Below are 115,343 nucleotides of genomic sequence, written 5' to 3' on the forward strand. Positions count from 1 at the left end.
ACCCATCGTGCGTCAGCTGTTTTCGGGACAATCGAAGCTGGACCTCGCAGCAAGCATATCGCCAGAAGGCCGCATCAGCGTTGAGAGTGGTAATCTGGAAACCGGAAAACTGCTGCTCACCGCATCCGGCGTGATGGACACGCAAGGGCAGAATGATCTCGCGGCCAATCTGATTGGCACGAACGGACCAGTCGATGTGCGGCTGCCGCTGGAGGGTGGCGAAGTCGCAGCCCTGGTCAACGGCGTCGATCTTTCGCTCAGGGGTAATGCGGGCGCGGCACAGCTGAACATGACCGCATCGTTGCGATCGCTGAGCATGCCTCAGGGTCGTCTGGACGACATAAAGCTATCGGCCAATAGTGATGACCTTAATCTCACGACCCAAACCGGCACGGTGCAGACGTCGTTGAGTATCGCCCAGTCGGCAATGACGTCACCCGATATCGAGAGGGCCATCAAGGCCCCGCTGAAGCTGAATGCACCGTTGCGCATCTCTACACAGACAATCGCGTTCGAAGGTGCAACGCTGGAAAGCGCCAGCATCGGCGGCACCGGCAGTGGAACTTATGATCTTTCCGCAGGCACGATTGCATCCAACCTTCGCCTGTTCGTGCTTCCGGCTGTCCTGCCGCCGGCGCTGGCAGAAAAATTCGACACCACAATCGCCATCGACGCCTATGTAAACAGCACGATTGGCGGCGCAACGCGCGTCGAGAACCTGGTCGTGAAATCCGGAACGCTGGAAGCCAATGGTGACCTTTCTCTGGAAAACGGCAATATGGTCGCAAACCTGGGTGGCCGCTTGCCAGCGCTTGAAAAGCTGACCCCACAAGCATCGGGTGCGCTCGGATTTTCACTGGAGGCCAATGGTCCGCTCAAGGCCGCTGATTTTCAGGTCAGCCTCAACTCGGCCAAAGCCACACTCGCTGGCCGCGCGCTTGAGGCGCTGAAAGTATCCGCCAACGGCAAAGCCGATCTCAATGCGCCGCAAGCTCAATTGCAGGCCAGCGGCACGCTTGACGGACAGGTCATCGATGCGTCAGGAGAACTCGTCCAAGGTGAGAACGGAACAGCAATTCCGAAATTGAATGTCACGGTTGGACGTAACGTGCTGACCGGCAATCTGCAATTTACCCCGCAGTTTCTGCCATCGGGAAATCTTTCCTTCGATTTTCCAGACCTCTCACTATTGGCAGCCCTGGCTGCCCAACAGGCCAATGGTGACGTCAAGGGTAACGTGGACGTGTCCAATTCGGATGGAAAGATCGCCGCGACGATCCGTGCCACTGGCGACACCATATCTCGAGGCACGACGACTGTTTCCAAACTCGTGGCCGACCTCAAGGTCGATGATGTCGTGGCGCTTGCAGCCAATGGCAAGGTGACGGCGGAAGCCATCAACGCCGGTGCGGTTTCCATTTCCGGCCTCGACCTCGACATCAACCATTCCGGCACGGCGACCGCGTTCGGTCTCAATGCCCGTTACGACAATGCGCCTCTGGTGCTAAAGGGAAGCGTTGATACGGGCGCAGCTCCCATGACAGTGAAAGTGGATGCCTTTTCCGCCAGCCCTCGTGGCATTCCGGTCAAGCTCTCACAACCAACAGCCATTACCATCGCCAATGGTACAGCGCGGATTTCCGGCCTCGTCATCCAAACTGGAAATGGACGTGTCGAAGTCAATGGTATGGCGGGCTCGACGCTTGATCTCAACACCGCCATTCGCTCCGTTCCCGCCAATCTCGCAAACGCCTTTTCCCCCGGACTCGACGCGTCAGGGACGATTTCCGGCACGGTCACTGCTAAGGGATCGGCTTCCAATCCGACAGTAAACTACGACCTGACTTGGTCCGATGCGACAGTCAGCCAGACACGCTCCGCCGGTCTGGGCTCACTCGGCGTGAAAGCCAAGGGACAGTTTGCTGACGGCACACTGAGACTGGATACCAACGTGACGGCGCAAGGCGGGCTGACGCTTTCTGGTGGCGGGACGCTTGGCATCAGCGGCAACCGGCCACTATCGATGGCATTCAGGGGTAACGTACCTCTTGGCGTGCTTGCCGCGCAGACCGCAGCACAAGGCTTCGATGTCGCTGGCACGGCGGCTGTCGATGTCAAGATCGAAGGCACAGCAAGCGCTCCCAATGTCACTGGCAGCATCACGACCAACGGCACCCGCGTAACCGATGTGCGTCGCAATCTAACCATCAACAATCTCGGTGTCGCGATCAGTTTCGACCGTGACAGAGCCACCATTTCCAAATTGAGCGGACAGCTTGCTGGCGGTGGAACGATCTCGGGCTCCGGCACCATAGGCATCTTGCCGGGCTCCGGTTTCCCCGCCGATCTTACCATTACCCTCAATCGCGCTGCCTATAATGACGGTACGTTGTTTACCACACAGGCCAGCGGCACGTTGACGCTGAAAGGCCCTGCCCTCGCGTCACCCATTCTGGGTGGTACCATCACGCTCGACAAAAGTGCCATTACCATACCCGAGCGCCTTCCCGCTTCGCTCCAGCAAATCGATGTGAAGCACAAGAACGCACCGCGTGCGGTTCGCGTACAGGAGCAAAAGCTGAATGCTGACAAGGGTGGCAGCGGCAGTTCGTCCTCAATTGCACTGGACCTTAAAATCGATGCACCCAGCGGTATCTTCGTGCGAGGCCGTGGTGTAGATGCAGAACTAACCGGCGGCGTAACGGTGCGCGGCTCCGCTGCAAACCCCGAAGTTTCCGGCGGCTTCGAAATGAAACGCGGCCGGCTGGAAATTCTGACCCGTCGTCTGGATTTCACCACCGGCGACATCACCTTCGGCGGCGGCCTCGTTCCCGTTCTCAACATGGCAGCGGATTCAACCGCAGGCTCCGCGACGGTGACGGTATCTGTCACCGGAAATGCAAACGATCCAGCTTTCGCTTTCACGTCCTCACCCGCTCTTCCCCAGGATGAAGTGATGGCACAGCTGATCTTCGGTCAGTCGATGTCGAAGCTGTCGGCTTTGCAGATCGCCCGGCTTGCAGACGCAGCGGGTCAACTGGCTGGCGGACGTTCGACATCCCTGTTCGATAGCCTGCGCAGCAATCTCGGTATTGACGACCTCGATATATCGACGGACTCAGAAGGTCAGGCGCGTGTTTCTGCGGGTAAATACCTCAATGAGAAGACCTATCTGGAACTGGAGCAAAGCGGAAGTTCAGGCGCGAAGGCCATTATCAATCTCGACGTGGGCAAGGGCGTCAAATTACGTGGATCTGCAGGCGGCGACGGTGAGGGCGCGGCCGGTATTTTTTACGAAAAAGAATATTGATAGCGCGAAAGCCATTGGTTCTTGCAACCCGCCTTAATCGAATATCAATAATCACCTAATTCAGATATTTTTAAAGTTAATCTTGTAGATGAATTGTTGTTGCCGTGAACGATCAATTGATTGTCCACGTCCGCGCGCAACAGCAAAGTCCGCAATGCGCACATGTGTGCCATTGCCATGGAGTGTCATCCACGTGCTATCTCTTCTTGGAACGCATGCGAAAGCTGTTCTCAACGCCCTTGGCCAATCTCAGGCGATGATCGAGTTTGACACCAGTGGGCGGATTTTGTCTGCAAACGAAAACTTCTGCCGAGCAATGGGCTACACCGCCGAGCAGATCGTCGGGCGGCATCACAGCATGTTTTGCGAAGCAGACTATGCCAAAAGTCAGGATTACCGCACATTCTGGAAAAATCTTGGTGAAGGAAAGTACCAAGCTCAGCAATATAAGCGTTTTGCCAGCGGCGGACGTGAAGTCTGGATTCAGGCCTCCTACAACCCGATCATGATGGGTGGCAAGGTCAAGAGCATCGTCAAGATCGCGACCGTCATCACCGACGAAAAGATCAAGTCGGCCGAAGATGGAGGCAAGCTTGCTGCTCTCTCTCGAGCTCAGGCAATCATTGAGTTCACCACGTCCGGTGAAATCATTACAGCCAACGAAAATTTTCTGAAGTGCCTCGGGTACAGTCTCCAGGAAGTTCGAGGTCAGCACCACCGCATGTTCTGCGACGAGCAGTTCCGCAACAGCCCGGATTATAACACCTTCTGGAGCAAGCTCGCAGCGGGGGAATTCATCTCGGCTGAATTCAAGCGCATCGGCAAAGGTGGAAAAGAAGTCTGGATTCAGGCGTCTTATAACCCGATCATGGACCAGGATGGTCGCGTTTTCAAAGTTGTCAAGTTCGCGACAGATGTGACCGAGCGCGTTCGCGCCGTGGATGATCTCGCCGTAAGCTTGACAGCACTTGCCAACGGAGACCTGACGGCCACCATCGAGACGCCCATCATTCCAACCCTGGAAAAAGTCCGCCAAGACCTGAACAGCTCTCTGCAAAAGCTGCAAAGTGCCATGCGCGATGTCGCTGAAAGTACCGGAAGCATCGCAACCGGATCGCGCGAAGTCAGCGAAGCCTCCGACAATCTTGCCAAACGGACCGAACAGCAGGCCGCAGCTGTCGAACAAACCTCCGCGGCCCTCAACGAAATCACCAGAACCGTGGCACAGAACACAACGCGCGCGGAAGAGTCCGGCGACCTTGTTGCCAAGACCAAGGCCGGTGCGGAGCGTTCCGGGGCTGTGGTTAGCAAAGCAATTGAAGCCATGGGGCGCATTTCACAGTCATCAAACGAAATCAGCAACATTATCAGCGTCATCGATGATATCGCGTTTCAGACGAATCTCCTTGCACTGAACGCTGGTGTCGAGGCGGCACGCGCTGGCGATGCTGGTAAGGGTTTTGCCGTTGTCGCGCAGGAAGTGCGTGAACTGGCACAGCGGTCTGCCCACGCCGCCAAGGAAATCAAAACACTGATCAACACCTCTGCCGAACAGGTCAAAGAAGGTGTCGAACTTGTTGGCGAAACCGGCAAAGCGCTCGACATGATCGTGACGCAGGTCGCGGAAATCAACAGCAACGTTGTCGCCATCGTAGAAACCGCACGCGAACAGGCAAGTGGGCTGAAAGAAATCAACCATGCCGTCGAAGCAATGGACACCAATACGCAGCAAAATGCCGCCATGGTGGAAGAAACGACCGCTGCCAGCCACAGCCTCGCTCACGAAGCAGACGTTCTGAGAAATTTGTTAACGCAGTTTAGATTTGAGAAACATTCTTCTGTTACGAATCATAGGATGAAGCCGGAAGACAAAGTACCGGTTGTTCGTACACCAGGCAGGATGCCAAAATCCGGATACGCGAGCGTCGGTGCGCTTGCACTAGCCCAGAACAAGGATTGGGAAGAATTCTGATGGTCACGATTAACTCTACGAACTTTGGCGGCGATACTCTCGAAATCATCGCGTTTCGTCTGCACGATCAAGAGTTCTGCGTCAAAACAACCACGATCCGTGAAATTCGCGGCTGGGCTCCATCCACACCATTGCCGCACGCGCCAAAAGACGTGATTGGCGTCATGAACCTTCGCGGTTCGGTTATTCCGATCATCGACTTGGCCTACAAACTCGGGATGAAGAGCACCGTTGCCAACGAGCGTAGCGCCATCGTCGTGGCAGAAGTCCACAACATGGTCATCGGCATGCTGGTCGACCGCGTTTCCGACATCCTGACGATCCCTGCAAGCCAGGTGCAGCCAGTGCCGGAAGTCTCCGCTTCCTTCGACAAGTCCTTCTCGGAAGGCATCATTGCCAATGAACATGGTATGATTTGCTTCCTGAACCTTGCCAAGATGTTCAAGGGCGCCGACCTCGATGACCTCGCCGCTTAAGGGCTGAGCCGAAGCTTCCATTATTGAATACTGACGAAAAACGCTGCTTGGCATATGCCCGGCAGCGTTTTTTTGTTGTGATGTGCCGCTGGAGTTGCAGGCATTTATCGTGGTTTCTATTGCAAAGATGCGCGCCGAAGCCAGCCGCGGATCGGACTGATCAGTTGAATCATGCGCTAAGCTTGGAAGAACCGAAAATAAACTTCGGCGATAGTTACCATCAACACTGTATTAATATTAATAAGCTCTAATGCAATTAGAGAATGAAATTATCAACGTAACTGAAACCTTAATTGAAAACGCGCGCGACTTTACGCAAATGCACTGCCGCGGCTTTTTTCAGCTCGTTTGGAGACGACATGCTTTGGCTGGGAAAAAATGCTGACAAAATACAGACACTTGAAGCTCTCTCTACCTCTCAGGCGATGATCGAATTCGATCTAAAAGGAAATATCATCAACGCAAACGAGAACTTCTGCGCCGCCCTCGGTTACAGGCTGGATGAGATCATCGGCAAACACCATCGCATCTTCTGCGATCGCGATTATGTGGAAAGCCAAGCCTATGCGGATTTTTGGAGAACTCTGGCAGGCGGAACATTTCAGGCTCAGGAATATAAGCGCATCCGTAAAGACGGCGCGGAAATATGGATCGAGGCGTCCTACAATCCCGTTTGTCGTGGTCGCCGTCCTTACAAAGTCGTCAAGATCGCCACTGACATCACTGCCAAGAAGCTGAAGGCAAAAGAAGACAGCGGTAAACTTGAGGCGATTTCGCGGTCTCAGGCCGTCATCGAGTTCACACCGCAGGGAGAAATCCTCACCGCCAACGACAATTTCTGCAACACGTTGAATTACAGCCTTTCCGATATAGTCGGCAAGCACCACCGCCTCTTTTGCGAACCTGCTTACGCGGCATCCAGTGAGTATGCGAACTTCTGGAAGCGGCTGGCGGCTGGCGAGTTCATTTCCGATGAGTTTGTGCGTTTCGGCAAGAACGGCAAGGAGGTCTGGATCCAGGCCGCCTATAACCCGATTTTGAATGATAAGGGACAGGTCGTCAAAGTCGTCAAATTCGCAACGGACGTGACACCCCGGATGAGCGCGATTTCAACGCTGGGGCACGCGCTGCGTCAATTGGCAGAAGGCGAGCTTCGCCAGCATCTCGCCACACCATTTGTACCCAGCATGGAAAAACTGCGCGGTGACTTCAATGAGGTTATCGAAAAGCTGCGCCTGACGATGCAAACCGTGGCACAGAATGCTGCCACCATCGCATCCGGCTCTGCCGAAATTCGCGTTGCTGCCGACCAGCTCGCACGGCGCACCGAGCAGCAGGCTGCCTCTCTGGAGGAAAGCGCTGCCGCACTGGAAGAAATCACCATGACGGTCAGGGATTCCAGCAAAGGTGCAGATGAAGCCGGAAAACTCGTAGGCTCTACCAAGGAAAGCGCAGAGCGCTCGGGTGACATTGTTCACCGCGCCATCGGCGCAATGGATAAAATTTCTCAGTCCTCGGGTGAGATCACCAATATCATCGGCGTCATCGATGACATTGCCTTCCAGACCAATCTTCTGGCACTGAATGCTGGCGTCGAGGCAGCGCGTGCGGGTGAAGCAGGCAAAGGCTTCGCAGTCGTAGCCCAAGAGGTGCGGGAACTTGCCCAGCGGTCCGCAAGCGCTGCCAAGGCAATCAAGGAACTCATCAATACATCCCGCCAGCACGTTGCCAATGGCGTCGATCTGGTTGGGCAGACAGGCGATGCCTTAAGACAAATCGCGGTGCAGGTAGGCCAGATCGATGTCAACGTATCGACAATCGTCAAGGCATCGAGAGAACAGGCTACCGGTCTGGTTGAAATCAACAATGCTGTGAACCTGATGGATCAGGCAACGCAAAAGAATGCAGCGATGGTGGAAGAAACCACAGCGGCGAGTCACGGTCTCGCCCGTGAGGCGGAAAGCCTGCGGGAGCTGTTGACACAATTCAACGTCGGCAACACAACGGCCAGTGCCTATGATACGTCGAGATCACCAAAGCTGGTGTCCGCGGCACGGTGAACTCCACGTACATCCAACTCTAAAATGCAAAAGGCGGCCCGAAGGCCGCCTTTTCCCGTCACGAGATAAAACGTTTACATGAACAGAACGAATGTCTTCTGCAACGTGATCCAGATACCCCACAAGATTGGGATACCGACGATTGCCCAGGCGATCAAAGCTTTGCCGTCAAAGCCGCCCTTGCCGATACCAAAGGAACCGGATGGACCGCTGCTCGCAGCTGTTGTCTTTGCCTGAAGTGATGCCACTTCAGCATCGGACATGTACCACTTGTCCTGCAACGGCTTCACCATCAGGTTGGCGATGAGGCCGACCACCAGCATTCCGGCCAGAATATACATGGTGAAATCGTAAACCTGTGCGCGGGGAATTCCGGCCGCGATCTGCGCTTCACGAATGTAGTTGACCACGACAGGACCGATGATACCCGCCGTTGCCCAGGCCGTCAGCAAACGACCATGGATCGCGCCAACGAATTGGGTGCCGAAAATGTCTGCGAGATACGCCGGAATTGTCGCAAAACCGCCGCCATACATCGAAACGATGATGCAAAGCATGCCGACGAACAGAGCCTTGTTACCCATACCAGCTGCCCACGGTGCAAGTGCGTACAACACGATCCCGAGTGCGAAGAAGGTGAAATAGGTGCCCTTGCGACCGATACGGTCGGAAAGCGACGCCCAGAAAAAGCGGCCAGCAATATTGAAGACCGAAAGCAGACCGGTGAAACCGGCAGCGATAGCACCAATCTGTGCCAGCTGTTCAGGCGTAAGGTCTGCGAACTTCACATCAGGAAGACCGATCAACGAACCGGCAAAAATTTCCTGAAGCATTGGGGACGCCATGCCGAGAACACCGATACCGGCCGACACGTTCAGGCAAAGAACCAGCCAGATCATCCAGAATTGCTTGGTCTTGTGCGCGTTCTTGAGATGAACGTGACGTGTGGTGATCATGGAGTTCTTCGCGGCAGGTGCAGTCCAGCCTTCTGGTTTCCAGCCCGCGGGTGGAATCCGGTAGCCGAAAGCACCCGCCATCATAAAGACGAAATAAATGGCCGCCATGACGAGAAATGTTTCCCACACACCGATAGACGCATCGGTACGGAAGTGGCGCATCAGCGCGTCCGCAAGTGGGGCGCCGATCATCGCGCCGCCGCCGAAGCCCATGATGGCCATGCCGGTTGCCATGCCGCGACGGTCCGGGAACCACTTGATCAGCGTCGACACAGGCGAAATGTAGCCGAGGCCAAGTCCGATACCGCCGATGACGCCAGCACCGAACCACATCAACCACAATTGGTGGGTCATGATGCCGACTGCTGCAATTGCCATACCGCCGCACCAGCAGATCGCCGACACGAAACCAGCCTTGCGTGGGCCAGCGCGCTCCAGCCAACCGCCCCAGATGGCAGCAGAGCAGCCAAGGAGCACGAAGAACAATGTGTAGATCCAGCCAAGGTCACTGACGCGCCAGTCGCACGTTGTAGTGAACAGCGCAGATCCCAGGTTGAGATCGGCGCAGGCAACGGAAGATGTGATGCCGATAGCCTTGGTCAATGGCAACCAGAATACCGAGAAACCATAGGCCATGCCGATGCAAAGATGGATGGCGAGCGCTGCTGGCGGAACCAGCCAACGGTTGAAGCCAGGCTTTGCGATAATTCTTTCGCGGTCCAGAAGACCTGCACCCGTCGCCCCTGGCGCGAGTGTGTCGTTCGTCGCTGTCATGTGTGTCCCTCCATTCGCCGCATCTGCGGTGAATTTCGATGTTGTTATTTGTCTCGAGGTTCAGCGTGACCTGTCGCTGATCCTGCAGGTCATACTGATAATCCCCGAAACCATGTCCCAAGCCCACGGGCCGAAAGACGTGAGGCGGCTCCTTCTTCGGGACGCTCACACGCAACGGCCTTTGTGTTGCTACACAGCCTCAGCAATTGGTGTGCCAGACACGAATTTGTTATTTATCAAGGAGATAGGACGGACAGCGTGGGAAGTAGAGACAAAATGTCCGACCCTTGCGACAAAATGTCCACATTTTCGCTTTCTTTTTGCCACTTTCGACAATGCTTACATGCACTTAAAGCACTTGCGGCAACCAGATGGTAAAGGTCGTTCCTGCACCCGGAACACTCGAGACAGTGATCTCACCGCCCTGGCGCACGATCAGCATCTGACTGACTGAGAGACCGAGCCCGGTCCCTTCCTGCCGCTTCGTGGTGAAGAACGGGTCGAAAATGCGGTCCACAACATCCTGACTCATCCCTACCCCGGTATCAGCCACCATGATGGCCACGCCTTGAGAGCCGTGCCGCTGCTCATCGACGCTATCCAATGTCAGCGTCCCGCCGTGCGGCATGGCATGGGCTGCGTTGACGATGAGATTGACCAGAACCTGCTGCAATTCTGTCCTGTTCATAGCCAGGAGTCCCGTGGCATCGTCATGGCGCACGACTTCGATACCAGCGCGGTTGAGGACGTGCTTCACCAGCGGCATACAATCCGACAGGACGCTTTCGGGTCTTAGGCGTTCCACGTACCCGGCAAACTCCTCCGGGCGCGCAAACTGCAAAAGTTTTCCAACAATCCTACTAATGCGGTCTACCTGTTCGTCGATCAGGTTGAATTCGGTTTTGGCGACATCCCCTCCGTCACCCAGCATGCTGCGCGCCACCTCCAGATTGCCCTGAATGACGGCGATGGGATTGTTGATCTCGTGCGCAACGCCTGCGGTAATCTCACCAATAGTCGCCAGCTTCTCGGACATGACCAATTGCTTGGTCGTCGCCTCAAGGCGGAGATTGGCAAGCTGTAACTCCTGCGTCCGCTGTTCGACACGAACGTTCAGTTCCTCGTTCCACGCCCTCAACTCGCCCTCACGCTGCTGAAGGCGGCCCAGCAATTTGTCAAGATGAACGGCGACCTGACCGATTTCATCTCCGGTTGGAGGCAGGCCTGTCCTTGCACCGAGATCTCCGTCATCGACTTTGGATATGGTCTGCGTCATGCGCTCCAGAGGCCTGAAAATGTCTCGCGCCCACCTTAAAAAAACGGGTATGCTGAGGATTGTTATCCCCAGAAACGCTGCAATGATCGAACCGAGCGTCTCGTATTTCGCACGTGCAAAAGGCGCTTCCAGAAAACCGACATAGAGCATGCCGATGCGCTTTCCGTAGCTGTCAACCAGTGGCTCGTAGGCTGATATATACCAGTCGTTGACGACGAAAGCGCTGTCGAGCCACACTTGCCCGGCGCCGAGCACTGCCGAATGAACGGCCTCCGATACTCGCGTCCCCAGCGCTCGCCGATTTTCGAAAAGACGAACATTGGTGCTGACGCGCACGTCATCCAGAAACAGTGTGGCCGTACCCTGGCTACCTTCCGGCAGGCTGGCTTGTCGGTAGACGAGGTCATTGATCTCATCGATGAAATCGAGGTTCTGGTTCAGCAGCCTACCCCCCACCAACGCCATCGCGCCTCTGCCGGGCAGTTTCAACGGGCTTGCCGCGTGGATCATCATCCCGCGCGTCTCCGCCGCCCGATCATCTTTCTGCGCATTGGAAGTCGGAAGAAGCTCGAGGCGTGCCCGCTGTGCGAGAGCGGGAGAGAGAGCCGAAAGCTCCTGCTCCGAAAAAATATCCATGGCATGGGATGCCTTGCCACCGAGTGCGGTGGCACGAACGGGCCAATCCACACGAAGCCTCGTTGCAGCGGTGCCCGCGCTTGCCGTGACAACCCCATCAGCATTCACGACAAATAGGAAGTCGAGGCCGAGCTTTTGGCGATTATCCTCCAGAAAGGCTTTCAGTGGAGCTTCTTGCCCTTCGGTCCCGATATCCCGCAACCGTGCAGAATCGGCAATCCCCTCCAGCCTTTCGCCAGTATTCTCGAGAATCGTCGCCAGATATTGATGGGCGACAGTCAAGTCGCTGTTGACCTTGGTAATCAGCAGCGCATCGAACTTGCCGCTCCAGCGCACCATCGTCACACCCAGCAACAAGGGCAGGATGACAAGTGTCGGCAATAGAGCAATGGCCAGAAGACGCACGCGAACCGACCGCACGACATTGATGGATGTCACAGTGCCCGGTCTCTCAGCCATGCCAGGACGACATCTTGCGATCGATCGTTTTGCGGGAAATACCAAGACGTCGTGACGCCTCGTCTCTGTTTCCCCCCACATCATCCAGAACAGCCAGAATATGCCGCCGCTCCACATCATCCAATGTGCCGGAGGCCACAGGCGCGGACGCGCCGCTGCGCAAATCGAGCGGGAAACGTCCAAGAATGACGCTTCGCTCGACAAAATTGCGCAGCTCGCGCACATTCCCCGGCCAGTGATAGGAAAGCAGCGTAGCGCGCACCGCGTCATCGATCTTCACTGGCGGCATGCCGAGTTGCTGTGAAAGCTTGTGCATGAACAAATCTGCAAGTTCCACAACGTCGCGCTCACGGTCACGCAGCGGCGCGAGATAGATCTGCATGACATTGATGCGGTAAAAAAGATCTGCTCGGAAACGTCCCTTTTCCACATCTGCCACCAAATCTGCGTTGGTGGCGAAGACGAAGCGTATATCGACAGGCACTTCCCGCTCGGCACCTACTGGACGCACCTTGCGGTCCTCGATCACCCGCAGCAGCTTGCTCTGCAACGCAATCGGCATCTCACCGATCTCATCCAGAAACAGGGTTCCACCTTGCGCATGCAGAAACAGCCCTTCGCGGCGGCTGTCTGCGCCCGTAAACGCGCCTTTCACATGTCCGAACAACTCTGTTTCCAGCATGTCGGCAGGGATAGCAGCACAGTTTATCGGTACGAAAGGTTTGTCCGCGCGGTCTGATAGCTCATGAATGGAGCGCGCCAGCACTTCCTTACCCGTACCAGACTCCCCGGTCAGAAGTACGGATGTCGGAAGCGGTGCCACGCGGCTGATCATATCGCGTGTTTGCTGAATAGTCGCGGAACTGCCGACCAACCGGTCGCGCAGAAAAATATGGTCGGACGCTGTTTTAAGCTGATATTTGAGCGCCGAGTTTTCCCTTTGCAGGTTGGACCGATCGAGCGCCCTCGATATGGCATTCAGAATCTGGTTGGAGCGAAAGGGTTTCAACACAAAATCGGCAGCTCCCGCGCGAATGGCCTGAATGGCAGTATCGAGATCGGCGTAGGCCGTCATCAGGATGGCCTCGGCGTAAAAGCCGATCGCCCTTTGCTCCGCCAACCATTCCAGCCCGGTTTTTTTGGGCATGATGTTGTCCAGAATGACGATATCGAAATGGCGATCATCAAGCTTGCGCGTCGCCTCCGCCGTGTCGGCTGCTTCGTCTACAAAGGCGCAGCGAGCCTCCAGCGTGCGCATTAGAAAATTGCGCATACCCGTTTCATCATCAATGATCAGAACCGAAGCCTTTGCCAGCCAAGGCCCGAAATCGGTGGCCTGAACGGTTGTCCGCGTTTTCGAAATCATGTCATGCTGCATGCTGCTCTCCCGGAACCGACCTGTCCCTCGGCACCTCAGATGTTTTGTAAGGAGATGCCCGGAACTCTGAAATTCCAGTGGCGCAAGCCACATTCGAGCAATGTCGAACTGACGAATATCAAAGTCGCAAAGGAAAGCAAAACGAATGCTGCGCCACGGGTGGCTATTCGTGATTGAGACCGTCGAACGTAATCCGATCTGGACGCGTGAAGATTTCCATATCGTCGCCCCGCACCAGAGCGACAAGCGTCATTCCGGCCTTCTCCGCCGTTTCGATGGCAAGCATTGTCGGCGCAGAAACCGCAGCAAGCACCGGGCTCCCCAGAATGGCGGCTTTCTGAACCATCTCCACGGAAATACGACTGGTCACGATGACGGCACCGCTTGCACCCAAGTGACCGCTTCGCAAGACTGCACCTGCCAGTTTGTCCAACGCATTATGTCGTCCAACATCCTCCCGCGCCGCGATCAAACCTTTCGTGGGGTGATAGAAGCCCGCCCCATGCACGCCTCGCGTTTGCCGGAAGATCGGTTGAGCTTCGTGCAGAGCATCCATCGCGGCGACGAGATCGATGGTGTCGAGGGTAAGCCGGGTCCGCGAAACATCCGGGATAGGCCGCACCGCCTGCTCGATGGATTCGATGCCACACAAACCGCAGCCAACAGGCCCCGCCATGTGCCGTCTGCGACTGCGCAAGGCATCTGCCTGCTCATCGAAAAGCGAAACCTGGACATCAAATCCCTGCTCGGTCTCGACTATCTCTATTGACTCGATCTGAGATAGCTCCGTGATGATGCCTTCCGTAAGGCTGAAGCCGACGGCAAAATCTTCCAGGTCAACGGGAGATGCCATCATCACCGCATGGGTAGAGCCGCCATAGGAGAAGGCGACAGGTATTTCTTCCGGTACGTTTCTGTTGCCGCTGGACACCACGCCGTCACGCAGGGATATGCGCTTCACCATCTGATAGGCTGAACTGACAGACATCCCTGCTCCTCTTATGCTGACGGGCGTTGGACGGTCGATGCCCACTTTGACACTTCCATGTACCAAAAACAAAAAGCGGCCCATTCGAGCCGCTTGAAGTTCCGTTTTTGTGGGCAGTCATTCTTTCGAACCCGCCCGGTGCTTTCAAGCGGCGACGAGAACCTCATGAAGGTTCGTCAATTCATACAGGTGCTTTTCGAGCTTGGTAAGATGCTCGTGATGATGGTTGCCTTCCTGAATTTCGGAACGGGCAGCATCGATACGTTTCTGCAAATCGTCAGGGGTGATATCGTCAGCGGCTGATGCCGACTCTGCCAACAATGTGCAACCGCTTTGGACGATGTCCGCAAAACCGCCGAAAACAACGTATTTATGTGTTTCGCCAGAGGCGAACTTCACAGTGACGAGGCCTGGCTTGATGGTCGTCATAACAGGCGCGTGGTTCGGCAAAACCGTCATTTCGCCAAGCATGGCCGGAATGACAACTTCAGTGACCGTCTCGGATACGAGCAGCCGCTCGGGAGAAACAAGTTCGAATTTGAAAGTGTCGGCCATGGCTATTCACTTCTTCTATGTTGCGCGACAGACAAAGGCGCGTGGAAAAGCCACGCGCCTTTCTTGATAATTTTATCAGGCAGCTTCAGCAGCCATTTTCTTGGCTTTTTCGACGGCTTCTTCCATCGAACCAACCATGTAGAAAGCAGCTTCCGGCAGGTGGTCGTACTCGCCGTTGACGAGACCCTTGAAGCCCTTGATCGTGTCTTCGAGAGCCACGAGCTTGCCCGGAGCGCCAGTGAAGATTTCAGCCACGAAGAATGGCTGCGACAGGAAGCGTTCGATCTTACGAGCGCGCGCAACCGCCAAACGGTCTTCTTCAGACAGTTCGTCCATGCCGAGGATGGCGATGATGTCCTGGAGGGCCTTGTAGCGCTGCAAGGTCATCTGAACCTTACGAGCAACTTCATAGTGCTCTTCGCCAACGATCATCGGGTCGAGCATGCGCGACGTGGAGTCGAGCGGGTCAACAGCCGGATAAATACCCTTTTCCGCGATAGAGCGCGACAGAACCGTCGTTGCGTCCAAGTGGGCGAACGATGTTGCTGGTGCAGGGTCGGTCAAGTCGTCGGCGGGCACGTAAATGGCCTGAACCGAGGTGATCGAACCCTTGGTCGTGGTGGTGATGCGTTCCTGCATCTGGCCCATGTCGGTTGCCAGCGTTGGCTGATAACCCACAGCGGAAGGAATACGACCCAGAAGAGCCGACACTTCGGAACCAGCCTGCGTGAAGCGGAAGATGTTGTCCACGAAGAACAGAACGTCCTGGCCTTTGTCGCGGAAGTCTTCAGCGATAGTCAGACCCGTCAGAGCAACGCGAGCACGCGCGCCTGGCGGCTCATTCATCTGGCCGTAAACGAGAGCAGCCTTGGAGCCTTCGCCACCGCCAAGCTTGTTCACGCCGGATTCGATCATTTCGTGGTAAAGGTCGTTGCCTTCGCGGGTACGTTCACCCACGCCAGCAAATACCGAGTAACCACCATGCGCCTTGGCGACGTTGTTGATCAGTTCCATGATGAGAACGGTCTTGCCAACGCCGGCGCCGCCGAACAGGCCGATCTTGCCGCCCTTCGCGTAAGGGGCGAGAAGGTCGACGACCTTGATGCCTGTAACCAGAATCTGGCCATCGGTGGACTGCTCCACGTAAGACGGCGCTTCCTGGTGAATGGCGCGCATGCCGGAGGTGACCAGCGGGCCTGCTTCGTCAACCGGCTCGCCGATGACGTTCATGATACGACCGAGCGTCTCAGGACCGACCGGAACGGTGATCGGAGCGCCCGTGTCACGAACGGCCTGACCGCGAACCAGGCCTTCGGTCGAGTCCATGGCGATTGTACGCACGACGTTTTCGCCGAGGTGCTGCGCAACTTCGAGAACCAGACGGTTGCCGTTATTGTCAGTCTCAATCGCGTTGAGGATCGCAGGCAGATCGCCTTCGAACGCCACGTCGACAACAGCGCCGATAACCTGCTTAACCTTGCCGGTCGCGCCAGTGATCGCTGCGGTTTTCTTTGGGGTAGCTGCCTTAGCCATTATCCTTACCCTCTTTCCTTAACCTCAGAGCGCTTCCGCGCCCGAAATGATTTCAATCAGTTCCTTGGTGATCTGAGCCTGACGCTGACGGTTATAGGAAAGCGTCAACTTGTTGATCATTTCACCGGCGTTGCGCGTGGCGTTGTCCATCGCGCTCATCTTGGCACCCATTTCGCCAGCCACGTTTTCGAGCAGAGCCCGGAAAACCTGAACGGAAATGTTGCGCGGAATAAGGTCTTCCAAAATGGAAGCCGCATCCGGCTCGTATTCATAAATCGCTGTCGTTGCAGACTGCTCGACCTCGACCGCAGGAGCCGCAGCGGGAATAAGCTGCAGACCCGTAGGTATCTGGCTGATGACCGATTTGAACTCGGAATAGATCAGCGTGCAGACATCGAACTCACCGGCGTTGAAACGCGCGATGATCTTCTTGGCAATACCATCGGCGTTCTCGAAACCCACCCGCTTCACGTCACGCAGTTCAATGCGTTCGATGATGTTGGCCGAGAATTCGCGACGCAGGCTATCGTAGCCCTTCTTGCCGACAGTCATGATTTTGACCGTCTTGCCCTGCGCGATCAGCTTGCGAGCGCGATCACGGGCAAAACGGGAAATCTGCGCATTGAAACCACCGCAAAGACCACGGTCAGCCGTGCAGACGACGAGCAGATGCACGTCGTCCTTTCCCGTACCGGTCATCAGAACCGGAGCAACGTCTGCCTCTACCGCCTGAGCGATATTGGCAAGCACGGCACCCATGCGCTGCGAGTAAGGCCGGGCGGCCTCCGCAGCTTCCTGGGCGCGCCGAAGCTTCGCCGCGGCGACCATTTTCATCGCCTTGGTAATCTTCTGCGTCGCCTTTACGGAGGCTATGCGGTTTTTCAGATCCTTTAGTGAAGGCATCCGTTATCCGTCCCAGTCACGAGGCTAATCAGGAGAAAGACTTGGCGAAATTTTCAAGAGCAGTCTTCAACTTGCCCTTGGTGTCATCGCTAACAGCCTTTTCCGTGCGGATGGTGTCGAGAATGTCTTTGCCTTCCGAGCGGAGGTAAGACAGCAGACCCTGCTCGAACTTGCTGATGTCTGCAACAGCGACCTTGTCCAGGTAACCATTCACACCAGCAAAAATCACGGCAACCTGTTCTTCCGTCTTGAGCGGAGAGAACTGTGGCTGCTTGAGCAACTCGGTCAGACGTGCACCACGGTTCAGCAGGCGTTGCGTGGAAGCATCGAGGTCGGAACCGAACTGGGCAAAGGCTGCCATTTCACGATACTGGGCAAGCTCGCCCTTGATCGAACCGGCAACCTGCTTCATGGCCTTGATCTGAGCGGCAGAACCAACGCGCGAAACCGACAGACCGACGTTAACAGCCGGGCGGATACCCTGATAGAACAGGTCGGTTTCGAGGAATATCTGGCCGTCGGTGATCGAGATCACGTTGGTCGGAATAAACGCGGAAACGTCGTTACCCTGCGTTTCGATGACAGGCAGAGCCGTCAGCGAACCATTACCAGCAGCGTCGCCCATCTTGGCGGCGCGCTCGAGCAGACGCGAGTGCAGGTAGAAAACGTCGCCAGGATAAGCTTCACGGCCCGGAGGACGACGCAGAAGGAGCGACATCTGACGGTAGGCAACAGCCTGCTTGGAAAGGTCGTCGTAACCGATCAGCGCATGCATGCCGTTGTCACGGAAGTATTCGCCCATGGCGCAACCGGCAAACGGTGCCAGATACTGCATCGGAGCAGGATCGGAGGCCGTTGCAGCAACGATGATGGAATACTGCAGAGCGCCACGCTCTTCAAGAACCTTCACGAACTGGGCGACGGTCGAACGCTTCTGGCCGATAGCGACGTAGACGCAGTACAGCTTTTCACTGTCTGGACCACTGTCGTGGATAGCCTTCTGGTTCAGGATCGTATCGAGAATGATCGCTGTTTTGCCGGTCTGGCGGTCACCGATGACCAGCTCGCGCTGACCACGACCAACAGGGATCAGAGCGTCGATGGCCTTGAGGCCGGTCGACATTGGCTCGTGAACCGACTTGCGTGGAATGATGCCGGGGGCCTTGACGTCAACACGCGAACGGCGCGTTGCGTTGATCGGGCCTTTGCCGTCGATCGGATTGCCGAGAGCATCGACAACGCGGCCGAGGAGCTCTGGACCGACAGGAACGTCAACGATAGCGCCAGTCCGCTTGACGGTGTCGCCTTCCTTGATGTCACGGTCAGAACCGAAAATAACGACGCCGACGTTGTCATTTTCAAGGTTGAGTGCCATGCCGCGAATGCCGCCTGGGAACTCGACCATTTCACCGGCCTGAACATTATCGAGGCCGTAAACGCGGGCAATACCGTCACCGACGGAAAGCACTTGGCCGACTTCCGAGACTTCAGCCTCGTTGCCGAAATTTTTGATCTGGTCTTTTAGAATTGCGGAAATTTCCGCGGCGCGGATATCCATCAGCCAACCTCTTTCAGTGCAAGCTTAAGGGTGGAAAGTTTGGTGCGAAGAGACGTATCGGTCTGGCGCGAACCAACCTTGACGATGAGACCGCCAAGAATGGATGGATCAATGGTCAGAGCGACCTTCACATCCTTACCAGTGACGCTCTTCAACGCCGCTTTCAGTTCAGTTTCCTGCGCCTCATCCAGCGCATGTGCCGAAGTCACTTCGGCAGTAATCTCGCCGCGATGAGCGGCAGCGATTTCACGATAGGCAACGATCATTCCGGGAACGGCAAACAGGCGACGATTGCCCGCAACGACCTTTAGAAAGTTTGCAGACAGACCAGAGATACCGGCCTTTGCAGCAAGAGCGGAAATTGCTCTGGACTGATCTTCAGACGAAAAGACCGGGCTCGCAACCAGACGCTTCAGGTCATCACTTTCATCCAGCAAGGCCTGAAACGTATCGAGATCGGCACCGACTGCATCGACAACACCCGCTTCCAAAGCGAGCTCGAAAAGCGACGACGCATACCTTTCCGCCACACCGGATGTTCCATGGGAGGCATTTGCCACGGGCACTTTTTCCCTGCTAATCGTCCAAGAAACAGGCGCCGATTTCGCAGCGCGCCAAATTCTTGAAATCGTTTCAATTTCCCCGAAAAAGACCGGAATTCCCCCCTGTCTTTTATCGATTTCGCGGTCCGTCTAGCATAGGAAGCGGGGACTCGCAACACGCGTGGTAACGGAAAGTGTCTTTTGGGCCAGAGGAGGAACGTTAATTTTTTCAAATTACGCAGTTGTGACCCGCAATGGCATCATTATCGACAAAAAATCGTTTTTAGAACAACCCGAAGACGTACATCAACGGCAATGCAGCTAAGACGAAATGAACAACCAGGAGTAGGCAATTTCGCACCGTTGCTCCACCATCCGACAGGATCGAGAGAATGGCACCGAACACGGCAAGCGCAAAAGATGCGCCGAATGCGAGATAGACCATGGGCTGTGCCAGAAGCAGCGCGCTTGCGCCAAAGCCGAGATAAAAGCCTCCGAGAGACGAGCGTAGAAGGACCAGGCCGTCACGTCGATCCGTCATCAATTGCAAACCGAACAGGCGGAACGTCACCCCCGGTGCGAACATGATGAAAAGTCCGATGATGGCAGACACAGCCGCAGCAACAAAAGCCATTTGCTCGCCGAATTCACTCGGAAAATAGAATTCCATGATAGTCCCCAAATCAGTGATCCCCTGCCGCCTTATGCCACGGCAGGCGACACATCGAAAGAAGCTCAGAGAAAACTTTGTGGATCGATATCCACCTGAACATGCACCGATCCGCGCTCTTTCGGCCCGCTGCCCAGCATCGCGCGCATGAAACCTTGCATGTCGGAGTTCCGCTTGCCGTGGACGAGCAGCCGGAAACGGTATCGCCCGCGAATGAGTGCAAGCGGCGCTTCGGCAGGTCCCAACAGCATGATGCCCGAGGCCTGCGGGGCGGATGCACGCAGACCACGCGCATGGGTCTCGGCTTCCGCTCGCGTATCGGCAGAGACGATGAGAGAGGCCAAACGACCGAATGGCGGCAGCAGTGCCTTTTCCCGCTCGATCACTTCGCGTTCGTAAAAGGCTGCAGCGTCGCCTGAAACGATGGCCTGCATGACGGGATGTTGCGGTTGATAGGTTTGCAACAGGCCATGGCTCTTGAGGCCGGTTCGGCCTGCTCGGCCCGTGACCTGTGACAAAAGCTGGAATGTGCGTTCCGCGGCACGTGGGTCTCCATTCGCCAACCCCAGATCCGCGTCGACGATACCAACGAGTGTCATAAGTGGAAAGTTATGACCCTTGGCGACAAGCTGCGTGCCGATAACGATATCCGCCTCGCCCTTAACGATGGCTTCCAGTTCCAGCCGCAGACGCTTGACGCCCATCAGGTCGGAAGACAGCACGATGGTCCGCGCCTCTGGAAAGTGCTTCTCGACTTCCTCGGCAATACGCTCCACGCCGGGACCACAAGCTGCGAGATGATCGAAGGTGCCGCATTCAGGGCAGTGATCGGGTGTCGGTTGGTTGTGACCACATTGGTGACATTGGAGTTGGCTGCGAAAACGGTGCTCCACCAACCAGCTCGAACACTGCGGGCACTGAAAGCGGTGGCCGCAAACGCGGCACAGTGTCAATGGTGCATAGCCACGCCGGTTCAAGAACAGTAGAGACTGCTCGCCCTTTTCAATGGTTTTGGCTATGCCACGCAACAGCACCGGCGACAGAAAGCCGCCTCTCTCAGGCGGATGGCGGCGCATATCGACCAGATGCAGGTCCGGCATCGCCGCATCGCCAAATCGCGTATGCAAATGAATGGTATTATAACGGCCCGAGATGCCGTTGACCTGGCTTTCGACGGAGGGTGTCGCCGAAACCAGCACCACCGGGAAGTCGGCGATTCGCGCCCGCACCACGGCCATATCGCGGGCATTATAATAGACGCGGTCTTCCTGCTTGTAAGCCGGGTCATGCTCTTCATCGACAATAATGAGCCCAAGATTGTCAAAAGGCAGAAACAGCGCAGAGCGCGCACCGGCGACCACCCGCACCTCACCCGTCACCGTTTGCCGCCAGACTTTTTCACGCATCCTTGGTGACAAATCGGAATGCCATTCTGCCGGTTTGGAGCCAAAGCGGTCCTGAAAGCGATCCAGGAACGACGCCGTCAGCGCGATTTCCGGCAAGAGGATCAGCACCTGCTTGCCCTGCCGCAGGGTTTCGGCCACGGCCTCAAAATAGACCTCGGTCTTGCCAGAGCCGGTGACGCCGTCGATCAGCGAAACAGCAAAGCCGCCCTTCTTCACGTCTTCCAGAATCTCGGACGCCGCCTGCTTTTGCGGCCCTTCGAGACGGGGCTCGGTATAATCAGGATCGGGCTCGGCCACGACAGGCGGAGCGGGCAGGAAAACAGTTTCGAAAATGCCCTGCTTGGCCAAACCGTCGATGACACTGGTTGACACGCCAGCGGCATTGGCAAGACCGCTTTTGGTCCAAGCATGCCCTTCACCGGCCAACTCGATGACACGCCCGCGCGCCGGCGTCAGCCGTTCCGGACGCGCCTCTGTCAGCCGCAAACCTTCGATCATCGGTTCAGGGTCGAATGCAGCAGGCGCACGCAACGCCATGCGCGCCACCAGCCCGGGCGGCGACAGCGTGTAAGTGGCGACCCAGTCGATGAAACGACGCATTTCGTCTCGTATCGGCGGGCAGTCGAATTTTTTCGTGATGGGCCGCAGCTTCTTCGGATCGACAGAGGCACCATCCGTCTTATCCCAGACAACACCGATAACCTGGCGCGGACCCAAGGGAACCTGCACGATGGACCCCGGCTCCACCACCATGTCGTTTGGAACTGAATAGCTGTAAGGCCCCGGCGCTGGCATCGGTACCAGAACGGGCACGGACGTCACAGGCGCACCGTGTGTCGGCTGTTGATCGCCAAACAGCGCCCCAAACAGATCGGTCGAATCTTTTGCCATGATGTCGGCGACCATGCCCTTTGCCAAACGAAAAGGGAACCTTTAGCGGAACACGTCGCGCCCTGTCACCCGCATTTTAACCAAATACTGACGGCAGTTCTCTAGTGTCCATCCAGATATAAGGACGACGCGACGTGGATGAAATCCTGACCTTTGCCGATCCAGACCTTCTGAGCGAACGCCAGTCATGGCTTCGCGCACTGGAGGGCGAGCGTCGGCTGTCGGATAACACGGTCGAAGCCTATGAACGCGATACCCGCCAGTTTCTGATGTTCATGACGGGATATCTCGGGCATCCAACGCGCATCAGCGATGTCAGCAATCTGCGTGCCGTCGATCTGCGTGCCTTTCTGGCATCGCGCCGGAAGGAGGGTGCCGGTGCCCGTTCATTGGGACGCCATCTCGCCGGTCTTCGATCTTTCCTGCGATATTTGGAAAAGAAAGGGCTGGTGAATGCTGCCGGTGCTACGGCCATGCGCTCGCCCAAACAACCAAAATCACTGCCCAAGCCGCTCACTGACCGACAGGCGCTGACAATAACCACAACGGAAGCGCAGCTTTCCGAAGAGCCCTGGATTGCCGCGCGCAATGCCGCCGTGCTGGCCCTGCTCTACGGCTGTGGTCTGCGCATCTCCGAGGCTCTAAGCCTCACACCGGCCGATTTGACAAGCGGAACACGTAGCCTGCGAGTGACCGGCAAAGGCAACAAGATGCGCATTGTTCCTCTGCTTGCTGTCGTGCTGGAAGCCGTCGATGCCTATCGCAAACTCTGTCCCTATCACCTGCCAACGGACGAACCGCTTTTTGTCGGTGCGCGTGGTGCTAAACTTCAGCCTGCCATCATCCAGCGCGAAATGCAGAAATTGCGAGGCGCATTCGGTCTGCCCGAAAATGCCACGCCACATGCGCTTCGCCATTCCTTCGCCACCCACCTTTTGGCGGGTGGTGGCGATCTTCGCACGATCCAGGAATTGCTGGGCCATGCCAGCCTGTCCACCACACAGATTTACACCGGTGTCGACACGGCCAGACTGCTCGAAATCTACGACAATGCCCATCCGCGGGCATAGCGAAAAGGCCGAAAGAGTGACGGTGTTTCGATCCACGCTTAAAATGAAACAACCACCAACAGTCTGTTAACTATAGCTATTAACCCTCCATGCAACCCCCGCCGCTATAAACGACGGCAGAAAACCGGGGTGATTCGATGACCGTTCTTTCCAGGCCGCAGAGCCTGACATCGCTGCTGATGGGCCGTTTGGGTGACACGCTGTTGTGGCTGCTTGCTTCACTGCATGTCACGGCGCTTGCCGTTCTGGCTTTGACCCTGTTGTCGTTGAGCCAGGCCAATGCAGCAGAGCAATCGATCACCTGCGCAGGAAAAGATCTTCTGATCGACATGCAAAAAAGCGATCCGGCGCGCTATGACGCCATCCTTGCGGATGCCAAAAAAATACCAAACGGCAAAGGCGCTTTCTGGAAAATAGAAAAGGCAGGCGTTGAGCCATCCTGGCTTCTCGGCACCATGCATATTTCCGATCCTCGCGTATTGGCAATGCCCAACGGCGCAAAGGAAGCATTTGCGAAGGCCTCGACCGTGATCGTCGAATCCGACGAAATCACCAGCGAAAAGCAAGCAGCGACATCTTTGCTTTCAAAACCGGAGCTGACGATGTTTCTCGATGGCAAATCCATCACCGATATGCTCTCGAAAGACGATGTCGCAAAGCTGGAAAGTGGTCTGAAAGAACGCGGTATCCCCCTGAACGCCGTGGTGAAAATGAAGCCCTGGATTTTGTCGAGCTTCGTCGCACTTCCGGCTTGCGAATTTGCCCGCAAGGCAAAAGGCGCGAGCTTTCTGGATATGCAACTGGCCAATGATGCCGTGCGGGACGGCAAACAACTGGTAGGCCTTGAAACGCTGCTGGAGCAACTGACCGCCATTTCCGAACTGCCCATGTCCTTCCACATTCAGTCCCTTATCGAGATGCTGCAGATGGGCGACCGCATGGACGATGTCATGGCAACGATGATCGATCTCTATCTCGCAGGCGATATCGGCACCATCATGCCCATGATGAAAAACATCGATGCCAAGGATGACAGCCAGACACAGGATGGATACGCAGCCTTCGAACAGCGCATCATCGATGATCGCAACCATGTCATGGCGGATGGCGCCACGCCGCATCTGGAACAGGGCAACCTCTTCATGGCCGTCGGTGCGCTGCATCTGCCGGGCGACGTTGGCGTCATAGAACTTTTGCGCGCTAAGGGTTTTACCATCACAGCGGTTCAATAAGGCGAACTTCGCCTCCTAACCCACTGTAAATTTAGAATATTCTAAACAAAAAACCGCCCCGCGTCATGCAACCATCTGGCGCGCAAACCATTCCCTCCGTCAAGCACAGCGCTGTCTAGCGCCGTTTACGACTTGTATCTGGAGAGGGGATTTCCATGACCGAACCGCAAACGCCCGAGGTCCGCAAACGCGTGGGCCTGACGGAGGGCGTCAACAAACCCGTATTCATATGGTCCGTGGCACTGACGCTGGTGTTTGTCGTGGCCGGGGTTGTCGTTCCCGAAGGCTCGGCTGCGTTTTTCAGTTCCGTTCAGTCCTGGATCGTCGCCGAACTCGGCTGGGTCTATCTGCTATCCGTTGCTATTTTTCTGATGTTCATGCTCTATCTGGGCTTCTCCAGCCACGGCAAGATCAAGCTCGGACCGAACCATTCGGAGCCGGATTATAGCTACGGCGCGTGGTTCTCCATGCTGTTTGCAGCTGGCATGGGCATCGGCCTCGTCTTTTTTGGTGTGGCGGAACCGGTCAAGCATTTCATAGCACCTCCCGTGGGTGACGCGGCAACGATCGAGGCAGCGCGCACGGCTATGGAAATCAGCTACTTCCACTGGGGACTGCATGCCTGGGCGGTCTATGCCGTTATCGGCTTGTCGCTTGCCTACTTCTCGTTCCGCCACGGCTTGCCGCTGACGATGCGATCCGCGCTCTACCCCCTCATCGGCGACCGAATCTATGGTCCGATCGGTAACGCCGTGGATATTTTCGCGGTCATCGGCACGCTCTTTGGTGTCGCGACATCTCTTGGCCTCGGCGTGCTTCAGGTCAATGCGGGCTTCAACCATGTCCTTGGCTGGCCGATCAGTTTCTGGATACAACTGCCGTTGATCGTCGTCATTACCGGAATGGCGACGATATCTGTTGCCACGGGTCTCGATAAGGGCATCAAGTTCCTGTCTAACTTGAACATGCTGATGGCAGTTGCGCTGATGCTGTTCGTATTCGTGGTGGGACCGACGACGTTTTTGCTTCGAGCATTCGTGCAAAATCTCGGTGCCTATCTCGACCAGTTCGTTTTGCGCACCTTCTACATGTATGCATACGCGCCAAATCAGGGACCAGCCGAGTGGTTGGGCGATTGGACGTTGTTCTATTGGGGTTGGTGGATCGCATGGTCTCCGTTCGTCGGCATGTTCATCGCGCGCATTTCGCGTGGTCGCACCATCCGCGAATTCATCGCTGGCGTATTGCTGGTTCCAACAGGCTTCAGCTTTGCATGGATGACCGTGTTTGGTGACACCGCGATTTCCATGCACCTGACCGGAGCTACGACTGCGGTTTCGGATGCAGTGGCAAACGACGTCACGCTCGCTCTCTTCGTTTTCCTCGAGCAGTTCCCGCTAGGTGTCTATGTGTCCTGGTTCGCCATGGCGCTTATCGTATTTTTCTTTGTCACCGGGGCTGACTCGTCAGCGCTCGTCATCGATACGCTGACATCGGGTGGACGCGAGGATGGTCCAACGGCGCGCCGGGTTTTCTGGGCAATCGTCTCAGGGATCATCGGTGCCATTCTACTTTCGACGGGTGGATTGGACGCACTTCAGACTGCCTCGATTGCAGGTGCACTGCCCTTCACTTTCGTCATGCTGTTGATGTGTTGGGGCCTTTGGAAAGGCTTGAAGCGGGAGGGGGCGCGCCAGAATGCGCTGGTGCAAAGTCTCAGACCTCGTCAATCGGCGAGTTGGCAGCGACAGTTACAGGGCATTCTGAATCATCCCGGAAAAGCCGAAACGGAGCGCTTCTTCAGGGAAACTGCGACGCCTGCCTTGGAAGCCGTTGCTCTGGAGTTGGATAAGAAGTCTCTGGCCTCGCAGATGGATATTAGGGACGACAGGGTAAAGCTGGTCGTCACCCCTGGCGAAGCCGAGGAGTTCATCTATGGCATAAGAATGCGCCGCTATGAGACGCCGGGCTACAGTTTCTTTGAAAGGCAATCCAGTCGCAAAACGGCAGAGTACTACTATCGGGCAGAGGTGTTGCTGTCAGATGGCGGACAGGATTACGACGTCATGGGCTTCACCAAAGAAGAACTTATCCAGGACGTTCTGTTGCAGTATGACAGGCACTTTCAATATCTCCACGCTATCAGAACATAATGCGGCGTACAGAAAGCGCACATAAAGAAGGCCGCAGTCTGGGAAGACTGCGGCCTTTTCGTTGACTTGAAATCTTACATGTGGATCGGCTTGAAGAAGGTGGCGAGTGCCGCTTCTTTCACGGCTTCCGACATGGTCGGGTGCGCATGGCATGTGCGACCGAGATCTTCAGACGAACCGCCGAATTCCATCAGCACGGAAATTTCCTGGATCAACTCACCGGCGCCGAAGCCGAGGATATGACCGCCGAGAACGCGATCCGTTTCCTTGTCCGCAAGGATTTTCACGAACCCGTCGGTAACCTGCATGGCGCGCGCGCGACCGTTGGCGGTGAAGGGGAACTTGCCGACCTTGTAGGCAATTCCTGCTGCCTTCAATTCCTCTTCAGTCTTGCCGACAGAGGCGACTTCCGGCTGTGTGTAGACGACGCCTGGAATAACGTCATAATTCACATGGCCGTGCTGACCTGCGAGAATTTCCGCCAGTGCGACGCCTTCGTCTTCGGCCTTGTGCGCCAGCATCGGACCCTTGACCACGTCGCCAATGGCGTAGATGCCTTCCACATTGGTCTTGTAGTGACCATCGATTTCGACGCGGCCACGGCTGTCCAGAACGACGCCTGCTTCTGCCAGGCCCAGACCTTCGGTGTAAGGCTTGCGACCTGTAGAGATCAGAACGACATTGGCGTCCAGCGTTTCAGCCGCACCACCCTTGACCGGCTCGAACACCACCTTGGCGCCATCGCCAGACTTCTCGACGGCGGTTACCTTCGCACCAAGCTTGAAATCAATGCCCTGCTTGGCAAACAGACGCTGGGCCTGCTTGGACAACTCACCGTCCATGCCAGCGAGAATGTTGTCGAGATATTCAACGACCGTGACCTTCGCGCCCAGACGCGACCAGACCGAGCCGAGCTCGAGGCCGATGACACCGCCACCGACAACAATCATCTTTTCCGGAACCTTGGTCAGCGCAATGCCGCCTGTGGAGGACACGATGACCTGTTCATCGATGTCGACCTGCACGCCCGGAATGCCCGCAATATCAGAACCGGTTGCAATCACTATGTTCTTGGCTTCGATTTCCTGAACTTCGCCCGCATCATTGGTCACCGAAACCTTGCCGGCGGAAACAACCTTTCCGAGACCCTGGAAGGTGTCGATCTTGTTCTTCTTGAACAGGAAGGCGACGCCATCGACATTGGCCTTCACCACGCCGTCCTTATGGCCCATCATCTTTTCAAGGTTGAGCGTTGGCGCAGCAACCTCAATGCCAAGGCTGTCGACGCCGTGGGCGACATGCGCAAAGACTTCAGATGCGTGCAGCAGGGCCTTGGACGGAATGCAGCCGACATTGAGGCACGTACCGCCATAGGTCGCGCGCTTTTCGATAACGGCAACTTTCAAACCAAGCTGAGCCGCCTTGACCGCGCAAACGTAACCACCGGGACCGGTGCCGATAACAACTACATCATAAGCCATGTTCTTGTTCCTGATTAACTACTGACGGGACTGCAGCCCGCCCTGTCCGAATTGACCTGATCTCAGGCCGCTTTTTCCGTTGCAAGTTTAATTCCAAGCGCGATGAAAACCACGCCGCTGGTGCGGTCGATCCACTGGCTGGCGCGCCCGAAGGCTGCGCGCATGCGCGGTGTCGTCATGAATATGCTTACGCCAACAAACCAGACGATCAGGCAGCTTGCCATCACCATTCCGTATCCGAACTTGATGGGGATGGGCGTGTGTACGCTAACCACCGTCGAAAAGATCGAAAGAAAGAAAAACACCGGTTTAGGGTTCAGCGCATTAGCCGCAAAACCGAGTGTAAATGCCTTGAGCGCCGATTGCTCGCTGGCGCGCGGTGCGACGTCTGGTGCGTCCAGCACCGTCATATCGGTTTTGCCAGCACGCAACGACTTGAGGCCGATATAGATCAGATAAGCGACGCCAAGCCATTTGACGATGTTGAAGAGGTAGACAGACTGCGAGATGATCAAGCCTAGGCCAAGGATCGTATAGGTCACGTGGAACATCAACGACGTTCCAACACCGAAACTTGTGATTATGGCCTGACGGCGGCCATGCACCATAGCCTGGCGCATGACCATTGCGAGATCTGCGCCCGGCGAAACGATAGCGAAGAAGAAGATCGCCATCAGTGAGGCCAGTTCGATCACATATTGATGCATGAGCCTAAACCTTTAGAACAGCAACACAAAGAGCATAAGCAACAGCCCTATCATCGAACCGATCCATACCAGTGAACGGACATAGGGGATTCCCGTCAGATAAAGCGGGATATAGACGATGCGGCAGACGATCCATATCCAGGCACCGGTGAGGGCAAGGCCAATCGGGTCACCCGCCATGATGACGCCGAAGGCCAGCGCGATAAAGGCTGGATATGTTTCTAGAAAGTTTGACGCTGCGCGCTCTGCCCGGCCGGCAAGCTGGCCTTTTACCTGCTTATTGTCGTCGCGCGGACCAGCATTCCAGTCACTGCCCAGTTCCTTCGTCGCTGTCAGAGCTTGCAGCGCGATATGCACCATAAGAATGATGACGCTCACCCCGATCAGGGGAAGAAACGGCGATGCAGCGAGGAAAGTGGGTTGCACGAGCAAACTCCTGAGACAATTTCAGCGGGATTTCAGTTGAAACCCCGCTGACGAAAAAAGCAAGTTCGATCAGAGATCGAGAACCAGACGCTCAGGATCTTCCAGGCTTTCCTTGACGCGAACCAGGAATGTCACGGCTTCCTTGCCGTCAACGATGCGGTGGTCATAGGAGAGCGCGAGGTACATCATCGGACGGATGACGACCTGACCGCCGATGGCAACCGGACGCTCCTGGATCTTGTGCATGCCCAGAATACCCGACTGAGGCGCATTGAGGATCGGCGAAGACATCAGCGAGCCGTAGACGCCACCATTGGTGATGGTGAAGGTACCGCCCTGCATGTCGGCCATGGACAGCGAACCATCACGGGCAGACTTTGCAAGACGTGCCAGTTCCTTTTCAACCTCGGCAATCGACATCTGGTCGGCATCACGGATAACAGGAACGACGAGACCCTTGTCGGTGCCCACAGCCATGCCGACGTGACAATAGTTCTTGTAGATGATGTCGGTGCCGTCGATCTCGGCGTTGACAGCAGGCAGTTCCTTCAGGGCATGGGTGATAGCCTTGGTGAAGAAGCCCATGAAGCCAAGCTTGACGCCATGCTTCTTCTCGAACACGTCCTTGTACTTGGTGCGCAGGTCCATGACGGCCTTCATGTCCACTTCATTGTAAGTGGTCAGCATGGCAGCTGTGTTCTGTGCATCTTTGAGGCGGCGCGCGATGGTCTGGCGCAGGCGCGTCATCTTCACGCGCTCTTCGCGAACGGCGTCGCCTTCGGCAGAAACCGGACGTGCTGCGGCAGGTGCAGCCGTGGCCGCCGGAGCGGCGGAAACGCCCTTGGCAACAGCTGCCAGAACATCGCCCTTCAAAACTTGTCCACGCTTGCCGGAACCATCGACCTGATCAGCCGAAAGGTTATTTTCAGACAGCAATTTGCCAGCAGCCGGTGCAGGCGGCATGGCGCTAGGCGCAGGAGCGGCAGAAACTGAAGCAGGTGCTGCGGCAGCGGCGGCGGGCTCAGGGGCTTTTGCGGGCGTTGCAGCCGGTGCGGAAGAGGCAGTGCCCGCTGCACCTTCTGCGATCTGGCCAAGCAGCGCATCAAGACCAACCGTTTCGCCATTTTGCGCAACGATTTCGGTCAGCACGCCTGAAACAGGGGACGGCACTTCAACCGTTACTTTGTCGGTTTCCAGTTCAACCAACGGCTCATCAGCCTTGACGGTATCGCCAACCTTTTTGAACCATGTTCCCACAGTTGCTTCGCTGACGGATTCGCCGAGGGTTGGTACGCGGATTTCAGTGGCCATGATCTAGTTCCGTTTCATCAAATAGCGATTGTGCGAGGGTGCGTGTAGGAGAGCTTTCACTCTCCCAACGCGTCTTCCAGGAATGCCGCGAGCTGCGCGAGGTGTTTGGACATCAGACCTGTTGCAGGCGATGCAGCAGCCGGACGGCCCGTGTACCGGACCTTCTGGTACTTGGCATCGATATGCGCCAGAACCCATTCCAGATAAGGGTCGATGAACGACCACGCACCCATGTTCTTCGGCTCTTCTTGGCACCACACCATCTCTGCGTTGCGGAAGCGGGACAGCTCATTGATGAGCGCCTTGGCCGGGAACGGATAGAGTTGTTCGATGCGCAGCAGATAGATGTCGTCGATACCACGCTTTTCGCGCTCTTCGAGAAGATCGTAATAGACCTTGCCGGTGCACAGAACGACGCGACGAATCTTCGAATCCTTCTGAAGCTTGATCGGACCGTCCTTGATGACCTCCGCATCATCCCACAAGAGACGGTGGAACGATGATTCACCGGCGAGTTCCGTCAGAGAAGACGTTGCACGCTTGTGGCGCAGCAGAGACTTCGGCGTCATCAGGATCAACGGCTTGCGGAAATCGCGCTTCACCTGACGGCGCAGAACGTGGAAATAGTTTGAAGGCGTCGTGACGTTTGCGACCTGCATGTTGTCTTCGGCGCACATCTGCAACCAGCGTTCCAGACGGGCAGACGAGTGCTCAGGACCCTGACCTTCATAGCCATGTGGTAGAAGGCAGACGAGACCGGACATGCGAAGCCACTTGCGTTCGCCAGACGAGATGAACTGGTCGAATACGACCTGTGCACCATTGGCGAAGTCACCGAACTGGGCTTCCCAGAGGGTCAGAGCATTCGGGCGAGCCAGCGAGTAGCCGTATTCGAAACCGAGCACGGCTTCTTCAGACAGCATCGAGTTGATGACTTCGTAGCGGGCCTGCGTTGGCGCAAGGTTTGCCAGCGGTATGTAACGCTCTTCGCTCTCCTGATCGTAGAGAACCGAGTGACGCTGCGAGAACGTACCGCGTTCGCAATCCTGGCCGGACAGGCGGATCTTGTGACCGTCAACAACGAGCGAACCGAATGCCATGGCTTCCGCCATCGCCCAATCCAGACCTTCGCCGCTCTCGATCATGTTGGCGCGATTTTCCATGAAGCGCTGAATGGTCTTATGCGCCTTGAAGCCTTCAGGAATGGTAGACAGCTTGCGACCGATTTCCTTGAGCTGCTTCATCGGAGCGCCGGTCTTGCCGCGACGCTGCTCATCGGCATTGTCGGCGGCACGAAGGCCAGACCACTGACCATCCAGCCAATCGGCCTTGTTCGGCTTGTAAGACTGCCCTGCTTCGAATTCCTGCTCCAGATGCGCACGCCAATCGGCCTTCATCTTCTCGAATTCGCCTTCGGTGATCAGGCCTTCGGCAATCAAACGCTCGGCATAGATGTTGGCAACCGTCTTATGCGCACGGATAACCTTGTACATCTTCGGCTGTGTGAAGGACGGCTCATCGCCTTCGTTATGGCCAAAGCGACGGTAGCAGAACATGTCGACCACAACAGGCTTGTGGAACTTCATGCGGTATTCGGTTGCGACCTTGGCCGCATAAACCACAGCTTCCGGATCGTCACCATTGACATGGAAGATGGGCGCTTCGATCATCTTGGCAACATCGGATGGATAAGGCGACGAACGCGAGAAACCCGGATTCGTGGTGAAGCCGATCTGGTTGTTGATGATGAAGTGCATGGTACCGGCAACGCGGTGACCGCGAAGGCCGGAAAGGCCGAGAATTTCGGCAACCACACCCTGGCCAGCAAAAGCAGCGTCTCCGTGCAGCAGCAACGGCAGAACCTTGGCACGTTCGGAGAGCGGAATGGTGTCGCCTTCCCAGACCTTCGCCAACTGATCCTGCTTGGCGCGGGCCTTGCCCATGACGACAGGGTTGACGATTTCCAGATGCGACGGATTGGCTGTCAGCGACAGGTGAACCTTGTTGCCATCGAATTCGCGGTCAGAAGAAGCACCGAGGTGATACTTCACGTCGCCCGAACCCTCGACGTCGTCAGGCTTGAACGAACCACCCTTGAACTCGTGGAACACGGCGCGGTGCGGCTTGCCCATCACGTTGGTCAAAACGTTGAGGCGACCACGGTGCGCCATACCCAGAACGACTTCTTCGAGACCTTCCTGACCACCACGCTTGATGATCTGCTCCAGAGCTGGGATGAGCGATTCGCTGCCATCCAGGCCGAAGCGCTTGGTGCCCTTGAAACGGACATCGAGAAACTGTTCGTAGCCTTCGCCTTCGACCAGCTTGGAGAGAATTGCTTTCTTGCCCTCGGGCGTGAAGTCGAAACCCTTATCCGGACCCTCGATGCGCGACTGAATCCATGCCTTTTCGTCCGGGTTGGACATGTGCATGAACTCGACACCCAGGGTCGAGCAATAGGTTCGCTCGAGGATTTCGATCATTTCGCGGACGGTCGCGTATTCGAGACCGAGAACGTTATCGATGAAAATCTTGCGGTCGTAGTCGCTCTCTTCGAAGCCGTAAGACTTCGGCGACAATTCATCGTAATCCTCGACGGCGCTGGCGATGCCGAGCGGGTCCAGCTTTGCATGAAGATGGCCACGCATGCGGTAGGCACGGATCATCATGATGGCACGCACGCTGTCGCGGCTCGCCTGAAGGACTTCAGCTTCGCTAACGGGCTTGCCGGTTTCCGCGCTCTTGGCTTCGGCCTTGGCCTGAACCTTTTTCTCAAGTGCTTTCTCAACCGTTGCCCAGTTGCCGTCCAGCGCCGAAATCAGATCGCCATTGGCAGAAATCGGCCAATTGGAACGCTTCCAGGACGCGCCCTTGGCGGCCTTTTTCACATCATCAGGATTTTCGGCTAGGCCCTTGAAAAAGCTTTGCCACTCTGGAGAAACGCAAGACGGATCGTCTTCGTACCGGGCGTAGAGCTGCTCGATATACGCTGCATTCGCGCCGTCGAGAAACGACGTGATCTGAAACTGCTCGTTAGCTTCTTGCCTTGCCATGGTATCTTCGCGGACGTCTGCGCCCGCCTCCTCAATCCCGTTGATGACCGTTCGGTCTGCCGCTTTAGTCTTTGCCGCTAAGCGGCCGTCGTTCTGTCTTGGCTACGGGCAGGCTATTGCTTCCAATGCCTGCCCGCTGCCCTTAATCATGCAAGTCTCAGCCCTTGAGGACTTCGACCAGTGTCTTGCCGAGGCGTGCCGGGGAAGGCGACACCTTGATGCCAGCCGCTTCCATGGCCGAAATCTTGGATTCCGCATCGCCCTTACCGCCAGAAACGACAGCACCGGCGTGACCCATGGTGCGGCCCTTCGGAGCGGTACGACCAGCAATGAAACCAGCCATCGGCTTCTTACGGCCTTTCTTGGCTTCGTCGATCAGGAACTGCGCCGCATCTTCTTCAGCGGCACCACCGATTTCACCGATCATGATGATCGATTGTGTCGCTTCGTCGGCGAGGAACATTTCCAGGATGTCGATGAACTCGGTGCCCTTGACCGGGTCACCACCGATACCGACAGCCGTTGTCTGACCGAGGCCTTCGTTCGATGTCTGGAACACAGCTTCATATGTAAGTGTGCCGGAGCGCGACACAATACCGACCGAACCCTTGCGGAAGATCGAACCCGGCATAATGCCGATCTTGCACTCTTCCGGCGTCATGATGCCTGGGCAGTTAGGGCCAAGCAGACGTGAGTTGGAACGATCAAGGCGAGCCTTGACCCGAACCATGTCCATGACAGGTATGCCTTCGGTGATGCAGGTGATGAACGGAATTTCCGCTTCGATAGCTTCGATGATCGCATCGGCAGCGCCTGCTGGCGGAACGTAGATCACCGATGCATCAGCGCCGGTCTTTTCCTTGGCTTCAGCAACAGTGGCATAGATCGGCAGGCTTTCGCCCTTGGAACCGGTCCAGGTTTCGCCACCCTTCTTGGGGTGAATACCGCCGACCATCTGCGTGCCGTAATAAGCAAGCGCCTGTTCGGTGTGGAACGTGCCGGTTTTTCCGGTCAGACCCTGAACGAGGATCTTGGTGTCTTTGTTTACAAGAATAGACATTATTTCCAGTCCCTCAATTAGCCGTTGATCGCCGCGACGATCTTCTTGGCCGCATCGTCCAGGTCGTCAGCAGCGGTAATCGCAAGACCTGATTCGTTCAGGAGTTTCTTGCCCAACTCGACATTGGTGCCTTCGAGGCGCACGACGAGTGGAACCTTCAAGCCGACTTCCTTCACCGCAGCGATAACGCCCTCGGCAATGACGTCGCACTTCATGATGCCGCCGAAGATGTTGACGAGGATGCCCTCGACCTTCGGGTCAGCCGTGATGATCTTGAACGCAGCCGCAACCTTCTCTTTGCCAGCGCCACCGCCGACGTCACAGAAGTTTGCAGGCTCTTTGCCGTACAGCTTGATGATGTCCATCGTTGCCATGGCAAGACCGGCACCATTGACCATGCAGCCGATGTTGCCATCGAGAGCCACATAGGCGAGGTCCCACTTGGAGGCTTCGATTTCCTTGGCGTCTTCTTCGGTTTCGTCGCGCAGCAGCTTCACGTCGTCGTGACGGAAAATCGCGTTGCCGTCGAAAGACATCTTCGCGTCGAGAACGCGCAGGTGGCCGTCCGTCATGACGATGAGCGGGTTGACTTCAAGAAGAGCCATGTCCTTTTCGACAAAGGCTTTATAGAGCGCAGGGAAAAGCGCCTTGGCATCTTCAGCGGCTGCGCTCGAAAGCTCCAGAGCCTTGGAGATCGCAGCAATGTTGTCAGCCGTTACGCCGGCTTCAGGCTCAATCGCAATCGTGTGGATTTTCTCTGGCGTGTCGTGAGCAACAGCCTCGATGTCCATGCCGCCTTCCGTGGAAACCACGAATGCGACCTGACCAACAGAGCGATCGACCAGCAGCGAGCAGTAAAGTTCGCGGTCGATGTCCGCGCCGTCTTCGATGTAGAGACGGTTGACCTGCTTGCCAGCATCGCCCGTCTGCGCCGTTACCAGAGTGTTGCCGAGCATGTCCTTGGCGTGGGAAACGACTTCCTCGATGGACTTGGCAAGACGAACGCCGCCCTTTGCATCGGGGCCGAGTTCCTTGAACTTGCCCTTACCGCGTCCACCAGCATGGATCTGGCTCTTGACCACGTAAAGCGGACCGGGAAGCTGCTTTGCAGCCGCTTCGGCTTCCTCGACCTTGAGGATAGCAACCCCTTCGGCCACCGGCGCACCATAGCCCTTCAGAAGAGCTTTGGCCTGATACTCATGAATATTCATGGATTAATCCCTGTTTGTAGCCTGTGCGGCAATTACGTCAGCGACGGAGCAATGTTGATGCAGGCTTCGCAAAGACCAGCAACCGCGCCGACGGACTTCTGGAAGGCGGCTTCCTCGTCCTTGTTGAGTTCGATTTCGATGATGCGCTCGATACCGCCTGCACCGATGATCGTTGGTACGCCGACATACATGTCGTTGACGCCGTACTGACCCGAGAGGTAGGCAGCGGCAGGCAGAACACGCTTCTTGTCCTTGAGGTAGGACTCGGCCATTTCGATTGCCGAAGCGGCAGGCGCATAATAGGCAGAACCGGTCTTGAGCAGACCAACGATTTCCGCACCGCCATCACGCGTGCGCTGAACGATCTCTTCCAGACGCTCGGCAGTCAGCCAGCCCATCTTGACGAGGTCCGTCAGCGGAATGCCACCAACTGTCGAGTAACGGGCGAGCGGCACCATTGTGTCGCCGTGACCGCCGAGAACGAATGCCGTCACGTCCTGCACGGACACATTGAATTCTTCAGACAGGAACAGGCGGAAGCGCGCGCTGTCGAGAACGCCGGCCATGCCGACGACCTTGTTCTTCGGCAGGCCGGAGAACTTCTGAAGGGCCCAGACCATCGCGTCGAGCGGGTTGGTGATGCAGATCACGAAAGCGTTCGGAGCATATTTCTTAATGCCGGCGCCGACCTGCTCCATGACCTTGAGGTTGATGCCGAGAAGATCATCGCGACTCATGCCTGGCTTGCGGGCAACACCGGCTGTGACGATGCAGACGTCCGCGCCTTCGATGGCTGCGTAGTCGCTAGCACCGGTCAGTTTTGCATTGAAGCCTTCAACCGGGCCGGACTGGGCAATATCCAGACCCTTGCCCTGCGGGATACCGTCAGCAATATCGAAGAGGACGATGTCGCCCAATTCCTTCAGGCTGGCGAGATGGGCCAATGTGCCACCAATCATGCCAGAACCAATAAGTGCAATCTTTTTGCGAGCCATCGAATGCTTCCTCTTGAGCTTCAATTCAATTTCACCGCGAGCGTGTGGCGGCCTAAATTGTCGCACCCGACTTAGCTTCATTAGCCAGAAATGGCAACCGTTTCTTTATGATCCAGATTTTTCAATCGTTTAGATCATAAAATTCTTACGTAAACGTAAGAATTTTTGTTACAGAACCGTCATGTCGCTGGACGTTTTTCGTTGTGCAATGCCAGATAATCGGCGCTTCGCATCTCAAACAGGCGAGAGGCTGTTCGATCGAATTCGAAGCCTTCCGTCCCTTTTCGCGTCACCAGCAAATCTTCTGGCATGGCCGCAGCCGACGCGAACACGCGTACGGTATGATCGTAAAACGCATCGATCAGGATGATGAACCGCTTCGTCTCATTGCGTTTATCTGCGTTGAGGAGTGGAATATGGTCGATGAAAACAGTGTCAAACCTGTCTGCGATAGCGAGGAAGTCGGAGGCACCGAGTGGCTTCTCACAAAGCTCGGAAAATGAAAACCGTGCTGCGCGTCCAACGGCTCTCGGCACCGGAATGATCCGGCCCTTCATGGTGATTTCGGTCGGCTCCGCGGCACTACCCGCCGTCAGTTCTTTCCACGCGACATCCATGGCCCTATCGGACGCGTCACCTAGCGGGGTCACGTAGACAGGCAGGCTTTTGATCTTTTCCATGCGGTAGTCGGTCGGGCTATCCAGCGATACGACCTGAACATGTGCCTTCAACATATCCACGAAGGGAAGAAAAAGGCTGCGATTCAGCCCGTCCTTGTAGAGATTGTCCGGCACCACATTGGATGTCGTGACCAGCGTACAGCCGTGGGCGAAAAGCTCGGTGAAAAGACGCGCGAGAATCATCGCGTCAGCAATATCTGTCACGGTGAACTCATCGAAACACAGCAGTTCCGCCTCGGCCAGCAACTGCGCGGCAACCGGCGGAATAGGATCCGCCTGCTTGGTTTCGCCGTTTTTCAGCTTCTGGCGATGGGCATGAACGCGGTTGTGAACATCAGCCATGAACTCATGGAAATGGCAACGGCGTTTCTTTTCGATCGGCGCAAGCTGATAGAACATGTCCATCAGCATGGTTTTGCCGCGTCCGACGCTACCGTGGACATACAGCCCCTTCGCTGAATGTGCGAGGCCCGCTTTTTTTGCGAACATCCAGCCCAGCGCGCTTTTCTTCTTGGCGGGTTTGCGGATTTTAAGATCAGTGAGGATGCGGTCCAGTTGAGCAGCCACCTCAAGCTGAGCGGGATCGGCCTTCAGCTCGCCAGACGCCGTCAATACGTTGAGTTGTTCAACGACGCTGTGATTGTAGTCCGGCAATGGCTTCATGAACGGGCCTCATACGCAGGCAGCGCGAGCGCCACCCGCGTGATGCAGATTATCGGCTGAGGCCAAGCGGCTGACCGCTGTTCGTCGTGCCATCGTAACGGGTATCACCAGTTTTGTAGACGCGACCGATTGTGTCGCCCGCACGGTTCTTGAACAGCACCATTTTGTTGGATACTTCCCATGAACCCATGGACGACAGTTCGCCAGCGCAACCGCGGGTGCCGCCGCGCGAACCGCTGCCTAGATTGGTGAGCGTCAGGAACATATCGCAGCTTGCGCCGCCATTGGACACGCGCCAGTTGCCGACCATGGCTTCCTTGGTAACATCCATGGCTGCGGCAGGTGCTGCGGACGCAACGTTTGCGCCACCGGGAGCTGCGTTGGCAGGTGCGGTAGGAAACTGCGTAGAACCGCCAGGAGGCGGCAATGCACCGGACTGAACCTGCGGAACCGGCTGGGCCTGGAGCGGCGGGGTGTAACCGGGATTACCGCTTGGGCCACTATTGTTGTTGTAATCGTAGGAGGTACGTTGGCAACCGGCAAGGCTCATAACGACCGCGAGACCCGTCGCCACATATCTAAACTGCATCTTAAGCTCCCGATTTTCTGCTTCGGCAAGACCATGTCTACACAAAACGGCTGAATTATTACCAAAGCATTAGCTAACGCAAGCCGCTACCGCGATAATTGCAATTTCAGTCGATTTTTATAGAAATTTCCAGCCCCGTTATTGTCAAACAGGCCACGACGGGGAGTCGCAGCCTGTTTACTAACTTCGATTATACGCCCGTTCAGACGCGACGCTCTACCATCATCTTCTTGATCTCGGCAATCGCCTTGGCAGGGTTGAGACCCTTCGGGCAAGCCTGCGCGCAGTTCATGATCGTGTGGCAGCGATAAAGGCGGAACGGGTCTTCGAGGTTGTCGAGACGCTCGCCGGTTGCCTCATCGCGGCTGTCGATCAGCCAGCGGTAAGCCTGTAGCAGAACGGCGGGACCGAGATAGCGGTCGCCATTCCACCAGTAGCTCGGACAGGAGGCGGAGCAGCAGGCGCACAGAATGCACTCATAGAGACCATCCAGCTTCTGGCGGTCGTCATGGCTCTGCTTCCATTCCTTCGCAGGCGTCGGCGAAACAGTCTTCAGCCAAGGCTCAATAGAGCGGTGCTGCGCATAGAAATTCGACAGATCCGGCACAAGATCCTTGACCACCGGCATATGCGGCAGCGGATAGACCTTCACCGTTCCCTTGATCTCGTCCATGCCCTTGGTGCAGGCAAGCGTGTTCGTGCCATCGATGTTCATCGCGCAGGAACCGCAAATGCCCTCACGACAGGAACGGCGCAACGTCAACGTCGGGTCGATGTTGTTCTTGATGTAGAGAAGCGCATCCAGAACCATCGGGCCACAATCATCGATATCGATGTAATAGGTATCGATATGCGGGTTCTGGCCATCATCCGGGTTCCAGCGATAGACGCGATATTCGCGCACATTCTTGGCACCGGCAGGCTTTGGCCAGACCTTGCCTTCGGTCATCTGAGAGTTCTTGGGAAGTGTAAGTTCAACCATGTCCAGTTCCTCTCAAATCAATAGACGCGAGCTTTTGGCGCGATCTTCTGGAGATCGATGCCGTCGGCAATCAGGTCGGTGTGAACCGGGCGATAGTCGAGCTTCACGTCACCCTGCGGGTTGACCCAGGCCAGCGTGTGCTTGCGCCAGTTGATGTCGTCGCGACCGCCAAATGGGCCATCGACGAAGTCTTCACGCGCATGGCTGCCACGGCTTTCCTTGCGGGCTTCCGCGCCATAAACCGTGGCGATGGCGTTGGCCATGAGGTTTTCGAGTTCCAGCGTTTCCACGAGATCCGAATTCCAGACCATGGAACGGTCGGTGACCTTGATATCCGGCAGTTCTTGCCAGATGGCTGAAATACGCTTGCAACCGCTTTCCAGCGATTCCTGTGTGCGGAACACGGCGGCATCGTCCTGCATGGCGCGCTGCATCTTGTCACGCAAAACGGCAGTCGGCGTGCTGCCATTGGCGTTGCGCAGACGGTCGAAGCGATCCATGATCTTGTCACAGGCTGCGACATTGAGGGCCGGAATAGCACTGGCGCGATCGATGACTTCGGAGGCGCGAATGGCAGCAGCGCGGCCAAACACCACAAGGTCGATCAGCGAGTTGGAGCCGAGACGGTTTGCACCGTGAACAGACGCACAACCGGCTTCACCAACAGCCATAAGGCCGGGCAATATACGTTCCGGGTTTTCGCCATCTGCGTTCAGCACTTCGCCCCAATAGTTGGTCGGAATGCCGCCCATATTATAGTGAACAGTCGGTAGAACCGGGATCGGCTCGCGCGTCACGTCCACGCCTGCGAAAATCTTGGCGCTTTCGGAAATGCCCGGCAGACGCTCATGCAGGATAGCCGGATCGAGGTGATCCAGATGCAGGAAGATGTGGTCCTTGTTCTTGCCAACGCCGCGGCCTTCGCGGATTTCCATGGTCATGCAGCGCGAAACGACGTCACGCGAGGCGAGATCCTTGGCGGATGGCGCGTAGCGCTCCATGAAGCGCTCGCCTTCGGAGTTGACAAGATAACCGCCCTCACCGCGTGCGCCTTCTGTAATCAAGCAACCTGCACCATAAATACCGGTCGGGTGGAACTGAACGAATTCCATATCCTGAAGCGGAAGACCGGCGCGGGCAACCATGCCGCCGCCATCGCCCGTGCAGGTGTGCGCAGATGTTGCGGAGAAGTAAGCGCGGCCGTAACCACCCGTCGCCAGAACCACCATCTTGGCGGTGAAGCGATGGATAGTGCCGTCATCGAGGTTCCAGGCAACGACGCCCGTGCAACGGCTGCCATCATCGGACATGATGAGGTCGAGCGCGAAATACTCGATGAAGAATTCGGCATTGTGGCGCAGCGACTGGCCGTAAAGCGTGTGCAGAATGGCGTGGCCGGTACGGTCGGCAGCAGCGCAGGTGCGCTGTACCGGTGGACCTTCGCCGTAATTCTGCATGTGGCCGCCGAATGGGCGCTGATAAATCTTGCCCTCGGCGTTACGCGAGAACGGCACGCCGTAATGCTCAAGCTCATAGACCGCCTTTGGCGCTTCCATGGCGAGATACTGCATGGCGTCCACGTCGCCCAGCCAGTCGGAACCCTTGACGGTGTCGTAAAGGTGCCACTGCCAGCTATCCGGCGTCATGTTGTTGAGCGAGGCGGCAATACCGCCCTGTGCCGCAACGGTGTGCGAACGCGTCGGGAAAACCTTGGTGATGCAAGCGGTCTTGAAACCCTGCTCGGCCATGCCGAGCGTGGCGCGAAGACCCGCGCCACCAGCACCCACGACGATCACGTCATAGGAGTGATCGACATAGGTATATGCCTTGCCATTGGTGGAAGGTGAACTGATCGATGCCATGACGGATTATCCTGCGAATGCGATTTTCAGAATGGCGAACAGACAGAGGCCGCCAACGATGATCGCGAAGAACGTGTTGAGCATCACCAGAGCGAGCTTCAGATATTCGGCGTGAATATAGTCTTCGATGATGACCTGCATGCCAAGCTTCATGTGAATGACGCCCGAAATGACCACCAGCGCCATGACCACCGCGACCAGCGGATTGGCAAGAGCCGAAACGACTTCCGCATGCGGTGCGCCGCCATACATGACCAGGAAAACGACGAAGAACAACAGCAGCGGAACGTTGGCGACGGCCGTGACGCGCTGGCGCCAGAAATGCTCGGTGCCATCCTTGGCGGAGCCAAGACCGCGGACCTTGTTCAGAGGGGTACGCATATCCATGAAACGATCTCCTTAGCGCACGATGTAGGCGATGACCCAGATCAGCGCGGTCAGACAGATGGACACGACCAGCGATATTTTTACCAGCTTGGTGGTGAAGTGCTTTTCGAAACCATAACCCAGATCCCACATGAAGTGACGAAGGCCACTCAGCATGTGATACATCAGCGCCCAGGTGTAGCCGATCAGGATCAGCTTGCCGATGATGCTGCCCATCGCCCACTGCACCCATTCATAGTAAGCGCCGCCGGATGCGGCGGCGACCAGCCACCACACGACCAGAAGCGTACCGAAATACAGCGCGGCACCGGTTATGCGGTGCACGATCGACGCAAGCATCGTCGGGATCAGCTTGTAAACTTGAAGATGTGGCGACAGAGGCCGGTTATTTGTCACATTCGCCATCAGAACCTCGCGGCGTTTTCCAGTGCGCTTCGACCGTTCGAGCGCGCCCAAAGCAACAGCACATGATGAGAGAATGTGCATTGCACCAACCGCGACCTTTAATCATACGAAGGCATCACCACAAGCACAATTGACAGTCGAATCGAATTTAATCGATTGTGTGACGAAGATTCGTATTGGAAACCCGGATCGAAAATCAAATGTCCAGCGTTTCCAATCCGTACGGATGCAAAAAACTTACGTCTACGTAAATTTTTACGAGGCTTTGGGCATTTGCGAACTGAATAAAATCCGGAGGTTTTAGGTCATGTTATTGGTCCGAATCATTGCTGCGATGGTTGCCCTTTCGCTTCCTATAGTTACCGCGTTACACGCCCATGCCGGTGAAAATCATAGGAGCGATGCCGGCGAACATGGCAAGCGGCATCAGCAGCGCTCGTTTTATGGAGGCAATGGACTGCCATCCTATATCCGTGGACTTGGAACATATGCCGGCAGCATCTCCAGCGTTCGGGCAAGGGGGAATGGAATTTACTTCGCTGCGGACGGGCAAGGCTACAGCAACCCACCCACGAAGGGGCATTCCTTGAGACCTAGACTCATTTATGTCAACAGCTCAACTATGGGGGCAGAGTGCTCTTACGAGGCGGGCGTGTGCGTCATTCGACCCTGACAACTGGCCTAGAGGAAACGCCAGACAGTCGTCTTCTTCACGTCGCTATCTTCCAGAATCCGTGTGACAGGGACCTCGTAGGTGCCGCAGGCTTCTAACCGGTCCTTGGGCAAATATGCCCGCCCGGGATCGCCGACCAGAACGATGACGCCTTTGCGGCTCAGCATCGAAAACCAGGGAGTGAGCGCATCGGCAAATGCGCGATCGTAAAAAACATCACCAGCCAGCAGAACATCCGCGTCGACATTGCTGCCGATCACATTTGAACCGTTAAAGCGCACGTGGACATCGTTATCTTTCGCGTTGAGACAGACTGCCACCTCTGCCCAAGGGTCAATGTCGATAGCCATTACGCTGGCGGCTCCTGCCTTGGCAGCAGCAATAGCGACAAGCCCGGAGCCGCTGGCAAAATCCATCACATTGCGGCCTGCAACCTGCTCGGGATGATCGAGAACATAACGTGCAAGTCCTTGCCCGCCGGCCCAGGCGAAGGCCCAGAACGGCGGAGGCAGACCAATTTCCTGCAACTCGTCTTCTGTCTTCAGCCATAGATCATGGGCTTCGCTTGCCAGATGCAACCGAATTTCCGGGACATGCGGCGGCGACATTATGGTCGTATTGCTTTTGATAAAAACCTCGGGATCGGTCTTCAAATCCATTCAGTCCGGCGAGCGCGGAAGCTTGTCGAGTTTGCCCATGCGGCAGACCTCAAGATATTCCTCCAACAGCACCGGCTGCACAGAGAGACGCATGGAGGTGACGAGAGACATATCCGCAAGCTTGGGATTGGCTTTCACGTCTTTGAGCGTAACAGGTGAGGGTACATCGCAAACGGCCTTGATGTGCACGCAGTCCCAGCGCGCATCGCCTTCCGCCGTCGAATCAGGCCGGGACAATTCACAGACCTCCACGATGCCGACGACTTCCAGCCCCTCATTGGAGTGGTAGAAAAAGCCTTTGTCGCCAATCTTCATGGCGCGCATATTGTTGCGCGCCTGATAATTGCGGACGCCGCCCCACTCTTCGCCCGCCTCGCCTTTCGCTTTCTGCTGCTCCCAGGACCATGTCGAGGGCTCGGACTTGAAAAGCCAGTAATTAGCCATGCTTTTCACGCTCCCGGATTGTTGAAGACCCAATTATAAGGCTTCACATCGACGCTTTCAAACAGACCGGCTTTGGCGTAAGGATCGGCATCAGCCAGAGCCTTAGCGGCATCGATATCAGTTGCCTCGACAATCACCAAGCTGCCATTCGGCTTGCCGTTCGCGTCCAAAAACGGACCAGCAATCTTCAACGTGCCTTCGGCGTTCAGCTTGTTCAGATGTTCCAGGTGCACCGGGCGGGTTTCCATACGCACATGCAGATGGTCGGGCTTGTCTTTGCAGATGAAGGCAAACAGCATTTTCGTCTCCTCTTGAGCCCTATTCGGTCGTGATGGGCCGTGTCATCAATTGTTGAATAGCAGTTTTCACATCGAGCTTGCCGTCAATGATCGCAGCAACCGAATCCGTCACCGGCATCTCGATCCCGCGTTCAGCGGCAAGGCGTGATGCGACGGAAGCAGAATAAGCGCCTTCCACGAGGCCGCCATAGAACGAGCCGGGATCGCCACCCTGCCCCAGCGAAATACCGAAGCGCAGGTTACGCGACTGATGGCTCGTTGCGGTCAGAACGAGATCGCCAAGACCTGAAAGGCCGCGAACCGTATCTGCCTGACCGCCCATAGCGACCACAAGGCGCGACATTTCGGCCAGTCCCCGTGAGATAAGCGCAGCTTTTGCCGAGTCACCTAGCCCTGCCCCTTCGACGATGCCGCCCGCAATCGCCAGCACATTCTTCAATGCGCCGCCCAACTGCACACCTGTCCGATCGGTTGAAGCATAAAGCCTGAAGGTACGCCCCGAAATCGTCTGGGCCAGCCGCTCGGCGACACCGGCATCGGTAGCGGCCACAGCCATGGCGGTTGGCAGTCCCTTTGCAATATCGGCAGCAAAACCGGGGCCTGACAAGACGCCGACAGGATGATGTGGCAACTCGCGCTCCAGCACGTCGGTCAGCAATTGGCCCGAGGAGCGGTCGATGCCTTTTGCACAAGTTACAACAACAGCATCGTTAGCCAGATAAGGACCGTAGTTTCGCGCCGCATCCGCTTGCGCCTGGGATGGCATGGCAAAGAGAACGATACCAGCATCTCGGAGCACGTCAGGTTCGGCGGAGTAGTTCAGCGCATCCGGCAGAGAAATGCCAGGGAGTGCAGCGTCATGTACGCCGTCCACGCGCAAATCCGCCATCAATGCGGCATCCCGTCCGAGCAGCGTTACATCATGGCGGTTTTCCAACGCCACGACCACGGCAATGGCTGTGCCGAAAGCTCCCGAACCAATGACGACGACTTTTTCACGCTCCGTCATGCCTTCGCTCCGCGTTTGCCGAAGCCAATCAGCGTCTGCGCTTGCGCATCAAGCGGCCAACGAGAACGCGGCTGCGTATCGAAACTATCCGGCTCCATGCCCAGCGCCATACGTTCCAGACCGGCCCATGCAATCATGGCCGCATTGTCCGTGCACAGCTGTAGCGGCGGTGCGATAAACCGAAAACGATGCTTGTCGCATAAATCCTGAAGTGTTCGGCGTATCTCCTGATTGGCCGCGACGCCACCAGCCACAACCAATGACGGCCCACCGTCAACCAAAGGAAACTCCTCTAGAAACCGTTGCAAGCCTCTGCCTATACGGTCCTTCAGAGTGCGCGATACGGCCTTTTGAAAGGACGCGCAGATATCGGCAATATCCTGCTCGGAGAGTGGAGCAATCGCCGTAGCCGCCTGGCGAACTGCGGTCTTCAAACCGGAAAAGGAAAAATCGAGCCGCGCTTCACCCACCATCGGCCGTGGCAGAGCGAAACGATCCGCATTGCCATGTGCCGCAGCCTTTTCCACGGCCGGCCCGCCGGGATAGGGCAATCCCAAAAGCTTGGCGGTCTTGTCGAAAGCTTCGCCCAAAGCATCGTCGATTGTCGTGCCCCAGCGCTCATATTGTCCAACGCCACGCACGAGGATGAGTTGCGTATGCCCGCCAGACACCAGCAGCATAAGATATGGAAAGGCCAGGCCATCGGTCAACCGCGCCGTCAGCGCATGACCTTCCAGATGGTTGATGGCGTAAAGTGGTTTGCCGCTCGCCATGGCAATCGCCTTGCCGGTCATCAAACCGACGATAAGCCCGCCGATCAGCCCCGGACCTGAGGTTGCAGCAATAGCATCGATATCGGCAAGCGCGACACCTGCACCGGTCAGCGCCTCTTCAATCAAAGTATCGAGCGCTTCCACATGGGCGCGCGCGGCGATTTCCGGCACCACGCCGCCATAGGCACTATGTTCTTCCAGCTGCGACAAAACGACGTCGGAGATAATCTCTCCACGGCCGTCGGCATGCCGAACCACCACGGATGCAGCGGTTTCGTCACAACTTGTCTCTATGCCGAGGATACGAAGAAAGGGGGTCATCAGCGGGTTCGTTGATTGCGGTGCTTCAGAAACTTGGGTACGAACACCTCCGGTAACAACGGATAGAAGCGGATGCAAACAAAACCTTTCCGAATCGGCACACGCGGCAGCCCCTTGGCGCTGGCGCAGGCCCATGAGACGCGGGATCGTCTCGTGCGAGCCAATGGCCTTGCCCCAGAAATGTTCGAGATCGTACCGATCACTACCAAGGGTGATCGCATTGCGGATCGCGCCTTGTCGGAAGTTGGCGGCAAGGGCCTGTTTACCGAAGAACTCGAAACGAAGCTTTTGTCGGGCGATCTGGATTTTGCCGTGCATTCCGCCAAGGACATGGCGACGAAACTGCCGGAAGGCTTGCATCTTTCCGCATTCCTGCCCCGCGAAGACGTGCGCGACGCCTTCATTGGTCGCACCGCACCAAGGCTGATCGAACTTCCCCATGGCGCGACCGTCGGCTCGGCCTCGCTGCGCCGACAGGCACTGATCCGTCGCGTGCGACCGGATCTCAATGTCATTCTGTTTCGCGGCGCCGTGGCGACGCGACTGCGCAAACTGGAAGACGGACTAGCCGATGCGACATTGCTGGCCTTTGCCGGCCTCAAGCGGCTGGATATGGCAGACGTGCCAACCGAGTTGCTGGAAACGAAAAACTTCCTGCCAGCGCCCGCACAAGGTGCCATCGGCATCGAGAGCCGTATTGGCGATAGACGCATCGATGATCTGCTCGCAGCCATCAATCACGCTCCCACCCATGATGCCGTTTCCTGCGAGCGCGCTTTCCTCTCGGTGCTCGATGGCTCATGCCGCACGCCAATCGCCGGTTATGCGATGTGCGATGGCGATGACCTGCATTTCTCTGGCCTTATCCTGACCCCAGATGGACGAACCGAACACAGCGTCGAGATATCGGGCAAATGTGCGCAAGCGTCGGCGCTCGGTCAAAAAGCGGGAGAACAGGTTCGGGCCGCTGCCGGAACCGGCTTCTTCGAAGGCTGGACCTGACCATGCGCGTCGTCGTCACACGCCCGCAAGCGTCAGGGCAAAAGACGGCAACACTTTTGCGGGAGCACGGCCATGAACCGGTGCTTCTGCCACTCACCCAACCCATTCACCACATTGAAACGGCTGCTTTGGCTTTGGCAAAGCAGCCGCAGGCACTTGCCGTGACCAGCGCGGAAGCTGTTCGAGTGCTGATAGCGGGAAACCTCGGTGTATCAACACTCATACAGACGCCCCTGTTTACGGTAGGGTCTGCTTCGGCACGTGCAGCGCGCGAGGCTGGCTTTGAGAATATTATTGCTGGCGAAAGCGATGGCCAGGCCTTGGCTGATCTGATCGCGAGTGCCAGAAAAAACACCCCCGCGCCATGGAGCCGTCTCCTCTACCTGGCCGGAACGCCAAGGGATGAAGGCTTTGAAGAGCGGCTTTCCGCTTTGGACATACCGTTCGAAACCATTGAGGCATACGAAATGACGCCTGTGTCGTGGGACCGTGCACGACTCGATATCCTTTTTGCAGATGCAACGGCGGATGCTGTTCTTTTTTACTCCAGCGAGGCTGTTCGGTTGTTTTTCAAGCTGCTGGTCGGTCAGCCGGTTTTCAGGCAATTGGATCACTGCAAGTTTATCTGCATCAGCGGCAAGGTACTTTCCGAGATTCCGGTTGCGTTTCGATCCAATGCCTTGGCCTCCGCTGTCCCCAGCGAGAGTGAAATGTTCGATCTTCTGGACGCAAAGGCTGGAACCTAATTCCCTCTTGCCTCTTTCCTTTGCCGTCATCACTAACTAGGTTTAGGGAAATGCAGGCAAAATGAGGTTGTCATGGTATCGGGAAAACCGCCACGCCACTCCAAGTCCAGCGCCGAACCGGTCACAATCGATCTGGACGCCAAGGACGTGAAAGAACTCGGCACGGACAAGGATGCAGCCCCCACTGATGCCGCAAGTACGGCCAAACCTGATGAGAGCACATCTGTCGCATCATCATCGCCAGTCCATGCTCCGAAGGAAAATCCCCGCCCAATATGGGAAGAGCAGGTAAAAACCCCGATAGAGCCGGAGCCTAATATCCATAAGACCGATGACGTGAAGGCTGCCGAGCAGGGCCCTGCAAAGACATCGTCGGTGCCGCCTTTGAAAGCCGAAGCGCCCAAGGCCGCTACAAACTCGGAACCGCTGAAAACCGACGCGGCCAAACCGGCAAGCGACAAAACGTCCTCGGGCAGCACGACAAGCGCCTCGAGAAGCGCCACGGAAAACCGAGCTGGCAATTCCGGCCTTGTTGCTGCCGGTATCGTCGGCGGCCTGATAGCGCTTTTGGCTGCAGGCAGCATGCAATATGCCGGTTACCTGCCACCGTTTACGGGTAACGGCGGTTCGTCGGACGAATTAACCGCCCTTGAGACGCAACTCGCCAGCCTTCGCGAACAGGTTGCCAGTGCACCACAGGCGACAGGGGATACGTCGTCACTCGAAGCGCGCATCGCTACGCTGGAAAGCTCTGCATCATCTGGCGGCGATGACGTTGCCAGCAAGTTGGCAGCACTGGAAGGCACGGTTTCCACGCTTCAATCCGAAAAAGCCACTCAGGACACCGCAACCGCCGATCTCACTCGCCGTTTGAGCGAGGCTGAAACCAAGATCAACGAACCGCGCGACGATGTCGAAGTCGCTCGCGCCATTGCGTCTGCCGGATTGAAGGCAGCCATTGATCGGGGCGGACCGTTCCTATCAGAGCTTGATACGCTGTCTCGTGTTACGCCAGATGATCCGGCAGTCCAGTCCCTTCGCCCCTTTGCAAACACGGGTGTCCCCTCTCGCGCAGAGTTGACCCGCAATTTTCCTGATGTCGCCAATGTTATGCTGGATTCACTCAATCAGGCAGACCCCAATCAAGGCGTATTGGACAGGCTTGCACAGAGTGCGTTGTCTCTCGTCAAGGTTCGCCCTGTCGGCAATATCGAAGGCGAAGGTGCGGACGCAAAGATTGCACGGATCGAAGATAAGCTCCGAAACGGCGACCTGAAGGGTGCGGCACTGGAATGGGATGGCCTGCCTGAGCCAGCCAAGGCGACATCGACCGAATTCAAAAAGTCGCTCGATGCCCGCGTTGAGGTTGAAGACCTCGTGAACGGCACGCTGACACGCGCCATCACCAGCACTGGCAAGCAGGGATAAGACATGACAAAAATCATCAGTTTCGTCGTCATCGTCCTTTTCATTGCCTTTGGCTTTTCTTGGCTGGCCGACCGTCCTGGGGTACTCTCCATCGTCTGGCAGGGTCAGCTGATCGAGATGAGCCTTATGGTAGCGGCCTCGGTTGTTGCAGCTCTTATCGTTGCCATCATGATCGTCTGGTGGCTGTTCAACACGGTTTGGAACTCTCCTCATGCAGCGCGACGCTATTTCCGCGCACGCAAGCGTGATCGCGGCTATCAGGCACTTTCGACCGGCCTGATTGCGGCTGGTGCGGGTAATGCCATTCTTGCGCGAAAGATGACCGCACGTACCCAAGGGCTATTGAGCGCCGATCAGGAGCCGCTGATCCACCTTCTGGAAGCACAGGCAGACCTCATAGAGGGAAAATACGACGCAGCGCGCCGCAAGTTCGAGGCAATGGCGCAGGACCCGGAAACTCGCGAGCTTGGTCTCCGTGGCCTTTACATGGAAGCCCGCCGTCAAGGCGCCAACGAAGCCGCTCTCGAATATGCCGAGAACGCCGCAAGAAACGCACCTTATCTTCCTTGGGCCGCACAGGCCACGTTGGAGAGCAAGTCCCGCAACGGCGAATGGGATGACGCTATTCGCTTACTGGATCAGCAGAAAGCGGCACATGTCATAGAGCGCGGTGAGGCAGAAAGACTGAAGGCAGTTCTTTTAACCGCGAAGGCGGAAGAGAAGTTCGAAAGTGACCCGAAGGCTGCGCGTGAAGACGCCAACCAGGCTCTCAAACTATCCAAAGGTCTCATTCCCGCAGCTCTGATCGCGGCGAGATCTTATCTGCGTGAAGACAATTTGCGTAAAGCCGCATCTGCTTTGGAACCCGTCTGGAAGATATCCCCCCATCCGCAGATAGCACAGCTTTATGTGCGCGCTCGAAGCGGCGATACTGCCGTCGACCGCCTGAAGCGGGCCGAGAGGCTTGAGAGCCTTAAACCGAACAATGTCGAATCGTTGTTTGCCGTTGCGAAGGCTGCGCTCGATGCACAGGATTTCCACCGCGCCCGCGCCAAGGCAGAAGCTGCCGCCCGGATCGAGCCACGCGAAAGCATTTTTCTGCTGATGGCCGATATCGAGGAAGCCGAGACAGGCGATCAGGGGCGTATTCGCCACTGGATGGCGCAGGCACTGCGCGCACCTCGTGATCACGCCTGGGTGGCGGATGGCATCGTTTCGGAAAAATGGCTACCCGCTTCGCCGGTGACCGGTCGCCTGGACGCTTTCGAATGGAAGGTCCCGTTCGGTCAGGTGGAAGGTCCCGTGGAAGACAACGGCATCGACCACGCGCTATCGTCCCTGCCGGATGTAGCCAAACCGCAAATTCGCGAGAAAATCATCGAGATTCCCGTTCCGGTAAAGGTGGCCGATCCTGTTATCGTCACCGAGACCAAAGTGGTTGCGGAGAAGCAGTCCTTTCCAAAAAACGAGGCCGCTGCATCTCCAGAAGAAAAACGCCAGGACGCCGTTCCCTTTTTTGGCGGTTTGCCTGATGATCCAGGCGTGAAGAAGCCCAATGCCGAACCGGATGAAAAGACCCGCCTCAATTTGTTTTGATCGAATTTAAGGACAATCATGTTCGAACGTATCCAGTCTTTTTTCCAGAATCTCACGCATGGCGGTTCTTCTGAGGACTTCGCGCCCGATGATCTGCGCGTTGCCATCGCCGCCTTGTGCTTTCAGGTGATGGAGGCTGACGGTACGGTCTCGAATGTGGAACGCCAACGTCTGCGTGAACTGCTTCAGGAGCATTACGATCTCAGCTCCAGCAAGCTGGATGCTCTGATGGAAGCAGGCCGTGAGGCTGGCCGGGAAGCGGTGGATTATTATCGCTTCACCACGGACATAAGACGCCATCTGAACGAAGAACAGCGGGTCGAACTTGTTGGTGTGCTCTGGGACATCGTCTATGCTGATGGCGAACGCAACGAAATGGAAGATCATGTCATCTGGCGCGTTGCAGACCTTTTGGGCGTGTCGGTACGGGACCGTGTACTGCAACGCCAGCAGGCAGCAACGCATGTGAATGTTTCCGAGGAAAGTGACAACAGGCAAGATGCTGTTTGAGCCATCCCGTTATCTGGACAAACAAGACAGTATATTGATTGTTCTCCACCAGGAGAGATCCACCCCGGGCAGGGTGGGTCAAATGCTGGTCGAAAAAGGTTTCAGGCTTGATATTCGCCGCCCTGCCCTTGGTGATGCACTTCCGGCATCGCTAACCGCACATAAAGGCGCTGTGATATTCGGTGGTCCGATGAGCGCCAACGACCCCGAGCCCTTCATAAAATCCGAGATAGACTGGCTGAAAGTCCCTCTGAGAGAGGAAAAGCCCTTTCTCGGCATTTGCCTCGGCGCGCAAATGCTGTCCAAACACTTGGGTGGAAAAGTTCAGGTACATCGGGAGGGTAAGGTGGAGATCGGCTGGTATCCTCTGCGAACCACCGAAAAAGGCCGTCTTCTGATGAAGCACTGGCCGCAAATGGTTTATCATTTCCACCGCGAGGGCTTCGAACTACCACACGGCGCAGACCTGCTCGCGTCCGGCGAGACTTACCCCAATCAGGCATTTCGTTACGGTCGTAATGCGTGGGGCCTGCAGTTCCACGCTGAACTTACCCGCGCCATGATGCATAGTTGGGTGGTGCGCGGCGCCGAACGTTTTGGTATGCCCAACGCTCAAGTCGGCAGTCAGCATCTGGAGGGCCGGATGATGTTCGACACACCGCTTAGAAGCTGGCTATCCCATTTTCTGGATTTGGTCTTTGAAGGCCAGCCACAGAACTTGCCACAAGCTAGCTACGCAGCACTTCCGTCAGCCTGACGCCGATAATGTTGTCGTCGTTATCAGACACGATTTCGCCCCGACCTATCGTCTGACCGTTGACCCTGACTTCGACCGGATCGCCAAAGCGCTTGTTCAATAGAAAGACCTGATCTTTCGTCAGCGACATCAGCGCAGATACCGGCACCTGCGCGTGGCCTATGACGACTTCCATCGTCAACGGAATTTCTTCAAAGCTTTTGCCGGCTGTGTGCTGCGAACTGACAAGCGCCCGACTGTTATCATGAGCTGGCTTCCCCCAATCCGTGAGTTGCGCTCGCACCGCTTGGCGACCGGAAATCGGAGAGTTGAGTGCTTGTTCCACCCGATAGGGCTGGTTGAAGCTTGCGCCAACCGCTGGCCACGAGAAAGACGCCGCATCGTCACTTGAATCCATCATGGAAAACCCTCGGGAAAATCGAATCGACCCTTCAAGGGCTGTCCCATTGTAGTACCCAGAGGCGGCCAACATAGCGGATGATTTGTAAAACACTGATAGGACCGTTAACGAGGAATTAACATCCACAGGGAGCCGCACTCGCACGTCAGACAGTTTCGATAAAGGCGTCAAAACGGTACACATTTTAAAATTGAGGCAGTTTCGTTTTTGCAAAGCGAAAAGTGCTGTTACACATTCGGACACACCGATTGCAATTTGAGGGTGGATGTAAACAAAAGACGCCTGTTCCGCGCATCTCGAAAAACCAACGTCTGCTGTGTGAAAACACCTTCAAATCAACGGCACTTGCCGGTTGCCGTGCGAATGACTAAATGTCACCCAACAACGATATGGAGACATTGATGCTTGCCCTGTTTCAGACAATCGATCTGGCGTTAAACCTTTATACCTGGGTGCTGATTATCAGCGCCATTTTCTCCTGGCTCTATGCCTTCAATGTCATCAATTCTTCGAACCAGTTCGTAGGCGCGATTGGCAGCTTCCTCTACAATGTCACCGAGCCCGCCCTGCGACCGATACGTCGTATTCTGCCGAACCTCGGTGGCATCGATATTTCGCCGATCATTTTGTTGCTTCTGATTTTCTTCATCCGCTCGCTCATGTGGAATACGATCTATCCGCTGGTCGCCTAAGCCGTCCCTATCGACATAAAAAATCCTCCGGATCGATTGCGACCCGGAGGATTTGTTATTTGAACAGATATTGAAAGCTTAAGATCAGGCCTGCGACTTGTAGCGCTCGATAGCCTCAACGATGAGCTTCTTGGCAACGCCAACGTCCTGCCAGCCACCCATCTTCACCCACTTGCCGGGCTCCAGATCCTTGTAGTGCTCGAAGAAGTGTTCGATCTGCTTCAGCGTGATCTCGGGCAGGTCAGTGTAGTTCTGAACCTTGTCGTAACGCTGCGTCAGCTTGGGGGATGGCACCGCCAGTATCTTCTCGTCCTTACCGCCATCGTCTTCCATGATCATCACGCCGATTGGGCGTACGTTGATCACACAGCCAGGAACCAGCGGGCGTGTATTGCAGATCAACACATCGATCGGATCGCCATCTTCTGACAAGGTGTGCGGTACGAAACCGTAGTTACCTGGATAGGTCATCGGAGTGTAGAGAAAGCGGTCAACGACCAGTGCGCCCGCTTCCTTGTCCATCTCGTACTTGATCGGGTGGCCGCCAACCGGGACCTCAACAATAACATTGATATCATCCGGCGGGTTCTTGCCGATAGAAATAGCATCGATACGCATTCGCTTCCCTCGATTAGGTGGGTTGGACTGGCACGTCGATACTGGGAAAGTCGCCGTTTGGCAACACGGCATCACGCTTTGCGGCAAAACGGCAAGAGCGAATTCTGCGTTTACACTGCTGAGATTTGACGAATTTTCAGAACGTAGGGCTAGCTCACGCTAGCTAGATCAAGCACATCCGCGACCGCAAAATTGCAGCCGCCGGTCCTTTACACGATCGAATGTTTAAAGGTCGATGATGGTCCCGCGACCGTCATTCCATACTCGCATATTCTGCTGCTCGCGATTGCGCGGCTGGACAGGAATGGGAGCGGGTTTGAGACGGGCGGAAAAAAGACGCGCCACGCTGAGTACGGCAAGGGTGCCGACGAGCGCGATCGTCAAGGAAGCTGTGAAAAGTGCTGCGAGAGCCAGAATTGCAATGCTGGAAGCCGCGATGAAGAATGTACGTATGCCCTGCATGATCCAAACCTTTCTGTCCAGACGAATGTGGGCCTTCTTTCCGCTGCTTTCAAGAGGCTTTCCACGATCTGTAAGCTTGCGAATGTCACAAAAGGTTGACACAAGTGCGGCATGGTCGATTTTTATTTTAACAATACTGCGCGCCCACGCCGTTCACTCCTTTCTGTACCCGCTATTAATCAACGCGCACTTGCGAAACTCGCGACGCTGGATTGTGATGGCTTTATTTTCGATCTGGAAGACTCAGTCGCACCGGAGATGAAGGATGAGGCGAGAAACAATCTCGCAACATATTTCGAAAACTTCCCGTTAGAAGGTCGCGAGGCGATCATCCGCATCAATTCTGTCGCAACCACGGCCGGACAGAAGGACATCAAGGCGGCCCTGGCTTGCAAGCCAGACGCGATCCTTCTGCCAAAGGTCGAGCAACCCACAGATATCCACGACGTGGCCGATCTGCTGGCGGAATCGGATGCTCCGGATAGCCTGAAGATATGGGCAATGATCGAAACACCCAAAGGTGTGCTGAATGCCGCGGCTATCGCCGAGGCGTGTCATACGACAGGCGCGCGGCTCGGAGGTTTCGTTATCGGCCTCAACGATTTACGCAAGGAGACCCGCGTGCCTGCCCAGTCGGGCCGTACATATCTCGTACCATGGCTGATGCAGGTCATCCTTGCTGCTCGCACCTACGGGTTGGAGATTATTGACAGCGTATCGAATGATTTTCGCGATCTCGACGCCTTTGCGGCAGAATGCGAACAGGGACGCGCCATGGGTTTCGATGGCAAGATGCTGATCCATCCGGCCCAGGTCGAAGCCGCCAATCGGGCTTTTGCCCCGAATGAGAAGGCATTGTCAGAAGCACGCGAGATTATTGCTGCTTTCGAAAACCCACGATCTGCCGGATTAAACGTTATCAATTCCAACGGGCGTATGATTGAACGGCTGCACGTGGGGCCAGCTGAGAGGCTGGTTGCCATGGCTGAAATCATTGCCAAACGAAAGGTAGCAAAACCATGAAAGTCTATCGCTTTATCACCGGCCCGGATGACGCAAAGTTCTGTCACCGCGTTACCGAAGCACTCAACAAGGGCTGGGAATTGGCGGGATCACCGACCTACGCCTTTAATGCGGCAACAGGCGTGATGCACTGCGGACAGCCCGTAATCAAGACGGTCGAAGGTAAAGAATATCACCCGGATATGAAGTTGGGCGAGCAATAAGGCCCTTGGCAACGGCGGATCAACGATCCGTCGCTGCCTCGTCGGCGCTTTCTTCGATGCGCTCCATATCATCATCCGACAGGCCGAAATGGTGACCGATTTCGTGGATGAGAACGTGGGTGATGATGTCGCCCAGCGTCTCCTCATTTTCGGCCCAATAATCCAGTATGGGTCGGCGGTACAGAATGATACGATTGACCATCTCACCGGTTTCCATGGTGAAGCGCTCTGAAATGCCGCGTCCTTCGAACAGACCAAGCAGATCGAACGGCGTTTCAAGCGCCATGTCTTCGAACACTTCATCGGTCGGGAAATCCGCGATTTCGATGATCAGGTCCTTGGTCAGCGCGCGAAACTCTTCCGGCAAATGGCCATATGCCTCGATGGCAAGCGATTCGAACGCTGAAAGTGTCGGCGCGTGGCGATCCCGCCAATCGTCGGTTTTGTCTATGCGGGCCATTTCTGCTCCTTGTTGAGACGCCCATATAAACCCTTGCCGATGAAATTTCGAGGCCTGTTTGCCACAAGTGGTGAAATCCCACGAGATTCTTGGGCCACCGGGTTATTTTCCACCCCCTCGCGACCTTGACAGAAACGGCTTGCTCGCGTATCCGGCACGTGAAATTGAGGGCGTATTGCGTCTTCCGTTCACATCGCTTTGTCAAAAGCGGTTTCACCGGCGCGGTTTCAAGAAGCATTCAGCCTCCAGAATCCAAGCTATTCGACTGATAAAAAGACGGCCAGACCGCATTTGCGGGCAGAGCCGGAACGAACATGAAAGGGTAAAAAATGTTCGCAGTCATCAAGACCGGCGGTAAGCAGTACCGTGTAGCGGCCAACGACGTGCTCACAATTGAAAAGTTGGAAGCAGACGCTGGCGCAACTGTAGAATTCACCGAAGTTCTCGTGATCGGCGTTGGCGCTGACGCACAGTTCGGCGCACCTTTCGTTGCAGGCGCAACGGTTAAGGCTGAAGTTGTTGAACACAACCGCGGCAAGAAGGTCATCGCCTTCAAGAAGCGTCGTCGTCAGAACTCCAAGCGTACGCGCGGTCATCGTCAGCATCACACCGTCGTCCGTATCACGGACATCGTTGCTGCCTAATCGGCGCGACACGGGAAACCAGGTTTTAAAGGAGAAATCCAATGGCACATAAAAAAGCTGGCGGTTCATCGCGCAACGGTCGCGATTCGAATTCCAAGCGCCTTGGCGTGAAGAAGTTCGGCGGCGAAGCCGTCATTCCAGGTAACATTATTCTGCGCCAGCGCGGAACGCAGTGGCATCCCGGCGCCAATGTTGGCCTGGGAAAAGACCACACGATTTTCGCGCTGACAGCCGGCAACGTGTCCTTCCGCTCGAAGGGCAATGGCCGCGTATACGTGTCTGTAGCACCGAAAGCGGAAGCCGCAGAATAAGCCGGTCGCGTCATATGCAGCCGGTGTCCCAATGACCCGGCTGACGACGTAACAGGTTCAGTCTTTAAAAAAGGGGAGTTGGGGCATCACCCAACTCCCCTTTTTTCTTAACCTCATGGAGGGACTGAACCATGCAAGCTGAATTGTTAAGGGAAGACCAATCACGGTCACCCGAAGAACGGCCGAGACCTGACCGGTCAAGGAGCGATTGCCCCGTCTTATTATCGCAAAGGCTCGTTTTGCGCGCGCCTCACGAAGAAGACATTGACGCCCTTGCCCATCTTGCCAACAACGCCAATATCGCGACCATGGTGTCGCGTATGCCGCACCCTTACACGGCCAAAGATGCCGCGGATTTCGTGCGACGTGCAAAAGTGGGCGAGATTGGCAAGTGCGTCTATGCGATTACCCGCATGGAGAACGGCGAGTTTATGGGCTGCTGCGGGCTGGAACCGCAGGAAGACCGCAAGACCCTGGAGATGGGGTACTGGCTGGGCGAGCGCTATTGGAATAACGGCTATACGACGGAGGCTGCCCACGCCCTGATCGACATGGCGTTTCGCACCCGCGACATCGAGCAGATCGATGCGCGCTGCCGGGTCACCAACATCGCCTCACGCCGGGTCATACAAAAGTGCGGTTTCCAGCTTCAGGGTTCCGGCATGGTCGGTTCGTTGGCACTCGGCGGCATGGTACCCGTCGAATGGTACAGGCTGGATCGCAAGACTTGGGTCTCGCTGAGAAGCTGGGGAGATACACGATGAGAACGGCTCACGCGATAACTCAACAGCGGGCAAAGACGGGCGATGTTTGCCCGACGCTGCAAACCAGCCGTCTGGTGCTGCGCCCGCAGCGCCTTTCGGATGCTGGAAGCATCGCAAAATCTCTCAGCGACTTTCAGGTCACGCGCATGCTCGCGCGTGTTCCGGCTCCCTATTATAAGCAGGATGCATTGGAGTGGCTCATCCTGCGAACATCCGGAACGTTACCGGATTGGGATTTTGCCATCACCTGCGGCGATGACACGTTGATCGGGGTTGTCTCGATCGAAAAGCTTCATGACGAGTGGCGTCTCGGATATTGGCTAGACCGCGTCCACTGGGGCAAGGGCTACATGACCGAGGCGGTGGCTGGCGTGGTCGAGCACTTCTTTAAGCAGATGCCCGCAGATGTGCTTTATTCCGGCGTGTTTGCAGATAACCCTGCATCGCTGCGGGTACAGGACAAGCTCGGTTTTCAGATCATCGGATGCCATGAAATCTACGCTGTTGCGCGGGCAAGCATGGTGACGCATCTGGATACCGCATTGACGGCAAAGGCTTTTCAAAAGCCGCGACCGTAAACAGCATGAAACAAGGCCGGTTGCATCAAACCGGCCTTGTCCCAATCGGCACCTGCACCACGATAATCTTTGACCTTGAGAGCCTGCACCTATATTTGGAGCAACAGATCCTTTTTTAAAAAGCAAGTCCGCAAACCTTTGCTGGAATTGCCACTAAGCTGACAGAACGGCCAAGACGATGAAATTTCTCGATGAAGCAAAAGTTTACATTCGCTCCGGTGATGGCGGCGCAGGTGCCGTGTCTTTCCGGCGCGAAAAATTTATCGAGTTTGGCGGCCCCGATGGCGGTGACGGAGGGCGCGGCGGCGATGTGTGGGTAGAGGTCGTCAATGGCCTCAACACGCTGATCGATTTCCGCTTCCAGCAGCACTTCAAGGCCACAATTGGCCAGCACGGTATGGGTCAGGGCCGCACTGGCGCGAAAGGTGCCAGCGTGGTGTTGCGCGTCCCCGTTGGCACGCAGATTTTTGAAGAAGACAATGAAACACTGATTATCGATCTGACCAAGGAAGGCCAGCGATTCCGTCTGGCTGCCGGCGGTAATGGCGGCTTCGGTAATGCCTATTTCAAGTCCTCCACCAACCAGGCCCCGACGCACGCCAACCCCGGCCTTGTCGGTGAGGAAAAGATGATCTGGCTTCGCCTGAAGCTGATTGCCGACGCAGGTCTGGTCGGTCTTCCAAATGCGGGCAAATCTACGTTCCTCGCGACCGTTACGCGCGCGCGCCCAAAAATCGCCAACTATCCCTTCACCACGCTGCATCCAAATCTGGGTGTTGCCACGATTGACGGGCGCGAATTCGTTCTGGCCGATATTCCGGGCCTGATCGAAGGGGCGCATGAAGGCGTTGGTATTGGCGACCGTTTCCTTGGTCACGTTGAGCGCACCCGTGTTCTGCTGCACCTCGTTTCGGCGCAGGAAGAAAATGTCGGCAAAGCTTATAAAACCGTCAAACGGGAACTTGCTGCCTATGGCGGCGGGTTGACGGACAAACCTGAAATCGTAGCACTTTCGCAGATCGACGTGCTGGACGAAAAGGAATTGAAGAAGAAGGCAAAGGAACTGGAAAAAGCTTGTGGTCGCCCGCCGCTTCTTCTCTCTGCTGCTGCCCATATCGGAATGCTCGAAACCCTTCGTCAGCTTCGTGATATCATCGTGGCTGACAGCCATGGCGGCGATACCGCTATGCCTGATCGCTCCATGCCGGTAGACGACGAGATCGAGGATGGAGACGACCGCCTATGACAACGGCGCGAAAGCCCCTCGGTCGCCACCACCGCATCGTTATCAAGATCGGCTCTGCCCTTCTGGTTGATCGTGCAAGCGGCCTCAAAAAGGAATGGCTGGATGCGATCTGTGACGATATCGCGGCGCTGAAAGCCAATGGTGCGGACGTGCAGGTCGTCTCATCAGGGGCCATCGCGCTTGGTCGCACCGTTCTGGGCCTGCCCTCCGGCGCGCTGAAACTTGAGGAAAGCCAGGCAGCAGCGGCGGTCGGCCAGATTGCGCTGGCGCGGGCGTGGTCTGAAAGCCTCTCCAAGCACAATATAATTGCCGGGCAAATCCTGCTGACATTGTCGGATACGGAAGAACGCCGCCGTTATCTCAATGCGCGCGCCACCATCAACCAGCTCTTGAACATCGGCGCCATCCCGATCATCAACGAGAACGATACGGTTGCGACGACTGAAATCCGCTACGGCGACAATGACCGTCTCGCGGCGCGCGTGGCGACGATGACCGGCGCTGACCTTCTCGTCCTGCTGTCGGACATCGACGGTCTCTACACCGCACCGCCGCATCTTGATCCCGATGCTCGTTTTCTGGACACGATTGCCGAAATCACGCCCGAGATCGAGGCCATGGCGGGCGGGGCAGCATCTGAACTGTCACGCGGCGGTATGCGCACCAAGATCGATGCGGGCAAGATCGCAACTGCTGCCGGTTGCGGCATGATCATCGCGTCGGGAAAAACGCTTCATCCGCTGAGAGCAATCGAGAACGGCACGCGCTCTTCCTGGTTCGTACCGTCAGGCACGCCCATTACGGCGCGCAAGACGTGGATCGCTGGCCAGCTACAGCCCGCTGGGGAATTGCATGTGGATGCTGGCGCGGAAAGAGCGCTTTATGCCGGCAAAAGTCTGCTGCCTGCCGGTGTAAAGCTCGTGAAGGGCAATTTCGGTCGCGGCGATGCCGTTGCTATTATCGGTTCGGAAGGTCGGGAAATTGCCCGAGGTCTGGCCGGTTATGATGCCGATGAGGCTAGACAGATCAACGGCCACAAGTCCAATGAGATCGAAGCGATCCTCGGTTACGTCGGTCGCGCCGCGATGATCCATCGCGACGATCTGGTAATGACGGGCGCGTCCGTCAAAGTAAAAAATGCAGAAAAGGATGATGTCGATGCCTGAACAGGCCGTAAAGCAGAGCCATGATATTGAAGCGCTGATGATGACCATCGGCGCTCAGGCAAAAACTGCTTCGCGACCGTTGTCCATCGCCAATGCTGATCAGAAAAACCGCGCTCTGCTGGCCATGGCCTCAGCCATCGAGGCATCGACAAGCAAAATCCTCGACTCCAATGCCAGGGATGTCGCGGCGGCTGAAACTGCAGGTGTTGCCGCATCCTTCATCGACCGTTTGAAGCTGGACAATGCCCGGATCTCAGGTATCGCCGAGGGCATCCGCTCCATCGCGGCACTTGCAGATCCAGTCGGAGAGGTCATCGCCGCCTGGGATCGTCCCAATGGCCTGAAAATCGAACGCGTCCGCACGCCGCTCGGTGTCATCGGCGTCATCTATGAAAGCCGCCCGAATGTAACAGCGGATGCCGGGGCACTGTGCCTGAAAGCAGGAAATGCCGTAATTCTGCGCGGCGGTTCAGACTCGCAATATTCATCGCGTGCTATCCATGCCTGCCTCGTAGAAGGGCTGAAGATGGCCGGACTTCCAGAGCATGCCATTCAACTCGTGCCGTTAACAGATCGCGCTGCGGTAGGCAGTCTGCTGGGCGGGCTAGGTGGCACGGTGGACGTCATCGTGCCACGCGGCGGCAAAAGCCTCGTCGCGCGCGTTCAGTCAGAAGCCCGCGTTCCTGTCTTTGCGCATCTGGAAGGCATCTGCCACATCTATGTCGATAAATCTGCTGACATCGACATGGCACGGGCGATCGTTCTGAATTCCAAGATGCGCCGCACCGGCATTTGCGGCTCGGCTGAAACACTGCTCGTTGATGCCGCCGCTGTCTCCACGCACCTGCATCCCTTGGTCAAAATACTCATTGACGGCGGTTGCGAAGTGCGCGGGTCGCAAGCTGTTCTTGATGCCGTTGACGGCGTAAGAGCAGCCACGGAAGAGGACTGGCGCACGGAATATCTCGATGCCATCATTTCGGTCTCTGTGGTGGACGGCATCGATGGTGCCATAGGACATATTGGCAAATATTCCTCCAATCACACGGAGGCAGTCATCGCTGAAGACACAGAGGTAGTCGAACGTTTCTTCAACGAGATTGATTCGGCCATTCTGCTGCACAATGCCTCTACCCAATTTGCCGATGGTGGAGAATTCGGCATGGGGGCTGAAATTGGCATCGCCACTGGAAAGATGCATGCGCGTGGGCCTGTCGGCGTCGAGCAACTGACCTCGTTCAAATACCGTGTGCATGGCACCGGCCAGACCCGGGCCTGATATTTGACCGCGGATCATGGATTAGACAAGCGCTACTTGACCATGCCGCACACCGAGCGCGGCATGGTAATTGGCTTGTTCGGCGGCTCGTTCAATCCGCCCCATGCCGGCCATGCGTTGGTTGCCGAAATTGCGCTGCGACGTCTGGGGCTTGATCAGCTCTGGTGGATGGTAACGCCCGGTAATCCTCTAAAAAACAAAGCCGATCTGGCGCCTTTGAAATCGCGGATAGACGCGTGTGAGACATTGATCTCCGACCCGCGGATCAAGGTCACCGCGTTCGAACAAACGTTCGGCTTGACCTATACCGCCAACACGCTTCGGCTGATCAAGGCGAAGAACCCCCATGTCCGGTTCATCTGGATCATGGGTGCCGATAATCTGCGCAGCTTTCATCGCTGGCAGAAATGGCGCAAGATTGCCGAAACCTTCCCCATCGCCGTCATTGACAGGCCGGGCGCTACGCTTGCCTATCTCTCATCCACCATGGCGCAGGCCTACAGCCATGCCCGAGTGGATGAGGACGACGCCGGTATTCTTTGGACAAAGACCGCACCGGCCTGGATCTTCATTCACGGGCCTCGCTCGACTCTCAGTTCCACGGCGCTTCGCAACGAGCATAGATGAAGTATGCTGGGTGCATCCTTCGCCCACATCTTGAAAAGTTAACGCTTTGATGCCAACTTTATCCTGTGGCGTACAGAATCGCGTCGCGCAGTATCTGGTTTGTCATTTCGGAAAGGAAAACCACTGACAACAGTACACACCAAGGGAAGAGCTTTCAGCGCTATCCCAAAGAGCATGGAGAGTGGCGTTGATGCTGCCCGTCGTGCCCTCGGAACCGTCCTCGCAAGTGTCGAGGACTCCAAAGCAGAAGACATCGTTTACCTGAATATTGCCGGAAAATCGGCGCTTGCAGACTATATGGTTGTGGTCTCCGGGCGCTCCAACAGACATGTCTCGGCAATCTGCGAACATCTCATGTCCGACATGAAGGATGAGGGCTTCGGCCATTCGCGCATTGAAGGCCTCGAAAACGGCGATTGGGTCGTAATCGATGCTGGTGATGTCATCATTCACGTGTTCCGTCCCGAAGTCCGAGCGTTCTACAACATCGAAAAGATGTGGGCCGCTCCCGATATCGAGGAAGAAACGCTGCACTGATGCGGCTTCTCAGGTGATGCTTGCATTACCCTGCATAGGAATCCGCAGCCTGTCCTGATAAGAGCGCAACTGGCAACATTTGCGATATGGATGGATGTGTGAATGCGGATTTCAATTTTTGCGGTGGGACGGCTCAAATCCGGCCCTGAAAAGGAACTGGCATCCCGCTATCTCGACCGTTTTGCCAAAACCGGCCCGGCAATCGGGCTGGAATTCGCCCGCATTATCGAGGTCGCAGAAAGCCGTGCATCGAATGCTGAAACGCGAAAGCGTGAAGAAGCCGCCATGCTGGAAAAGCATTTGGCCGATGGTGCCGCTCTCATTCTTCTGGACGAACGGGGCAAGGCGCTCGATAGTCCAGCTTTTGCCGAGCTTTTCGGAAATCTTCGTGATGGCGGCAAGCGTGATCTGGTCATCGCTATCGGTGGAGCAGACGGACTTGATCCCTCGCTTCATGAAAAAGCAACTGTCATCTTGTGCCTTGGAAAACTGACATGGCCGCACCAGCTGGTGCGCATCCTGATTGCCGAACAGCTGTATCGCGCCGTTACCATTCTGTCGGGTCATCCATACCACCGCGTCTGACGCGCCTAAGTTTTCGGGCAACACCACCAGACGTAAAATTTGCCATCATCTGGACAAGCGAAGGGTGCCTATTGGCGCGAAGAGGCGAAGCAGCGTATGGTCGCCAATCTTTTCGACGGTTTTAACGTTCAATGGCAAATAGAGATGGCAGACACAGATGGGTGGTCCTAACGGGCTTGCTCCTTGCTGCCTGTATCATCACCCGTCCGAGTGACCGCGCCATGGCGCTGGAGGACGCGCCACCAACTCTGGCACACGAGACCCTTCCGCCCGACGAACTGGGTGCACTGGAAAAGCGCCGGGACCAGAACCGCGAAGATCTTCAGGCACTTGTCGATAGTATTGGCCTTTCCGAAGACAAGGCTCGCCAGCTTGCGGACAGCATTGCTGCTCTCAACCAGGATACGGCCCGGATTAAGGATGAACTGATTGCCTCGGCCGGGCGCCGCAAGGACCTCGAAGGCAAGATCAGCGATGGCGAAGACCGGCTTGCCAAGCTCAGTGTTCGTGAAGATGCGGTCAAAACATCCCTGAGGGAAAGACGCGGCGTGTTGGCCGAAGTGCTCGCTGCCCTTCAACGCATGGGCCGCAACCCACCTCCCGCTCTTCTCGTTTCACCCGAAGATGCATTGGCATCGGTGCGAAGCGCCATTCTCCTGGGCGCAGTTGTTCCGGGCATTCGCGGCGAAACCGACAAGCTGATCTCCGCTCTCAAAGAGTTGACCGATCTGCGTCAGGCGATTGCGCTTGAGAAAGAGCAACTGACAGGCACCATGACGGCAAGCCTCGAAGAGGAAAAGCGGCTGGATCTGCTGCGTCTGGAAAACGAGAAACGCAACAGCCAGACGGCCAGCGAACTGGACGCAGAACGCAAGCGTTCTGAAGAGCTTGCGGGCAAGGCCACTAGTCTTGAAGGACTGGTTTCATCTCTCGAAAGCGAGATTTCCTCAGTACGGGAGGCCAAGGAAAAAGAGCGCCTGGAGCAGGAGCGGATAGCCTCTCTACCACCCGCGGAACGGGACAAATTGCAGGCTCAGACCGAGGCCGGAATGCCCGATAAAAACCGCATTGCGCCCGCATATCCATTTTCAAGTCTGAAGGGTAAATTGGCGCTGCCGGTTTCCGGAGATGTGCTGAGGCGGTTCGGCGATGCTGACGGAACCGGGCATTTTTCCAAGGGAATGGTCATGGCGACTGGCCCCGAGGCGCTGGTAACAGCGCCCGCCGATGGTTTCGTGGTTTTTGCCGGTGAATTTCGCAGTTACGGCCGGATGATTATTCTCAACGCAGGCGACGGTTATCATCTGGTGCTGACAGGCATGGATAATGTGAGGACAAGGCAGGGCATGTTTGTGTTCTCCGGCGAGCCTATTGCCTCCATGGGTACGAAAAGAGTAGCCAGTGCCGCTGCATTGGCGCTGGAAACTGACAGACCGACACTTTACATTGAATTCAGGAAAGACGGTGTACCGGTTGATTCTCAACCGTGGTGGACCGCGAAAAATACTGGAAGGGCGCGCAATGATTCGTAAGGCTTCGCTTCTCATCATCGGTGGACTTATGGGTGCCACAGCGATGAGCGTTATCTATTCGGCAAGCATGCCGGCACAGGCTGCCGGTCCTTCGACCTACAAGGAGCTGTCGATTTTTGGTGACGTGTTTGAGCGTGTGCGTGCCCAGTATGTAACGCCGCCCGATGACAAGAAGCTTGTTGAGAACGCCATCAACGGCATGCTGAGCTCGCTCGATCCCCATTCGAGCTTCCTGAATGCTCAGGATGCAACCGACATGCGCACCCAGACCAAGGGTGAATTCGGTGGCCTCGGCATCGAAGTTACGATGGAAAACGAGCTGGTCAAAGTCATCTCGCCAATGGACGACACGCCCGCTGCCAAAGCAGGCATTCTTGCTGGCGACTATATCTCCGAAATCGACGGTGCCCCTGTGCGCGGCCTGAAGCTTGAAGAGGCCGTTGAAAAGATGCGCGGTGCGGTCAAGACGCCGATCAAGCTGACCATCATCCGCCAAGGCGCGGATAAGCCGCTCGACATTACCGTCATGCGCGAAATCATAGCCGTCCGCGCCGTCAAATCGCGTGTCGAAGGTGGCGACATCGGTTATCTGCGCGTTATTTCCTTCACGGAAAAAACCTATGACGATCTCGAAAAAGCGATCAAAAAGATTAAGGAAGACGTTCCAGCCGACAAGCTGAAGGGCTACGTCCTTGATCTGCGTCTCAACCCCGGCGGATTGCTCGATCAGGCGATCAACGTTTCAGACGCATTTCTGGAGCGCGGCGAGGTGGTTTCCACCCGCGGCCGCAACCCCGAGGAAACCCGTCGTTTCAACGCCACCGCTGGCGATTTGACGGACGGAAAGCCGGTTATCGTTCTCGTCAATGGCGGCTCCGCATCTGCGTCGGAAATCGTGGCTGGCGCGCTTCAGGATCTTCGCCGCGCAACGGTTGTCGGCACGCGTTCCTTCGGCAAGGGATCCGTCCAGACGATCATTCCGCTCGGCGACACCGGCGCGCTTCGTCTAACGACGGCGCTCTATTACACGCCGTCTGGCAAGTCGATCCAGGGCACAGGCATCACGCCTGACATCAAGGTCGATCAGCCTCTGCCGGAAGAGCTTCAGGGACGTGTCCGCGCAGAAGGTGAATCCAGCCTGCGCGGCCATATTCAGGGCCAGAGCGAGACGGATGAAGGTTCAGGTTCCGCGGCTTACGTTCCGCCGGAAGCCAAGGACGATATCCAGCTCAACTACGCGATGGATCTGCTCCACGGCACCAAAACGGACCCATCCTTCCCGCCAAACCCTGATAAGGCTGTGGTCAACAACAAGCAGTAAGCTTGAAGCACATGGGGCTTGCCCCATGTCTGTTTTCCCAGCGATCAGTCAGTCACGGATAGATCATTGTCTTCAGACCTGCGCAAACCGCTCATGGGTCGACAGAGAAAGAAAAGCGCCGGATCAGTTCGGCGCTTTTCTGCGCTTGGCGCGATGATTGTCGCAGCCTTGGGCCTTGGTGGCTTATCCGTTTATACTGCCATGTCCCCGGGCAATCTTGAGGGCAGCTCCACTGCCCCGGATGTCGCGCTGAAAGATGCAGAACCGACCGTCAATGAAACGGGTCAGACCTCTGCGAAGGTCGATAGTGGCCTTTCACCTCAGAGCGGCCGCTCGGGTGCAAACGTCCAGAAAAACACCATGCCGGACGGTAATGTCGTATCGGTCTTCTCACCGCGCACCCGCGACAGCGACGACCCGGTTCTGATGACCGGACAGACTTACGGGCAGGATTTGCGCATTGCGGCGCAGCCCAATGAGGATTTGCTGGAAGATACCGCATTTGGTCGGCTTCCAAAGGTCGGCACCGATGGGCTTCGCCCCATGGAGCAATATGCCCGGCCATGGTCCGGCGCCCGAGGCACACGCATTGCCATTGTCGTCGGCGGCCTAGGGCTCAGCCAGACAGGAACGCAAAAGGCCATCCGCGATCTACCTCCGGAAATAACGCTTGGTTTTGCCGCCAGTGGCAACAGCCTGCAGCGCTGGATGCAGGAAAGCCGCCGCGAGGGCCACGAAATTCTGCTTCAGGTCCCGTTCGAACCCTTTGGCTACCCCGGCACTAATCCTGGGGCAGATACGTTGCTTATTGCCGATCCGCCCAAGATCAATCTCGAACGCCTGCACCGGTCCATGGCAAAGATCACCAACTACACCGGCGTCATGAATTATCTCGGTGGTCGCCTTATGGCGGATGAAAAGACGCTGGAGCCGGTTATGCATGACATCGGAAAGCGTGGTCTGCTGTTCCTCGATGATGGCTCCTCTGCTCAATCCAAGACAGCCTCCATCGCCAAGGCGCTGTCGGCGCCGACAGGCTTTGCTGACATGCAGCTGGACGATCAGGTGAATGAAGCATCGATATTGCGCAAGCTCGATGATCTCGAGCGAATAGCTCGCCGCAATGGCTCGGCTATCGGCGTTGCCTCCGCTTTCGATGAGAGCATTGCCGCCATTTCCAAATGGTCGGTTGAGGCAGCAGGGCGTGGCATCGAGATCGTCGGCGTTTCCGCGCTTGTGTCCGATAAGGCTGAACAGTAAATCTCTCCCACCCTTTCCAAGGCCCCCTTTCATTCAGGAGCAGGTTCACGATGACGATCAAAGCCGACGACCTTCCATACCGCCCCTGTGCGGGCATCATGGTTCTCAATGCCGAGGGGCTGGTCTGGGCCGGTCGGCGAATTGCTCAAGGCAACTCCGAATTCGACGGCTCGCCTCAGCTTTGGCAGATGCCACAAGGGGGCATAGACGATGGTGAGAAGCCGTTGCTGGCCGCCATTCGCGAACTCTACGAGGAAACGGGTATGAAGACCGTCTCGCTTCTTGCTGAAGCGAAAGACTGGATTCATTACGACCTTCCGACACAGTTGATCGGCGTCGGCCTCAGAGGCAAATATCGCGGTCAGGCGCAACGCTGGTTCGCGTTTCGCTTTGAAGGCGATGAAAGCGAAATCCAGATCAATCCACCACCGACGGGTCACGAGGCCGAATTTGATGAATGGGCGTGGAAGCCGATGGAAAGCCTGCCGGAGTTGATCGTGCCCTTCAAGCGCGGCGTCTACGAGCAGGTCGTTGCGGAATTCCGGCATTTGGCCGGCAAATGATCTCAACAAAAAAGGCGGCAAGAGTGCCGCCTTTTTCAATTCTACAACGAGTAGCTCACTCAGACTCAGCGGCATCCGCAGAGTCAGCATTGAGCTGACCGTATTTGGCTTCGCCAATCTTGTTGAGAAGATCGAGCTGTGTTTCAAGAAAGTCGATGTGACCTTCTTCGTCGATCATCAGCGTTTCAAACAGCTTCATCGAAACATAGTCGCCGGCGTCATGACAGATATCGCGGGACTTCTTGTAAGCCGCACGTGCGTCATATTCGCCTGCAAGATCCGCTTCCAGCACTTCCTTGACGTTCTGACCAATGCGCAGGGGCGCAACGGTCTGGAGGTTAGGATGACCTTCGAGGAAGATGATACGGTCGATAATCTTGTCGGCGTGCTGCATCTCTTCGATGGATTCGGCACGCTCTTTTTTGGCGAGCTTTGTGTAGCCCCAGTCGTTCAGCAGTCGGTAATGCAGCCAGTACTGGTTGACCGCACCGAGTTCGAGGAACAATGCCTCGTTAAGCTGCTCGATGACTCTTGTGTCGCCTTTCAATGTCCGCTCTCCTGTTGTCTTCATGCAATTGTCTCAGGCGGGACATAAAATCAAAAACATCGGCCTCCGTCGAGTGCCGACGGGCATGATATTCTTCTGTTGTCTTGATAATCAGCTCGACAACGGTCGGGAAACAACCACAACAACGACCGCGTTTGGCCATTGCGTGGTAAACCTTGGACGGCACGATAAGCTGCCAACAGTCGTCATCAAGCATCTCGTTGATGACATCGCGGATGTCGTTATCGGTGATGTAATTACAGCTGCAGACGAGCATGGTTCATTGCCTGTGTGGCGCAACACGTTGTTTTCATTCTTAAACCAAAACAGGATAGTGAGTGTCAAGAAAAAGATGAGCAGCATGTACTGAACAAGTATTAGACTCGTTCTAAACTTAACAAAAACTGTCGTGATATCATTTGGTTAGCATCTGCTTGCAGACGTTTTTATCCATTCAAGTTTTTGTCAACGTAGCGAAATCCATATACGAGATCACGGAAAGTTTACTGATTTATAGCGTTACGCAAAATACTGTCCGCCATTTGCGGTCAAGGTTGAACCGGTGATGAAGCCAGCATTATCGGCAGCGAGAAACAGCGCACAGCGCGCAATCTCGTCCGGTTCGCCCAGCCTTCCGACAGGGATTTGCGGCAATATGCGCTCATTCAGCACGTTTTCAGGCACGGCTCGCACCATCTCCGTCCCTATATAGCCGGGGCAAATTGCGTTGACGGTGATGTTTCGGGAAGCACCTTCCTGCGCTAGCGCCTTGGTAAACCCAATGTCGCCTGCCTTGGCAGCCGAGTAGTTGACCTGGCCCGCCTGGCCCTTCTGGCCGTTGATCGAGGAGATGTTGACGATACGCCCAAAGCCACGCTCACGCATGCCGGGCCATATCGGATGCGTCATGTTGAAGACACCGGTGAGATTGGTATCGATCACCTCACGCCACTGCTGCGGCGACATTTTATGAAACATCGCATCACGGGTAATCCCGGCATTGTTGACCAGAATTTCAATCGGACCGAGATCACTTTCGACCTGCGCGATACCCTTCACGCAGGCATCATAATCCCGGATGTCCCAGCAATAGGCCGGGATGCCGGTTTCGCGGCGAAACTGCTCTGCGCGATCTTCCGTGAAAGCGTAATTGACCGCGACCCTATAGCCTCCGGCGTGAAATACCTTGGCAATGGCCGCACCAATACCGCTCGTACCGCCCGTTATCAACGCAACCCGGCTCATCTCAAGGCCTCCTGTGTTCAACTTCGTCAGCCTTTAGATGTCTCAAAGTGGCATTTCAATGATCAGCCCTCGCGTTTAGAGGCCTTCGATACACATGGCTACCCCCATGCCGCCGCCGATGCACAATGTCACCAATCCCTTTTTGGCGCTGCGGCGCTTCATTTCAAACAGCAGCGTGTTGAGAACACGCGCACCCGATGCACCGATGGGATGGCCAATGGCAATGGCGCCACCGTTGACGTTGACGATTTCAGGATTGAGCTCCAGTTCTCGCACGACTGCATAGGATTGGGCCGCAAAGGCCTCGTTCGCCTCAACGAGATCGAGGTCGGAAACGGACCAGCCCGCTTTGGCCAGCGCCTTGCGCGAAGCGGGAATGGGGCCTGTTCCCATGATCTGCGGATCGACACCTGCCGTCGCCCAGGATGCGATACGTCCCAGAGGCTGAAGTCCCCGTTTTGCAGCCTCGGCTTCGGTCATCAACAGCACGGCCGCCGCGCCGTCGTTGAGACCAGATGCGTTGCCCGCAGTGACCGTGCCGTCCTTGTCGAAGGCGGGGCGCAGCTTCGACATGGTATCGAGCGAGGCACCGGCGCGGATATATTCATCGGCATCGACGGTGACATCGCCCTTGCGTCCGTTGATGATAAAGGGAACGATTTCATCGACAAAGCGACCTGCGCTTTGCGCTGCCTCGGCGCGGTTTTGGGAGGTTACGGCAAACTGGTCCTGTTCATCACGCGACAGCTGCCATTTTTCAGCGATATTTTCGGCGGTGATGCCCATGTGATATCCGTAAAAGGCATCGGTCAAACCGTCCTTCAGCATGGTGTCCACCATCTTGAAATCACCCATCTTAACGCCACCGCGCAAATGAGCGCAGTGCGGCGCCATCGACATGGATTCCTGGCCGCCAGCAACAATGATCGAAGCATCGCCGGTCACGATTTGCTGCATACCGAGCGCCACCGCACGCAAGCCTGAACCGCAAAGCTGATTGATGCCAAACGCAGTCGCTTCCTGCGGAACGCCCGCCTTCATCGCGGCCTGACGGGCTGGATTTTGGCCTTCGCCTGCGGTGAGAACCTGACCGAGAATAACCTCATCGATGTCATCGGCAGCAACGCCTGCGCGCTCCAAAACGGCCTTGATCACTGCCGCTCCCAGTTCGTGGGCGGGGGTATTGGCAAAGCCGCCGTTGAAAGAGCCCACCGCCGTGCGCGCCGCGCTAACAATGACGATTGAAGACGAAGTCATTTATTAATCTCCCATTTCACGGGCGCGAGAGTGTCAAAGCTTAAAGCGCGAGTCAAACAATCTCCCACCTTACAGTTTGCAGGCGTTCTGACAGCAGAATGCTGCGCAAAAAAAGACTGTTGCAATGCACAAAACATTTGTCATGTCGCTTCAGTTGAGCATAAACTTAAAGACGGGAAGAGCAAAAACACCTGATAAAAAGAAAATACCATCATCGCGAGGAGGCGAGCATGGCAAAGCACAGTGGCGAAACTATCATCAAGAAATATGCCAACCGGCGGCTGTATAACACCGGCACCAGCACATATGTGACGCTGGAAGACCTTGCGAAGATGGTCAAGCGCGGCGAAGAGTTCAAGGTTCAGGATGCCAAGACATCCGAAGACATCACACATGCGGTCCTGACGCAGATCATCATGGAACAGGAAGGCAAGACCGGCAATACATTGATGCCGACGGCATTCTTGAGACAGCTGATTTCCTATTACGGCGACCACATGCAAATGGTCGTGCCGACCTTTCTCGAGCACTCCATGAAGACCTTCTCCGAGCAGCATAGCCAGATGCAGGAGCATATGGGCAAAGCCTTCGGCGACACGTCGGAAACGAAGAATTTTTCCTCACCATTCGGTTTCATGGAAGAGCAGGTCAAGCGGAATACGGAGCTTTTTCGCCAAGCTATGCAGGTGTTCACACCCTTTCCGGTGTCGCCTGCGCCGAAAGAGACAAAAAAGCCAGACGCTTCCGAACTTGACGACCTGAGGGCGCAATTGCGTACGCTTCAGACCAAGCTCGATCAGCTCTGAGGCGGGCGCACACCTTCGGGAACGCGCAGCAACAGCAGAAAGCCCGCGCCGAGAAAGATCGTCAGCATGGCCATGCCCACATGCGCTGAGCCAGTGGCGTAAGTTGCTATTGAAAAAGATAGCGTGGCCATGAAGCTGGTGGCGCGGCCAGACAAGGCGTAAATGCCGAAATATCTGCCTGCTTCCGCAACGGTGATGTTGCGGGACAGGTAGGAGCGTGATGAAGCCTGCACCGGACCGAAGGCAAGTCCGATCAAGATTCCGTACAGCAGATAGGCCTTTTCCGCCGATGTGGAAAACAGTCCGGTACCCTCAGAGGCTTGCAGTTGAACAAGGCCAAACAAGGTTGAATCGGTTTGTGTGGAAACAATGCCGATGGTCGCTAGCAGCAGCAGGGTCAGGCTGATCAGCACCGTCGACCGCGACCCCAGACGTTGATCCACATAGCCCGCGGCAATGCAGCCGCCGATGGCGACAATATTCAAGATGATGCCGTAGATGCCGATTTCCATCGTACCCCAACCAAACATGCCGGCTGCGAAAGTCCCGCCAAGGATCAGAACACCATTCACACCATCCTGATACAGCATGCGGGCAATCAGAAATCGGGTGATGGCGGGGCGATGCCTGAGTTCTCTCAGTGTTGTCTTCAGTTCCGACAGGCCGGAATGAACTGCCTTGCCGAACGGCAGTCCTTTTTTGACGTCAGGTGTGAAGAAGAACATCGGCAAGATGAAAACGAAATACCACAGTGCCGAAATCGGACCGGTTATGCGCGCATCTTCGCCTGCTGCGGTATCGAGCCCGAACAGAGGCGGTATTCCGAGGATCGTTACACCCTTGTCGGGAGCAGCGGCCAGAAACAACACAACGAAGATCAGAACCACCATACCGCCCAGATAGCCGAGACCCCAGGCGGTATTGGAGATGCGCCCGACATTTTCCGGTGTGGTCAGTCGCGGCATCATCGAATCATTGAAGACGATGGAGAATTCTGCCGCAATCGAAGCCAGGATCATGAAAGTCACGGGCCAGAGAATGGCGGAACCGGGTGCTGCAAACCACAACATGGCGAGGCTTGCGATCTTCAGTGTCGCGAAAAACGCGATCCATGGTTTTCTGGAACCGGATTGATCGGCGATGGAACCGAGGATCGGAGAGAAAATGGCAATGATGATCGATGAGATCGTCGCCATGTTGCTCCATGTGGTCTGTGCGGCAATCGGGTCTGCCGTCAGGCGTGCAACGAAATAAGGACCAAAAATGAAAGTGGTAACGACAGTAAAAAAGGGCTGGGCTGCCCAGTCGAACAGCATCCAGCCCCAGATACCGCGTCTGGTGACGGTTTCTCCGGTCGCGGGGGTAGATGAGGTCATCGGAGACCCTTTCGGCCGGTCTTGGCAATCCGCGTGGACATTGCCCGGCTATGTCGGGCAATGCCTCATTATTCGATCAAAGGTTTCGGGACTGAACTATATCGGAAAGCAATCCAGCGGCAACAGTCAGACGCGCTAGGTTGGTTTCGCCCGTGTCGCTCAGTCCTGCCAGCTCTGAAACAATGCGGTTAACCCTCACACGATCGGCTGCGTACCAGGCTTGCACCGGGTTCTTTTCCTTCGCATGCTCCGTCAGCGCCAGAATGACGAGCCTGCGCCGTGACGACGAAATCTGGTCCTGGCTGCGCAGCAAAGCAAGGCTCTCGTAATGATCGGCGGTCGTAACGCGTCGGCCCGCATCCAGCAATTTCGCAACACGGAAGGTGACAGAAACCGCCGCATAACTTTCCGCAGCACGCGCAAGCGTGGTTTTCGCCTGTTCCGCGATCAGCATGATTTCCGGCACGTAGATCAGAAGTGAAAGAGTCTCCAGTTCCCGTATCAGAGAAGGTGCCACACCATCGATTTCGGTGAACCCGATCTCTTCCTGATAACGGGCAGCTCCCGGCGAAAGCGTCTTGATGGCCGTTGTCAGCCGTTCGATTTCATCCACCATCGATGCGGACGCCGCACCGGTTGTCTGTAGATAAAGCCGCGTCGCATCGGTAAAAATGTGATTGATTGTGGCGTAGAGACCGTTCTGCACATCTCCGGAAATCTGACCATCCAGCTTGTCGACCTCGTTCCACAGACGCTTCAGACCAAAGCCGTCCTCCACGATCATCGCGCCCCTGACCACTGCCGGGGCCAACAAACCACTGGCATCCACCAGTTTCTGGACAAAGCCTGGACCACCTCGATTGACGACCTGATTGGCAAGCGAGGTCGCAACGATTTCGCGGTGCAGACGATGGTTTGTGATGTCAGCCGCATAGGTCTTCTGCATCTTGCTCGGGAAATAATCTGTCAAAAGATGCTGGAGATAGGGCTCGTCGGGCAGCGGGCTCGCCACCAGCGCGTCGAACAGTGTGAGTTTCGCGTAGGACAGGAGAACGCCGATTTCAGGCCGTGTCAGCGGCTTTCCAGCGGCATAGCGCTCACCGAATTCCACATCATTCGGTAAGGTTTCTACCCTGCGGTTCAACTGCCCGGCAGCTTCCATCGCGCCCATCAGCCGGCCAAGCTCTTCGCGGTTTTCCGTGCCGCGACGCTCGGCGAGCGATATAGCCAGGGATTGCAGATAATTGTTACGCAGCACCAAGTGCGCCACCTCCGTCGTCATGGACGACAAAAGCTGGTTGCGCTTGGGTAATGTCAGGCGACCATCATTGACCGGCGATGCCAACGCGATCTTGATATTGACCTCGACGTCGGACGAGTTGACACCAGCCGAATTGTCGATGGCGTCGGAGTTGCATCGTCCGCCGGACAGGGCGTAGGCGATACGCGCCTTCTGGGTGATACCGAGATTGGCCCCTTCGCCAATCACTTTTGCACGAACTTCGGTCGCATTGATGCGGATTGGATCGTTGGCGCGGTCCCCCACCTCGGCATTGGTTTCCACCGCAGCTTTGACATAGGTGCCGATGCCGCCGAACCACAGAAGATCGGCGGAGGATTTCAAGATCGCCGTCATGATTTCGAACGGCGTCGCCACCGCCTTGTCGATACCGATGGCTGCAACGGCTTCCGGCGTGAGCGTAACCGATTTCTCCGACCGGGAGATAATCATCGCCCCCTTGGATAGCGTCGACCGATCGTAATCCTGCCAACTGGAGCGCGGCAGGTCGAACAGGCGCTGGCGCTCGGCAAAGGAGATGGCGGTATCCGGCGTCGGATCGATGAAGATGTCGCGGTGGTCGAAAGCCGCTATCAGCTCGATCTTTTCGGACAGCAGCATGCCATTTCCGAACACGTCGCCAGACATGTCACCAACGCCGACAACCTTGAACGGCGTCGTCTGAATGTCGGTATCCATCTCACGGAAATGCCGCTTGACGGTTTCCCACGCGCCGCGTGCGGTAATACCCATCTTCTTGTGATCATAGCCCGCAGAACCACCAGACGCAAAAGCGTCATCCAGCCAGAACCCCGCCTCACGGGCCAGTCCGTTTGCGGTGTCAGAGAAAGTCGCCGTACCCTTGTCGGCTGCGACGACGAAGTAGGGATCGTCCCCGTCCAGCCTCAATGTATCGGCGGGTGCAACGATATCATCGCCGACGATATTGTCTGTGATCGACAGCAACGTGCGGATATAGGTTTTGTAGGCATCCTTACCAGCATTGAATATTTCGTCACGGCTGCCGCCGGCGGGCAGCGTTTTGGGGAAAAAGCCCCCCTTGGCGCCAACAGGGACGATAACGGCATTCTTAACCTGCTGGGCTTTGACCAGCCCCAGCACTTCAGTGCGGTAATCCTGCCCGCGATCCGACCAGCGAAGCCCACCACGCGCGACCTTCCCGAACCGCAGGTGAACACCTTCGACTTCCGTTCCATAAACGAAAATTTCGCGGAACGGACGCGGGTCTGGTAAACCATCCAGAAGTTTCGGATCGAACTTGAAAGCCAGCATCGCTTTCGGCAATCCATCTTCGCTGCGCTGGAAATAGTTGGTGCGCAGTGTGGAATCCACGGCGTTGACGTACCGGCGCAGGGTGCGATCCTCATCCAGATTGGGAACGCCAGATAGTGCCGCCTCGATTGATTTGTGGAGATCGGACAGTTTGCGAAGGCGCGGTTTCTCCCCGATCTTCGGATCAAAGCCATGGGCGAACAGCTGGAAAATACTGGCCGCGATCGCCGGGTATTTGAACAGGGTTTCGGAAATATGCTCTTGTGAATAGACGATGCCGGTCTGGCGCAAGTAGCGTGCATAGGCACGCAAAACGGAAATTTCACGAACGCTGAGGCCAGCAGCGAGGATCAGCCGGTTGAAATTGTCGTTGTCTACGGTGCCATCGAACACCGCAAGAAACGCCTCTTCAAGACGCGGGCCGTAAGTTGCAAGATCGAGCGGCTCCTCCTGCTGAACCTTCAGCTCCATATCATGCAGAACAATGGTGGCGGTTTCGTCACCGGACACCACACCAATATCGAAGGTCCGTTCGCTGATAACGCTGAAACCGAGATTTTCCAGCAACGGCACGCGGCGAGACAGCGGCAAATGACCGTCGCGGTGGAAGATCTTTAGTGACAGCACGTCACTGGCTTGATCGTCACGGCGATAAAATTCGATACGAACCGGTTCACCGCTGGCGGTCGCCGCGATGTCGGCCATATCGCCAATGGCTTCCTCAGGCGTAAAGGCTTCTTGATAGGCCTGATCAACATCCAGCACAGGTGTGCCAGACGGAGAAAGCGCCACGAAATGGTCTATCCAGCGCGCAGCGATATCGCCGACAGCATCTTCGAGCTTGTCCTGTGCGATACGCGGTGTCTTGTCGTTGGTACGACCAACGATGAAGTGAACACGGGCAACCGAACCTTCCGGGAAAGCCGGATAATAGGCCGAGATGTGTCCGTCATAGACACGGGCCAGATAATCGCCAATCTTCTCGCGCACATAGGAATTATACTCTTCACGCGGCACGAAAATAATCACCGAAACAAAGCGATCGAACCGGTCGATACGCGGCAGAACACGCACACGTGGCCGGTCGCTCAGTTCCATGATCTGCTCGATGAAGCGGATAAGAAGATCGGCGTCGATCTGGAAAAGATCGTCACGCGGGTAGGACTCCAACGTATTGTGCAAGATGCGCCCGGAGTGGCTGTTGGGATCGAAGCCGAAATGATGCTCGACCTCAGTGACTTTGGCGCGCAACAGCGGAATATGCCTGACGGAATGCGTATAGGCCGTGGCGGTGAACAGGCCGACGATACGCAATTCGCCGATCACATTGCCATTCGCATCGAAACGCTTGATGCCGATGTAATCCATGTAAGCGCGGCGATGGACGATGGATTTCACATTGGCCTTGGTCACGATGAGAAAATCTGGACCGTCGAGGAACGCCAAAATCTCAGGCGTCGTCGTCACCGCATCCTTGCCCAGGCGCAAAACCCGGACATTCGGATCCGTGAGAGTACCGAGACCACTGCCCTCCCCACGTTCGACCCTGGCATTCTTGCCCTTGCCCGAATAGCTGTAATCGCGCATGCCGAGGAAGGTGAAATTATCGTTGCGCAACCATTCCAGAAAAGCGGCCGCCTCGCTGCGTTCGGATTTGCGGCGGGCCGAACCACGCTCCTTCAACTCGCCCAGAGCTTCATCGAGCTTGGCGAGCATAGGCTTCCAATCGCTATAGGCGGACTGAACCTGCGACAAAACGAAGCGGAGCTTTTCCTGGAGCGCTTCAGCGCCCTGCTCCGTTACCGGTGCGATATGAATCTGGATAACACTGATATTGTCTTTTGGTGCATCCGTTTCAGGATCGGACAGTCGGTATCCACCAACGGCATTGTCATCGGCAACCAGGATGGGGTGAACGGCAACAAAAAGACTGCGATAGCTGCTCGTCACTTCCGCCATGACGGAATCGTACAGAAACGGCATGTTGGGGGCGATGACGGTCAGAACAGAAACTGCGACATCCCGCGGCTGGACGCCATCTACTTGGGAAACTCCAATATAAGGCGCATCTTTTTTCCAGTGGGAAAGTTCTTGTGCGACATGTTGCGCGGCACATGCCAGCATTTCCGGAGAATAATATTGAATATCGTCAATGCTTGCACGACCGAAGATTGCGGAGGGGTCAATGAATGGCTTTCCGGATGCTTCCGCCAATTTTCTGGATTTTTCGAGTTGTTTGTCGCGTTTTGGATTGTTCCGGTAGCCCATTTTGCCTTTTTCCTCCCGAAGGATGAGGGGTTATGAAAGAAAATCGAAAAATCTCGGCCTTTTCCTTCAAATTCGAATCGGATATTGGCGTGGAATTGTGAATAGTTTAAGTGGCAATCGTTGCTTTAGATGCTTCATCAAAATTTTATTCGATTGAAAGACAACCTATTGGAACGCAGGCTGCGTTCAAAAGTATCAATTGCCCATTTTCTGTTAACGGTAAGTCGGTCCTATTGTGACGCCTAAGTCACGGTTGAAGCAAATTATTGATTTCCACGTATTTTTGTGGTAGACAGATAAAACTGATCCACAGCGTGGCATTTGCGTGCCCAAAACCACCACGAAAGCAACTCATCACTTGCACGCGGTTTCCGTGACATATCATTCGTTTGTGTTGTCAACCTTCCGGTTGCGAGGTGATTTATTTTTGAGCGCACGTCTGTACCAGTACGAAGTCACCTGACGGTTTCCCCCGTCTCTTCCGGGCCTTACCGACCCGACCCCGGCCCCCCGGGTGCATGTAACAGGGAGTTTTTAGAACGAATGACTATCCAGCAGAAGAAATCCCCAGCGCGTCACGGCTTCAAGATCGGCGAAGCGATCGTTTATCCCGCTCATGGTGTCGGTACCATTTCGTCCATTGAAGAGCAGGAAGTCGCGGGCATGAAGCTCGAACTGTTCGTCATCGATTTCGAAAAAGACAAGATGCGCCTCAAGGTTCCTGTGGCAAAGGCTGTCACCATCGGTATGCGTAAGCTTTCCGAAGGAGATTTCGTCGAGCGTGCACTGAAAGTTGTTCAGGGCAAGGCGCGCGTCAAGCGGACCATGTGGTCGCGTCGCGCACAGGAATATGATGCGAAGATCAACTCCGGCGACCTGATCGCGATTGCTGAGGTCGTTCGCGATCTCTATCGCGCCGAAAACCAGCCAGAGCAGTCCTATTCCGAGCGTCAGCTTTACGAAGCTGCTCTTGACCGCATGGCTCGCGAAATCGCCGCCGTAAACAAGATGTCGGAAACCGAAGCCGTTCGCCTCGTTGAGATCAATCTCAACAAGGGACCAAAGCGCGGCAAGACCGTTGAAGAAGACGAAGCGCAGGAAGAAGAAGCCGCGTAAGCTTTTTCTTTCTGACAAAACGATAAAGCCGACCCTCGAACTGCCTCAAGATGTTGAAGATCAACACCTTGGGGCACTTCGAGGGTCGTTTTTTATTCAGAGATGATTTTGACGCGCTGACCCGGCTGGATCGTCGCGGTGGCGCTCATGGCGTTGATAACGCGGAAAAGCTCAAGCTTGCGATCCGTTCCCATCATACGCGCGGCAAGAGAGGCAACCGTATCGTCCGGCTTTGTCGTAACGACACGGACGCGGAGCGGCTTGAGCGCTGAGATTTCCTGCGGGGTCATCTTGCGGAAGCTGGTGCGTAGCACATTGGCGACGCTATCAAGCTGCGCGCTTCCTTTCGGAACTGCTGTAAGAAACCGAAATATCTGCTGGCCGACACGGATGACCGTAACGTCAAAATCCCATTTATCGGCTGTTGCGCGCGCGGTCGCGGCCGGCAGCCCATTGATCTCGGTCTCGCGCACGGTCTCAGGCACCAGACCCGCAACCCAGCCACTGGTGAGATAATTCGCAAGGCTGGTTTGCTTGGGGTCGGCTACGCCATCGAAACGGATTGCCATTTCGCCAGGACCGGTCGCCAGAACAGCTTCCACCTTATTGTCGATCTGGAAACCCTCAGGTACGTCGAAACGAATGCCCAGAGTGCCGTGCAGAAACGTATTGCCTCTCACATAGCCTTCCTGCGGGCTGTCACCGTAAAGCAGGCCATCAATACCATTGAGGAACCAGTCGCGCCCCTTGTCTCCTACCTGCCCTTCCTGACCGAAGGCACGAGCATGACGCTTGGCAAGTTCGATGCGCTGCGGCGTATTAGGGTGGCTGGACAGGAAGTCGAGGCTCTGGTCGCTGTCAGGATCGGCAGATGTGAATCGCGCATAGGCCGCCATGGAATCGAGAAAGCGCGGCGATGCATAAGGGTCATATCCCGCTTCGCCAAGCATGCGCACACCGATGACATCGGCCTGCAATTCCTGTTGACGAGAAAACGCAGCCAGGCGCAGTTTGCCGCGCGCCAAAGCCTGTTTTCCAGCCAGATCGCTTGATAGCACTTCTGCAACGACACGGCTGGCAATGACTTCTGCCTCTTCACGCCGCTGCCGCTCGATACCGTGATTGGCGGTGACGTGACCCATTTCATGCGACAGAACCGCCGCCACTTCAGAAGCGTCATTGGCCAACGCCAGCAGACCACGGGTCACATAGAGATAACCGCCCGGCAAGGCAAAAGCATTGATGGCGGGTGAATTGAGGATTGTGATGCGATAGGACTGCTGCGGATTTTCAGAAACCGCCGTCAACGCCCCCGCGATCCGCGCCACCAGACGCTCGGTCTTGTCATCATGATATTCGCCGCCGTAGCTAGCGACGATGCGGGGATGCTCGCGGGCGCCCATCTGCGCGCGCGGGTCGTTCTTCTGGACTTCCTCGACGGTTTGTGGATTGTCCGAGGGCTTCAGGCTTGATTGGTAGGATGGGCTGAACAGCGACTGGCACGACGACAAAACAAGGCCAGCGGTGACCAGCGCCAGAACACGCTTCACCGATTTGCCCCTCTGCCATACGTTCTGACCGGAGGTGTGGCTCTGCGGAGCCTTCACACACGTCATCATTCTGCTTGTCTGCTCCAAACGTTCCTGATCATCCGTCAATTGCAGACCAGAATACCCTATCACCCCTAGGGGCATGTGAATGCGCGAACACCGAAAACGATCCGTCATGCAGCAATATTTCAGCTGGAGGATTGTTCTTATAGTTTTCAAGCAGTTGTTATAAATCCGCAAGTGCAAAAATGGCGCATCGCCTGTGTGATTTCGCTAGGACTTGACAGTCCACCGCGTCCAAATTGTGACGCGACCTTCCCAACCCGGCATCCCGACCTGTCTCACAGTGCAAGAAAGGTTCTGATCTCTTCGACACGCGTTGCCGCAAAGAAGTCTTCGACTTCACCCTCATAAACGACGTGACCGTTTGATAGGAATACGACTTTATGCGCGAGACGGCGAATGTCATCAGGGTGATGCGTCACAAGAAGAACCGTATTTTTCAGTTCATCATGCAACTCTTTCAACAGAGTAGCCATGCCGGAACGAAGGCCGGGATCAAGCGCTGCAAAAGGCTCGTCCAACAACATGACCGACCGCTGGCGAACCAGCGCTCTGGCAAGCGCCGCCCTTTGACGCTCCCCGCCAGACAGGGTGGAAGGCAGACGCCTTTCGAAACCGCCAAGACCGACCCGCGCCAGCGCATCACCGATTGCCATCTTGTCATCAGCGGAAAGTCTGAGCGAAGGGCTGACACCCAGCCCGACATTGGTGAAAATATCGAGATACGAAAAAAGATTATTGTCCTGAAAAATAAGCGATACCGGCCTCTCGGAGGGATCGAGACCCGCCATATCGCACCTACCGATCAGCACCCTCCCGGCATCCGGCATCTCAAAACCGGCAACGAGGTTGAGAAGCGTTGATTTTCCAGAGCCGGAAGGTCCAACGACAGCCGTGATTTTGCCGCTCTCGAACCCGCATTTCAACGCAAAATTTTGCTGACCAAGTTTCAGCGAGACGTTATCGAAGCTGACGCCGCAATCGGGAACACTCATGCGACCGCCTTCACTGCCGTGGTTGGTTTCAATGCACCGCCCGCCGCCAGAACAAGGCAGATCACACCCAGAATGAAGGCATAACCAGCCGCGTCATTGGTCCTGTAGCTGCCCATATTGCTGTAGACCAGCCATGGCAATGTGACGAAATTTTCAGATCCGAACAGCGCAACTGCACCGAGATCGCCAAGCGAAAGCGCCATGGCGAAGGAAAATGCCATCGCGATTGGCGCCCATAGAACCGGCCAATCGACAAGGCGAAACCGTGAGAAGCCGGAGATGCCGAGACTTGCGGCAAGACGTCCGGTTCGGGCCTGATGGGTCAGGAATGCCGGTTCCAGAACGCGCATGACGAAAGGCAGCGCCATCAGCATATTGATAACAGCGACCAGCACCGGGGCAGATAAAGAAACATCGCCAAAAGATCGCAGCAGCAAAAACCAGCCACTGCCCAGCACCACCGGCGGCACCAGCAGCACCAGAGATGAACCGGAACCCAACACCGTTGAAAAAACCGCCAACGGAAAGCTCACATCCCTGCGGACTGCAATGGCCTGGCGCGCGCGGATAATGGCGACGGATACGACAATCGCCAGCGACGCCGAAAAGACGGCTACCGTCATGCTCGTTCCAAACGCCTTCCAGAACGAGCGCTCGCTTAAAAGCCGGACTATATCCGCGGAAAGGCCGGATGATGCCATCGCAACCAGAGGCAATCCGACCAGCAGAAGCGCCAAGAGAATAATAGTCCCATCCCATATCCGAGCTGAAACATTCATTCCATCGAACCGGCGCACCGCGCGACCATGCGTCTGAACCTCCGCATCAGCAGAGGGCAAAAGTGCCAATAAAGCCAGCAGAACGCCCGTTATACCGATCTGCATCAACGACAGCGCAATGGCGCGGGGCGGGTCAAAATCGAAACGCAGGGCCTGATAAATCGCCACTTCGATTGTCGTTGCGGACGGTCCGCCGCCCAGCAGCAGAACGAGGGTAAAACTCGTCGCGCACAGCATGAAGATAAGCCCCGCCATACCCGGAACGAGTTTCGCAATTGCTGGCCATTCGATGAAGCGAAAAGTTGAGACGGGTCCAAGACCAAGGCTTGCACTCATGCGCCAATATTCATCCGGCACGCGTTCGAGGCCCGCTAGAAAAAAGCGCACGGCCAATGGAAGATTGAAAAAGACATGGGCAATGAGGATGCCAGAAAGACCATAGATGCTGAAGGGCTGGTCTGCCCCCAAAGTCAACAGGGCAGTGTTGAGAACGCCCTGCCTGCCCCATATTGCGATGATACCGAGCGCGCCTACGATAACGGGCAGACCCATCGGCACCGCCATCAGCCTGACGATCCAGATACGGCCGGGAAAATCCCGCTGGCGGGCGAGAGCTAGCGCCACCGGCAGCCCGAGAACGAGGGAAATCATCGTGGATAGGGATGCTTGCCAGAGCGTAAACCTTAGAATGCGCAACGTGTAGGTATCGAACAATGCGGCCGATGACGCCCCGGCATCGAAAGACAGCAAGGCCGCAACAGCAAGGCCCATGAACAGCAGAACCGCAGCAAATGCCACCGCTCCGCTATAGATGAACCTGCGACTGTCGCGACGCTGTATCATGGCGGATGATTACTTCACGCTCATGGCCGTAAGCCATTCGTCGATCCATGCCTTGCGGTTTTTCGCCACCACTTCCGGGTCCATCAGGAATGTCTTCGTAGGCTGGACCAGCTTGGAGAAAGCGTCCGGCAGCGGCGCAGAGGTTGCGGCTACCGGCATCATCCAGTTGTTTTCCGGAATGGCATCCTGAAAACCTGTGGTCAGCATGAAAGCGAGAAACTGCTTTGCCAGTTCCTTTTCAGGCGCATTCTTCAAGATACCGGCCACTTCGATCTGGATATAATGACCCTCCTCGAAACTGGCCGCCTGATAGCGATCCGTCTTTTCCGCAACCATATGATAGGCAGGCGACGTGGTGTAGGATAGCACCATCGGCACTTCGCCCTTGGTGAACAGGCCGTAGGATTCCGACCAGCCGGGAGTGACGGTCGGCACGCGGTTCTTGAGTTTAGCCCAGGCTTCCGGTGCCGTGTCGCCATAGACGGATTTCACCCACAGCAACAGTCCGAGGCCCGGCGTCGATGTGCGCGGGTCCTGGATCGCAATTTTCTGCGATGGATCGCCCTCGACCAGTTCCTTGAGGCTTTTCGGTGGATTTTTCAGCGTCTGCGTGTCGTAGACGACGGCGAAGTGGCCATAATCATAGGGCACGAAGACGTCATCCTTGAAGTCACCCGGCACCTTGGCTGCGGACGGATCGACACCAGATACCTCGAAAATACCGGTCTGCTTGGCTTCCGCGATGAGATTGGTATCAAGGCCGACGACGACATCCGCCTTGGAGCCGGGGCCTTCCAGTTTCAGCCGGTTCAACAGCGCAACACCATCGGCAACGCCCACGAAATTGACGGTGCAGTTGCACGTTTCTTCAAAAGCAGCCTTCACCTTGGGACCTGGACCCCATTCGGAAACGAAGCTTTCGTAGGTATAGACCGTCAGCGTCTTTTTATCTTGCGCCACGGCAATAGCGGGCAGCAAAACGGACGCAGCGACAAGCGAATGCAGGAAAAAACGACGATACATCAAGAGCACCTCCTCGAAATGGGCAACGGGGAACAGGCGTCTGAATGGAAGCCGTCTAATCCCTCCGCCGGTGTTAACCGGATCAGGTTCTTCGGGTTGGCCAAACCTCTCAGCCTTGTCCCGGATAGGACAAAGCACCCCGTTAGATCTAGGCAAATGTGTAATCGGTGATCAGTGAATTGGCAAGATGGCGTTGACACCACCGGCCTTTAGTTTTCCAGTTGCTCCCGCAACATTTCCAGCTCCAGCCACTCTTCTTCCATGGTCTCAAGCTTTTCGCGCAGCTTCGACATCTCATTTGCCAGCGTATTGAAAACGGTCGGGTTCTTGGCAAACAAATTGGGATCAGCCATGCGCTCTTCTCGCTGGGCGATCTCCAACTGGGTCTTTTCCATCTCCCTGGGCAGATTTTCGAGCGCGAATTTCTGCTTGAAGGACATCTTGCCTTTGGCTTTAGCGGGTTCGGCGCCTGCATTCGAAACAGATTTTGCCTTTTCCTGCTTTTCAGCTCTTTTCTTTTCGTCCGAGGCACCTTTGCGCTGCGCCATCATATCCGAATAACCACCAGCATATTCGATCCATCGGCCATCCGGTGCATCCGGGTTTACGGGTGCAATGGTGGAGGTGACGGTCCGGTCCAGAAAGTCACGGTCATGGCTGACGAGAATGACAGTGCCGGAAAAGCCGGAGACGATCTCCTGCAACAGATCGAGCGTTTCAATATCGAGATCATTGGTCGGCTCATCGAGGATCAGAAGGTTCGTCGGGCGGGCCAGAATGCGCGCCAGCATCAGGCGCGCGCGCTCCCCACCGGACAGATTGCGGATCGGTGTGCGGGCCTGCTCCGGCTGGAACAGAAAGTCCTTCATGTATCCGGTTACGTGTTTCAACTCGCCATTGACCAGAAGGTTTTCACCGCGCCCGTCGGTCAGGTAATGCGCCAGCGTATCGTTCGGGTTCAAATCCTCACGCTTCTGGTCCAGCGTCGCAACTTCCAGATTGGTACCGAGCTTGACCTTCCCCGTGTCAGGCTCGAGCTGCCCGGTCAGCATCTTCAAAAGCGTCGTCTTGCCGGCACCGTTCGGCCCAACGAAGCCGATGCAATCGCCGCGATGAACACGCAGCGAAAACGGTGCAACGATGGTACGCTCCCCATAAGCCTTGGTAATCTGATCCGCTTCGATGACGAGTTTGCCGGACTCACGGCCCTCAGCCGCCGTCGCCTGCACGGAACCCGTCGGCCCCTTATGGCCGCGGTAGTCGGCGCGCATCGCCTGAAGTTCGCCCACGCGGCGCATGTTGCGCTTGCGGCGCGCGGTCACGCCATAGCGCATCCAGTGCTCTTCACGCTCGATGGCCTTGCCGAGTTTGTGCTGTTCCAGCTCTTCCTCTTCCAGAACCTTATCGCGCCACTCTTCGAAATGGCCAAAACCACGACTGAGGCGGCGCGCCTGGCCGCGATCCAGCCAGACGGTGGAATTGGACACTTTCTCCAGAAAGCGACGGTCATGCGAAATCAAGACGAGCGCGCTGCGCGTCTGCTGCAATTCACCTTCCAGCCATTCGATTGTCGGCAGGTCGAGATGGTTGGTCGGCTCGTCCAGCATCAGAATATCGGGTTCCGGTGCCATCACGCGAACGAGTGCGGCGCGACGTGCCTCACCGCCCGAAAGGCTCGACGGATGCTCCTGCCCAGTCAGCCCCAGATGTTCAAGCAGATAGGTTACGCGGTAAGCGTCATCTCCCGGTCCCAGACCCGCTTCGGCATAGGCCTGAACCGTCTCGTAACCTGCAAAATCCGGTGCCTGATCAAGATACCGAATGGTGGCCGAAGGATGCCGAAAAATCTCCCCCGATTGCGCCTCGACCAGACCGGCGGCGATCTTCATCAGCGTCGATTTACCGGAGCCGTTGCGGCCGACAAGGCAGATGCGATCCCCCGGCTCCACTTGCAGGTTTGCACCATTGAGCAGCGGTGTAACGCCGAAGGTCAGCATGATGTCGTCGAGTTTTAGAATAGGGGGTGCCAAGGGTTCAGGCTCCGGTCAAATCATAAGGACGGGCAAGCACTATGGCTTTGCCGCTTTGAAGGCGAAGGCGCAACGGCCCTTCCGCCACGTTGGAAATAGTGCGCGACGAGCCGAAAGCAAGCGCGAAATTGGCGAGCGGATAGCGGGCATTGTCGATATCGAGCCCTTCCAGCGCCGTAAAACCGGCAACTGAGAACAGTGATCCCGAGGGAAGATCGAGTTCGGATGTGCCTTCCATCAGCGGATAGGCCTCCTCATCACCCGATGTCAGCACCACCTCGAAACCGCGCTCGGCCAGTGACACCGCGTAGAGCAGATGAAACAGCGCATGATCCGAACGCTCGCCCGCCAGCGCGCCCACCAGTGTCAGCCGCGTTGCGCCGCGTGACAACGCTTCCGATACGGCAATCTCACCATCCGTCACACCTTTGGCAGCCGGGAACGGTTGCTGCTCGACATCCGGCCAGCGCTCTCTCAGGGCTGTGTCGGAGGAGTCGAAATCACCCACCCACAGTTCCGGCGCAAGGCCAAGCGGCTGCGCATGGCGCATGCCGCTATCTGCCGCAATCACACGCGTCTCCGCCACCGCCTTTTGCAGGCGATCTGTCACGGTAATGTTTCCGCCGAGGAGAATGGTGAAGTGGCTGGTCGTCATGCCCTGCCATAGCCCGGAACGGTAGCTGATGGAAAGGCCGAAACGCCGCATGCGCTCCGATATTGATTTTCCGAATCAAGAGGATTATGACACCTGCCAGTGGTGATTTGCCGACCGGCTTGCAGCCACTTTAAAGAAGTCGCTAAATGGTCGAGGAAACACGTCATTTCCGAGGACCGGCTGCGATTTCGTTGCCGGTTTTTTTTGTGTTTATGGCCCTCGCCACCACGGAAGTGAGTTCGACATGCCGATTAAAATTCCCGATACGCTGCCTGCCTTCGAAACCCTCATCCATGAGGGCGTGCGGGTACTGACAGAGACGGCGGCCATCCGGCAGGATATTCGCCCGCTTCAGATCGGGCTTCTCAATCTTATGCCGAACAAGATCAAGACCGAGGTACAGATGGCGCGGCTCGTCGGCGCATCTCCGCTACAGGTCGAGCTATCGCTGGTTCGCATTGGCGGTCATCGCGCCAAGAACACGCCGGAAGAACATCTGCTGTCCTTCTACGAGACATGGGAAGAGGTCCGCCATCGCAAGTTCGATGGCTTCATCATCACCGGCGCGCCTGTCGAAAAGCTCACCTATGAGGACGTGACCTATTGGGATGAGATGCAGAAGATTTTCGAATGGACGGAAACGAATGTCCATTCCACATTGAATGTCTGCTGGGGCGCAATGGCCGCTATCTACCATTTTCATGATGTTCCCAAGCATGAGCTAAAGGAAAAGGCTTTTGGCGTCTACCGCCACCGCAATCTTAGCCCCGCTTCCATCTATCTCAATGGTTTCTCGGATGACTTTCAGGTGCCTGTCTCGCGCTGGACGGAGGTGCGACGCGCCGACATCGAAAAGCATCCCGATCTGGAAATCCTGATGGAGTCAGAAGAAATGGGCGTGTGTTTGGTGCAGGAGAAGCGCGGAAAGCGGCTCTATATGTTCAACCATGTGGAATATGACTCCACCTCATTGTCAGAAGAATATTTCCGCGATGCAAATGCCGGTGTGCCGATCAAGCTGCCACATGATTATTTTCCGCACAACGACCCATCACTAACGCCACTCAACCGTTGGCGCAGCCACGCGCATCTGTTTTTCGGCAACTGGATCAACGAAATCTACCAGACGACGCCATACGAGCTGGACGCCATCGGCAAGCAGGCTACGTAATTCAAACATTGCACGGCGCTGAAAAATGAAGCAACGTCCGGCCCGATTGCATTGATTGGGAGACTGACAAGATGAACGAAAGCGGCGCACGGGAAAATTTTGGTCTGACGTCGACGGGTGAGAAAGTCGAGCGCGTCACGATTTCAGCCGGTGGTTTGACGGCACATGTCATGACCTGGGGCGCGGTCATTCAGGACCTGCGCCTCGAAGGCCACCAGCCGCCGCTGGTCCTCGGTTTCGACAAGTTCGATGATTATCCGAAATATTCATCCTACTTTGGCGCGACACCCGGGCGCAATGCCAACCGCATCGGCGACGGCAAGTTCGCCATCGATGGCAAAGACTACCAGCTCGAACTGAACGAGAAGGGCGTCACCCATCTCCACGGCGGCAGCGACAACATCGGCAAACGCAACTGGATGATCATGGAACATGGCCCAAGCCATGTGGTGTTGCAGATCGTCGATCCCGATGGTCGTGCCGGTTATCCCGGCAATTGCACAGTGCGGGCGACTTATACGATCCGCGAAGGCGGCGTCCTGTCGGTGGTTTACGAAACCACCACCGACCAGCCGACGATCGCCAATATCTGCCAGCATTCCTATTTCAATCTGGATGGCGCGGAAACGGCACTCGGTCACGAGATCGAAATCGCGGCCGACCATTATTTGCCGACAACCGAGCGACAAATTCCGACCGGAGAAATCCGCCCTGTGGACGGCACAGTATTCGACCTTCGCACCTCCATCCCGATGCGGCGCGAAGAAAACGGCCAGCAGGTGACTTTCGATCATAATTTCTGCCTCTCGCCGCAGCGCGTGGCAAAACGAAAGGTCGCCCGCGTCTACGCCCCGGCCTCGGACATCGCGCTTGAAGTCCACACCACCGAGCCCGGCGTGCAGTTCTACTCCGCCTTCAAATTGAACACGGGCGCACCGGGTCTCGACGGACGAACCTATGGACCGTTTGCAGGCTTTTGCCTCGAAACCCAGATATGGCCGGATGCGATCAATCACGAAGGCTTCCCCGACGCCATTCTGCGCCCCGGCGAGACCCTGCGTCAGGAAACCGACTATATCTTCACGACAGAATCGTAATAGAAATTCTGCAGGCCGATAGCCGTGTCAGACAAGCTGTTTCATTTTAAGTCGCGCTGGAAAGAAGAGTTGACGGTTTCAGGGAGCGGCGGTTGTTTCGTCCTCGAAATGCCAATAGGCGTACTATCCGTCTACCTTCCCACCGAAGAAGAATGGGTGCGGCGCGGACCGGATTGGGCGCGATCACTTTGGCCACTTTTGAAACAGGAATTGGAAGATTTGTGTCACGAGTGCAATGCTGAACTCCGAGTTGATCCCACCGCCGAAGTCTTTCCGATATGACCACAACTGGCTAGCAGTCAGGAGCTTTAGTCAAGCACGCAACCGACGTAAGCGCCTGAACCCCGGGCTCGTCTTTCGATGAGCCCGGCCAGACGCTGCATGCCACGGCCGGGCTTGCCGGCAACGCGGTCGATCGGGTTGGGCAAGGCAACCGCCAAAAGCGCCGCCTGTCGGGAACTCAGTTTCGAGGCCGATACCTTGAAATGATATTGCGAAGCCGCTTCGATGCCATAGATGCCGGGGCCCCATTCGGCGACGTTGAGGTAAATCTCCATCATCCGCTTCTTCGACCAGATGAAGTCGGAGACGACGGCCAGCGGCAACTCCAGACCCTTGCGTATGAAAGACCGTCCGTTCCATAAAAACAGGTTTTTGGCCGTCTGCATCGGAATGGTGCTTGCACCACGGGTGGATTCCCCCTCCAACGCACTGCTGACCACCGTCTGCATCTGGTTCCAGTCCACGCCGCCATGGGAACAGAATTGACCATCCTCCGACATCATTACCGATTGAATGAGACGCGGCGAAATGTTTTCCAGCGGCACCCAGCGGCGATCATAGCCCTGAAACGTCACCAGTTCGGCCAGCATCAGCGTCGAGACCGGACGCATGAAGGGAAGCGCATAGATGGGGATCAACAGATAAGGTAAAACCAGCAGAGCCAGAATGATCAGGAGGACACGTCTCACGAGGCTTCGAACATCCAATTTCGGTTTGCCCTCGCTCTCGGCAAGCGTTTCATAGTCAGTCTCGCTGTCCGGCGTGCTGCTCAAGTCCTGTCCCCACTGGCTCCAGATCGGAGCCTTTCATATTCCGCCCGAGGCATCAAGGCGAGTCTCGATACCGAAGTTCCCCAACAGCCTCACAAAAACCATTGCAAGCCCATTTTCCCCATGCGAAACAGCGCTCATTATAAGGAACGGGCCCTATGACATTCGAAACGCAGTTCCGTGGCAACGCCGCACGGACGGAAGCCTTGCTGACCAAGCTTCTGTCCAGCGAAACGCGCGCAGACGAGATCACCCGACCTGAAAATCTGGCAGAGGCCATGCGCCATGGCGTCTTGAATGGTGGAAAACGTCTGCGTCCTTTTCTGGTCATCGAAACTGCATCCCTTCTGAACGGCGATGCCGAGGTAGCCCTTCGCGTCGGCGCGGCCCTCGAATGCCTGCATTGTTACTCCCTGGTCCACGACGACCTGCCCGCCATGGACAATGACGATCTGCGTCGTGGTCAGCCGACCGTTCACAGGAAATTCGATGAAGCCACAGCCATTCTGGCGGGCGACAGTCTGCTGACGCTCGCCTTCGATATTATTGCCGCCCCGGAAACGCACTTGCCCGATGACCGCAAGGCAGCGCTCGTTCTGGCCTTGGCACGGGCCGCAGGCATCGGCGGCATGGCCGGTGGTCAGGCGCTTGATCTGGCCGCCGAAAAAACTGCGCCCGATGAAGCAGGCATCATCACCTTGCAAGCTATGAAAACCGGCGCGCTGATCCGTTTTGCCTGCGAAGCCGGCGCAATCATTGCCGGAAGCGACGATGTGGAGCGGCATCGCCTGCGCAACTTCGGCGAAAAGATCGGCCTCGCTTTCCAACTGGCCGACGATCTTCTCGACCTCACCTCCGACGCCGCCACAATGGGCAAGGCAACCGGCAAGGATGCGGGACGCAGCAAAGGCACGCTGGTTGCTCTGCGCGGCGCGGAATGGGCAACCGCCCGCCTGCGTGAACTGGTGAAAGAAGCTACGGATTTGCTGGCACTCTATGGTGACCGTGCGGATATTCTGATCGAGACAGCAAAGTTCGTCGCAGAACGGAAGAACTAAAACCTGCGTCAATCATCAAGCGCAACTGCCTGCTGAATTCTACGGTTTCCGCTTGAGAAAACAATCGCGCCGGGTTATGCATGTTTATGCACGATTCCTCCGATTGATTCATGATGTCAAAAACCGATCACTTCGTCAGCGAGCGACGGGCTCTGATTTACGCGCAACTGCTCCGGCATGGCCGTGTGCTGGCGCAGGAGCTTGCGCAGACGTTCGACGTATCGGAAGACACGGTACGCCGCGATCTGCGGGAGATGGCCGCACGTGGCGAATGCGAACGGGTCTATGGCGGCGCGTTGCTGGCATCCGGCACCACCGTTCCCCTTAAAACCCGCATGGGCGAAATGCCGGATCGCAAGGCGACACTCGGACAAGCCGCAACGTCGTTCGTGCAGGACGGCATGATCGTTTTTCTCGATGCCGGTTCCACCAATCTGGCCATCGCAAAAAATCTGGCTGTTGGCCTGAAACTCACCATCGTCACAAACACGCCAGCGATTGCCGCAGAACTCGCCGGTAACGCCGACATCGAACTCATTCTGATTGGTGGCAGGGTCGATCCGGCGGTGGGTGCGGCCATCGATACGACCGCGATTCGTCAGCTGGAGCTAATCCGGCCCGATCTCTGCATTGTCGGCGTCTGCGGCCTGACGTTGGATCGGGGTCTGTGCGCCGATATCTATGAGGATGCCGTGTTCAAACGGTTGGCCTGCGAGACCAGCGCAAAAACGCTCGCCGCCGTTACCTCCGAAAAGCTGGGTGCCGCTGCCGCTTTTCAGGTCGCATCGCTTTCCTCCACGCTCACCCTCGTTCTGGAAGAGGATGCCGACCGCGATATGATCGGCACTCTGGCGGACACCGGCGCCACTATTCATCAGGCTGTATCGTTGTCCGGCATCTCATCTCACATGCAAGTATCGAAGGACCAGTCCCTATGACCGGCACCGCCACGCAAGCACCTACAACCGCGCGCCTTCCCTATATGACGAGAACACGGCTCGGCGTTTCGTTGCTGTTTCTGATGAACGGATTCATGATGGGCTCGTGGGCTCCGATGATACCGGAATTCGCCAAACGCTTTTCTCTCAGCGAAAGCGCACTGGGCCTCGTCATCCTTGTATACGGTCTAGGGTCACTGTCCTTCATGCCTATTGCAGGCTCACAAATCGGCCGTCTCGGTTCGCGAACCGTAACCTTGGCGGTCGCTCTGATCATGGTGCCGACGCTGCTGCTGATCACCATGGCGAATGCATTGTGGGCTGCTGTCATCGCCGTCTTTCTGTTCGGCGGACTGACGGGAGCCATGGATGTTGCCATGAATGCCAATGCCGTGGTCGTGGAACGCAGTATGCGCCGGGCCATCATGTCGTCGTGCCACGCATTCTGGAGCCTGGGCGGACTTATCGGTGCTGGCCTGGGTGGTTTGCTGATCACCAAAATCGGCATCTACGGACATGCCATCGCGCTGACGATCATCGCAGCTGCCCTGCTTGCTGTGGCTTGGCCGCGGGTGCAGGTTGATCGTCCTCACCCGGAAGAAGAGCGCCCAAAGGGTGGCCTACCCATGACGCCGCTGCCATGGATCATCGGCATCATGGCACTGTTTTCGATGATCCCGGAAGGTGCCATTCTCGATTGGGGCGCGCTCTATTTGCGCAATGAACTCAGCGCATCCGTGACGCTGTCCGGATTCGGATTTGCAGCCTTCTCGCTGACCATGGCCATTATGCGCTTTGCCGGTGATCTGGTACGTGATCGGTTCGGGGCCGTCCGCACGCTGCAATTTTGTTCGGCCATATCGATTGTCGGCCTGCTGATTGCGGGTTTCGCGCCGAATGCCTTTGTTGCCATTGCAGGCTTTGCCATTGCCGGCATCGGCATTTCCAATATGGTGCCGATTGCCTTTTCGGCGGCCGGCAATATGCCGGGAATGGCACCGGGCATCGCTTTGTCAGTGGTCACCACCATGGGCTACTCCGGCATTCTGGTCGCACCGTCGGCCATCGGCTTCATCGCCGAACATACCGGGCTTGCCGCCGTGTTCATCGGCCTGCCGCTTCTGCACGTGGTCGTTCTCATGCTGTCCAAGCTTGCACGCCACGCCGATGGCGCAAGTGGACACTGACTGCTCAATTTCGCAAAGATGATAGCCCCTCAACGGCCAAGTCTCGAATTTCGCCATGATTGCAGTAAAATAGGAGTTGATCGCTTCGATGTTGACAAGGCCCGCGCCTTGTTCCACCTGAATGATCAGATTTACCGCAATTGTTCGAGAACACCATGACGTCACACGCCGATTTTGATCCCAAGCCGCGCCGGTCCTCGGTCGCTGTCGATGTCGGTGGCGTTATCGTCGGTGGCGGGGCGCCGGTCGTGGTTCAATCCATGACCAACACGGATACCGCCGATATCGACGCCACCGTGCAGCAGGTCGCAGCCCTTTTTCGCGCTGGCTCTGAAATCGTGCGCATCACCGTCGATCGCGATGAAAGCGCCGCCGCCGTTCCGAAAATCCGTGACCGGCTGATGCGGCTTGGCCTTGATGTACCGCTGGTGGGGGATTTCCACTATATCGGCCACAAGTTGCTGGCAGATCACCCTGCCTGCGCCGAAGCGCTGGCGAAATATCGAATCAATCCAGGCAATGTCGGCTTCAAGGACAAGAAAGACAAGCAGTTCGGCGACATCGTCGAAATGGCGATCCGCTATGACAAGCCCGTGCGCATTGGCGTCAACTGGGGCTCGCTGGATCAGGAATTGCTGACCACCTTGATGGACAAGAACAAGGATCAGGGCTTCCCGCTGTCTGCCCGTCAGGTCACGCGCGAAGCCATCGTCCAGTCCGCCTTGATTTCCGCTGAGCTTGCCGAAGAAATCGGCCTGCCACGCAACCGCATCATCCTGTCGGCAAAAGTCAGCCAGGTGCAGGATCTGATCGCCGTCTATTCCATGCTGTCGGAACGGTCCGACCATGTGCTGCATCTTGGCCTCACCGAAGCGGGCATGGGCTCGAAGGGCATCGTCGCATCCTCTGCCGCCATGGGTTACGTCCTGCAACACGGCATTGGCGATACGATCCGTGTGTCGCTGACGCCGGAGCCGAACGGTGACCGCACCCGTGAAGTGCAGGTCGCGCAGGAAATCCTGCAGGTCATGGGTTTCCGCCAGTTCGTTCCCGTGGTCGCGGCCTGTCCCGGCTGCGGGCGCACCACGTCAACAGTGTTTCAGGAACTGGCCCAGAACATTCAGAACGATCTTCGCAAGAACATGCCGGTCTGGCGCGAAAAATATCCAGGCGTAGAAGCGCTGAACGTCGCCGTCATGGGCTGCATCGTCAACGGCCCTGGTGAAAGCAAGCATGCCGATATCGGTATCTCTCTACCCGGCACCGGCGAAAATCCGGCCGCGCCCGTCTTCATAGACGGCGAAAAAGCGCTGACCCTGCGCGGGCCTGACATCGCCAGGGATTTCGAGGGATTGGTCATTGACTACATCGAGAAACGTTTCGGTCGAAAGGACGCGGCGGAGTAAGTTTCGACCGTGAAAATGCCAAAATTCATCTGTCTTACCTCACGTGAACTCACGGAGCACTGGAATTCATGATCAAGAAGTTTGTCGTTCTTGCGCTTGCCGCAACCTACCTTTCCGCCTGCACCACCACCGATCCCTACACAGGTGAGCAGAAGGTTTCAAACATGGCGGGCGGCGCGGGCATCGGCGCTCTTGCAGGCGCTGTCGGGGGTCTGGCCATCGGTGGCGGCAACAAGGGTCGCAATGCCTTGATCGGCGCCGGTATCGGCGCTTTGGCTGGCGGTGCCATCGGCGGTTACATGGACAATCAGGAATCCGAGCTTCGCCAGCAGCTTCAGGGTACCGGCGTCTCGGTGACCCGTCGTGGCGACAGCATCGTGCTCAACATGCCATCCAACGTCACCTTCGCGACGGATCAGGATCAGGTCATTCCGCCATTCTATCCGACGCTGAATTCGGTCGCGATCGTTCTCAACAAGTTCAACAAGACCTATATCGACATCAACGGCCATACCGATTCCACCGGCAGCCTTGCCCACAACCAGGGCCTTTCGGAGCGTCGCGCCGCATCGGTCGCGAACTACCTCGGTGAGCGTGGCGGTGTCGACCAGCGCCGTATCTCCACCATGGGCTTCGGTCCATCCCAGCCGATTGCATCCAACGCGACAGCCGATGGCCGCGCTCAGAACCGCCGCGTCGAAGTGCTGATTTCACCGCTCACGCAGAACGGATGATCTGAAAGCACAGACGAGCATCAAAACACCCCGCATAAAAAAGCCCACCTTTCGGTGGGCTTTTCGTTTCTCTGCTTTCCACATCACTCGCCGTAAGCGATCAGTAGATCCTTGGCATCGATCTGGTCACCGGGTTTGACGAGCACTTCGGCCATCTTGCCATCACGCTCCGCATGAAGAGCGGTTTCCATCTTCATCGCTTCGATTGACACGAGCACGTCGCCAGCCTTCACATCCTGTCCCTGATTGATGAAGACGCGCGAGATGACGCCCGGCATCGGTGCGCCGACATGGGCAGCGTTGCCGGGTTCCGACTTGCGGCGCACGGCAGAACCGGATGCGCCGTGCGCACGGTCAGGCACCTTGATGCGACGCGGTTGGCCGTTGATCTCGAAGAACACCGTCACCATGCCCTTGTCATCAATGCCGGATGAGGCCTGATTGACGATCACAAGCGTCTTGCCACGCTCGATATCCGCAAACAATTCTTCGCCATCTTCCATGCCGTAGAAATAGGCGTGTGTCGGCAGAACCGAAACCGGACCATAGGTTTCCGATGCCAAGGCGAAGTCGGTAAAGACCTTCGGATACATCAGGTAGGAGGCAAACTCGAAGTCATCGACCGAACGCTCCAGCTTGGTTTCGATCTCTTTCCGCTCGGCATCGAGATCGGCATCGTCAAGAAGCGAACCGGGACGAGCCGTGTAGGGCTGATCACCCTTCAGCGCTTTTTTCTGCAACGCCTGCGGCCAACCGCCCGGCGACTGGCCGAGATCGCCCTTCAGCATGGAAACGACCGAATCAGGGAAGGAGACTTCCTTTTCGGGGTTTTCGACATCGGCGACCGTGAGGTCCTGAGAGACCATCATCAGCGCCATATCGCCGACGACCTTGGAAGACGGTGTCACCTTGACGATATCGCCGAACATCTGGTTGACGTCCGCATAGGTCTGCGCCACCTCGTGCCAGCGGCTTTCAAGACCCAGCGAACGGGCCTGTTCCTTGAGGTTGGTGAACTGGCCACCCGGCATTTCGTGCAGATAGACTTCCGATGCCGGTCCCTTGAGATCGCTCTCAAAGGCGGCATATTGGCCACGCACCGCTTCCCAATAAAACGAGATGCGGCGGATCCATTCGGGATCAAGCCCGGTGTCGCGGTCTGTGCCCTTCAGCGCCTCCACAATGGAACCGAGACACGGCTGCGATGTGTTGCCCGAAAGCGCATCCATGGCCGCATCCACCGCATCCACGCCCGCTTCCACCGCCGCCAGCACCGTGGCAGCCGAGATCCCGGATGTATCATGGGTGTGGAAATGGATTGGCAGGCTGGTCGCTTCACGCAAGGCCTTGAACAGGACCCGGGCGGCGGCGGGCTTCAACAGCCCGGCCATGTCCTTGACGGCTATGATATGCGCGCCAGCCTTTTCGAGTTCAGCAGCAAGGTTGGTGTAATATTTGAGGTCGTATTTCGGACGAGCGGAATTCAGAAGATCGCCCGTATAGCAGATCGTGGCTTCGCACAGCTTGTTCTCTTCCGCAATCGCATCCATCGATACGCGCATATTATCGACCCAGTTGAGGCAATCGAAAACACGGAACAGATCGACGCCGCCCTTTGCGGCCTGGCGGACGAAATATTTGACGACATTGTCGGGGTAGTTCTTGTAGCCAACGCCATTTGCACCGCGCAGAAGCATCTGCAGCAGCAGGTTTGGCGCACCCTCGCGGATGAGCCCAAGGCGCTCCCACGGGTCTTCGGTGAGGAAGCGCATCGACACATCGAAGGTCGCACCGCCCCAGCATTCCAGCGATAGGAGCTGCGGCAACGCCTTGGCATAAGCGCTTGAAACGCGAGCGATATCATGGGTGCGGACACGGGTTGCCAGCAACGACTGGTGGCCATCGCGCATGGTCGTATCTGTCACCAGCACGCGCTTTTCGTTGCGCATCCATTCGGCAAAGCCCTTTGGCCCCAACTTGTCGAGAAGCTGCTTGGTACCGTCAGGTGTCGGTTTGTCGATATAGGGAACAACCGGCACAGGCGCGTTGGCGGCAGGTTGAACGCGGCCCTTCGTTTCGGGATGTCCGTTGACGGTCACATCGGCCAGATAGGTCAAAAGCTTGGTCGCACGGTCCTGCCGTTTGACCTGCTCGAACAGTTCAGGCGTCGAATCGATGAAGCGCGTCGTGTAGGTGTTTTCGACAAAGCTCGGATGGCTGATGATGGCTTCCAGAAAGGTGAGGTTGGTTGCCACGCCGCGAATACGGAATTCGCGCAGCGCACGATGCATGCGGGCGATGGCTTCGTCCGGCTGTGGCGCCCAGGCCGTGACCTTCACCAGCAGCGGATCGTAATAGCGCGTGATGATCGCGCCCGAATAGGACGTGCCGCCATCCAGACGAATGCCGAAACCCGACGCCGAACGGTAAGCGGTGATGCGGCCGTAATCGGGAATGAAATTATGCTCTGGGTCCTCAGTGGTGATGCGGCACTGAAGCGCATGGCCGTTGAGGCGAATGTCTTTTTGCGCAGGCACGCCTGATTCCGGCGTACCGATGGTCTCGCCTTCAAGAATATGGATCTGCGCTTTTACGATATCGATGCCGGTGACGACTTCGGTCACCGTGTGCTCGACCTGAATACGCGGATTGACCTCGATGAAGTAGAATTTGCCGCTATCGGCATCCATCAGATACTCGACCGTGCCAGCACCGACATAATTGGTGGCGCCTGCGATCTTCAGCGAATAATTCGCCAGTTCCTGACGGCGTTCGTCGGAAAGATACGGCGCTGGTGCGCGTTCGACCACCTTTTGATTGCGACGCTGGATGGAGCAGTCACGCTCAAACAGATGCACGACATTGCCGTGTGTATCGCCAAGGATTTGGCTCTCGACGTGGCGGGCGCGCTCCAGAAGTTTTTCCAGATAGACCTCATCCTTGCCGAAAGCAGCCTTTGCCTCGCGCTTGGCTTCCGTCACCTCGCGGGCAAGATCTTCCTTTTTACGGATGGCGCGCATGCCGCGACCGCCGCCGCCCCAGGATGCCTTCAGCATCACGGGGTAACCGATCTCCTCGGCCATGCGCTCTACCTCGGCCATATCATCCGGCAGCGGTTCGGTTGCCGGAACAACCGGCACACCAACGGAAATGGCGAGATTGCGCGCAGCAACCTTGTTGCCCAGCCGGCGCATGGTATCGGCAGTGGGTCCGATGAAGATCAGCCCGGCCTCGTTGCAGGCCTCCACGAATTCAGGGCTTTCCGACAGGAGGCCGTAACCGGGGTGAATGGCGTCTGCGCCTGAAAGCTTGGCAACGCGGATCACCTCCTCGATCGACAGATAGCTCTCGATCGGCCCCATATCCTTGGCCAGATGCGGGCCACGACCGACCTGATAACTCTCGTCCGCCTTGAAGCGATGCAGCGAAAGCTTGTCCTCCTCCGCCCAGATCGCGACCGTTTTTATGCCAAGCTCGTTGGCAGCACGGAATACACGGATCGCAATCTCTGAACGATTGGCGACAAGAATTTTCGATATCTTCAACACGGCCTCCCAAAACCTCGCAGGCAAATGTATTTGCTGCACCGCGAAATTAAGCAGTAAATGCGGCAGTTGGAAAGGGCGTTTTTGTCGATGACTGTCTGGATGAGCAGAAGGTTTTAGCAGATAATTCCGTGGCGTAGGGCAAGCGCCACCACATGCTGGCGATTTCTCGCGTCAAGCTTGCGTTGGATGCCGTTTATGTACCAGTCAACGGTGTGGCTGGAAATCGAAAGGCTCTTGCCTATTTCCGGCGACGTCTTGCCTTGAGCGAGCAGTGTCAGCACATCCAGCTCTCGCTTTGTAAACTGCGTGGAGGACATATCGGGGATGGACAAAACGGCTTCAGATTGACCGGTAAATTCCAGCAGCCGCCAGAACGCGACACGCATGGCCGTATCTATGATGAACAGATCGGATGTTGAAAGCATCCGCCCGTCACCAAAGATGTAAACGCCGCCCAGCAAGCCGCTACGCCCGTGGATCGGAAAGGCATAACCTTCGCGCAGACCATACCGCGCGGCATCCTGAAACAACTTGGCGGCGCGTTTGCGTTGCGTGGCTTGAGGCAGCATCGCCACTACATCACGACAACGGAATGGTTGATGCAAAAGGCCAAGCGTCCGCTTAACCGGATCGCTGTTTCCATATTTTTTGGCGTGATAGACTTCCTTCCAGCCGTCGGGCAAATGCTCCGCCAGCACAGTCCCTGTAAACGTCAAATCTTCCGCATCACGGCGAATCACGCGATAAAAATCGAATCCGAGCCGACACGTCAGATCATGAAAAGCCGACAGAAAACGCTCTTCTGTTTTTGCCTCGTTGCACTGAGTCAAAAACTGAAAAACATTGTGCATTGAAACGAATACCCTGGAAGGAAATGAGACGATATCGATGGTTTCGGAAGCGCGATGCTCGAATCGAGGACCGATCAAAGCCGATATCACCAATGGCAAGTTGTGCCATATAATGTAATTAAATTATTAAAACCATACCGCGAAATTTTGCAACATGCTTTGTTGTGAGACACGCCGAAAGCAGACCTCTTGCATCATTCTTACTAATTTTTTCAGCACCCAAAGGTTTAAGCGATGACCGTTAAGCGGCCATTCATGTGGAAAAAGCGATAACATACTGACCAACTGGCATAAGCCGCCGTTTCGTCGGCTCGCCACGCTCCAAGCGTAACAATCGCGCTACTAGACTGACATGAATACGGGATTTGGCAATTGACACTGTTTCAGGTTTACACTCGCGCTCTGCGCTACCTCGCCGACAACAAGTTGCGTGTCACCGTCGTCGTCGTCGCGAACGTCATTCTGGCTGCAATCACGATTGCCGAGCCGGTGCTGTTCGGCCGCATCATCGATGGACTTTCATCTGGCACTATCCCAGTCAACATCCTCATCCTTTGGGGAGCTTTTGCCCTGTTCAATACGGTCGCCTATGTTGCTGTAGCGCGTGAGGCGGACCGGTTGGCACATGGGCGCCGTGCGTCCTTGCTCACGGAAGCCTTCGGCCGAATCATCTCCATGCCGCTCTCATGGCACCACCAGCGCGGTACATCCAACGCGCTGCATACGCTTCTGCGCGCAAGTGAAACACTGTTCGGCCTGTGGCTGGAATTCATGCGAACCCATCTTGCGACATTTGTTGCGCTGATTCTTCTCATCCCGACTGCCATCTCCATGGACCTGCGCCTCAGCTTTGTTTTGATGGGACTGGGTATCGTCTATTGGTTCATCGGCAAATGGGTGATGGAGCGCACCAAAGAAGGTCAGGCATCCGTAGAAGAGCATTACCACACGGTTTTCGCCCACGTCAGCGATTCGATCAGTAACGTTTCTGTATTGCACAGCTACAACCGCATCGAAGCTGAAACAAAAGCGCTTAAGTCATTTACGGAGCGACTTCTCAGCGCGCAATATCCGGTTCTGGACTGGTGGGCATTTGCAAGTGCATTGAACCGGACCGCCTCTTCGGTTTCGATGATGATCATTCTCGTCGTCGGTGCCATCCTGGTGAAGAACGGCGAGTTGCGGGTTGGTGACATCATCGCCTTCATCGGCTTTGCAAACCTGCTGATCGGGCGCCTGGACCAAGTGCGCGCTTTCGCGACCCAGATTTTCGAGGCACGGGCCAAGCTCGTAGACTTCTTCAAGCTCGAAGATTCCGTGCAGGAGCGTGAGGAGCCAAGCGGCGCCATCGAACTCGGCCAAGTCTCGGGCAAGGTGGAATTCCGTAACGTCAATTTCGGTTTTGCCAACACCAAGCAGGGCGTTCACGACGTGTCGTTTACCGCCAACGCCGGAGAAACCATTGCAATCGTCGGACCGACCGGTGCAGGCAAGACGACCCTCATCAACCTGTTGCAGCGGGTCTACGATCCCAATGGTGGCCAGATCCTTGTGGACGGAACCGACATTTCGACGGTAACGCGGCAGTCGCTGCGGCACTCCATTGCCACGGTTTTCCAGGATGCGGGCCTTCTCAACCGGTCGATCCGCGATAACATCCGCCTTGGTCGCGATAGTGCCACCGATGACGAGATCGTCCAGGCCGCAGCTGCAGCCGCTGCGACCGACTTTATCGACAGCAGAAACACCGGCTACATGACGCAGGTCGGCGAACGCGGCAACCGTCTTTCCGGCGGCGAGCGCCAGCGCATCGCCATTGCGCGCGCTGTGTTGAAAAACGCGCCGATCCTCGTTCTCGACGAAGCGACCAGTGCGCTCGATGTCGAAACCGAGGCGCGCGTGAAGGACGCTGTCGATGCGCTTCGCAAGGACAGAACGACCTTCATCATCGCCCACCGCCTGTCGACCGTGCGCGACGCCGACCAGGTCCTGTTCATGGACAATGGCCGGATCGTTGAAAAAGGCACCTTCGATGAGCTGAGCATGCGCGGCGGTCGCTTCTCGTCGCTGTTGCGAGCCAGCGGCCTGCTGAACGACGATGAGAAAACCGGTGCTCCGGTACTGTCAATGCCTGCAAAGTCAGCCCTGACGGGATGAAGACGTGCTAAGGAAGAGATCCTACCCGCTCAACAAAAAGCCCCGGTCGATGCCGGGGCTTTTTCGTATGCTGACTGAAAACTGAAATCAGAAATTATCGTCTTCGTCGTCATCCTTGCGGGTAGACTTGAGCGAGCTGAGCTTGGCGAAAACGGCATTGGCGTCGATTGCTTTTTCTTCTTCGCGCTCATACTTGTAGCCAAGAACTTCCGTAGCTGCAGCAGGCTGCAACGTCGCGTCCAGTTCTTCCTGCGTTGGAAGGGGACGGCCACGCGATGCGCGTTCAACTTCAAGATCGAGATCGATCTGGCTGCACAGGCCAAGTGTCACCGGGTCCATCGGTGTCAGGTTGGCCGAATTCCAGTGCGAACGGTCGCGAATCTGTTCGATGGTGGACTTCGTAGTGCCGACGAGACGCGAAATCTGCGCGTCCTTCAATTCGGCATGGTTGCGCACCAGCCACAAAATGGCGTTCGGGCGATCCTGACGCTTCGAAACAGGCGTGTAGCGCGGTCCACGACGCTTCGATTCCGGTACACGAACCTTTGGCTCGGAAAGCTTGATCTTGTGGTTAGGATTGGCAACCGCACGCTCGATTTCGTCACGGGACAGCTGTCCGGTCGAGATAGGGTCGAGACCCTTGATTCCCTGCGCCGCTTCGCCGTCGGCGATAGCCTTGACTTCCAGTGGATGCAGTTTGCAAAATGTCGCGATCTGCTCGAACGACAATGCGGTATTATCCACCAGCCAGACGGCCGTCGCTTTCGGCATGAGCAATGTTTGAGCCATAGATACAGTCCTTCTGTCCGTCCGCTCCGGTGGCGCGGGACGTGGATGTTAACCACTAATTTCCGGGATATTAGCGCTCTATAACCGGATTGCATCAGAATTGCAATTCTTTGCGCAACAAATGACCTTTGTCTAATTGCCGGATGTCACCGAACTGCTATGAATCTGGCACATGACTGAAAAATGGAGTTTCCGGTCATTACAAGACGAATCGGCCTGAGGAGGAATTCATGTCTGCCAAAGTCTACCCGGTCCTAAAATCTGCTACAAAGCACACGTTGATCGATAATGACCGTTATCTGAAATGGTACGAGCAGAGCGTTGAGGACCCTGAAAAGTTCTGGGGCAAGCATGGCAAGCGGATAGATTGGTTCAAGCCCTACACCAAGGTCAAGAACACCTCTTTCAAGGGCAAAGTACCGATCAAGTGGTTCGAGGACGGGCTGACGAATGTTTCGTACAATTGCATCGACCGCCACCTGAAGACCCATGGCGAGCGCACCGCGATCATCTGGGAAGGCGACAATCCCTATATCGACAAGAAGATCACCTATAACCAGCTTTACGATGCGGTGTGTCGTCTCGCCAATGTGATGAAGAAACACGGCGTCAAAAAGGGCGACCGTGTCACCATCTACATGCCGATGATCCCCGAGGCCACCTATGCGATGCTCGCCTGCGCCCGCATCGGTGCGGTGCACTCCGTTGTGTTTGGTGGCTTCTCGCCCGATGCGCTGGCAGGCCGTATCGTTGACTGCGAGTCAACATTCGTCATCACTTGCGATGAAGGCGTGCGGGGCGGCAAGCCCATTCCGCTCAAGGACAACACCGACAAGGCCATCGACATTGCCGCCAGACAGCATGTGAGGGTGGACAAGGTGCTGGTGGTGCGCCGCACCGGCGGCAAGACCACTTGGGCACCGGGCCGCGACCTCTGGTACCATCAGGAAATCGCATCCGTTAAACCCCATTGCGAACCGGCCAAGATGAAGGCGGAAGACCCGCTGTTCATTCTCTACACCTCAGGGTCCACCGGCAAACCGAAGGGGGTGCTGCACACGACGGGTGGTTATCTCGTCTATGTGTCGATGACCCATGAATATGTCTTCGATTATCACGATGGCGATATCTACTGGTGCACCGCCGATGTCGGCTGGGTGACGGGCCACTCCTATATCGTCTATGGGCCACTCGCCAATTGCGCCACCACCGTCATGTTCGAAGGCGTCCCCAACTTCCCTGATCAGGGACGCTTCTGGGAGGTCATCGACAAGCATCAGGTCAACATCTTCTACACGGCCCCGACGGCACTTCGTTCGCTGATGGGTGCCGGCAATGACTTCGTCAAGCGCTCCTCGCGCTCCAGCCTGCGGCTGCTCGGCACCGTGGGTGAGCCGATCAATCCGGAAGCATGGGAATGGTATTACCACGTGGTGGGTGAGGATAAGAGCCCGATCGTTGACACCTGGTGGCAGACGGAAACCGGCGGCATTCTGATTACGCCGCTTCCGGGCGCGACCGACCTCAAGCCAGGCTCGGCCACGCGGCCTTTCTTCGGCGTTCAGCCACAGCTGGTCGATGCCGAGGGCAAGGTGCTGGAAGGCGCAGCAGACGGCAACCTCTGCATTGCCGATAGCTGGCCGGGACAATCGCGCACCGTCTATGGCGATCACAAGCGCTTTATTGAAACCTACTTCTCGACCTACAAGGGCAAATACTTCACCGGCGATGGCTGCCGCCGCGATGAGGATGGCTATTACTGGATTACCGGTCGCGTCGATGACGTGCTTAATGTGTCCGGCCATCGTCTGGGAACTGCGGAAGTGGAATCGGCGCTCGTCTCGCACAATCTCGTCTCGGAAGCTGCCGTCGTCGGCTACCCGCATTCCATCAAGGGACAGGGCATCTATTGCTATGTCACGCTGATGGCGGGACAGACCGGGGACGATGCCCTACGCGCCGAACTGGTCAAGCATGTCCGCAACGAAATCGGCCCCGTCGCCACGCCCGACAAGATCCAGTTCTCGCCGGGCCTGCCCAAGACCCGCTCGGGCAAGATCATGCGCCGCATCCTGCGCAAGATCGCCGAGGATGATTTTGGCGCGCTGGGCGATACGTCAACGCTGGCTGATCCCGCCGTGGTCGATGACCTCATCGAAAACAGGCAGAACAAGACGGCAGTGGCTTGAACCGCACCGAGAAAAAATGAAAAAATATCCGGTAGCTTTGCGGCTGCCGGGTATTTTTATGATTGGGAACGTTTCTCGGCCCAAACGCGCTTTCTGCAATTGCATCAACATGCACATTGATGGAACGGGAGGAAACCGACATGCACAATTCTAAAAGCCGCGTCATCGCCTTTATCGGCACGGGATTGATGGGCGGGCCGATGGCGCGCAATCTGCTGAAGACCGGATTTGGCGTTCGGGTCTGGAACCGTAGCGCCGAGAAAGCGCAAGCGCTGGTAGCCGATGGCGCCGTGCTGGCCGCTTCACCGGCAGAGGCGGCAAACGGCGCCGATATCGTCATGACCATGTTGAGCGATGGCAATGCGGTCCAAGATGTGCTTTTCGATGCTGGCGTGGCAGGTGTGCTCGCGAAAGGCTCAATCGTCATCGACTGCAGTTCGATTGCGCCACCCATTGCGCGCGAACATGCCGGGAAACTCAAGGAATTTGGCATCCATCACATCGATGCACCGGTTTCCGGGGGCGTCGTCGGCGCGACGGCAGGCACCCTTGCCATCATGGCTGGCGGTGATGAAGCCGTGATCTCAAACCTTTCGGATGTCTTTGCTGCCATGGGCAGGTTGACCTATGTCGGCCCATCCGGTGCCGGGCAATTGTGCAAGCTGGCCAATCAGCAGATCGTTGCCATCACGATCGGCGCTGTCGCCGAGGCGATGATGCTGGTAGAGGCCGGTGGCGCATCGCGCGAAGGTTTTCGAAACGCCATCCGTGGCGGTTTTGCCGAAAGCCGGATCCTGGAACTGCATGGAGAGCGCATGGTGAAACGCGATTTTGTGCCTGGCGGGCCGTCCAAATTCCAGTTGAAAGACTTGAATGGCGTTCTGGCGACGGCACAAGACCTGTCGCTTACCCTTCCACTAACAGAGCAGATCACTCAGGAATTCGCTGATTTCGTCGGCGACGGTGGGGCAGATATCGATCACAGTGGAATTCTGCTCTATCTGGAAAAACTGAACAAGCAGACGCGTTAGATCAGCCGAAATCATTCGCGAATCAACACTTGCCAACCCTGTCGTATGGTGACTTTCGTTAAGGCATATTATAAGGTCGCCACCAGCTTCACAGCACCGCCCGGTGCCGTATCATCATCAATGACCTCAAGATCGTTTCACAACGAGCTCAAGGTCGTTTCATAACGCGACGTGGCGCGGGAACCGGCCGCTTCAGCGTCAAAGGGAGTATGTTCATGACCATCCATCAGAACCTGATCAATGGCGAGTGGATCGGAGCCGACACGTCGGCAAACATCAATCCATCCGACACCAACGAGGTTGTTGGCCTTTACGCGCAAGCGGGAGCCGAAGAAGCAAAGCAAGCCATTGCTGCCGCCAAGGCAGCCTTTCCGGCATGGTCGCGGTCCGGCATTCTGGAACGCCACGCAATCCTGAAAAAGACCGCAGACGAAATCCTCGCCCGCAAGGAAGAGCTCGGCGCGCTTCTGGCCCGTGAAGAGGGCAAGGTTCTGGCCGAAGGCATTGGCGAAACCATCCGCGCGGCACAAATCTTCGATTTCTTCGCAGGTGAAGCGCTGCGCCTCGCTGGCGAAGTCATTCCATCGGCCCGCCCGAATATCGGCGTCGAAGTTACCCGCGAGCCGCTTGGCGTCATCGGCATCATCACGCCCTGGAACTTCCCGATTGCCATTCCAGCCTGGAAAATTGCACCCGCGCTCTGCTACGGCAACACGATCGTCTTCAAGCCTGCCGATCTGGTACCGGGTTGCGCATGGGCGATTGTCGATATTCTGCACCGCGCTGGTCTGCCGAAGGGTGTCTTGAATCTCGTCATGGGCCGCGGCTCAGTCGTCGGCCAAGCCATGCTCGACAGCCCGCATCTGTCCGGCATCACCTTCACGGGCTCCACCGGCACCGGACAGCGCGTTGCAGCCTCTTCACTGCCGTTCAACCGCAAATTCCAGCTGGAAATGGGCGGCAAAAACCCTTTCGTGGTTCTCGATGACGCCGATCTCAGCGTCGCGGTAGAAGCAGCCGCCAATTCGGGTTTCTACTCCACCGGACAGCGTTGCACGGCATCCTCACGCCTCATCGTGACCGAAGGCATCCACGACAAGTTCGTGGCAGCACTGACCGAACGTCTTTCCAAAATCAATGTCGGTCATGCCATGGACAAGGAAACCCATGTCGGCCCGGTCGTTGATGAAAAGCAGCTGAAGCAGGACACCGATTACATCGAGATCGGCAAGAAGGAAGGTGCAAAGCTCGCCTTCGGCGGTGAGGTCATCAAGCGCGAAACACCCGGTTTCTTCCTCCAGCCTGCCCTGTTTACCGAAGCCACCAACAGCATGCGCATTTCGCAGGAAGAAATCTTCGGACCTGTGGTCGCCGTCATTCGGGTCAAGGACTATGATGAGGCTTTGGCTGCTGCCAATGACACGCCGTTTGGCCTGTCGTCCGGCATCGCCACCACCAGCCTGAAACATGCGACCCATTTCAAGCGCAATGCCGAAGCCGGTATGGTCATGGTCAACCTGCCCACAGCCGGCGTCGATTTCCATGTGCCATTCGGCGGTCGAAAGGCATCGTCCTTCGGTCCTCGCGAGCAGGGCAAATATGCAAGCGAATTCTTCACCACAGTAAAAACAGCTTACACGCTGGCATAAGCCGCTCTTTCAAAAAAAACAGATCCCCGGCACCGCCCCGGGGATTTTTTGTCTTTTTTACCGGAATTGTTTCCGACTATGCTGTGCGATCAACTGCGTCGGGAAAACAGGAACAGCATGACAGATATTACGATGATCGAGGCCGCGCGCAAGCGTATCGGGACTGAAGCCATCCGTACGCCTTTGCTGTCGTCACCTTTTCTGGACGAGATTGCCGGACGCAGGATTTTCGTGAAGGCGGAATGCCTGCAAAGGACCGGTTCGTTCAAGTTTCGTGGCGGCTGGTCAGCCGTATCAGCACTTGAGCCGGATGTTCGCAAGCGCGGCGTCATCGCATTTTCCTCGGGCAATCACGCGCAGGGCGTGGCGCTGGCCGCAGCGCTGCACGGCGTGCCCTCCGTCATCATCATGCCCCAGGACGCGCCAGCGATAAAAATCGAAAACACCAAAGCCTATGGTGCCGAAGTCGTTTTGTTCGACCGCGCCAATGACGACAGGGACGCCATCGGCGCTATGCTTTCGCAGGAACGCGGCCTGACATTGATCCGGCCCTTCGATGAACCATTGGTCATCGCGGGTCAGGGAACGGTGGGGCTGGAAATTGCCGAGCAGGGACTGGAACTGGGCATCACCACTGCCGACGTTCTCGTTCCCTGCGGCGGCGGTGGCCTTACCTCGGGTGTGGCGCTTGCGTTGCAGGCCAATGCACCTGGTTACACCGTCAGAACCTGCGAACCGGAGAAATTCGATGATGTCGCCCGCTCGCTGGCATCTGGCAAGATCGAGCGCAACGAGGCTTTGGCTGGCTCGATATGCGATGCGATCATCACGCCGCAGCCGGGCAATATCACATTCCCGATCATGATGAACCGATGCGGCAAAGGCATCGTGGTGTCGGAAGATGAAGCCCTGCGCGCCATGGTGTTGGCATTCCTGCGGCTGAAAGTCGTTGTCGAGCCAGGTGGTGCGGTAGCACTGGCCGCCGCCCTGTTTCATGGCGAGGAATTTGAAACGGACACGATCATCGCCATCGCTTCTGGCGGAAACGTCGATCCCGGCGTCATGGCATCGGCACTGTCACGTTTTTAAGATTTGGCGAGACGGCGAGACACCTCTTGCGCAATCGCCATCGATGCCGTCAGTCCCGGGCTTTCGATGCCGAAAAGATTGACGAGCCCGTTGATGCCATGGACCTCGGGACCATCGATGCGAAAATCCATCGCAGGATCATCAGGGCCTGAAATTTTCGGACGAATGCCGGAATAGGCTGGCGAAAGCGCGTTGTCTGGCATATCGGGCCAGTATTGCCGAATGGCCGCATTGAATCCTTTGGAGCGACCCGGATCGACGGCATAGTCGATCTCATCGACCCATTGCACGTCAGGGCCGAACCGTGCCTGACCACCGAGGTCGAGCGTCAGGTGAACGCCAAGGCCATGGCTATGGGGTGCCGGATAGATCAGCCGTGAAAACGGTGATTTTCCCGCTAGCGCGAAATAGGAACCCTTGGCAAAGCGGGCAACCGGTACATGGTCCACCGAAAGAGCCTCAATGCCCCTTGCGACCGCTGGCGCGTAAAGGCCCGCCGCATTGATCAGAAAACCGCAGCTCAGTTGCATGGGCTCGGCACCGCCAACGAAAACCTTAAAGCCGCTAACGTCCCTGTCTGCCCGTAGAAACGGAGCATGATAAGCGATCACGGCACCTGCGTCCTCGGCGTCCCCTAGAAGCGCCAGCATGTAGGCATGGCTGTCGATGATGCCGGTGGACGGAGAACACAGCGCCGCTTTGCAGGAAAGCGCAGGCTCGATGGTCCGTGCCGCTTGCCCGTCGATCATCACAAGGTCTTCGCAGCCGCTCTCCATGCCGCGTCGTTTCAGGTCTTCCAGAAGCGTGATTTCATTATCGGTGGCGGCAACAATAAGCTTGCCGCAGCGGCGGTGACCGACACCGTGCGTTTCGCAGAAATCGTAAAGCTGTCGTCTGCCCTCGACACACAGTTGCGCTTTCAGACTTCCCTTCAGATAGTAGAGACCGGCATGGATGACCTCGCTGTTGCGAGACGAGGTATGGGTGCCGAACTCACCTTCCTTTTCCAGAACAATGACGGATAGGCCTGTCATCGCCAGTTCCCGGGCCACGGCTATACCGATGACACCTGCACCGATGATCAAGACGTCTGTATCTGCCAAATCGTGTCGCCGTTAATTTTGTGTTGAACCGGAAAGGTCGCCGCGCGTTGAACGTTAACAAATCGGTAGATCGGTGCCTGTTGGGAGGCAAGTGGCGATCAGTATTTTCTCCGATTTCGGCAACTTATGGAAAATCCTCTCTCCAGAATGACCAGAAAATAGCGATACTCTGAGACTTATAGCCAAACAGCCGGTTTACCGGTTGACGTGTCAACAAGGGAGGGTTCGATGTCTTATTCCAAAGCCGGAAAAATCAGAGATTTTGCACCATCTTCTGCTGCCCCGAAGAGCTGGCAGATCGCGCTCCACACAGTCATGGTTACCCTGTGCTTCGCATTCGTCGGCGCAGTGATCTTCGGACTGTTGCCTTGACCATCCCACAGGTCTGACAGGTCACGCGACCTTCAGGTAATCTTCTGCAAGCTCCACCCAAAACGCTGTGCCGATGGGCAAAATCTCATCGTTGAAATCGAATTTCGGGTGATGAAGCGACGGGTCGTTTTCCGTGCGCTGGGTGCCAAGAAAGAAGTACGCTCCTGGGCGCTTCTCCAGCATATAGGCAAAATCCTCTGCGCCCATCGTCGGGCGAGGCATTTCACTTACTTTTTCCGCACCGGCAAATCGTGTTGCCAGACCCATGATATAGTCCGTTTCCGCCTTGTGATTGACGGTCGGGTTATAGCCGCGCTGATAATCCAGCGTTACGCTCATGCCATAACTCGCCGCCTGACCCTCGGCGATCATGCGAATACGCTTTTCGAGTTCGTCTCTTGCGTCCGCGTCGAAAGAGCGGATCGTCAGCAGCATTTCTGCCGTCTCGGGAATAACGTTGCTCGCCACACCCGCATGAAAAGCACCCACCGTCACCACGGTCGGAGTAAGAGGGTGAATGTTGCGCGACACGATGGTCTGCAGCGCCATGATGATGCTTGCCCCTGCAACGATCGGGTCGAGCGCGGTTTGTGGTTCCGCTCCGTGCCCGCCATGACCATGGATGGTGATCTTGCACTCATCCACCGCCGCCATGATCGGCCCATCGCGCAGCACGAAATGGCCGAAGGGAAGGCTGGGTTCGTTGTGAAGCGCAAATACGGCATCACAGGGAAAACGCTCGAACAGCCCGTCTTCGATCATGATGCGCGCACCGCCGAAATTCTCCTCGGCGGGCTGGAAAATCAGGTGAATCGTCCCGTCGAAATGACGGCGCTCCGCGATGATCTTGGCCGCACCCAACAGCATGGCCGTGTGACCATCATGGCCACAGGCATGCATGACACCCGGGTTTTCGCTGGCATATTCTGCCCCGGTTTCCTCGTGAATGGGCAAGGCATCGATATCGGCGCGGATGCCGATCGATCTTTCGCTGCTGCCGTTGCGCAAAGTCGCCACAACACCGGTGCCGGCCAAGCCACGCGTGACATCGTAACCCATCGCCTCCAGCTGGGCTGCAACGAAATCGGACGTCTTGAACTCCGAAAGTCCAATCTCGGGGTTGCGATGAAGGTGGTGACGGATCGCCACGACATCCGGCATGTGATTGGCAAATGCGGCGGCAGCGTCAGGCTTGATCGTCATTTTCTTACGTCCGGCAGGTTTGCTTGTGTGAAGCGTTTTCAGGTGGCTGTCGTTTAGCAGCATAACGGCGCTTTGATAAGTGCGCACGCAATGGCCGTGCGGCGTTGTATCGTGCGCCATTCGGCGCTTGCGTGGAAGCAAAACAGGTGGCATGGAACTGATAGCGCCTTTAATCATTCCGTCCATGGGGTCATGTCACGTCTTCCTGGTGGGCAGACAGAACCAAAGGGTTCAGCGACAAGATGAGGACAGGTGCAACATGACGTGTTTTCGCTTTGGGGGAGCGTGCAAAATGTTTCATGAACGACGTAGCGCGGCACCGCGCTTGTTTGCCTTTACACCATCCATCAGTTGATTTTCTTGCGACGTGAAATCGTTCGCCCAAAATGCCATGTCAACGGGCAAGCAGATTTTACGAGAGTACCATCGTTCGCTGGTTCGCGATGGTTCAGCAAAGGTTCAGGATCAGCACGAGATAAAGCTGCCACAGTTGTTTCAATTTCCTAACGCAATCTGAAACAAGTTCCGGTTACACGAGACCAGACCCTTAGCAGAGTGCAGAATACGAGCCGATGTCATTTCATATTACGCCGACCGCCGCCGCCCGTGATTCAGAAACAAAGCAGATCGATCACAATGATTCGATCCGCTCGGTCTACTTCACAATCGAGGAATTGAGGGACTGTGGAGCCGAGCTCTCCAAATCCGGGGCCGATGGCCTGCCGGGCTTCATGGAGTTCGATTTCTTCGCGCGCCATCGTGAGAACGAAAAAGAAATTCTGCGGGTCTATCGCACGACGGCGGTGGATGCTGAAAACGGCCAGAACATCACGCCAGCCGCCGAATGGCTGCTCGATAATCACTATGTGATCGAAGAAGCCATCCAGGAAGTACGCCGGGATTTTCCGCGCAAATTCTATCGCCAGCTGCCGACGGTAAAGATCGGCAACATCGAAATTCCGCGCGTCATGGCACTGGCGTGGATTTACGTCGCACACACACACAGCACCATTTCCCGCGAAAGCATGACGGCCCTGGTCGAGGGCTATCAGACGTCGAAGACATTGCAGATTGGCGAACTCTGGGCCCTGCCGTCGATCCTGCGTTTCGTCCTCATCGAAAATCTGCGTCGTATTTCCATTCGCGTCGAACGCTCCCGCCGCATGCGTCAGCGCGCAAACGAAGTAGTGGATGAAATCATCCGCCTCAACGATGCCGAGGCATCCGCCGGTCTTCTCAAGCAGATCGACGAACTGGTCGCAGATCCAACTTTCTCTACACAGTTTCTGTATCGCCTCAGAAATGGCTCACAGACCTCCGGTTTGGCGCTGAACTGGCTTGAGGAACGTCTGCATAAGTCCGGAACAGACGCCGAAAACATCATGATGGCGGAACATAACCGCCTCGCATCCGGGAATGTGACGATGGGCAACATCGTCAAGAGCCTGCGCGAAATCGACGATACCGAATGGTCCGTATGGTTTGAGGAAGTCAGCCACATCGACAAGGTGCTGCGCGAGCAGACGGATTATGAGACGCTCGATTTCGGATCACGCAACACCTATCGCAACACGATCGAACTTCTGGCGCGTCGTTCGCCCAAGACGGAAATCGAAGTGGCGCAGGTCGCCGTCGATATGGTCACGGAAACTGCCAATTCCGGTGAAACCCATCCGCATGCGCCGAATGTCGGCAGCTTCCTGATTGGTGAGCGTCGCCAGGAACTGGAAGATCGGATCGCCTACTCGCCGCTCTTTTCGCAGCGCGTCGTACGCTTCATGCGCAAGTTCAACTGGCTTTCCATCGCAGTTCCGGTCATGGCGTTCACAGCGCTGGCTATGGCAATCGTCGGCTGGTTCCTGGCGGAAGCCGGCATGCCTTGGTATGTCGTCACCGCATTCCTGCTGATGTTCGCCCTGCCCGCGTCGGAAGGTGCGACAGGCCTGTTCAACACGCTCGTGACGTTCTTCGTCAAGCCGTTCCGCCTGGTCGGCTACGAGTTCAAGGAAGGCATTCCGCAGGATGCCTGCACGCTTCTGGCCGTGCCCTGCATGCTGACCAGCCGCGACAGCGTCGATGAAATGGTCCGCAATATCGAGGTGCATTATCTCGCCAATCCACACGGCGAGATTTATTTCGCTTTGATCAGCGACTGGCGCGACGCCGCCTTTGAGCAATCTGCGGAAGACATCGAAATCCTCGAATATGCCAAGCGTGAAGTAGCGGAACTCAGCGCCCGCTACGCCTTCGACGGCAAGACACGGTTCTACCTGCTGCACCGCCGCCGGCTGTTCAATCCGGCGGAAGATTGCTGGATGGGCTGGGAACGCAAGCGCGGCAAACTGCATGAACTGAACATGCTGCTGCGTGGTGACAAGGACACGACGTTCCTCAACGGTGCCAATATGGTGCCGAAAAACGTCAAATATGTCATGACGCTGGATGCCGACACACGCCTGATGCGCGATGCCGTCACCAAACTCGTCGGCAAGATGC

At 56.5% G+C, this 115,343-nt stretch carries 97 protein-coding genes, 1 pseudogene and 2 riboswitches (2 of these 100 only partly in view); of the genes and pseudogenes, 47 read left to right on the forward strand and 51 right to left on the reverse strand.

Features of this window, described 5'->3' with window-relative positions:
* The 4 genes from ATO67_RS06175 to ATO67_RS06190 all read left to right on the forward strand — a co-directional run.
* On the forward strand, positions 1–3,310 hold the 3' portion of the coding sequence (locus tag ATO67_RS06175; protein WP_067645740.1) for a translocation/assembly module TamB domain-containing protein. 851 nt of this gene lie to the left of the window's left edge; only the last 3,310 of its 4,161 coding nucleotides appear in the window; the start codon falls outside the window, past its left edge; the stop codon is at positions 3,308–3,310.
* A gap of 154 nt (positions 3,311–3,464) precedes the next feature.
* Positions 3,465–5,282 (forward strand): methyl-accepting chemotaxis protein, encoded by a 1,818-nt coding sequence (locus ATO67_RS06180; protein ID WP_082760175.1) that lies wholly within the window; start codon positions 3,465–3,467, stop codon positions 5,280–5,282.
* Positions 5,282–5,758, forward strand: coding sequence for a chemotaxis protein CheW (locus tag ATO67_RS06185; protein WP_067645741.1), 477 nt, complete (start codon positions 5,282–5,284; stop codon positions 5,756–5,758). The genes ATO67_RS06180 and ATO67_RS06185 overlap by 1 nt, the downstream gene beginning before the upstream one ends.
* A gap of 359 nt (positions 5,759–6,117) precedes the next feature.
* Entirely contained in the window at positions 6,118–7,818 is a 1,701-nt protein-coding gene (locus tag ATO67_RS06190) for a methyl-accepting chemotaxis protein (RefSeq protein ID WP_067645745.1), read from the forward strand.
* A 74-nt stretch (positions 7,819–7,892) separates the two neighbouring features.
* Here the strand turns inward: ATO67_RS06190 and ATO67_RS06195 are convergent, their stop codons facing one another.
* The 11 genes from ATO67_RS06195 to ATO67_RS06245 form a co-directional block, all read right to left on the reverse strand.
* The gene (locus ATO67_RS06195) at positions 7,893–9,548 is read right to left on the reverse strand and encodes an OFA family MFS transporter (protein WP_067645746.1); all 1,656 of its coding nucleotides are present in this window, start codon (positions 9,546–9,548) and stop codon (positions 7,893–7,895) included.
* 349 nt (positions 9,549–9,897) lie between these two features.
* A complete protein-coding gene (locus ATO67_RS06200) occupies positions 9,898–11,919 on the reverse strand; it encodes a sensor histidine kinase (protein WP_067645748.1) in 2,022 nt (673 codons plus the stop codon).
* Entirely contained in the window at positions 11,912–13,297 is a 1,386-nt protein-coding gene (locus ATO67_RS06205; protein ID WP_067645750.1) for a sigma-54-dependent transcriptional regulator, read from the reverse strand. Before ATO67_RS06205 ends, ATO67_RS06200 begins: the two co-directional genes overlap by 8 nt.
* A 163-nt stretch (positions 13,298–13,460) precedes the next feature.
* Positions 13,461–14,285: a formate dehydrogenase accessory sulfurtransferase FdhD gene (gene fdhD, locus ATO67_RS06210; RefSeq protein WP_067645752.1), complete on the reverse strand. Its 825-nt coding sequence runs from the start codon at positions 14,283–14,285 to the stop codon at positions 13,461–13,463.
* A 144-nt stretch (positions 14,286–14,429) separates the two neighbouring features.
* Complete coding sequence (locus ATO67_RS06215) at positions 14,430–14,840, reverse strand: F0F1 ATP synthase subunit epsilon (RefSeq protein WP_067645753.1); 411 nt, start codon at positions 14,838–14,840, stop codon at positions 14,430–14,432.
* Between the two features lie 75 nt (positions 14,841–14,915).
* Positions 14,916–16,373, reverse strand: a complete 1,458-nt coding sequence (gene atpD, locus ATO67_RS06220; protein WP_067645755.1) for a F0F1 ATP synthase subunit beta — start codon at positions 16,371–16,373, stop codon at positions 14,916–14,918.
* 24 nt (positions 16,374–16,397) lie between these two features.
* The gene (locus ATO67_RS06225; RefSeq protein WP_067645757.1) at positions 16,398–17,276 is read right to left on the reverse strand and encodes a F0F1 ATP synthase subunit gamma; all 879 of its coding nucleotides are present in this window, start codon (positions 17,274–17,276) and stop codon (positions 16,398–16,400) included.
* Positions 17,277–17,304: 28 nt separating this feature from the next.
* Complete coding sequence (gene atpA / locus ATO67_RS06230; protein WP_067645759.1) at positions 17,305–18,834, reverse strand: F0F1 ATP synthase subunit alpha; 1,530 nt, start codon at positions 18,832–18,834, stop codon at positions 17,305–17,307.
* Complete coding sequence (locus tag ATO67_RS06235; RefSeq protein WP_173645923.1) at positions 18,834–19,400, reverse strand: F0F1 ATP synthase subunit delta; 567 nt, start codon at positions 19,398–19,400, stop codon at positions 18,834–18,836. Before ATO67_RS06235 ends, atpA begins: the two co-directional genes overlap by 1 nt.
* 259 nt (positions 19,401–19,659) lie before the next feature.
* Positions 19,660–20,046, reverse strand: coding sequence for an AGROH133_08824 family phage infection protein (locus ATO67_RS06240; RefSeq protein ID WP_067645763.1), 387 nt, complete (start codon positions 20,044–20,046; stop codon positions 19,660–19,662).
* 65 nt (positions 20,047–20,111) lie between these two features.
* Complete coding sequence (locus ATO67_RS06245) at positions 20,112–22,343, reverse strand: primosomal protein N' (RefSeq protein ID WP_067646204.1); 2,232 nt, start codon at positions 22,341–22,343, stop codon at positions 20,112–20,114.
* Between the two features lie 134 nt (positions 22,344–22,477).
* Here ATO67_RS06245 and ATO67_RS06250 point away from each other — a divergent pair, with 134 nt between their 5' ends.
* The 3 genes from ATO67_RS06250 to ATO67_RS06260 all read left to right on the forward strand — a co-directional run bounded on the left by ATO67_RS06250 (position 22,478) and on the right by ATO67_RS06260 (position 26,798).
* Positions 22,478–23,413 (forward strand): tyrosine recombinase XerC, encoded by a 936-nt coding sequence (locus ATO67_RS06250; protein ID WP_067645765.1) that lies wholly within the window; start codon positions 22,478–22,480, stop codon positions 23,411–23,413.
* Positions 23,414–23,550: 137 nt separating this feature from the next.
* On the forward strand, positions 23,551–24,645 hold the full coding sequence (locus ATO67_RS06255) for a TraB/GumN family protein (RefSeq protein ID WP_067645767.1): 1,095 nt from the start codon (positions 23,551–23,553) through the stop codon (positions 24,643–24,645).
* A gap of 155 nt (positions 24,646–24,800) precedes the next feature.
* Positions 24,801–26,798: a BCCT family transporter gene (locus tag ATO67_RS06260; protein WP_067645769.1), complete on the forward strand. Its 1,998-nt coding sequence runs from the start codon at positions 24,801–24,803 to the stop codon at positions 26,796–26,798.
* Positions 26,799–26,872: 74 nt separating this feature from the next.
* Here ATO67_RS06260 and lpdA read toward each other — a convergent pair whose 3' ends face one another.
* The 19 genes from lpdA to tsaD form a co-directional block, all read right to left on the reverse strand.
* Positions 26,873–28,279: a dihydrolipoyl dehydrogenase gene (gene lpdA, locus ATO67_RS06265; protein WP_067645771.1), complete on the reverse strand. Its 1,407-nt coding sequence runs from the start codon at positions 28,277–28,279 to the stop codon at positions 26,873–26,875.
* A 62-nt stretch (positions 28,280–28,341) separates the two neighbouring features.
* The gene (locus ATO67_RS22805) at positions 28,342–28,986 is read right to left on the reverse strand and encodes a LysE family translocator (RefSeq protein WP_067645773.1); all 645 of its coding nucleotides are present in this window, start codon (positions 28,984–28,986) and stop codon (positions 28,342–28,344) included.
* Positions 28,987–28,998: 12 nt separating this feature from the next.
* Complete coding sequence (locus ATO67_RS22810) at positions 28,999–29,412, reverse strand: MAPEG family protein (RefSeq protein ID WP_067646207.1); 414 nt, start codon at positions 29,410–29,412, stop codon at positions 28,999–29,001.
* 69 nt (positions 29,413–29,481) lie between these two features.
* Entirely contained in the window at positions 29,482–30,723 is a 1,242-nt protein-coding gene (gene odhB, locus ATO67_RS06280; RefSeq protein WP_067645775.1) for a 2-oxoglutarate dehydrogenase complex dihydrolipoyllysine-residue succinyltransferase, read from the reverse strand.
* Positions 30,724–30,779: 56 nt separating this feature from the next.
* On the reverse strand, positions 30,780–33,776 hold the full coding sequence (locus ATO67_RS06285; protein WP_067645777.1) for a 2-oxoglutarate dehydrogenase E1 component: 2,997 nt from the start codon (positions 33,774–33,776) through the stop codon (positions 30,780–30,782).
* A gap of 157 nt (positions 33,777–33,933) precedes the next feature.
* The gene (gene sucD, locus ATO67_RS06290; protein ID WP_067645780.1) at positions 33,934–34,836 is read right to left on the reverse strand and encodes a succinate--CoA ligase subunit alpha; all 903 of its coding nucleotides are present in this window, start codon (positions 34,834–34,836) and stop codon (positions 33,934–33,936) included.
* A 17-nt stretch (positions 34,837–34,853) separates the two neighbouring features.
* Positions 34,854–36,047 (reverse strand): ADP-forming succinate--CoA ligase subunit beta, encoded by a 1,194-nt coding sequence (gene sucC / locus ATO67_RS06295; protein ID WP_067645782.1) that lies wholly within the window; start codon positions 36,045–36,047, stop codon positions 34,854–34,856.
* A 32-nt stretch (positions 36,048–36,079) separates the two neighbouring features.
* Positions 36,080–37,042, reverse strand: a complete 963-nt coding sequence (gene mdh / locus ATO67_RS06300) for a malate dehydrogenase (protein WP_067645784.1) — start codon at positions 37,040–37,042, stop codon at positions 36,080–36,082.
* Between the two features lie 179 nt (positions 37,043–37,221).
* Positions 37,222–38,385 (reverse strand): cell division protein ZapE, encoded by a 1,164-nt coding sequence (gene zapE / locus ATO67_RS06305; RefSeq protein WP_067645786.1) that lies wholly within the window; start codon positions 38,383–38,385, stop codon positions 37,222–37,224.
* Positions 38,386–38,434: 49 nt separating this feature from the next.
* Complete coding sequence (locus tag ATO67_RS06310) at positions 38,435–38,974, reverse strand: protease inhibitor Inh/omp19 family protein (RefSeq protein WP_067645788.1); 540 nt, start codon at positions 38,972–38,974, stop codon at positions 38,435–38,437.
* Positions 38,975–39,176: 202 nt separating this feature from the next.
* On the reverse strand, positions 39,177–39,956 hold the full coding sequence (locus ATO67_RS06315) for a succinate dehydrogenase iron-sulfur subunit (RefSeq protein WP_067645790.1): 780 nt from the start codon (positions 39,954–39,956) through the stop codon (positions 39,177–39,179).
* Positions 39,957–39,973: 17 nt separating this feature from the next.
* On the reverse strand, positions 39,974–41,818 hold the full coding sequence (gene sdhA / locus ATO67_RS06320) for a succinate dehydrogenase flavoprotein subunit (RefSeq protein WP_067645792.1): 1,845 nt from the start codon (positions 41,816–41,818) through the stop codon (positions 39,974–39,976).
* 6 nt (positions 41,819–41,824) lie between these two features.
* The gene (gene sdhD / locus ATO67_RS06325; RefSeq protein ID WP_067645794.1) at positions 41,825–42,205 is read right to left on the reverse strand and encodes a succinate dehydrogenase, hydrophobic membrane anchor protein; all 381 of its coding nucleotides are present in this window, start codon (positions 42,203–42,205) and stop codon (positions 41,825–41,827) included.
* A 12-nt stretch (positions 42,206–42,217) separates the two neighbouring features.
* Complete coding sequence (sdhC, locus tag ATO67_RS06330) at positions 42,218–42,610, reverse strand: succinate dehydrogenase, cytochrome b556 subunit (RefSeq protein ID WP_067645796.1); 393 nt, start codon at positions 42,608–42,610, stop codon at positions 42,218–42,220.
* A gap of 681 nt (positions 42,611–43,291) precedes the next feature.
* Positions 43,292–43,936 (reverse strand): class I SAM-dependent methyltransferase, encoded by a 645-nt coding sequence (locus tag ATO67_RS06340; protein WP_067646210.1) that lies wholly within the window; start codon positions 43,934–43,936, stop codon positions 43,292–43,294.
* 6 nt (positions 43,937–43,942) lie between these two features.
* Positions 43,943–44,386, reverse strand: coding sequence for an EVE domain-containing protein (locus tag ATO67_RS06345; protein ID WP_067645800.1), 444 nt, complete (start codon positions 44,384–44,386; stop codon positions 43,943–43,945).
* 5 nt (positions 44,387–44,391) lie between these two features.
* Positions 44,392–44,685 (reverse strand): YciI-like protein, encoded by a 294-nt coding sequence (locus ATO67_RS06350; RefSeq protein WP_067645802.1) that lies wholly within the window; start codon positions 44,683–44,685, stop codon positions 44,392–44,394.
* Between the two features lie 19 nt (positions 44,686–44,704).
* Positions 44,705–45,694 (reverse strand): NAD(P)H-dependent glycerol-3-phosphate dehydrogenase, encoded by a 990-nt coding sequence (locus ATO67_RS06355; RefSeq protein ID WP_067645804.1) that lies wholly within the window; start codon positions 45,692–45,694, stop codon positions 44,705–44,707.
* Positions 45,691–46,788 carry a tRNA (adenosine(37)-N6)-threonylcarbamoyltransferase complex transferase subunit TsaD gene (tsaD, locus tag ATO67_RS06360; protein ID WP_067646213.1) on the reverse strand — a complete coding sequence of 366 codons (1,098 nt, stop codon included), beginning with the start codon at positions 46,786–46,788 and terminating at the stop codon, positions 45,691–45,693. Before tsaD ends, ATO67_RS06355 begins: the two co-directional genes overlap by 4 nt.
* Positions 46,789–46,860: 72 nt before the next feature.
* Between tsaD and hemC the strand changes: the two genes are divergently transcribed.
* The 6 genes from hemC (at position 46,861) to ATO67_RS06390 (ending at position 52,827) form a co-directional block, all read left to right on the forward strand.
* Positions 46,861–47,790 carry a hydroxymethylbilane synthase gene (hemC, locus tag ATO67_RS06365; RefSeq protein WP_067645806.1) on the forward strand — a complete coding sequence of 310 codons (930 nt, stop codon included), beginning with the start codon at positions 46,861–46,863 and terminating at the stop codon, positions 47,788–47,790.
* A gap of 2 nt (positions 47,791–47,792) precedes the next feature.
* Positions 47,793–48,536 (forward strand): uroporphyrinogen-III synthase, encoded by a 744-nt coding sequence (locus ATO67_RS06370; protein ID WP_067645808.1) that lies wholly within the window; start codon positions 47,793–47,795, stop codon positions 48,534–48,536.
* A 72-nt stretch (positions 48,537–48,608) separates the two neighbouring features.
* Positions 48,609–49,964 carry a COG4223 family protein gene (locus ATO67_RS06375; RefSeq protein ID WP_067645811.1) on the forward strand — a complete coding sequence of 452 codons (1,356 nt, stop codon included), beginning with the start codon at positions 48,609–48,611 and terminating at the stop codon, positions 49,962–49,964.
* 3 nt (positions 49,965–49,967) lie between these two features.
* The gene (locus ATO67_RS06380) at positions 49,968–51,560 is read left to right on the forward strand and encodes a heme biosynthesis protein HemY (RefSeq protein ID WP_067645813.1); all 1,593 of its coding nucleotides are present in this window, start codon (positions 49,968–49,970) and stop codon (positions 51,558–51,560) included.
* A gap of 18 nt (positions 51,561–51,578) precedes the next feature.
* Positions 51,579–52,070: a tellurite resistance TerB family protein gene (locus ATO67_RS06385; RefSeq protein ID WP_067645815.1), complete on the forward strand. Its 492-nt coding sequence runs from the start codon at positions 51,579–51,581 to the stop codon at positions 52,068–52,070.
* Entirely contained in the window at positions 52,060–52,827 is a 768-nt protein-coding gene (locus tag ATO67_RS06390; protein ID WP_067645817.1) for a glutamine amidotransferase, read from the forward strand. Before ATO67_RS06385 ends, ATO67_RS06390 begins: the two co-directional genes overlap by 11 nt.
* Here ATO67_RS06390 and ATO67_RS06395 read toward each other — a convergent pair.
* Positions 52,799–53,227, reverse strand: a complete 429-nt coding sequence (locus tag ATO67_RS06395; RefSeq protein WP_067645819.1) for a FliM/FliN family flagellar motor switch protein — start codon at positions 53,225–53,227, stop codon at positions 52,799–52,801. The genes ATO67_RS06390 and ATO67_RS06395 overlap by 29 nt on opposite strands.
* A 401-nt stretch (positions 53,228–53,628) precedes the next feature.
* Between ATO67_RS06395 and ATO67_RS06400 the strand changes: the two genes are divergently transcribed.
* Positions 53,629–53,919, forward strand: coding sequence for a YggT family protein (locus ATO67_RS06400; RefSeq protein WP_082760187.1), 291 nt, complete (start codon positions 53,629–53,631; stop codon positions 53,917–53,919).
* An 84-nt stretch (positions 53,920–54,003) separates the two neighbouring features.
* On the opposite strand, the gene ppa is transcribed toward ATO67_RS06400, so the two are convergent.
* Together ppa and ATO67_RS06410 are read right to left on the reverse strand one after the other, a co-directional pair.
* The gene (gene ppa / locus ATO67_RS06405) at positions 54,004–54,537 is read right to left on the reverse strand and encodes an inorganic diphosphatase (RefSeq protein WP_067645823.1); all 534 of its coding nucleotides are present in this window, start codon (positions 54,535–54,537) and stop codon (positions 54,004–54,006) included.
* Between the two features lie 225 nt (positions 54,538–54,762).
* Positions 54,763–54,999 carry a hypothetical protein gene (locus ATO67_RS06410; protein ID WP_067646216.1) on the reverse strand — a complete coding sequence of 79 codons (237 nt, stop codon included), beginning with the start codon at positions 54,997–54,999 and terminating at the stop codon, positions 54,763–54,765.
* A gap of 111 nt (positions 55,000–55,110) precedes the next feature.
* Between ATO67_RS06410 and ATO67_RS06415 the strand changes: the two genes are divergently transcribed.
* Positions 55,111–56,022: an HpcH/HpaI aldolase/citrate lyase family protein gene (locus tag ATO67_RS06415; RefSeq protein ID WP_067645825.1), complete on the forward strand. Its 912-nt coding sequence runs from the start codon at positions 55,111–55,113 to the stop codon at positions 56,020–56,022.
* Positions 56,019–56,225 (forward strand): DUF1737 domain-containing protein, encoded by a 207-nt coding sequence (locus ATO67_RS06420; protein WP_062452936.1) that lies wholly within the window; start codon positions 56,019–56,021, stop codon positions 56,223–56,225. The genes ATO67_RS06415 and ATO67_RS06420 overlap by 4 nt, the downstream gene beginning before the upstream one ends.
* A 19-nt stretch (positions 56,226–56,244) precedes the next feature.
* On the opposite strand, the gene ATO67_RS06425 is transcribed toward ATO67_RS06420, so the two are convergent.
* The gene (locus tag ATO67_RS06425) at positions 56,245–56,685 is read right to left on the reverse strand and encodes a metallopeptidase family protein (protein WP_045230875.1); all 441 of its coding nucleotides are present in this window, start codon (positions 56,683–56,685) and stop codon (positions 56,245–56,247) included.
* A gap of 329 nt (positions 56,686–57,014) precedes the next feature.
* On the opposite strand from ATO67_RS06425, the gene rplU reads away from it, so the two are divergent.
* The 14 genes and pseudogenes from rplU to ATO67_RS06495 all read left to right on the forward strand — a co-directional run bounded on the left by rplU (position 57,015) and on the right by ATO67_RS06495 (position 69,098).
* A complete protein-coding gene (gene rplU, locus ATO67_RS06430; protein ID WP_045230876.1) occupies positions 57,015–57,329 on the forward strand; it encodes a 50S ribosomal protein L21 in 315 nt (104 codons plus the stop codon).
* A 41-nt stretch (positions 57,330–57,370) separates the two neighbouring features.
* On the forward strand, positions 57,371–57,640 hold the full coding sequence (gene rpmA, locus ATO67_RS06435) for a 50S ribosomal protein L27 (RefSeq protein WP_045230877.1): 270 nt from the start codon (positions 57,371–57,373) through the stop codon (positions 57,638–57,640).
* Positions 57,641–57,771: 131 nt separating this feature from the next.
* Entirely contained in the window at positions 57,772–58,404 is a 633-nt protein-coding gene (locus ATO67_RS06440) for a GNAT family N-acetyltransferase (RefSeq protein WP_067645827.1), read from the forward strand.
* The gene (locus ATO67_RS06445) at positions 58,401–58,982 is read left to right on the forward strand and encodes a GNAT family N-acetyltransferase (protein WP_067645828.1); all 582 of its coding nucleotides are present in this window, start codon (positions 58,401–58,403) and stop codon (positions 58,980–58,982) included. Before ATO67_RS06440 ends, ATO67_RS06445 begins: the two co-directional genes overlap by 4 nt.
* A 178-nt stretch (positions 58,983–59,160) precedes the next feature.
* Positions 59,161–60,228 carry a GTPase ObgE gene (gene obgE, locus ATO67_RS06450; protein ID WP_067645830.1) on the forward strand — a complete coding sequence of 356 codons (1,068 nt, stop codon included), beginning with the start codon at positions 59,161–59,163 and terminating at the stop codon, positions 60,226–60,228.
* Positions 60,225–61,394, forward strand: a complete 1,170-nt coding sequence (gene proB, locus ATO67_RS06455) for a glutamate 5-kinase (protein ID WP_067645832.1) — start codon at positions 60,225–60,227, stop codon at positions 61,392–61,394. Before obgE ends, proB begins: the two co-directional genes overlap by 4 nt.
* On the forward strand, positions 61,387–62,673 hold the full coding sequence (locus ATO67_RS06460) for a glutamate-5-semialdehyde dehydrogenase (RefSeq protein ID WP_067646219.1): 1,287 nt from the start codon (positions 61,387–61,389) through the stop codon (positions 62,671–62,673). The genes proB and ATO67_RS06460 overlap by 8 nt, the downstream gene beginning before the upstream one ends.
* Before the next feature lie 42 nt (positions 62,674–62,715).
* Positions 62,716–63,300: a nicotinate-nucleotide adenylyltransferase gene (locus tag ATO67_RS06465; protein ID WP_082760182.1), complete on the forward strand. Its 585-nt coding sequence runs from the start codon at positions 62,716–62,718 to the stop codon at positions 63,298–63,300.
* A gap of 49 nt (positions 63,301–63,349) precedes the next feature.
* Positions 63,350–63,837 (forward strand): annotated as a pseudogene (gene rsfS, locus ATO67_RS06470) (ribosome silencing factor).
* 102 nt (positions 63,838–63,939) lie between these two features.
* Entirely contained in the window at positions 63,940–64,422 is a 483-nt protein-coding gene (rlmH, locus tag ATO67_RS06475; protein WP_067645837.1) for a 23S rRNA (pseudouridine(1915)-N(3))-methyltransferase RlmH, read from the forward strand.
* 131 nt (positions 64,423–64,553) lie between these two features.
* Positions 64,554–65,954, forward strand: coding sequence for a murein hydrolase activator EnvC family protein (locus ATO67_RS06480; protein WP_067645839.1), 1,401 nt, complete (start codon positions 64,554–64,556; stop codon positions 65,952–65,954).
* A complete protein-coding gene (locus tag ATO67_RS06485) occupies positions 65,944–67,275 on the forward strand; it encodes a S41 family peptidase (RefSeq protein ID WP_067645841.1) in 1,332 nt (443 codons plus the stop codon). The genes ATO67_RS06480 and ATO67_RS06485 overlap by 11 nt, the downstream gene beginning before the upstream one ends.
* A 66-nt stretch (positions 67,276–67,341) precedes the next feature.
* Complete coding sequence (locus ATO67_RS06490; RefSeq protein WP_067645843.1) at positions 67,342–68,535, forward strand: divergent polysaccharide deacetylase family protein; 1,194 nt, start codon at positions 67,342–67,344, stop codon at positions 68,533–68,535.
* Positions 68,536–68,585: 50 nt separating this feature from the next.
* Positions 68,586–69,098: an RNA pyrophosphohydrolase gene (locus ATO67_RS06495; RefSeq protein WP_067645845.1), complete on the forward strand. Its 513-nt coding sequence runs from the start codon at positions 68,586–68,588 to the stop codon at positions 69,096–69,098.
* 55 nt (positions 69,099–69,153) lie between these two features.
* Here the strand turns inward: ATO67_RS06495 and bfr are convergent, their stop codons facing one another.
* The gene (gene bfr, locus ATO67_RS06500; protein WP_067646222.1) at positions 69,154–69,645 is read right to left on the reverse strand and encodes a bacterioferritin; all 492 of its coding nucleotides are present in this window, start codon (positions 69,643–69,645) and stop codon (positions 69,154–69,156) included.
* Between the two features lie 22 nt (positions 69,646–69,667).
* Here bfr and ATO67_RS23250 point away from each other — a divergent pair, with 22 nt between their 5' ends.
* Complete coding sequence (locus ATO67_RS23250; RefSeq protein WP_173645924.1) at positions 69,668–70,015, forward strand: hypothetical protein; 348 nt, start codon at positions 69,668–69,670, stop codon at positions 70,013–70,015.
* A 149-nt stretch (positions 70,016–70,164) separates the two neighbouring features.
* Here ATO67_RS23250 and phbB read toward each other — a convergent pair whose 3' ends face one another.
* Complete coding sequence (phbB, locus tag ATO67_RS06510; protein ID WP_067645847.1) at positions 70,165–70,890, reverse strand: acetoacetyl-CoA reductase; 726 nt, start codon at positions 70,888–70,890, stop codon at positions 70,165–70,167.
* A gap of 75 nt (positions 70,891–70,965) precedes the next feature.
* Positions 70,966–72,147: an acetyl-CoA C-acetyltransferase gene (locus tag ATO67_RS06515; RefSeq protein WP_067645848.1), complete on the reverse strand. Its 1,182-nt coding sequence runs from the start codon at positions 72,145–72,147 to the stop codon at positions 70,966–70,968.
* A gap of 230 nt (positions 72,148–72,377) precedes the next feature.
* Between ATO67_RS06515 and phaR the strand changes: the two genes are divergently transcribed.
* Positions 72,378–72,953: a polyhydroxyalkanoate synthesis repressor PhaR gene (gene phaR, locus ATO67_RS06520; protein WP_067645850.1), complete on the forward strand. Its 576-nt coding sequence runs from the start codon at positions 72,378–72,380 to the stop codon at positions 72,951–72,953.
* Here phaR and ATO67_RS06525 read toward each other — a convergent pair.
* The gene (locus ATO67_RS06525) at positions 72,944–74,329 is read right to left on the reverse strand and encodes an MFS transporter (protein ID WP_067645851.1); all 1,386 of its coding nucleotides are present in this window, start codon (positions 74,327–74,329) and stop codon (positions 72,944–72,946) included. The genes phaR and ATO67_RS06525 overlap by 10 nt on opposite strands.
* A gap of 76 nt (positions 74,330–74,405) precedes the next feature.
* Entirely contained in the window at positions 74,406–79,169 is a 4,764-nt protein-coding gene (locus ATO67_RS06530; protein ID WP_067645853.1) for an NAD-glutamate dehydrogenase, read from the reverse strand.
* A gap of 543 nt (positions 79,170–79,712) precedes the next feature.
* Between ATO67_RS06530 and ATO67_RS06535 the strand changes: the two genes are divergently transcribed.
* Positions 79,713–80,285, forward strand: a complete 573-nt coding sequence (locus ATO67_RS06535) for a CarD family transcriptional regulator (protein ID WP_067645855.1) — start codon at positions 79,713–79,715, stop codon at positions 80,283–80,285.
* 92 nt (positions 80,286–80,377) lie between these two features.
* Here the strand turns inward: ATO67_RS06535 and ATO67_RS06540 are convergent, their stop codons facing one another.
* The 6 genes from ATO67_RS06540 to ATO67_RS06565 form a co-directional block, all read right to left on the reverse strand.
* On the reverse strand, positions 80,378–81,904 hold the full coding sequence (locus ATO67_RS06540; protein ID WP_245303896.1) for a M48 family metalloprotease: 1,527 nt from the start codon (positions 81,902–81,904) through the stop codon (positions 80,378–80,380).
* Between the two features lie 272 nt (positions 81,905–82,176).
* Positions 82,177–82,893, reverse strand: coding sequence for a thiamine ABC transporter ATP-binding protein (locus ATO67_RS06545; protein ID WP_067645857.1), 717 nt, complete (start codon positions 82,891–82,893; stop codon positions 82,177–82,179).
* Positions 82,890–84,515, reverse strand: a complete 1,626-nt coding sequence (thiP, locus tag ATO67_RS06550; RefSeq protein WP_067645860.1) for a thiamine/thiamine pyrophosphate ABC transporter permease ThiP — start codon at positions 84,513–84,515, stop codon at positions 82,890–82,892. Before thiP ends, ATO67_RS06545 begins: the two co-directional genes overlap by 4 nt.
* Before the next feature lie 9 nt (positions 84,516–84,524).
* Positions 84,525–85,538 (reverse strand): thiamine ABC transporter substrate binding subunit, encoded by a 1,014-nt coding sequence (gene thiB / locus ATO67_RS06555; protein ID WP_067645862.1) that lies wholly within the window; start codon positions 85,536–85,538, stop codon positions 84,525–84,527.
* A gap of 42 nt (positions 85,539–85,580) precedes the next feature.
* Positions 85,581–85,690, reverse strand: a riboswitch (TPP riboswitch).
* 57 nt (positions 85,691–85,747) lie between these two features.
* Positions 85,748–87,568 (reverse strand): ABC-F family ATP-binding cassette domain-containing protein, encoded by a 1,821-nt coding sequence (locus ATO67_RS06560; RefSeq protein WP_067645864.1) that lies wholly within the window; start codon positions 87,566–87,568, stop codon positions 85,748–85,750.
* Between the two features lie 4 nt (positions 87,569–87,572).
* On the reverse strand, positions 87,573–88,223 hold the full coding sequence (locus ATO67_RS06565) for a thiamine diphosphokinase (protein ID WP_067646228.1): 651 nt from the start codon (positions 88,221–88,223) through the stop codon (positions 87,573–87,575).
* 89 nt (positions 88,224–88,312) lie between these two features.
* Positions 88,313–88,389, forward strand: a riboswitch (SAM riboswitch).
* Positions 88,390–88,467: 78 nt separating this feature from the next.
* On the opposite strand from ATO67_RS06565, the gene metA reads away from it, so the two are divergent.
* Together metA and ATO67_RS06575 are read left to right on the forward strand one after the other, a co-directional pair.
* The gene (gene metA, locus ATO67_RS06570; protein ID WP_067645866.1) at positions 88,468–89,394 is read left to right on the forward strand and encodes a homoserine O-acetyltransferase MetA; all 927 of its coding nucleotides are present in this window, start codon (positions 88,468–88,470) and stop codon (positions 89,392–89,394) included.
* A gap of 71 nt (positions 89,395–89,465) precedes the next feature.
* A complete protein-coding gene (locus ATO67_RS06575) occupies positions 89,466–90,491 on the forward strand; it encodes an aldose epimerase family protein (RefSeq protein WP_067645868.1) in 1,026 nt (341 codons plus the stop codon).
* Positions 90,492–90,799: 308 nt separating this feature from the next.
* On the opposite strand, the gene mtgA is transcribed toward ATO67_RS06575, so the two are convergent.
* Positions 90,800–91,546, reverse strand: coding sequence for a monofunctional biosynthetic peptidoglycan transglycosylase (mtgA, locus tag ATO67_RS06580; protein ID WP_067645870.1), 747 nt, complete (start codon positions 91,544–91,546; stop codon positions 90,800–90,802).
* A 155-nt stretch (positions 91,547–91,701) separates the two neighbouring features.
* Between mtgA and ATO67_RS06585 the strand changes: the two genes are divergently transcribed.
* The 5 genes from ATO67_RS06585 to ATO67_RS06605 all read left to right on the forward strand — a co-directional run bounded on the left by ATO67_RS06585 (position 91,702) and on the right by ATO67_RS06605 (position 96,866).
* A complete protein-coding gene (locus ATO67_RS06585; RefSeq protein ID WP_067645872.1) occupies positions 91,702–92,601 on the forward strand; it encodes a polyprenyl synthetase family protein in 900 nt (299 codons plus the stop codon).
* 110 nt (positions 92,602–92,711) lie between these two features.
* On the forward strand, positions 92,712–93,539 hold the full coding sequence (locus ATO67_RS06590; protein ID WP_245303903.1) for a DeoR/GlpR family DNA-binding transcription regulator: 828 nt from the start codon (positions 92,712–92,714) through the stop codon (positions 93,537–93,539).
* Positions 93,536–94,726, forward strand: coding sequence for an MFS transporter (locus tag ATO67_RS06595; RefSeq protein ID WP_067645874.1), 1,191 nt, complete (start codon positions 93,536–93,538; stop codon positions 94,724–94,726). Before ATO67_RS06590 ends, ATO67_RS06595 begins: the two co-directional genes overlap by 4 nt.
* Positions 94,727–94,881: 155 nt before the next feature.
* Positions 94,882–96,132 (forward strand): flavodoxin-dependent (E)-4-hydroxy-3-methylbut-2-enyl-diphosphate synthase, encoded by a 1,251-nt coding sequence (gene ispG / locus ATO67_RS06600; RefSeq protein ID WP_067645875.1) that lies wholly within the window; start codon positions 94,882–94,884, stop codon positions 96,130–96,132.
* 68 nt (positions 96,133–96,200) lie between these two features.
* The gene (locus ATO67_RS06605) at positions 96,201–96,866 is read left to right on the forward strand and encodes a YiaD family glycine zipper/OmpA-like lipoprotein (RefSeq protein WP_067645877.1); all 666 of its coding nucleotides are present in this window, start codon (positions 96,201–96,203) and stop codon (positions 96,864–96,866) included.
* 83 nt (positions 96,867–96,949) lie between these two features.
* Here the strand turns inward: ATO67_RS06605 and pyc are convergent, their stop codons facing one another.
* Positions 96,950–100,411 (reverse strand): pyruvate carboxylase, encoded by a 3,462-nt coding sequence (gene pyc / locus ATO67_RS06610; RefSeq protein ID WP_067645879.1) that lies wholly within the window; start codon positions 100,409–100,411, stop codon positions 96,950–96,952.
* A 116-nt stretch (positions 100,412–100,527) separates the two neighbouring features.
* Complete coding sequence (locus tag ATO67_RS06615; RefSeq protein ID WP_106404919.1) at positions 100,528–101,265, reverse strand: helix-turn-helix transcriptional regulator; 738 nt, start codon at positions 101,263–101,265, stop codon at positions 100,528–100,530.
* Positions 101,266–101,637: 372 nt separating this feature from the next.
* Between ATO67_RS06615 and ATO67_RS06620 the strand changes: the two genes are divergently transcribed.
* A complete protein-coding gene (locus ATO67_RS06620) occupies positions 101,638–103,422 on the forward strand; it encodes a glucan ABC transporter ATP-binding protein/ permease (RefSeq protein WP_082760184.1) in 1,785 nt (594 codons plus the stop codon).
* 87 nt (positions 103,423–103,509) lie between these two features.
* On the opposite strand, the gene ATO67_RS06625 is transcribed toward ATO67_RS06620, so the two are convergent.
* Positions 103,510–104,211 (reverse strand): DUF1013 domain-containing protein, encoded by a 702-nt coding sequence (locus ATO67_RS06625; RefSeq protein WP_067645884.1) that lies wholly within the window; start codon positions 104,209–104,211, stop codon positions 103,510–103,512.
* Between the two features lie 230 nt (positions 104,212–104,441).
* Here ATO67_RS06625 and acs point away from each other — a divergent pair, with 230 nt between their 5' ends.
* The 4 genes from acs (at position 104,442) to ATO67_RS06645 (ending at position 110,169) form a co-directional block, all read left to right on the forward strand.
* Positions 104,442–106,400, forward strand: a complete 1,959-nt coding sequence (gene acs, locus ATO67_RS06630; RefSeq protein ID WP_067645886.1) for an acetate--CoA ligase — start codon at positions 104,442–104,444, stop codon at positions 106,398–106,400.
* Positions 106,401–106,540: 140 nt separating this feature from the next.
* Complete coding sequence (locus ATO67_RS06635) at positions 106,541–107,431, forward strand: NAD(P)-dependent oxidoreductase (RefSeq protein ID WP_067645888.1); 891 nt, start codon at positions 106,541–106,543, stop codon at positions 107,429–107,431.
* Between the two features lie 215 nt (positions 107,432–107,646).
* Entirely contained in the window at positions 107,647–109,080 is a 1,434-nt protein-coding gene (locus tag ATO67_RS06640; RefSeq protein WP_067646234.1) for an aldehyde dehydrogenase family protein, read from the forward strand.
* A 117-nt stretch (positions 109,081–109,197) separates the two neighbouring features.
* Positions 109,198–110,169 carry a threonine ammonia-lyase gene (locus ATO67_RS06645; protein WP_067645890.1) on the forward strand — a complete coding sequence of 324 codons (972 nt, stop codon included), beginning with the start codon at positions 109,198–109,200 and terminating at the stop codon, positions 110,167–110,169.
* Here ATO67_RS06645 and ATO67_RS06650 read toward each other — a convergent pair.
* Entirely contained in the window at positions 110,166–111,272 is a 1,107-nt protein-coding gene (locus ATO67_RS06650; protein WP_067645893.1) for an NAD(P)/FAD-dependent oxidoreductase, read from the reverse strand. The two genes, ATO67_RS06645 and ATO67_RS06650, sit on opposite strands and share 4 nt — an antisense overlap.
* A 228-nt stretch (positions 111,273–111,500) precedes the next feature.
* Here ATO67_RS06650 and ATO67_RS23255 point away from each other — a divergent pair, with 228 nt between their 5' ends.
* Positions 111,501–111,644, forward strand: coding sequence for a hypothetical protein (locus ATO67_RS23255; RefSeq protein ID WP_170063869.1), 144 nt, complete (start codon positions 111,501–111,503; stop codon positions 111,642–111,644).
* Between the two features lie 21 nt (positions 111,645–111,665).
* Here ATO67_RS23255 and ATO67_RS06655 read toward each other — a convergent pair whose 3' ends face one another.
* Positions 111,666–112,805 carry a M20 aminoacylase family protein gene (locus ATO67_RS06655; protein WP_103087997.1) on the reverse strand — a complete coding sequence of 380 codons (1,140 nt, stop codon included), beginning with the start codon at positions 112,803–112,805 and terminating at the stop codon, positions 111,666–111,668.
* Positions 112,806–113,419: 614 nt separating this feature from the next.
* Here ATO67_RS06655 and ATO67_RS06660 point away from each other — a divergent pair.
* Positions 113,420–115,343: the start of a glycoside hydrolase family 94 protein gene (locus ATO67_RS06660; protein ID WP_067645895.1), read on the forward strand. Its footprint extends 6,569 nt past the window's final position; only the first 1,924 of its 8,493 coding nucleotides appear in the window; it begins with the start codon at positions 113,420–113,422; its stop codon lies off the right edge, out of view.

The sequence above is a fragment of the Agrobacterium bohemicum genome (assembly GCF_001562555.1).
Taxonomy (GTDB): Bacteria; Pseudomonadota; Alphaproteobacteria; order Rhizobiales; family Rhizobiaceae; genus Agrobacterium; species Agrobacterium bohemicum.

Bases quoted from the DNA above. Each gene is read 5' to 3' on its own strand.
- acs (WP_067645886.1), top strand. From the start codon at position 104,442: ATGTCTGCCAAAGTCTACCCGGTCCTAAAATCTGCTACAAAGCACACG.
- tsaD (WP_067646213.1), bottom strand. From the start codon at position 46,788: ATGACCCCCTTTCTTCGTATCCTCGGCATAGAGACAAGTTGTGACGAA.
- rpmA (WP_045230877.1), top strand. From the start codon at position 57,371: ATGGCACATAAAAAAGCTGGCGGTTCATCGCGCAACGGTCGCGATTCG.
- hemC (WP_067645806.1), top strand. From the start codon at position 46,861: ATGCAAACAAAACCTTTCCGAATCGGCACACGCGGCAGCCCCTTGGCG.
- ispG (WP_067645875.1), top strand. From the start codon at position 94,882: ATGACGTCACACGCCGATTTTGATCCCAAGCCGCGCCGGTCCTCGGTC.
- ATO67_RS06535 (WP_067645855.1), top strand. From the start codon at position 79,713: ATGACTATCCAGCAGAAGAAATCCCCAGCGCGTCACGGCTTCAAGATC.
- ATO67_RS06380 (WP_067645813.1), top strand. From the start codon at position 49,968: ATGACAAAAATCATCAGTTTCGTCGTCATCGTCCTTTTCATTGCCTTT.
- ppa (WP_067645823.1), bottom strand. From the start codon at position 54,537: ATGCGTATCGATGCTATTTCTATCGGCAAGAACCCGCCGGATGATATC.
- rlmH (WP_067645837.1), top strand. From the start codon at position 63,940: ATGCGGATTTCAATTTTTGCGGTGGGACGGCTCAAATCCGGCCCTGAA.
- ATO67_RS06370 (WP_067645808.1), top strand. From the start codon at position 47,793: ATGCGCGTCGTCGTCACACGCCCGCAAGCGTCAGGGCAAAAGACGGCA.
- sdhD (WP_067645794.1), bottom strand. From the start codon at position 42,205: ATGGATATGCGTACCCCTCTGAACAAGGTCCGCGGTCTTGGCTCCGCC.
- ATO67_RS06415 (WP_067645825.1), top strand. From the start codon at position 55,111: ATGGTCGATTTTTATTTTAACAATACTGCGCGCCCACGCCGTTCACTC.
- ATO67_RS06345 (WP_067645800.1), bottom strand. From the start codon at position 44,386: ATGGCTAATTACTGGCTTTTCAAGTCCGAGCCCTCGACATGGTCCTGG.
- metA (WP_067645866.1), top strand. From the start codon at position 88,468: ATGCCGATTAAAATTCCCGATACGCTGCCTGCCTTCGAAACCCTCATC.
- ATO67_RS06255 (WP_067645767.1), top strand. From the start codon at position 23,551: ATGACCGTTCTTTCCAGGCCGCAGAGCCTGACATCGCTGCTGATGGGC.
- ATO67_RS06585 (WP_067645872.1), top strand. From the start codon at position 91,702: ATGACATTCGAAACGCAGTTCCGTGGCAACGCCGCACGGACGGAAGCC.
- ATO67_RS06245 (WP_067646204.1), bottom strand. From the start codon at position 22,343: ATGGCAAAAGATTCGACCGATCTGTTTGGGGCGCTGTTTGGCGATCAA.
- ATO67_RS06390 (WP_067645817.1), top strand. From the start codon at position 52,060: ATGCTGTTTGAGCCATCCCGTTATCTGGACAAACAAGACAGTATATTG.
- ATO67_RS06200 (WP_067645748.1), bottom strand. From the start codon at position 11,919: ATGGCTGAGAGACCGGGCACTGTGACATCCATCAATGTCGTGCGGTCG.
- sdhA (WP_067645792.1), bottom strand. From the start codon at position 41,818: ATGGCATCGATCAGTTCACCTTCCACCAATGGCAAGGCATATACCTAT.
- lpdA (WP_067645771.1), bottom strand. From the start codon at position 28,279: ATGGCTTATGATGTAGTTGTTATCGGCACCGGTCCCGGTGGTTACGTT.
- ATO67_RS06205 (WP_067645750.1), bottom strand. From the start codon at position 13,297: ATGCAGCATGACATGATTTCGAAAACGCGGACAACCGTTCAGGCCACC.
- ATO67_RS06180 (WP_082760175.1), top strand. From the start codon at position 3,465: ATGCGCACATGTGTGCCATTGCCATGGAGTGTCATCCACGTGCTATCT.
- sucD (WP_067645780.1), bottom strand. From the start codon at position 34,836: ATGTCTATTCTTGTAAACAAAGACACCAAGATCCTCGTTCAGGGTCTG.
- ATO67_RS06440 (WP_067645827.1), top strand. From the start codon at position 57,772: ATGCAAGCTGAATTGTTAAGGGAAGACCAATCACGGTCACCCGAAGAA.
- ATO67_RS06355 (WP_067645804.1), bottom strand. From the start codon at position 45,694: ATGACGGAGCGTGAAAAAGTCGTCGTCATTGGTTCGGGAGCTTTCGGC.
- zapE (WP_067645786.1), bottom strand. From the start codon at position 38,385: ATGAAGCCATTGCCGGACTACAATCACAGCGTCGTTGAACAACTCAAC.
- ATO67_RS06385 (WP_067645815.1), top strand. From the start codon at position 51,579: ATGTTCGAACGTATCCAGTCTTTTTTCCAGAATCTCACGCATGGCGGT.
- atpA (WP_067645759.1), bottom strand. From the start codon at position 18,834: ATGGATATCCGCGCCGCGGAAATTTCCGCAATTCTAAAAGACCAGATC.
- ATO67_RS06350 (WP_067645802.1), bottom strand. From the start codon at position 44,685: ATGCTGTTTGCCTTCATCTGCAAAGACAAGCCCGACCATCTGCATGTG.
- ATO67_RS06420 (WP_062452936.1), top strand. From the start codon at position 56,019: ATGAAAGTCTATCGCTTTATCACCGGCCCGGATGACGCAAAGTTCTGT.
- ATO67_RS06460 (WP_067646219.1), top strand. From the start codon at position 61,387: ATGCCTGAACAGGCCGTAAAGCAGAGCCATGATATTGAAGCGCTGATG.
- obgE (WP_067645830.1), top strand. From the start codon at position 59,161: ATGAAATTTCTCGATGAAGCAAAAGTTTACATTCGCTCCGGTGATGGC.
- thiP (WP_067645860.1), bottom strand. From the start codon at position 84,515: ATGATACAGCGTCGCGACAGTCGCAGGTTCATCTATAGCGGAGCGGTG.
- ATO67_RS23250 (WP_173645924.1), top strand. From the start codon at position 69,668: ATGCAATTGTCTCAGGCGGGACATAAAATCAAAAACATCGGCCTCCGT.
- ATO67_RS06225 (WP_067645757.1), bottom strand. From the start codon at position 17,276: ATGCCTTCACTAAAGGATCTGAAAAACCGCATAGCCTCCGTAAAGGCG.
- ATO67_RS06260 (WP_067645769.1), top strand. From the start codon at position 24,801: ATGACCGAACCGCAAACGCCCGAGGTCCGCAAACGCGTGGGCCTGACG.
- ATO67_RS06465 (WP_082760182.1), top strand. From the start codon at position 62,716: ATGCCGCACACCGAGCGCGGCATGGTAATTGGCTTGTTCGGCGGCTCG.
- ATO67_RS06310 (WP_067645788.1), bottom strand. From the start codon at position 38,974: ATGCAGTTTAGATATGTGGCGACGGGTCTCGCGGTCGTTATGAGCCTT.
- ATO67_RS06595 (WP_067645874.1), top strand. From the start codon at position 93,536: ATGACCGGCACCGCCACGCAAGCACCTACAACCGCGCGCCTTCCCTAT.
- ATO67_RS06495 (WP_067645845.1), top strand. From the start codon at position 68,586: ATGACGATCAAAGCCGACGACCTTCCATACCGCCCCTGTGCGGGCATC.
- ATO67_RS06575 (WP_067645868.1), top strand. From the start codon at position 89,466: ATGAACGAAAGCGGCGCACGGGAAAATTTTGGTCTGACGTCGACGGGT.
- ATO67_RS06645 (WP_067645890.1), top strand. From the start codon at position 109,198: ATGACAGATATTACGATGATCGAGGCCGCGCGCAAGCGTATCGGGACT.
- ATO67_RS06395 (WP_067645819.1), bottom strand. From the start codon at position 53,227: ATGATGGATTCAAGTGACGATGCGGCGTCTTTCTCGTGGCCAGCGGTT.
- ATO67_RS06565 (WP_067646228.1), bottom strand. From the start codon at position 88,223: ATGACGACCAGCCACTTCACCATTCTCCTCGGCGGAAACATTACCGTG.
- ATO67_RS06605 (WP_067645877.1), top strand. From the start codon at position 96,201: ATGATCAAGAAGTTTGTCGTTCTTGCGCTTGCCGCAACCTACCTTTCC.
- ATO67_RS06375 (WP_067645811.1), top strand. From the start codon at position 48,609: ATGGTATCGGGAAAACCGCCACGCCACTCCAAGTCCAGCGCCGAACCG.
- atpD (WP_067645755.1), bottom strand. From the start codon at position 16,373: ATGGCTAAGGCAGCTACCCCAAAGAAAACCGCAGCGATCACTGGCGCG.
- ATO67_RS06195 (WP_067645746.1), bottom strand. From the start codon at position 9,548: ATGACAGCGACGAACGACACACTCGCGCCAGGGGCGACGGGTGCAGGT.
- phbB (WP_067645847.1), bottom strand. From the start codon at position 70,890: ATGAGCCGGGTTGCGTTGATAACGGGCGGTACGAGCGGTATTGGTGCG.
- phaR (WP_067645850.1), top strand. From the start codon at position 72,378: ATGGCAAAGCACAGTGGCGAAACTATCATCAAGAAATATGCCAACCGG.
- fdhD (WP_067645752.1), bottom strand. From the start codon at position 14,285: ATGTCTGTCAGTTCAGCCTATCAGATGGTGAAGCGCATATCCCTGCGT.
- ATO67_RS06190 (WP_067645745.1), top strand. From the start codon at position 6,118: ATGCTTTGGCTGGGAAAAAATGCTGACAAAATACAGACACTTGAAGCT.
- thiB (WP_067645862.1), bottom strand. From the start codon at position 85,538: ATGTATCGTCGTTTTTTCCTGCATTCGCTTGTCGCTGCGTCCGTTTTG.
- ATO67_RS06400 (WP_082760187.1), top strand. From the start codon at position 53,629: ATGCTTGCCCTGTTTCAGACAATCGATCTGGCGTTAAACCTTTATACC.
- sdhC (WP_067645796.1), bottom strand. From the start codon at position 42,610: ATGGCGAATGTGACAAATAACCGGCCTCTGTCGCCACATCTTCAAGTT.
- ATO67_RS06625 (WP_067645884.1), bottom strand. From the start codon at position 104,211: ATGGCTCAAACATTGCTCATGCCGAAAGCGACGGCCGTCTGGCTGGTG.
- ATO67_RS06515 (WP_067645848.1), bottom strand. From the start codon at position 72,147: ATGACTTCGTCTTCAATCGTCATTGTTAGCGCGGCGCGCACGGCGGTG.
- ATO67_RS06480 (WP_067645839.1), top strand. From the start codon at position 64,554: ATGGCAAATAGAGATGGCAGACACAGATGGGTGGTCCTAACGGGCTTG.
- ATO67_RS06285 (WP_067645777.1), bottom strand. From the start codon at position 33,776: ATGGCAAGGCAAGAAGCTAACGAGCAGTTTCAGATCACGTCGTTTCTC.
- ATO67_RS06640 (WP_067646234.1), top strand. From the start codon at position 107,647: ATGACCATCCATCAGAACCTGATCAATGGCGAGTGGATCGGAGCCGAC.
- ATO67_RS06240 (WP_067645763.1), bottom strand. From the start codon at position 20,046: ATGGAATTCTATTTTCCGAGTGAATTCGGCGAGCAAATGGCTTTTGTT.
- ATO67_RS06635 (WP_067645888.1), top strand. From the start codon at position 106,541: ATGCACAATTCTAAAAGCCGCGTCATCGCCTTTATCGGCACGGGATTG.
- ATO67_RS06590 (WP_245303903.1), top strand. From the start codon at position 92,712: ATGATGTCAAAAACCGATCACTTCGTCAGCGAGCGACGGGCTCTGATT.
- sucC (WP_067645782.1), bottom strand. From the start codon at position 36,047: ATGAATATTCATGAGTATCAGGCCAAAGCTCTTCTGAAGGGCTATGGT.
- ATO67_RS06545 (WP_067645857.1), bottom strand. From the start codon at position 82,893: ATGAGTGTTCCCGATTGCGGCGTCAGCTTCGATAACGTCTCGCTGAAA.
- ATO67_RS06525 (WP_067645851.1), bottom strand. From the start codon at position 74,329: ATGACCTCATCTACCCCCGCGACCGGAGAAACCGTCACCAGACGCGGT.
- ATO67_RS06540 (WP_245303896.1), bottom strand. From the start codon at position 81,904: ATGATGACGTGTGTGAAGGCTCCGCAGAGCCACACCTCCGGTCAGAAC.
- ATO67_RS06530 (WP_067645853.1), bottom strand. From the start codon at position 79,169: ATGGGCTACCGGAACAATCCAAAACGCGACAAACAACTCGAAAAATCC.
- odhB (WP_067645775.1), bottom strand. From the start codon at position 30,723: ATGGCCACTGAAATCCGCGTACCAACCCTCGGCGAATCCGTCAGCGAA.
- ATO67_RS06485 (WP_067645841.1), top strand. From the start codon at position 65,944: ATGATTCGTAAGGCTTCGCTTCTCATCATCGGTGGACTTATGGGTGCC.
- ATO67_RS06615 (WP_106404919.1), bottom strand. From the start codon at position 101,265: ATGCACAATGTTTTTCAGTTTTTGACTCAGTGCAACGAGGCAAAAACA.
- proB (WP_067645832.1), top strand. From the start codon at position 60,225: ATGACAACGGCGCGAAAGCCCCTCGGTCGCCACCACCGCATCGTTATC.
- ATO67_RS06425 (WP_045230875.1), bottom strand. From the start codon at position 56,685: ATGGCCCGCATAGACAAAACCGACGATTGGCGGGATCGCCACGCGCCG.
- mdh (WP_067645784.1), bottom strand. From the start codon at position 37,042: ATGGCTCGCAAAAAGATTGCACTTATTGGTTCTGGCATGATTGGTGGC.
- ATO67_RS06410 (WP_067646216.1), bottom strand. From the start codon at position 54,999: ATGCAGGGCATACGTACATTCTTCATCGCGGCTTCCAGCATTGCAATT.
- rplU (WP_045230876.1), top strand. From the start codon at position 57,015: ATGTTCGCAGTCATCAAGACCGGCGGTAAGCAGTACCGTGTAGCGGCC.
- ATO67_RS06655 (WP_103087997.1), bottom strand. From the start codon at position 112,805: ATGCCGGATGTCGTGGCGATCCGTCACCACCTTCATCGCAACCCCGAG.
- ATO67_RS06215 (WP_067645753.1), bottom strand. From the start codon at position 14,840: ATGGCCGACACTTTCAAATTCGAACTTGTTTCTCCCGAGCGGCTGCTC.
- ATO67_RS06315 (WP_067645790.1), bottom strand. From the start codon at position 39,956: ATGGTTGAACTTACACTTCCCAAGAACTCTCAGATGACCGAAGGCAAG.
- ATO67_RS22805 (WP_067645773.1), bottom strand. From the start codon at position 28,986: ATGCATCAATATGTGATCGAACTGGCCTCACTGATGGCGATCTTCTTC.
- ATO67_RS23255 (WP_170063869.1), top strand. From the start codon at position 111,501: ATGTCTTATTCCAAAGCCGGAAAAATCAGAGATTTTGCACCATCTTCT.
- ATO67_RS06185 (WP_067645741.1), top strand. From the start codon at position 5,282: ATGGTCACGATTAACTCTACGAACTTTGGCGGCGATACTCTCGAAATC.
- ATO67_RS06445 (WP_067645828.1), top strand. From the start codon at position 58,401: ATGAGAACGGCTCACGCGATAACTCAACAGCGGGCAAAGACGGGCGAT.